Source organism: Alteraurantiacibacter aestuarii, from assembly GCF_009827405.1.
Taxonomy (GTDB): domain Bacteria; phylum Pseudomonadota; class Alphaproteobacteria; order Sphingomonadales; family Sphingomonadaceae; genus Alteraurantiacibacter; species Alteraurantiacibacter aestuarii.
The window spans coordinates 57672-171256 of sequence record NZ_WTYY01000005.1; the positions used below are offsets into that span (position 1 = coordinate 57672).

Consider the following 113585-nt stretch of genomic DNA (forward strand, 5'->3'; position numbering starts at 1 on the left):
CGCTGGAGGTGATGGGAGAGCGCTGGTCTTTCATGATCCTGCGCGCCGCCTTCAACGGGCTGGTGCATTTCGAGGAGTTTTCGGCGGAGCTGGGCATTGCCCGCAACATCCTTTCTGGCCGCCTTGGCAGGCTGGTGGAAAACGGCGTGATGGCCCGCATCCGATCGCAGGAGGATCGCCGCAAGGTGGAATACCGCCTCACCGAAAAGGGGCTGGACCTGCTGCCCGCCATGCTCGCCCTGCGCCAGTGGGGGGAGCGTTACGGCACCGGCATTGCCACCAATCCGGTGCTGGTGGATGCAAGGGACGGCCTGCCGATCGCCCGCATCACCATCCGCGCCGCCGATGGCCGCGAACTGACCTGGCAGGACCTCGCCTGGCAAGACAGCGCAAGGCTGGGCCAGAGCGTCAAGAAGGGCTGAGCGGCCAAAGCTGACCCCGCGCCTTACAGCAGGCGGTACATCACCAGCGCATCGACCAGGCCTTCGCCCGGATGGCGGAACGCCCCGGTCAACCGCCCGACTTCCTCCATACCCACAGAGCGCCACAGCTTGAGCGCGGCAGTATTGGTGGCGATCACCAGATTGAACTGCATGGCGTGGAAGCCCGCAGCCCTGGCCCTTGTGAAGGAATCCAGCGCCATCGCCCGCGCCACTCCGCGCCCACGCGCATCAGGGTGGACCATGTACCCCGCATTGGCGACATGCGCCGCAGGGCCGGTGGAATTGGGCTTGAGGTAATAGCTGCCGACGACCTCGCCGCCCAGTTCGGCCACGAACACCTGTTTGTCCGGTGCAAACCAATAGGCGAAGGCGTCTTCCCGGCTGGCCGCAGGATCGACAGGGTAGGTGGTGCCTTCGCGAATCACGGGCTCGAGAATGGACCACAGCGCGTCCTCGTCACCGGGCTGAAAGGCACGAATCTCAATATCCGGCCCCATGCTCACGCCCTCGGCGCCTGCCGACGGTAGCTGAGCGCTTCGGCCACATGGATGCGGGTCACGCCTTTGCTGCCCGCCAGATCCGCAATCGTGCGGGCCACGCGCAATATGCGGGTGTAGCTGCGGGCGGACAGGCGCATGGCATCAGCCGCCTGCATCAGCAGCTTTCGGCCAGCCTCGTCGGGCGTGGCGTATTGCTCCAGCTTGTCCCCGTCCAGCTCGGCATTGGAGCGGATGCCGCGTGCGGTCTGATGGGTGCGGGCCTGTGCCACGCGGGCGGCAACCTGCGCGCTGCCTTCGGCGGCAGGCGGAAGCGAAAGATCGGCGGCGCTCACCGCATTGACCTCCACATGCAGATCTATCCGGTCGAGCATCGGGCCGGAAACCTTGGACTGGTAATCGGCGGCGCAGCGCGGCGCGCGTGAGCAGGCGAGTGCGGCATCGCCCAGGTGGCCGCAGCGGCACGGGTTCATCGCCGCCACCAGTTGCACCCGAGCGGGGAAGGAAACATGCGCGTTGGCGCGAGCCACATCGACCTTGCCCGTCTCCAGCGGCTGGCGCAGCGAATCGAGCACGGTGCGCTGGAATTCGGGCAGTTCATCCAGGAACAGCACCCCCAGATGGGCGAGCGAGACCTCACCCGGCTTAACCTTCAGGCCGCCGCCCACCAGCGCCGCCATGCTGGCCGAATGATGCGGCGCGCGGAAGGGACGGTTGCGGCTGATGCGCCCGCCTTCCAGCGTGCCGGCGACGCTGGCGACCATGCTGGTCTCCAGCGCCTCCGCCGATGTCAGCTGCGGCAATATGCCCGGCAGGCAGGATGCGAGCAGGCTCTTGCCCGCCCCGGGCGGCCCGATCATCAAAAGGTTGTGACCACCTGCCGCTGCAATCTCCAGCGCGCGCTTGGCGGTTTCCTGTCCTTTGACGCTTTTGAGGTCCGGGCCATGATCGGGCTCGGCCACTTCTCCCGGCTCGGGATCGGGCAGGCGGCTGGTGCCTTTGAGGTGGTTGAGCAGGCTGACCAGATCGGGCGCGGCGCACAAGGGCACATCGCTGGCCCAGCGTGCCTCGGTGCCCTGCGCGGCGGGGCAGATCAGGCCCATCTCCTCCTCACTGGCGTGGATCGCGGCCAGCAGCACGCCGGGAGATGCGACGATCCGGCCATCCAGCGCCAGCTCCCCCACGGCGATGAAATCGGCCAGCTGCTCGGCATCGGTCACGCCCATGGCCGCCAGCAGCGCCAGCGCGATGGGCAGATCGTAATGGCTGCCTTCCTTGGGCAGGTCTGCGGGGGAAAGGTTGATGGTGATGCGCTTTGGCGGCAGCGCCAGACCCATGGCGGCCAGCGCGCTTTGCACCCGCTCCCGGCTTTCACCCACCGCCTTGTCCGGCAGGCCGACAATCGCGAAGCGCGGCATGCCCGGCGCAACCTGGCACTGCACCTCCACACTGCGCGCTTCCAGCCCGAGATAGGCGACCGTCGATACCAAGGCTACCAAGTGCAACTCTCCCTTTGAATTGAAAGTGATAGCGGGCCGTGTGCCGGTGTCGAGATGCACATGGTAAATTGATCGGAAACCGAACTTCTTCAGCATTGGGTAGGGCGCACGGGGCACTGATGATGCCATGCGCATTCTCGTTACCATTCTTGTCTCGCTGTCAGCCCTGCTTGCGCTGCCTGCGGCGGCGCAGACCTACGTCTATGAAGAGGTGGTGGAGCAGTGGGTGGAGACCGGCGCATCGCGCTTTGTCTCCCCGCAGCTGGCCCATGCTGAACAAAATGCAATCGCCGCCTATGGCCCGTTCCGCGTGCTGGACAATGGCCGCGCGGCGCTGGTGGGGGTGACCGATTCCTACTCTCCGGCGGAATTTGACCGCATGCTGGCCGATTACCCCGGGATCGACACGCTGGAATTCATCGAGTGCCCCGGCACGCATGATGACCGGGCAAATTTGAGGTTGGGCCGGATGATTCGCGCCCGCGGCATCGCTGCGGTGGCACCTGAAGGTGGCTCGGTCCGTTCCGGCGCGGTGGAACTGTTCCTGGCAGGCTCCACCCGCCGGATCGCCGATGGCGCGGAATTTGCCGTCCATGCGTGGCTGGATGAATATGGGCAGGGCGCGTGGGATTATGCCCCCGGCTCACCCGAGCACCTCAAGTATCTTTCCTATTATCGCGAAATGGGCATGGACGCCCAAGAGGCGGCGCGCTTCTATGCCATGACCAATTCGGTGCCTTTCGAATCGGCCATGTGGATGAGCGGCGCGGAGATGCGCGGCTGGATCGAAACAGACCGCACCACAGACCGCGTGTCAGGCCGCGTTGAAGAGCGCAGGGCAGATAGCGCAGCCGAACTTCCGCGACTGGCATATCTTGACTTGGCCGGCGCACTCAACTAACTGCGCGCCCATATGAAGGCCGCCCTTGCGGGTGGCCGTTTCTTTTTGATATTCGAGGACGTCACCCATGAAGCGCACTTTTCAGCCGAGCAATCTCGTGCGTGCTCGCCGCCACGGTTTCTTCGCCCGCAAGGCAACTGTGGGTGGCCGCAAGGTAATCCGCGCCCGCCGCGCCCGCGGCCGCAAGAAGCTGAGCGCCTGATTACTTGAGCCTCAGACGCCGGCGGGGCCATCCGGCCCCTTAGGCTTTCCTCGCGCCTTCGGCGCTGCGGGCGGCCAGTCGGCCTTTGGCTGCCGCGACCAGGAACCGGGCTCTACATTCATGGCTAGGTGACGGTCGGCGACCAGCCGACCGCAAGGGCAAATGCCCGCCCGCAGGTGCCCCGCACCCCGGACTTGATCCGGGGGGAGGGATCAGCACCGAGGACGCGCGCGCGGATGCGCGTGCGAAAGACAAACGATCCCGCCGGCGCTTGAGGCTAAAACAAGCAGGCGCGCGCAAAACAAAAGATTCGGCACTGCCCGAATCAGTTCCTATCTTGCACCAGTGACAATATCCGTTCTCACCAAGCGCGCCGATTTTCTGGCGGCGAACCGGGGCCTGCGTGTGGCGCGGCCCGGTTTTGTGCTGCTCACCCGGCCCAATCAGGGGCGGGGCAAACGGTTTGGCATCACGGTGACCAAGAAGGTTGGCAATGCCGTGGTCCGCAACCGCATCAAGCGCCGTTTTCGGGAGCTTTTGCGCGATGCCTTGCCGCAGCAGGGCCTGCCCGATCACGATCATGTGCTGATTGGCCGGGCAGGCGGGATCGAGCGGGATTTCCACCTGATGCGCGATGAGCTGACGCAGGCTCTGGAACGCGCCGCCGCGGGCAAGGGTGATCGCCCGCGCAGCCCGCGCGCAAGGTCTGGCAAAGCGCAGCGATGAAGCGCGCGCTGATCCTGGTTGCGCGGTTCTGGCAGATCGGCCCGTCGCGCATTCTGCCGCCGACTTGCCGGTACCAGCCCAGCTGCAGCGAATATGCTATTAATGCGCTGGACAAGCATGGTGCAATCAAGGGTGGATGGCTGGCCCTCAAGCGGCTATTGCGCTGCCACCCTTGGGGGGGACACGGATACGACCCGGTGCCTTGACGGGCATCGCATGGAATAGAACCGCGGGAAAAAATCTTGGACAATCAGCGTAATCTCATCCTCGCCGTCGTGCTGAGCGCAGCCCTGCTTTTCGGCTGGGACTTCGTCATGACGCGGTTCTTCCCGCAGCCGGTGGTGGCCGAACAGTCGCAAACCGCCAGTTCCGGGGCAAGTTCCGGGGTGGATACCGGCATCGATGCCAGCGGTGCGCCCGTTGCGCAGGCCGCAGGGCCGGGTGTGGAAGCCGTGCTGGCCCGCGATCTTGATGCAGAGCTGGCCGCACCGGGCCGCCTGCCGATCAACGCACCCGAAATCGTCGGCTCGATCAATCCGGTCGGCGCGCGGATCGATGACATCGAACTCAAGACCCACCGCCAGACGGTGGACAAGGACAGCGGGCCGATCCGCTGGTTCGCCCCTGCCGGCACCGATGTGCAGCAATTCGCGCAATTCGGCTGGGTGGGTGATGGCATTGCCCTGCCCGATGCCCGTACGCAGTGGAGCGGCACCGGCGAGCTGACGCAGGAAACGCCGCTGACGCTGAGCTGGGATAATGGCCAGGGCCAGACCTTCATCCTGACCTTCTCCATCGATGAGCATTACATGCTGACCGTGGAGCAGAGTGTGCGCAATGACAGCGATGGCTCGATTGCGCTGCGTCCCTATGCCTTCGTCAACCGCACCAGCCTGACCGCCAGCCACAGCACGTGGAATGTTCATTCTGGCCCAATCGCGGCGATTGACAACGAAGTCGATTTTGACTGGAATTATGACGAGGTGGCCGAGGAAGGCCCCGTCAACATGCCCGGCCGCACAGAGTGGGTCGGCTTTACCGATATCTACTGGATGTCCGCGCTGATTGCGGATGACGATTTTGCCGCCACCAGCGCGTTTCGATCCACCGGCAATGATACCTATCGTGCCGACCTGCTGTATGAGACCGTCTCCGTGCCTGCTGGCGCAACGATGACGCGCAGCACGCGGCTGTTCGCGGGCGCCAAGGAAAGCGCTGTGCTGGACGCCTATGAGGATCAGGGCGTGGAGAAGTTCGGCCTCGCCATCGACTGGGGCTGGTTCCGCTTCATCGCCTGGCCGATGTGGCAGGTGCTGATCTTCCTGTTCGGCCTGGTGGGCAATTTTGGCGTGGCGATCATCTGCCTGACCATCATCATTCGCGGCCTGATGTTCCCCATCGCGCAAAAGCAGTTTGCCTCCATGGCGCAGATGCGCGCGGTGCAGCCCAAGATGAAGGCGCTGCAGGAACGCTACAAGGATGACAAGCCGCAGCTGCAGCAGGAAATGGCCAAGCTGTACAAGGAAGAAAAGGTCAATCCGCTGGCCGGCTGCCTGCCGATCTTCATCCAGATCCCGATCTTCTTCGCGCTGTACAAGTCGCTGTTGCTGGCCATCGAGATGCGCCATGAGCCGTTCGTGCTGTGGATCAAGGATCTGTCCGCACCCGATCCGGCAACCATCCTCAACCTGTTCGGCCTGCTCGATTTCACCCCGCCCGGCTTCCTGTCGATTGGCGTGCTGGCGGTGCTGCTGGGCCTGACCATGTGGCTGCAGTTCAAGCTGAACCCGGCGGCGATGGACCCGATGCAGCAGCAGATCTTCATGATCATGCCGTGGGTGCTGATGTTCGTCATGGCGCCGTTTGCCGCAGGCCTGCTGCTGTACTGGATCACCTCCAACCTGCTCACGCTGGGGCAGCAGAAATATCTCTATTCGCGCCACCCGCAATTGCGCGCGCAGGCAGAGAAGGACGCCGCCGAAAAGGCGCGCAACGCAGAGCGCAAGGGGTGACGGACGACGAACAGGATCTGGCGGAAGAGGCGCGCAAGCTGTTTTCAGGCCGCGTCGAATTCCTGCTGTCGGCACCGCAGCTGAAGTTCATCCCGGGGGCGGATTTCCCCGAGGTGGCCTTTTGCGGGCGCAGTAATGTGGGCAAGAGCTCGCTGCTCAATGCGCTGACCGGGCGCAAGGCGATTGCCCGCACATCGGTTACGCCGGGCCGCACGCAGGAGCTCAACTTCTTCGAAGTGGGGGAGCCCACGCAGTTCCGGCTGGTGGACATGCCCGGCTATGGCTTTGCCAAGGCACCGGTGAAAGTGGTCGAGAAATGGCGCAGCCTGGTGCGCACCTTCCTGCGCGGGCGGGTGGTGCTCAAACGCACGCTGGTGCTGATCGATGCGCGCCATGGCATCAAGCCGGTCGACGAAGAGATGATGAAGATGCTCGACGAGGCAGCGGTCGGCTATCGGCTGGTGCTGACCAAGGCGGACAAGATCAAGGCATCGGAGCTGGAGGCAACGGCGGACAAGGTCCGGGCCGAAGCGCGCAAGCACCCCGCGGCCCATCCGCACCTGCACATCACCAGTTCCGAAAAAGGAATGGGCATCGCCGAATTGCGCGCTGCCGTTCTCGCCGACCTGAGGACCTGACGCCTGAGGACCTGACGCCTGAGGACCTGACGCCTGAGCGCCGCACCTGTCGGTCGCCCAGCTTGCCAGTATTCCAGCGATCCACTCAGTGACGAGATGACCTCGGGAAGAGGCATGATTCCCTAGGGAAGCTGGCGTCCGCGAAACGCGTAATCGGCTGCGGACAGCAGACGAAAAAAAGGGCACCCGAAAGCACCCTTTTCTATCTGAATTTTTTGAGGATTAGCCCCGGCGACCGCCGAAAAGCCAATCATAAATGCTGCCACCCATGGTTAGTCTCCTTGCTTGGACACCTTCCATATGGGTTAACCATTTATATTTGTAAAGTTTAAACCATTTTTCTTAATTCTTCTGGAATACTAAACCTCTGAAATTTAAGGATTTCATCGAATGAAATGGGTCTCGAAATTGCGAAACCCTGAGCCACAAGACACCCCGAATCGCGCAATAAGGTTAACGTTGATCCGTCTTCCACCCCTTCCGCTACCACTATGATTCGCAATTCTTTTCCGAGTCGCAGCACGTGGCGAACGATGCCCGCGGCCTTGGCATCGGTATTCATGGCCGACGTGAACATGCGGTCGATCTTCAGTTCGGAAAATGGCAGGCGCTGCAGCGCTTCAAGGCTGGCCGCACCGACGCCGAAATCATCCATCGATATCTTCGGACCAAGCGCTGCCAGCTCGCTCAGCACATCGTGTGCCGCTTCGAAATTGGATATGCGATAGGTCTCGGTAATCTCCAGCGTCAGGCGAAGCGGATCGAAGCCGGTCTCATCCAGCACTTCGCGCACCATCCGCACAATATCGCGTTCATGGACCAGCGTGGCCGAGATGTTGACAGCGATCGGCAGCTTGAGGCCGCGGTCCTCGAATGCATTGCCGGCCAGGCAGGCCTCTTCCAGCACGTGGCGGGTGAGGTGGGTCATGCGGCCGGCATTCTCGCACTGGCGGATGAAGTGATCGGGCGGGATCAGGCCCTTCACCGGATCGCGCCAGCGCACCAGAGCCTCCACGCCCACCAGTTCCCCTGACTGGACGAGGATCTTGGGCTGATAGATCAGATATATCTCGCCGTTGGAAAGCGCGGAATCGATGCGGGCCTGCAGGGAAATGTTCCAGATCAGGTCTTCATCGCTGGCCAGTTCGGCGATCTCTATCGGTTCATATGTCTCTGTCGTGCGCTCTGCGGCGGAAACGGCGGCAGCCACGCGGCGCGTGACATTGGGGCTGGGGGTGATGTCCACGCCAAAGGTGATGCCAACGTCCACCTGGTTTTCGCCCACCAGCAATGGAGACGAGAACAGGGCTCTGAGGCCCTCGAGGTGTTCACGAATAAGTGCCGGTTCCTTCTCGGGGAAGGTCCATGCGATCAGGTGACCCTGCCCGAGATAGATGGTGGCTTCTTTCTTTGCCGCCTTCAGCCGTCCGACTATACGCAGCAGATATTCCGCATGCAGGTCTGCCGGCAGCGTCTTGCGCACTTCCTCGAACCGGTGGATCTTCGCAACGATGATGGTCGGAACCGTCTCTGCCGTTGCCTTGTCCGCTTCCAGCGCGGCAAAGGTGGGCAGGTTGGTGTCAGGATCGACCATGCGGAAGCTGCTCTTCCACTTGGTGCGGGCGCGGAACAGTCCGAAGATCAGCAATTGGGCGATGGCCGCTGCAATGCTGATTTTCGCGCCCATCTGCGCCGCAACGAAGGCGCTGGCCAGCAGGCCAATGAACATGGCCGCATAATAGGAATGGCGCAGGCGCGAATTTTGCGTCTGGCTGAGAATACACAGCACCAGAAAGGCAAACAGCAGTACAAGATAACCGCTAATTACCTTGGTAAGGCCAGCCATCAGCGTTTCGGCCGCATAGATGCTGACCAGTGAGTTGGGCACGCCCATGTGACCGGGAATATTGGCGCTGTTGGTCTGGCTCCGGTTCGATACACCCAGCACCACCAGCTTGCCTGCTACGTCCGCGGCAATGCCATCGCGCTGGCCCAGAGGAGCCTTTTCAAGCTGCAGATCCTGGTATCGGTATGACGGGATGGAGGCCAGATCGAAGCTGTAGTTGATCGGGAACTGTTCGTGGCTGTTGCTGGTCAGTCCGGCCAGCGATGCCGGCAGGCTGGTGAACTGTTCATCCCTGTGGGTGACAATGAACGGCATCTGCCAGGTAAAGCCGAGGTAGTTTTCCCACCGGTTGGTGGCAACCTGGGCAACATTGCGGGATACGCTGCTGGCCGATCGTTCCAGCCTGTCTTCACCGTTGAGGCCGGTGGCATAATTCTGCACCAGTACGATATTTTCGCCACCTGCACGCATCGCAGCATTCAGCACTTCATCGGCCTTGACCGTGGACGGGCGATTGAAAACCATGTCGATGTAGACGCGGCTGACGCCTTCTTCCCGCAGCCGGTCGAGCGTTTCTGCCAGTTCAACGCGGCGCTGGGGGTAGCCGGGATCGGTCAGGTCCTCATCCGTGCCGACATAGACGATGTCGCCCGACGCCTCGAACGTGGCGAGGCGCGACTGGGCAACCCAGGTTAGCTGGTCGAAGACGTCGAAGACGGTAAGGAACGACAGGACGAGCGCAATGAGGCCGGCCCAGAAGGCGTGCCGCATGCGTTCACTCGCACTGTTTCGTTCCTTGCTTGTCGGCATATGCACGACCCTCGTTCACCATTTTTCCGGCGCATTCGCCGCTGTGGATGGGTTTCCTTAGCAACACGATGGTAAACAAACCCCTGACAACGGCGAGATGAGTGAGCATGCTGAATCAAGGTGCCTAACACCGGCTTCACATCTGTTCAGGCTCGACAGGCTTTGTCTGAATCCCTAGGGCTGCGCCAAGGCAGACAGGGACCCCACATGAAGCTGATCATCGGTAACAAGAATTACTCCAGCTGGTCCTTGCGCGGATGGCTGGCTGCCAAGCAATCGGGCATCTCCTTCGAGGAACTGACGGTTCATATCGATGGCGATGACTGGCAGGCGATGAAGCGCCAGCAGGATGAATTCCAGCCTTCGGCGGGCAAGGTGCCGGTGCTGTGGGATGGCGACGTGGTGGTGTGGGATTCCATGGCGATCATGGAATATCTGGCAGACAAGGTCGGCCGCGACCGCTTCTGGCCCAAGGATGACGCAGCGCGCGGCATGGCCCGTGCCATGGTGGCCGAAATGCACTCCTCCTACTTGCCGCTGCGGCGTCTGTGTCCGATGAATATCCGCCGCTCGATACCCATTGAGCTGACCGATGACGCCAAGGCGGACATCATTCGCATTCTGGGCCTGTGGGCAGAGGCGCGCGCGCGTTTTGGCAAGGGTGGCCCGTTCCTGTTCGGCACATTTGGCGCAGCGGACATCTTCTACGCCCCTATCGTCAGCCGCTTCATCACCTATGGCATTGGCGTGCCCGGCTTTGCCCAGGCCTATATGCAGGCGATCTGGGAGCATGAATGGATGCAGGCGTGGATTGCCGCCGCCGAAGCGGAAGAATGGACGATCTCCGCCTTCGAAGTGCCAGTGGACGCCTGATTTTCTGACGCCTGATCTCAGTGCGACCGTCCGGGCGGATCAACAGGGCGTGCCGTCTGTGGGCGGGACCGCTTCAAGATCAGGCTTGGGCATTTCTTCCTCCCTGTCTGGAAAGCTGCGCGGCTCTGGTATAGCGCATGCGCCATGATCAACTCCAGCAATCCGGCACAGATCGCGCACGCGCTGATCGCCTGTGACAGTGTGACCCCCGCCACCGGCGCGGTGTTTGACCTCATGCAGCAGATGCTGGAGCCGCTCGGCTTCGAAGTCGTCCGCTTCCTGGCAGGCGAGGGACCGGAAGGCAGTGACGAGGCGCCGGTGGAGAACCTGTTCGCCATCCGCCGCGGGCCCACCGGATCGCGCCACTTCGCCTTTGCCGGCCATGTCGATGTGGTGCCGCCCGGCGCGGGCTGGGCCTCCGATGCCTTTGCTCCTGAAATTCGCGGCGGCCTGCTGTACGGGCGCGGCGCGGTGGACATGAAGGGGTCGATCGCCTGCATGCTGGCGGCGCTGGTCGATATTCCCGCAGATGCCGGCACCATCAGCCTGATCATCACCGGGGACGAGGAAGGCCCGGCGCTCAACGGCACGCGCGCGCTGATCGATCTGATGCGTGAGCGCGGAGATATTCCGGACCTGTGCCTGGTGGGCGAACCCACCAGCGTCAACCGGCTGGGCGATACGATGAAGATCGGCCGGCGCGGATCGGTCAACATCCTGCTGGAAGTGGAAGGCGTGCAGGGCCACGTCGCCTATCCGCACCTGGCCCGCAACCCGCTGCCGCCGATGATCGCCATGCTGGCCGAACTGGATGCGCTGGTGCTGGATGAGGGGACCGACTGGTTCCAGCCGAGCAATCTGGAAATAACCGAGATCGATGCCACCAACCGCGCACACAATGTCATTCCGGCGATGGCCAAGGCACGGATTTCCATTCGTTTCAACGATTTGCATACAGGCGCGGAACTGTCCGAGCGTGTGTGCACCATTGCCGGAAAACATGGCGGACGGGCGTTGCCAATCGTTTCAGGAGAGGCTTTCCTGACCCCGCCGGGTGAATTCTCGCAGCTTATCGCCAAGGCGGTAGAGGCCGAGATCGGCATCGTCCCCGAAGCATCCACCAGTGGCGGCACCTCCGATGCGCGCTTCCTGAAGGACCTGTGCCCGGTGATCGAATTTGGCCTTGTCAACGCAACCATGCATAAGACCGATGAAGCAGTGGCGCTGGATGATCTGGACGCGCTGGTGAGGATCTATCGGCGCGTCGTCACAGATGCGCTGAAGGGGGGATAGCGATGACAGCCGAAGCCGAAGATATCGCCCGCGAAGCTGCGCCCATCGGGCATGGCAAACTGCAATTGCGCATCTTGATCGGCTTCATCGCCGGCCTCACAGCGGGCCTGCTGACCTATACATTCGCGCCCGGCGCAGACTGGGTGAACACCGTGGTGACATATGTCACCGGCCCCATCGGACAGGTTTTCCTGCGGCTGCTGTTCATGCTGGTGATCCCGCTGCTGTTCAGCGCTCTGGTGGTGGGCATTGCCGAAATGGGCGAGATTCGCGCGCTCAAGCAGATCGGCATTCGCACGCTGGTCTATACCATCATCGTCTCCAGCATCGCGGTGGCGATCTCCATCGCGCTGGTGAACCTGATCCGTCCGGGAGACGGCGTGGACCCCGCAGCCGCGGCAGACCTGCTGGCACAGGGTGCGGGCGGCGCTGCCAGCATTGTCGAGGCATCGGCCAACAGCGATGCGGGTGTGAACCAGCTGATCAATATCGTGCCCAGCAACATCATCTCGGCCATGTCGAGCAACGATATTCTGGCGGTTATGTTCTTCGCGCTGTTCTTCGGCATCGGCATGCTGCTGGTGCAGACCACGCGCACAGAAGTGCTGAAGGACGCGATAGAGGGTATTTTCGAAGTGGCGATGAAGCTGATCGGCATCGTCATCCAGCTGGCGCCGATTGCCATCTTCTGCTTCATGTTCAACCTGTCCGCGCAGTTCGGCTGGGACCTGCTGTTCAAGCTGGCGGCTTTCGTGGCGGTGGTGCTGCTGGCGCTGGGCCTGCAGATGTTCGGCGTGTTCCCGCTGCTGCTGAAATTCGTGGCCAGGAAAAGCCCCGTCGCCTTCTTCAAGGAAACGCGTGAGGCGAGCCTGATGGCTTTCTCCACCGCCAGTTCCAACGCCACTCTGCCCACCGCGCTGCGGGTGGCCGATACCGAGCTGAAACTGCCGCGCCGGATCGCCCGCTTCGTGCTCACCATCGGCGCCACCGCCAACCAGAACGGCACCGCCATGTTCGAAGGCGTGACGGTGCTGTTCCTGGCGCAGTTCTTCGGCGTGGAGCTGGGGCTGAGCGATCAGATCTTCGTGATGGTGGTGTGCATTCTGGCGGGCATCGGTACGGCGGGCGTGCCCGGCGGATCGCTGCCGGTGATCGCGCTCATATTGGCCGGCGTTGGCGTGCCGCCCGAAGGTATCGGCCTGATCCTGGGCGTGGACCGCTTCCTCGACATGTGCCGCACCACGCTCAACGTGGTGGGTGATCTCGTCGCGGCGCAGGTAATCGCCGCGACGAGTTCGGAAACCGTGGGGACCTAGTTGCCCGCTGCCAGCTCGACCGGCAGGAATGTACCCAGCCCGCAGGTGGTTACGCGCGCACCATCGGGATTGATCACGTCGATCGTATCCTGGCTGCACAGGCGGCCGGTGGTGGCGGTGTAGGCAATGCGCTTTTCGATGCCCAGCGTATGGCACCGCGCGGGCAGCGTGTTGCGATAGCGGGTGTTGTCCAGCATCACGAAATCGATCGTGTAATCGTCATGCACGACGGTGCGATCGATCTGGCTCAGCGTGACGCAGCTTACAGCTTCGCCAACGGCTGTGGCCTGCGGAGCGCGGACTTGCTGTTCGCGGTCCATCTGGGCGGAGCAGGCGGCCAGCGGCAGCAGCACACCAAGCGCCAGGGCAGGTCGGAGGGGGTTTTTGAGCATTATTGTTCTCCCGGTCACTCATTGAATGAAGCGGATCACTTGCGCGGCTGTTCCAGTACCTTGTTCCTGAAACTGCACAGGTCCGCCACATTGCAGCGCCAGCACTCCGGCGTCCGCGCCTTGCATATATACCTTCCGTGCAGAATCAGCCAGTGGTGCGCGTGCAGGCGAAACGGTTGGGGCACGCGTTTTTCCAGCTTGGCTTCCACCGCTTCGGGAGTCTTGCCCTTGGCCAGGCCCGTGCGGTTGCCCACGCGGAAGATATGGGTGTCGACCGCAAAGGTTTCCTGCCCAAACCAGCAATTGAGGACGACGTTGGCGGTCTTGCGGCCCACACCGGGCAGGCGGACAAGGTCTTCAAGCGTGCCGGGCACTTCGCCGCCATATTCGTCCACCAGCAACCGCGACATGGCGATCACGTTCTTCGCCTTGGAATTGAACAGGCCGATGGTCTTGATGTGCTCCTTCAGCCCCTCCTCCCCCAGGTCGAGCATCTGCTGCGGAGTCTTCACCCTGGCAAACAGCTCCCGCGTGGCCTTGTTGACGCCAACATCGGTGGATTGTGCGCTCAGCGCCACGGCCACCACCAGCTGAAAGGCATTGCCATATTCCAGCTCGGTCTCGGGCGCGGGATTTTCCTCGGCCAGACGGCGGAAGAATTCGAAGATCTGGTCCCTGGTCATCTGCTGAGGGTCAAATGCCGAGCACGTCCTGCATGGTATAGCGGCCCGCATCCCTGCCGATCAGCCAGTCGGCACCCCTGATGGCGCCATTGGCGAAGATGGCGCGGTTTTCGGCGCTGTGGGACAGGGTGATGCGCTCCTGATCGCCTGCCAGGATCACCGAATGCTCGCCCGCCACCGTGCCGCCGCGAAGGGCCGCAAAGCCGATTGCGCCGGGCTTGCGCGCGCCGGTGTGGCCGTCCCGCCCGCTTTCTGTGTGGCTGGCGAGGTCTATCCCGCGCGCTGCCGCTGCGGCTTCGCCCAGCAGGATGGCGGTGCCCGATGGCGCATCCACCTTGTTGCGGTGATGCATCTCGACAATTTCGATATCCCAGTCCGTGCCCAGCCGCGCCGCCGCCTCTGCCACCAGATGCGACAGCAGCGTCACGCCCAGCGAGGTATTGCCGGTTTGCAGCACGGCAATCGCGCGCGCGGCATTGTCTATCGCCAGATGATGTTCGCCAGATATGCCGGTGGTGCCGATCAATATCGGAATGCCCGCACCAATCGCCGCGTGGAGGTTGTCCTTCAGCGCGCCGGGCACGGAGAAATCCACCAGCACATCGCTGGCATCGGCCAGGTTGGCCACATCGTCGCCCCTGTCCACGCCGCCGGCACATTCATGTCCGGCCGCCGCAATGGCTTCCAACAGCACATGGCCCATGCGCCCCTCGCTGCCGATGATTCCAATTCTGGCCACGTCTTTCCCCATTTCGTCATGCTGAACTTGTTTCAGCATCCATTCGACCGCACACTCCATAGTGCATGGGACGAAATGGACCCTGAAACAAGTTCAGGGTGACAGCAGGTGAGGGCAATGAACGAAATCGGCAACATCGTGATCCTGACCGGCGCGGGGATCAGCGCCGAATCCGGCCTGCGCACCTTTCGCGCGGAGGATGGATTGTGGGAGGATCATCCGGTGGAGCAGGTGGCCACGCCGCAAGGCTTCGCCCATGATCCCGGCCTTGTGCAGCGCTTTTACGATGAGCGGCGGGCGAATGTGCGCGGGGCCAGTCCCAACGCCGCGCATCTGGCGCTGGGACGGCTCGATGCGCAATGGAAGGGCGAGTTGCTGATCGTCACCCAGAACATCGATGATCTGCATGAGCGCGGCGGTGCGGCCCGTGTGCTGCACATGCATGGCGAGGCGCTGAGCGTGTGGTGTGTTGCCTGCGATGCGCGCCACCACTGGACAGGCACGCTCAGCGATGGTCCGCCATGCCCGGCCTGCGGGCAGGTGGCGATGCGGCCCGATATCGTGTGGTTTGGTGAAATGCCCTATCGCATGGAGGAGATTTTCGCCGCCATCGCGCGCGCGGACCTGTTCGTTTCCATCGGCACATCGGGCGCGGTCTATCCGGCGGCGGGGTTTGTGCAGCAGGCCAGCGCCAGCGGCGCGCGAACGCTGGAGCTGAACCTGGAAGAAAGTCTGGGCAGCCGCCTGTTCGATGAAACGCGGCTGGGTATGGCGAGCGAACTGGTGCCCGCATGGGTCGATCAGCTGCTGGGCGCGCCCTTGCCGTAATAGGCATCGCTGAAGGGCGTGAGGAACTGCGCATAGGGCTGCGCTGAGCCGATGGCGCTGCGACTGATCGGCTGGCGCACCTGCATCACGCTGCTGGTGGCGACCACGTGGCGGTTTTCATGCGGAGCGAAGGCCTGGCTTTCCGGCGCCAGATCGCAATGCGCCAGCAGGCGCGCGATGGCGGTGGCAGGCTCACTCACCAGCGTTTCGTAATCCATCACCAGCAGCCGGTCGCCCAGCAGGTCCTGCCACTGGCGCAACAAGGCGTCCTCCAGCGCGAAATGATGGGCGATGTCCTCCAGGTCATGGCTCCACGGATAGGACCCGTTGAAGCGCGTGCGGAAGCACGACCATGCGCAGTCCAGCGGGTCACGCCGCAGCCAGACCAGCGGTGCCTGCGGCAACAGCGATGCAGCAATGCCCAGCAGGCGGCTGGTGCCGATGGTCTTGTCGACGATGCGGCCTTGCGCCCCGAACCGCTCTGCCAGCCAGTGGTCCCACAGCCGGGCGAGGGCGGGCGCGCCTTCCCGTGCCACATGGCGCTCCAGCGCTTCGAATGAATTGCCGCCCATGTCGCTTGCCAGCAGGCCCAGCCGGTTGATCTCCCCGCCGTCTGCAACCTCGCTGTGGGCGGTGAGGATCTGTTCCACCAGCGTGGTGCCCGATCGCGGCAGGCCGGTGACGAAGATCGTGCGCCCGGTCGGCTCGCCCTGCTGCGCGGCGATCTGCGCCATGCGCCGGGGGTCATATCCGTCGATGGCATCGCGGGCGATCCGGCTGTCGCGATCCGGGTCATAGCCGCCCGCCGGACGGGTCAGCCGTGCCCCGCGCGAAAATGCCGCGAAGGCGCGTTCATGCTCGCCGCGGTCGGCGTGCATCTTGCCCAGCGCATAGAGGTAAATCCCGAAGTCGGTCTGCGAGGCGAAGGCCATCTGCCGCTCCGCCGCCAGCAGCCGGTCCGCCTCCTGCGGCTCCTGTACATAGTCGATCATGGTCGACAGCGAATGCCAGGTGGGGCCGGAAGCGGGGCGCAGTCGGGTCGCTTCCTCCAACATGCGGCGGGCCTCTGCCGTGTCACCCACGGCCAGCGCGGCGGTGCCGCTGCTGTGCGCCAGCGCCGCCGGTTCGGGCTGACCAGCGGGCAGGGCGCTCAGGATCGCGCGCGCATCGTTCCACAGGCCCAGCTGCGCCAGCACGGCGGCCTGCTGGTACAGCGCCATGGCGCTGCGCCCGGAAAAATCGACGAACAGCTCCAGCGCCGCGCGCGCGCTGGTGATCTCCCCGCGGTCGCCCGCCAGCTTCGCCAGCGCCAGCCACTGCTCACCCATCGGTGCGCGCAGAGCCAGCAATTTTGCGATGATGCCGACCACTTCCGCGCGGTCATGGCGTTCGATTGCCGGACGCAGGCCGTCAACCAGTCCAAGGACCGCAGCCTGTTCGCTATCCGATTTGCGGTGAATATCCATTGGGGGTTGTTGCGAATACTTCTCACTGGGATCCAATGGCGCGTCTGTGCCTGCTGTGTGAGGGCGGCAACGTCATAAATGTCGCAAATTGTCTCAAAACGTCGCAGAATCGTCTTGCGCCCTCTGGAGCCGGGGTCCATGTTCGAAATTGAGGATGGGTCGCGTGCCATGCCGAAATAACGGCAGGCCGCAAACTGGGGGGTGCCGGGGCTATCGCCAATCGGGTCGACAGGGACGATACGCGCATTGCGCGGATTCAGATCAGGTCACAGGCATTGCGGGAAACGCAATTGCTGGCGCGTTTGGGCGATACGCCAGGCTTCGAGCTTATGCCGAACAAAGACAAACAACCCGAAGTGGGGTGCGCGCAAGGCCAAGGTGTGTTCACGCAAGTGGATGTGCAGCGTGCCATTTCAGCCGCGCGCGATGCCGGGCTGAGGGATTACCGGGTGGAAATTGCACCTGATGGCACCATCGCCATCGTGGTCGGTGCCGCAGCAAGGGCCGCCGATGGAACCACCGTTTTTGACAGTTCCGCCGACTAGCTGATCCGCCTGGCCGATCTGCCCTGGCCGGTCGCGCCGTTGCGCTGCTCACTCCTTTTCGCCGCTCACTCCTTTTCGCTGCTCACTGGCCTTCCAGCACAAAGTCCAGCGTCAGCACCTTGAATGGTCGGTCCACCGCCTCTCCATTGGGGGCGGTGCCAGCGGGATGATCCACCAGATCGACGACCAGTTCAGGCCGTGTGCCGAACACCACATCGCTCTCGATCTTCGGTGAGGTGCTGTCGAACACGTGGGTGGTCAGCGGCTTGCAGCCATCGGCGCGGACGATGAAATGGATATGCGCGGGGCGAAATTCGCTGATCGTGGTCCGGGCGATCAGATCGCCCACCGGGCCGTCCACCGGGATCGCATAATCCACCGGCGCAACCGTGCGGAACAGATATGATCCGTCTGCCCGCGTGGCCACCAGCCCGCGGTGGCGCGCATCGCTGCCGATCAGCTGCGCCTCGTAAATGCCTTCCTGATCGTTCTGCCACACATCCAGCACCGCGCCCGCCAGCGGGCGGCCGTCCTGATCGCTCACTCGCCCCTGCACGAACAGCGGCGCGCCATCTTCGTCGGCGATGCCGGGAAGCCGTTCGCCAAAGGGGATCTCGGGCGAGTCCGGAATATAGAACGGGCCGAGCAAGGTCGGCTTGGTGGCGGCATCGCCCACCTGGTTGTTCATCAGCGTGACCAGCATGGACAGGCCCAGCGTATCCGACAGCAGGATGAATTCCTTGCGCTTGTCATTGGACATCTGCCCCACGCGGCTGAGGAATTCGGTCGCCTCGAACCATTCGCCCTCGGTCAGCTCATTCTCGCGCGCGAAAGCGTGCAGGTGGCGGATCAGCGATGCCATCAGCTGGCCCAGCCGCGGGTCCCTGGCGCCCTTCTCCCACCGCTCGGCAGCGATATCGGTAATGGTATCAACGGTTGCAAATGGCATGTGCTGGTTCGCCCTCTTCCCGGTTGCGGCTTTGGCGTGAGTGTCAGCGTGCTTTTTGCCAGAGTCAATCCGCGGCGCATTCACAGCGGCGGCAGGGTGGCGGCAGGGTGGTGGCAGGGCCGTTGTGCATTGGGCGGCGGATGGGCAAAGAGGGAAAGACGCATGGAGATTTGCAGATGAACGGTCCGCGATTGAGAGAAACCAGATGAGCGTGGCCTTTCGCCGGGAAGGCGATGAGGAACATCTTGAACCCAAGTTCGAGATTCCCATCCCCACCGGTCCCAATCTGGTGACTGCGCGCGGGCTGGCGCTGATTGCGCAGCGGGTGGCCGATCTGGAAGCGCAGCTGGTGCCGGGCGGCGATGAGACGACGGTAAAGGCGCTCAAGCGAGACCTGCGGTACTGGCAGACGCGGCAGATCACCGCCGAAGTGGTCCCTGCTGCCAGCGGCGAGACGGTGGAATTCGGCACCACGGTGACGTTCAGGCTCAACGGCAAGGAAAACACCCTGCAACTGGTGGGCGATGACGAGGCCGATCCGGCGCAGGGCCTGATATCCTTTTCCGCCCCGCTGGCGCGCGCGCTGATCGGTGCCGAGGCCGGGGAGTTCCTGCCATTCGGCGGCAGGGAAGATGCTATTGAAGTGGTTTCGGTAAAGGTGTCGCCAACAGAGTAGCGCGCGTCACTCGGGCGCAGCACGCTCCAGCAATTCCATCAGGTTGCGGGCGCTGTTGCGGTCTTCCTCATTATCGAACGCCACGTCCAGATCGGGCGCGGCGCCGAACATGTGCAGCATCGCCCACAGCGCAAAACGCCGCTCACCATCCTGTGCCAGACCGAAATCGACGCGCATGTGCTCGATCCCGGACGCAAGCACATCGGGGGTGACGCTCATCAGGTCATCGGTGGCGAAATAGCGCCGCAGCTGGTCGTCAAAATCCATCGCAAGTTCCTTCGTAAACCAGCCTTGCGGTTTTGCCCGCACGGCCCATCAGCCAGCGCCGCTCCCGCAGGCCTTGCAGCCGGGGTCCTTGGCGATTCTCATCGTGCGCATTTCGGGTTTCAGCCCGTCCATCAGGTGAAGCTTGCCCCACCCTGGCTCGCCCATGCCGCCGGTGCCGGCGATGAGGATGCGGATGGCCTGCATGGCGGCGAAGCTGGCGGTCCAGCCAGCCATCGCGCCCAGCATGCCGTCTTCGGCGCAGGTGTCGCAATCCTCGGCATCGAAGGCATCGCCGACATAGCAGCGATAGCACGGGCTGGAGACCATGTGCCCGGCAAAGGCGCCAACCTGTCCCTGAAACCGTCCCACGGCGGCGGACAGCAGCGGCACGCGCTCGGCCACGCAGGCATCGGACACGGCGAGGCGGGTGGCGAAATTGTCGGTCCCGTCCAGCACCAGGTCCACGCCTTCGAGCAGGTCCGGCGCGGTTTGCGGCGTTACGCGGCGGTCGGAAATGGTGACCGCCAGCTTCTCATCGAAATTGCTCACCCAGCGGCGCGCGGCCACTGCCTTGCCGTGGCCAATGTCGCGCGTGGTGTAGATGGTCTGGCGTTGCAGGTTGCTGATATCGACCACGTCGTCATCCACCAGCGTCAGCGTGCCGATCCCGGCGGCGGCCAGATATTGCAGCGCTGGCGCGCCGATGCCGCCAAGGCCCAGCAGCAGCACATGACTTGCCGCCAGCGCGGCCTGTCCTGAGCCGCCCACTTCGGGCAGCACGATATGGCGCGCGAAGCGGGAAAGCCGTTCGGGAGACATGTGGACAGGCGGTTGATCCATCGCAGCATCCCTAGCCGCAAAAGCCGCGCGGTAAAGCTGTTCACGCCTTTCCTACAGATTGTGGACCGTGCAAGCAGGGCGCCAGCTCTTTGAAACAGGTGGAACTTGCCTATGCGTGCGGCAGATTTTGTGCGCGGTCCCGGCCAGGTGTCACCTTGTTTGATTTCAAATAAGATATTGGAAATACAACGATTAACTTCGCACCATCAAGGTGACAGCGTGTCACCTTTGTCACCTTCGGGGCTTATGCGCGCTTGTGCACATGACTGTGGGCAGAGCTGTGGACAGGCTGCGCACAAGCCTGTGCACCGCGCCGGGACAAGTCCCGGGCGGTGCACATGTTGGCAGGTTTGTGGAAATTCTGTGAACACAGACGGGACCGCGAGGTCCCGCAAGGCCGACCGGCCGCCGCGCCTTATGGCGCGTAAGCCAAAGCCGCGGATGCGGCTGCCGGCGCCTGAGGCTCAAATAAAATCAGCTTTCCAACTGGCGCAGCAGGCTGCGCACGTCACCGTCCATATCGGCATCGCGGGTGCGCAGGTCCTCGATCAGGCGCACGGCGTGAATCACCGTGGAATGATCGCGGCCACCGAACTTGCGGCCGATTTCCGGATAGGAGCGCGGCGTCAGCACCTTGGCCAGATACATCGCCACCTGGCGCGGACGCACCACCGCGCGGGCGCGGCGCTTGGATGACATCTCGCTGCGATCGATGCGGTAGAACTGGCAAACCGTGCGCTGGATCTCGTCAATCGTGATCCGGCGGCGGTTGGCCGAGAGGATATCGGTCAGCTGTTCCTCGGCCAGCTGCAAGGTCACTTCCTGACCGGTCAGCTGGGCATAGGCGATCAGCTTGTTCAGGCCGCCCACCAGTTCGCGCACATTGCGGTTGATCGTGCGGGCGAGGAAATCGATCACGTCGCCGGGCACGTCCAGCGGGGCAAAGCGGGTCAGCTTGCTCTCCAGGATCAGGCGGCGCAGTTCGATGTCGGCGGACTGGATGTCAGCCACCAGCCCCATCGACAGGCGGCTGAGCAGGCGCGGTTCAACGCCGTCCAGTGCCTGCGGCGCGCGGTCGGCGGCAAACACCAGACGCTTGCCCTCGGCCAGCAGCGCGTCGATCGTGTAGAGAAGCTCCTCCTGCGCGGAAGCCTTGCCGATGATGAACTGTATATCGTCCACCAGCAGCAGGTCGAAACCGCGCAGCCGGGCCTTGAACTCGATCATCTCGTTCGACTTCAGCGCCTGCACGAATTCGACCATGAAGCGCTCTGCGCTGCAATAGAAGATCCGCGCCCGCGGGTGCGCCTGCATATAGGAATGGCCGATGGCGTGCATCAGGTGCGTCTTGCCCTGGCCGGTGGCGGCCTTGAGGTAGAGCGGGCTGAACTGCGGCTTCTCGGTCTTGGCCATGCGCTCCGCCGCATTCTTGGCGAGCACGTTGGTGGAACCGGTGACGAAGGCGGCAAAGGTCAGCGACGGATCGAGGCCGACGCTGGAGGTGAAGCCATCATCGCCGATCGATTCCATCGCCAGCGTGGCATCATTGGCAGCACGGTGGCCAAAGCCATCATCGCCGCGCAGGTCCAGATCAGCCAGCTTGCGGCGACCGGGATGGACCTTGATGGCAACGTGGCGCACTTCGCTGCGGGCAATCTTCCACGCCAGCGAAAGCCGGTCATGGAATCGGTCCAGCACCCAGTTTGCGGAAAAATCGGTGGGCAGGAACAGTTCCAGCGTGCCGGTTTCCTTGTTGAAACTGCCAAGCTGGATCGGACGAATCCACTGCGTGAAAAGCTGGTTGCCCAGGTCCTTGCGCAGACCCTGGCTGATGTCAGCCCAGTCCGCGGCGAGATCCAGTGCTTCGCGCTCTTCCATCTTGTCCTCAACTTCATCGCGCTTGCCCGGAACATCACGTCCGGCATGCGGTCCAACTCGAATCATTATCCGCTCTTCCCTATCCGAAGGCCTGCCCAGCTGCTTCCCCCACGAACCAGGATCGGAGACACAACTTCCCCGGTCCGGGAATCCGCATAAACGGACCACCGGAGCTCCAATGCTGGCTCGGCTATAAAAAATCGGGACGCATCGGTCCCAACCGGATTTCAGTTATGAAGACTGCTGCGCGATGGGCAAGAGGCGCACTGTCAAAAAAATTTAATTTATGCGGTTGACTCGGCTCTGACCCGCAGAGAACCATTCAACGCATTGTTTTCGCACGATAGATTTGTGACAGTCTCGCGAATCGCGGGTTTCCCTGCACTTGTTGCGTTGCAAAGGTCGCGCATGCTGCAGATGCGAAAAGGGCCGGTGGAAAAACCACCAGCCCCGTTCCAATTTCGTTCCTGCAATTCGCCGTCAGGCGAAGCGAATCAGATCGCTGCGACTCGCTTGGTCAGGCGACTCAGCTTGCGCGATGCGGTGTTCTTGTGGAGCACGCCGCGAGCAACACCGCGCGCCAGTTCAGGCTGGGCATGCTTGAGAGCGATTTCGGCAGCCTGCTTGTCGCCTTCGGTGCAGGCGGTTTCCACCTTCTTCACGAAGGAGCGGATGCGGCTCATGCGGGCACCGTTGATTTCGGCGCGCTTGTCATTGCGACGGATGCGCTTCTTGGCTTGCAGCGTATTGGCCATGTTCGTCCTTGTCTCGGGCCGCAGCAGCGACCGGATTATTCTTAAATGTTAAAACTGCTGGAACGGCGGAAAGCCGCCGGAAAGCGCGCGCATTAGCCGCGCCCCTGCGAATCGTCAAGTAATCGCTTACGACTGGCATTCCGGGCAGAACCAGGTGCTGCGCCCTCCTTGCACGATCCGGCGGATGATTCCACCCTCGCAGCGCATGCAGGACTGATTCTCCCGCCCATAGACGCTGAAGCGCGTGGCGAAGTAGCCCAGCTGCCCGTCGGGCCGGGCATAATCGCGCAAGGTGGAGCCGCCATCGGCAATCGAGCGGGTCAGCACATCGCGAATGGCGACCACCAGCCGCTCCAGCGCGGGAAGGTAGATTCGCCCGCCTGCCTTGCGCGGATCGATCCCGGCCATGAACAGCGCCTCGCACACATATATATTGCCAAGGCCCGCCACCACTTTCTGATCGAGCAGCAGCAGCTTGATCGCCTGCTTGCGGCCCTTGATGGCGGATCGCAGGTGCTGCGCCGTCAGGTCGGCGCCCAGTGGCTCGGGCCCCATGGAGGCAAAGGCCGGCCACCTGTCCAGCTGCGGCGTCTGCACCAGATCGACAAATCCGAACCGGCGCGGATCGCACAGGGCAAAGCTGTGGCCTGCGGTCTCGATCACCATATGGTCATGCTTGTCGGGGGTTTCAGGATCGATCCGCCAGCGCCCGCTCATGCCCAGGTGGAAGATCAGCGTGCTGTCACGGTCCGTATGGATCAGCCCGTATTTGGCGCGCCGACCCAGCGAAGAGACGCGCGCCCCGGTCAGCGATTGCACCAGACCTTGCGGAAAGGGGAAGCGCATGTCCGGACGGTTCAGGGCCACGCGCGTGATCCGTTCCCCATCAAGGAAGCGCGCCAGCCCGCGCACGGTTGTTTCGACTTCAGGCAGTTCTGGCATGGCCCCAGCCTTTATCACCCTTTGATTGCGCGGCAATTCCCCTTAAGGCGCCACACGCAATGAAAGAGTTTGGTGCCCATGAGTGAAGAAGTCTCCTTCGGCTATGAGAATGTCGATCCGGTAGAGAAGACCCGGCGCGTGGGCGCGGTGTTTTCCAATGTCGCGGCCAAATATGACATCATGAACGATGCCATGTCCGGCGGCATGCACCGTTTGTGGAAGGACCGCTTCGTCAGCCGCGTCAAGCCGCAGCCGGGCGAGGCGATTCTGGATATGGCCGGCGGCACTGGCGACATCGCCTTTCGCATGGCTGACCGGGGCGCCGAAGTGGTGGTGGCCGATATCAATCAGGACATGCTGGATGTGGGCGTGGAACGCGCCATGCAGCGCGGGATCGATGGCCTCGTCTGGTCATGCCAGAACGCCGAGCAGCTGACCTATATCGACAAGCAGTTCGATGCCTACACAATCGCCTTCGGTATTCGCAACGTGACCCATATCGACCGCGCGCTGGCCGAAGCATATCGCGTGCTGAAATATGGCGGGCGCTTCTACTGCCTGGAATTCTCCACCATGACCTGGCCAGGCATGAAAGAGGCGTATGATTTCTATTCGCACAGACTGGTGCCGCAGATCGGCAAGATCGTGGCGGGTGACGAGGAAAGCTATCGCTATCTGATCGAATCGATCCGCCGCTTCCCGCCAATGCCCGAGTTCGAACGGATGATCCGCGATGCAGGCTTCGTGAGAACCAGAGTGGAGCCGATCATGGGCGGGCTGGTGGCGATCCATTCGGGGTGGAAAGCGTAAGCCGCGTGACCAGACCTTCAACGCATATCTGGCGGCTGCTGAAATGGGGCCGCACACTGGCAAGGCATGGCGCGCTGCGCGGGATCGAGGCTGATCCCAACACGCCGCCGCAGGTCCGCCGACTGGTGCGCATTGCCCGCTTCGGCACGCGCCAGCCGCGGGTTCCCGATTATGCCGCGGCCTTCCAGGCCATCGGTCCCGCCGCGATCAAGCTGGGCCAGACGCTGGCCACCCGGCCCGATCTGGTTGGTGAGGATGCCGCGCGCAATCTGCTCAGCCTTCAGGATTCACTCCCTCCCGTTCCCTATGCCGCCATCGAAAAGCAGATTGAATCGAGCTTCGAAGCGCCGGTGTCCTCGCTGTTCTCCTCCATTGATCCAGATCCGGTGGGCGCGGCCTCGATCGCGCAGGTGCACAAGGCGGTGACGAAAGAAGGCCGCACCGTGGCCATCAAGGTGCTGCGCCCCGGCATTCGCGAGCGTTTTGAGCGCGATATCGCCACCTATGAATGGGCTGCTGCCCATCTGGAGGCGCTGGGCGGAGAGGCCACGCGCCTGCGTCCGCGGCTGACCATTGCCAACTTCAAGCGTTGGACCAATCGCGAGCTGGACCTGCGGCGCGAGGCCGCATCGGCATCCGAGCTGGACGATGCCATGCGCGGTATCCCCGATTATCGCACTCCCGCTATCGACTGGGACCGTACCAATGGCCGCGTGCTGACGATCGAATGGATCGACGGGGTCAAGATCAGCAATGTCGATGAATTGCGCGCTGCCGGTCATGACCTGCCCGATATCGCGCGGCGGCTGGTGCTGGCCTTCCTGACGCAGGCGATCAGCGCCGGATTCTTCCACGCAGACATGCACCAGGGCAATCTGTTCGTGCGCGCGGACGGGGCCATCGTGGCCATCGATTTTGGGATCATGGGCCGGATCGACCGGCGCGCCCGGCAATGGCTGGCGGAGATTCTGTACGGCCTGACCACCGGCAATTACAAACGCGTGGCAGAGATCCATTTCGAGGCGCAATATGTGCCCAGCTATCACTCTGTCGATGAGTTCGCGACCGCCCTGCGCGCCGTGGGCGAACCGATGCGCGGCAAGCCGGTGAGCGAGCTTTCCGTGGGCCAGATGCTGGACGGCTTGTTCGCCATCACCCGCGATTTCGACATGCAGACCCAGCCGCACCTGCTGCTGCTGCAAAAGACCATGGTGATGGTGGAGGGGATCGCCACCCAGCTCGATCCGCAGATCAACATGTGGGACGTTTCCGGCCCGTTCGTGAAGAACTGGATCCGCGATGAGCTGGGGCCGGAGGCCGCGCTGGCAGACCGGATCAGGCAGGACGGCGAAACCCTGCTGCGCATCCCCGCGCTGATACGGCGGCTGGAGGAGCAATATCCGCCCAAGGGCGGCGCACCCGAACCGCCGCCTCTGCCCGATATCGAACTGGTGTGGGAACGCCGGGCCAGCGCCAGCCGCGTCTGGCCGGGTTACCTGCTGGCCGCTGCCGTGGGCGGCGCGCTGGTCTGGGCGGGGAGCATGGCAGGATGGCTGGGCTAGGCAGGCAGCGTGGCAGGAGAGTGGGGCTAGGCGGAAGGGCGCTGGCCTGGGACCGCTTTGCCCATTGGGCGCCGGGCGCGGCCATGCTGGTGCTGATCGGTTTTGCCCTGCTGCTGGTTGTGGCGGCACTGACCGACAGGTCTGATGCGGGCAGCGAGACAGCGCCTGTATCATCTGCCCCGGTCTCAACGTCACAGACCGTTTCGACCGCGCCAGCCGCCTCCACCACGCAGGGCGACAACGATCTGCAACTCTATCACCGGATTGCCGAGCGCGTTGCCGCGGGTGAGAATTACTACCAGGTGGCGGTTGAGGAACAGCGCGCGCGCGATTTTCCCGTGCGGCCCGGCTTTACCGTGCGCCTGCCCACGCTGGCCTTCATCACCGCTTTGGTCGGCACCGGTGGGCTGATCGTGCTGGCGGTGCTGCTGGGCATTCTGACGCTGGTGGTCTGGTGGCGGCGGCTGGGCGATGAACCGGGCGGAGAGGAGCATCGCACGATATCGCTGCTGCTGCTGGTGATCGGCACAGGTGTCGGCTTCAAGGCGCAATATCTGGTGCTGCACGAGGTGTGGGCGGGCGTTCTGCTGGCGCTGTCCTTTGGCCTTTACCGGCGCAGGCACTGGCACTGGGCATGGCTTGCCGCTGCCCTGGCGCTGGCGATCCGCGAACATGCGCTGCCTTTCGTACTGCTTATGGGCGCGCTGGCCGGCTGGCGGCGTGACTGGCGGGAGGCCGCCGCATGGGGCGGACTGGTGCTTCTGTTCCTGATCGGCCATGGCGTGCATCTGGCGCAGGTGAACCCGCTGATTTCCGATTCCGATCCTGCATCTCCTGCATGGCTGGTGTTTCGCGGGCTGGGTGGCTGGACGTCCAGCATCATCCTGTCGAGCCCGCTCTACCTGCTGCCCGGTGTGATTGCCGCGCCGCTGGCGCTTCTGCCGCTGCTGGGCTGGGCCGGGTGGAAAAGCGACATGGGGCTGTTCGGCCTGCTGCTGTTTACCGGCTATGGCCTGCTGTTCATGATCGCTGGGCGTGACAACAACTTCTACTGGGCGCTGATGGTCACCCCGGCGTGGTTTGTTGGCCTTTCCTTCCTGCCGCGCAGCGTCACATCGCTGTGGAATTCGGCGCGGGGCAATTGAGCCGCAGCGCGGGGTGGGGCACACGATGATGATGACGACGATCTGGCGCGATCCTGTTGGCTGGTGGTGTTCGCTGGGGCGGCCGCTGCAACATCTATCCCCCAGAGCTGCAATGGGCGTGTTGCTGGCGCTGGTGCTGGCGCTGGGCTGGGCAAGCTGGGCAACGGGCGATCTGGGACGCGCCGATGATGCCCGCATTGCCGCCAAGACCGGTGAGCGCATTGGCGATCTGGAGCTCTATGCGCGCATTCATGAGCGGTTTCATGATGGTGAGAACTACTATGCCGCCGCGATGGCGGAACAGCGCGAGCACAATTATCCCACCAGGCCGTTCGTCACCGTGCGCCTGCCCACGCTGGCGTGGATCGATGGCCAGCTGAATGCCAAGAGCTGGCGGGTGATCGCCACCGTCCTGCTGATAGGCATGGTGCTGATCTGGCTGTCCGCATTCACCCCGCTTGCAACCATGGCGGAACGGGCGGGCGCGGTGGTGGTGCTGTTCCTCAGCGGAGCAGGGGCCTATGACGCGCGCGCCATGGTGTTCCACGAACTTGTGGCCGGGCTGCTGCTGACGCTGTCACTGGGGCTGTACCGCCCGCAGCGCTGGTGGCCCAGCCTGATCCTGGCGGCGTTGGCGCTGGCCGTGCGCGAACTGGCGTTGCCGTTCGTCATGCTGTGGGGCGCATTCACGCTGTGGCAAAGGAAGTGGGCGGAGGCGCTGGCCATTGCCGGTGTGATCCTCGCCTTTGTCATCGCCCTGTTTTTCCACGCGCAGGGCGTTGCCGCCCACGCCATGCCCGGCGATCTGGCGTCGCCCGGCTGGGCTGCGTTCAATGGGCCGCAAATGGGCCTGCTGGCCATGGCCAAGCTCACGCCCTTGCTGTTCCTGCCGGTTCCGCTGGCGGCGCCGATCGCGCTGATTGCGCTGCTGGGCTGGATAGCGCTGGGCGGCAGGCTGGGGCTGTTTGCCTCGCTGTGGTTCATCGGTTTTGGCATTGCCCTGTCACTGTTCGCGCGGACCAACAATTTCTACTGGGTGCTGCTGCTGCTGCCCGCCTATGCGGCGGGGCTGGCATTCGTGCCGCGCGCATTGGTGGAGCTGGTGCAGCGTGCAACAGGCGCGCGTGCAACAGGGAAGCAAACAAGCTAATCTTAACCATCGTGCGGCAAAGCTGGTCTTGGCAGGATACCAAAGCTAGGCTTGCTGCCGAAACAGAACCACCGGGAGGACCGGGAAGAATTCATGGCTAACCCACGGGTGCTCTTGGTCGTGGGCGGAGGAATTGCCGCCTACAAATCGTGCGAACTGGTGCGTCTCATCCGCAAGGGTGGGGCCGATGTCACCTGCGTGCTGACCAATGGCGGCTCGCAATTCGTCACGCCGATGAGCCTCGCCGCCCTGTCCGGCAACCAGGTCCACACCTCGCTGTGGGACCTGAAGAATGAGGCTGAGATCGGCCATATCCAGCTCAGCCGGGAGGCCGACCTGGTGGTGGTGTGCCCGGCCACGGCGGACCTGATGGCCAAGATGGCGGCGGGCATTGCCGATGATCTGGGCACCACGCTGATCCTTGCGACAGACAAGCCCGTGCTGGCTGTTCCGGCCATGAACGTGCGCATGTGGGAACATGAAGCGACGCAGCGCAACATCGCCTGGCTGATCGATGCCGGTGTGCGGGTGATGCAGCCTGACGAGGGCGAAATGGCCTGCGGCGAATTTGGCCCCGGCCGCCTCCCCGACCCGGAAATGGTGTGGCTGGAAATCGCCGACATGCTGGGGCTGGACCCCGGCGATGCGGGCCATGAACAGATCGCCGATTACCTGCGCAAGATGGCCGAGGCCGAGGTCGAGGACGAGGATGACGAGGAGGACAATCTCGGCTATGCTCCTACTCCCGCCAAGACCGGCGGTCTGGGCGGATTGATCGGATCGCTCATCCAGCGCTCCACCCCGCGCCGGATCGAGGATGACGAAACCACTTACGAGGATATGGCGGACCTGCCCGAAGCGGCCGAGCTGGACGATGGCGAGCCTTATATCGGCCCCGACCTGCCCGAGCCTGACCTGAGCGCGGGCGGCCCGGTGCTGGCCAGAAAGGGCGCCGCCGCCGCCGCTCCGCCGACAGACCGCGAAGCCATCAATCACGAGGTCAACGCCCGCCAGGCCGCGCCGCAGCCTTTCGATGGGGAAGACGCTGCTGCCCCGGTCGGCGCGCTGGCCAAAAGCATGGCAGACCCGCTTGATGGCCAGCCTGCGTTCGACGAAGATCCGGCCCACCGCCCGCTCTATGGCAAGCATGTGCTGATTACCGCCGGCCCGACGCATGAGCCGATCGATCCGGTGCGCTATCTCGCCAATCGCTCTTCAGGACGGCAGGGCTTCGCTATTGCCGAAGCGGCTGCGGCTGCCGGTGCGCGCGTCACGCTGGTGGCAGGCCCGGTCCATCTCGACACCCCGCCCGGCGTCGACCGCATCGATGTGGAAAGCGCCGAAGACATGGCTGCGGCGGTCAAGAAGGCGCTGCCCGCCGACTGCGCGATCATGGTCGCTGCCGTGGCGGACTGGCGGACCAGGGATTATCAGGGTGAGAAGATCAAGAAGCGTGGATCGGCTCCGCCTTCGCTGATGCTCACCGAAAACCCCGATATTCTGGCGATGGTTTCCGCCAGTTCCAAGCGGCCCGACCTGCTGATCGGCTTTGCCGCCGAGACGGAGAACGTGGTCGAGAATGCGCGCAAGAAGCGCAAGAGCAAGGGCGTGGACTGGATTGTTGCCAACGATGTGTCTGGCGATGTGATGGGCGGGACCGAAAACAAGGTCCACATTATCCGTGAACGCAAGGTCGAGGATTGGGATCAGATGAGCAAGATGGATGTGGCATGGAAACTGGTCGAGAGAATCGCCGACCACCTGAACGCCCATGACTGAGCGCGTCCCCGTGCGCATCAAGCGCCTGCCGCACAGCCACGGGCTGGATATGCCGGCCTACGCCACGCAAGGCGCGGCGGGCATGGATGTGCTGGCCGCAGAGGGCGTGATCCTGCGCCCCGGCACGCGCCACGCCGTCGCCACCGGTTTCGCCGTCGCCATTCCATCGGGTTACGAGATTCAGGTGCGCCCAAGATCGGGCCTTGCGCTAAAGCATGGCATTACCGTCCCCAATACGCCGGGCACGGTGGACTCCGATTATCGCGGTGAAGTGAAGGTGATCCTGATCAACCATTCGGATGACAATTTCACCATCCAGCGCGGTGACCGCATCGCCCAGCTGGTCGTTTCCCCCGTCACGCTGGCGCGCTGGGAGGAAGTTGACGAACTGGACGATACCGCACGCGGCGCCGGTGGCTTTGGGTCCACCGGCGGCCACGCGTCGCTTTAGGCAAGGCTCAGGAAAGCCCCCGCATCCACGCCAGGAACGGGCCGGAAAGGCTCTCGTCAACCGAACCGATGCTTGCGCCTTCGGTCATGTGGTTGTGGTCCTTCAGCATCAGCACCATCGGGCAATTGGTGTCGCTGTCCACCGCGCACAGCCGCTGCTGCGCGGCTTCAGCGAATGTGTGGAACATGTCCGGGTCATATTCGGCATAGCCCAGCATCAGCGGAATGGTGCTGGCACCCAGTCGATCGATCACCGGCCCCATCGTCTGCAATGATGCATCGGTGCCATAATAGGCATGCGGTTCTGCGGCCATTTCCGCCGCATAGGCGGGAGACAGCAGCAGCGCTCCCTTGACGGATGCAGCCTCCGCGCCCTGTAAATCCGTATGCTGGACATAGTCGGCCACATGGTCGGCCCCTGCCGAATGGCCCCACAGCACGATATTGTCCGGATCGCCGCCATATTGGGCGATATTGTCGCGCACCCACTGAATCGCGGCGGCCAGATCATTGCGCGCGGCGGGGAAGGCGGCGGCGGGGGCGAGGCGATAATCGATGTTCACGCCCACCATGCCATTGCGCGCGGCCCATGCGGTGGCGCTTTGCGGGTAGTAAGCACCCACCTTGCTGCCGCCGACAAAGCCGCCGCCGTGGACATACAGCAGCACGGGACGCCGCTCACCCTCTGCCGCAGCGTTGAGCGTATAGACGTCGAGGATCTGCGCGGGATCGCTGCCATAGGCGACATTCTCGGCAATCGAGACATCGTCATAAGGCGGTGCGGGCACCAGCGGGGCAAAGATATCGAAGCTGGCCGGATCGATCACCTGGCCTGCCGCGCGAATTTGCGCAGCCTGTTCCTCGGGCACGCCGGGATAGCTGACCTGCTCATCGGCTGCGGGCTGCTCTGCCGCCTCCCCGCAGGACATCAGTGCCATTGCCGCTGCAGCGACCAGAATCATACGCATCGCATTCTCTCCCCATTTCCCATTGGCGCGCAGATTGACGCAAATGGCCCGGAAAGAAAAGGCGGCCACAAAAAAGGCGGGCCTGCCGCCCCGAAAAGGAGAGGAAGGCCCGCCCGACGTCCCCGGAGCCATGCTCCGAAGTCTGGTGTCTGGTTTGTCTAGTCGCGGCTGTCGCGGCGCACCGGCTGGTCTTCCGGCGCGATGGAGATGCGCACCGTCTCACCCGAATTGCCGGGGAAATCGGTAAACATCGCCTCGATCAGATTGGGCACCAGATATTGCAGCCGGTCGGTGGTCGAAACCGCCTCTGCACTGCCTTCGAACAGGCGTTCACCCGTCTGGCCATCGTCGATCTTCAGCTCAATGCCGCTGGTGAAGATGGTGTAGCTTTCCACGTCGGAGCGACCGAATAGATCGTCCTGAAAGCCGTAACCCCAGTGGCGATTGGGCACATAGGCCACGCGCGCCTGACCGGTCCGGTCACGGTAGATGATCGGTGAATAGCTGTACCACGGGCTGTAGAAGGGATCGCGATAGCGCAGGCCTGACGAGCGAACGCGCTCGCGCCCGTTATCCACCCCGTAATCGAAACGCACCAGCAGCGTGGCCTGTTCGGGAGATGCGGCCTGGGTGTATCCCAGCGCGGCCATCTGGGCCTCGACCTGATCGGCATAGAGTGCGAACTCCAGCCCGCCGGCCAGCGCCGGATCATCCGCCACAACCGCGAAGGTCTGGCCCTGCGGGGCGGGAAGTTGTGATTGAAAGCGCGATACGTCGGCGCGGAAAGGGGTGGCGCATGCGGCCAGCGCACCCAGCATCAGCGGCACCGCTGCCAGCTTCAAACCGCGCGTAAGCTTGCTGAATATGGACATGGTATTTCTCTCTGTAGATCCGGGCTGCACACCCGGATGCGACCTTGTTCTGAAGACGTGAGTCTTCATCATGGGACGCGCAATAGCAAGCGCGGCCTGAACCGCGATTGAATGGGTTTTCAATGAAAACCTAGCAATAACAGCGCCTTCAGCGCTCCGGCGAGCTACCCGCGGATCAGGCCCAGCGCATCATAGGCGGCCTTGAGCGTGGGAGAGGCAATCTCACGCGCCTGTGCAGCGCCTCTGGCCAGAATCGCATCGAGCGATTCCCGGTCCGATTTCAGCTCCACAAAGCGGCTGCGGATCGGGCCCAGCGTGGACACCATCAGCTCCGCCAGCGCAGGCTTGAACGCGCCGAAGCCCTGCCCGCCATATTGCGCCAGCACCTGCTCCGCCTCGATATCCGCCAGAGCGGCAAAGATGGTGACGAGGTTGAGCGCCTCGGGCCGATCGGCGAGGCCCGCCAGTTCGCCGGGCAGGGGCTCGGGATCGGTCTTGGCCTTTTTCACCTTCTTCGCCATCAGATCCTCATCATCGGTCAGATTGATGCGGCTCATGTCGGAAGGATCGGACTTGCTCATCTTGGCGCTGCCATCGCGCAGCGACATGATGCGCGCGGCAGAGGGCGGAATATAGGGATCGGGCAGGGTGAAAACGCCCGCCACGTCCTGGTTCTGATCGGCATAGCCGGGCACGAAATCGACGTTGAACTTCTGCGCGATGTCGCGCGCCAGTTCCAGATGCTGCTTCTGGTCTTCGCCCACGGGAACATGGGTGGCCTGATACAGCAGCACGTCCGCTGCCTGCAGCACGGGATAGGTGAACAGCGCCACGCTGGCGCCTTCGCGGTTCTTGCCCGATTTGTCCTTGAACTGCGTCATCCGGCTCAACCAGCCCATCCGCGCAGTTCCCGTCAGCAGCCATTGTAGCTCCGCATGGGCAGGCACCTGCGCCTGGTTGAACAGGATCGAGCGCTGCGGATCGACGCCGCAGGCCACCAGCGCCGCAGTCATTTCCAGCGTGGCCGACTTCAGCTCCGCCGGGTCATGCGGCATGGATATGGCGTGCAGATCCGCCAGGAAGAACAGGCACTGGCCATTGCCAGACGCGGTGATTTCTTCCTGCATGCGCACCCAGTTACGGATCGCGCCCAGGTAATTTCCCAGATGAAGCGAACCAGTGGGCTGAATGCCGGATACAACGCGCATGATATGTCCTGAATTATTCCTGTGGCTTGGGATCGGCGGCGGCTGCCGCCTTGGGCTTGCGCCGTAGCTGAGCGATCAGGTCCTTGTCGAGCGCGCCGAGCAGATAGGCGAAGACGAAGAAGGTGATCGCGCCCGATGTAACCAGCCCGCCCAGCGCCAGCACACGGGCCACCACGCTGCCTGACCAGTAGGGTTGCAGCAGAGGCACTAGAAACCACAGCAGCGCCGCCATTACCGCGCAGGCCAGAGCCTGCCGCATGATCCGCCCGAGCAATTTCCTGCTGACATCGAACCAGCCGCGGATGTGCAGGATGGTCATCAGGGTCGCCACGTTGAGCGAGGAGGTGATGGCGGTGGCTGCCGCCAGCCCGACAATGCCGAACCGCGGCACGACATAGAAGTTGAGCGCAATGTTGAATGTCAGCGCTCCGGCGGCGACGAACACCGGCGTGCGCGTATCCTCGCGGCTGAAGAAGGCGGGCTGGAACACCTTGACCAGCACATAGGCAGGCAGGCCCGCCACCAGCGCCATGACGATATTGCCCATGATCGCGGTATCGGCTGCGGTCATCTTGCCGCCCTGGAAAATGCCGGTGGTGAAGGCCGGGGCGCAGATCGCCAGCGCAACGGCGGACGGCAGGCACAGCAGCATGGCGATCTCCACCGCATTGCTTTGCAGGCGCTGCGCTTCGGACTTGTTGTCCGCCTGGATATGGCGCGCCAGCATCGGCAGGATTGCCGTGCCCAGCGCAATGCCGAAAATGCCCAGCGGCATCTGGTTGAGCCGGTCTGCCAGCTTGAGCAGGGTGAGCGAGCCCTGCGGCAGGCTGGTGGCAAAGAAGGTGTCGACCAGCTGGCTGATCTGGTAAATCCCCGCGCCAAAGGTGGCGGGCAGGATCAGCATGCCCATGCGTTTCACATCGGGCGTGATCTTCGGCAGATGCACCTTGAAACGTACGCCTGCCTTGCGTGTGGCCCAGAACATGTAGAGCAGCTGCACCACACCGGCCAGCGCCAGCGCGATTGCCTGCGCATAGGCCACCGCCACATCGCCGCCGCCGATATTCTCCCGCCAGTACCAGCCGGCCAGAATGCCGGTGATCAGCGTGATGTTGAGCAGCACGGGAACAATGGCGCCGGGCGCGAACTTTGACCGCGCATTGAGCACGCCCGACAGCATCGCCACAAGGCTCACCAGCCCCAGATATGGGAAGGTGATGGTCGAAAGGTTGGTCGCCAGTTCAAACTTGCCGGGCACGTTCTGATATTCGCGGGCCAGCGCCCACACGATGCCGGGCATGACGATCATGCAGATCGCGGAAAAGCCCAGCAGCACCCAGACGAAGATCGCCAGCACGTCACTGGCGAATTTCTGCGCCGCCGCGCCATCGTCGTCCTCGCCCAGTCGGCGGGTGTACATCGGCACGAAGGCGACCGAGAAGGCGCCTTCTGCAAACAGGCGGCGGAAGGTGTTGGGCAGGGTGAAGGCCAGCTGCCAGGCATCGGCCGCCATCCCTGCGCCAAGCACGCGCGCCACCAGCATGTCTCGGGCAAAGCCGAACACGCGGCTGACTGCTGTCAGTCCGCCGATCGTGCCGACATTCCTGACCAGGCTCATTGCAGCTGGCCCGCCATCAGGTCCGGATCAGTTCTCGTCGCCGGTGGGGGCAGCAGCCTCGCCGCCAGCCTGCGCAGCATCCTGCGCCTGCTTGTTGCGCAGCTGGTTGATGTACAGGCCGTTGAAATCGATCGGATCGAGCAGCAGCGGCGCAAAACCGGCATCGCGCACCGCATCGGCAATCACCCGGCGGGCGAAGGGGAACAGGATGCGCGGCGCTTCGGCATAGGTGAAGGCGTGCATCTGGTCTTCAGGCATGTTGCGCATGCCCACCAGCCCGCAGAAGGCCAGTTCCACGATATAGGCAATGCCCTCGGCAGTCTTGGCGGTGGCGGAAATCTTCAGTTCCACCTCGGACACTTCCTCGTTCACCTTGCGCGCGGCAATGTTGAACTGCACGTCCATTTCCGGCTGGCTGTTCCACTGGAAGCTTTCGGGAGCCTTGGGATTCTCTACCGAAAGGTCCTTCACATATTGCGAGATAACGCCGGCCACAGGCTGGGTATCCGCGCCATTGGCAGCAGGATTGGTGTTGAGATTGGTGAGAACGTCGCCTTCTTCGGCCATGATTATCGTCTTTCGTAACGCTTGTGCCGCGCGTGGTGGCGGCGCTGGATGAATGGTTATCGCACTGGCTGGCGCGCCTAGCACCCGCGCGCCGCGCCCGCAATGTCGGGAGTTGGGTCGGGAGTTGGGTCAGGAGTTGGGCTATTCAGCCTGTATTATGCCCGATTGTTGCAGCTTTGATCCGCCTCGCGGTTTTGTTACCGGATTGGTCGTTGTCCATTTGTAATTGAACCCTATCTGGGTCACAATTGCATTGTTTGCGGCAGATAGCAGAAAATCGCCGCTCGCGAATCGGGAAATGCCTGTGATTGTTGAAATTGTCATCCTCGCCATGATCGCTGCCTTTTTGGGCATGCGACTCTATTCCGTGCTTGGCCGCCGTGCAGAGCATGAGGAAGAAATCGTGCCCAAGGGATATGAGCTGGGAGAGGAGCGCCAACCGCAAAGCGCGCCCGCGCCAGTGGCAGAGCTGGTGCGCAATGAACGCCAGATCGCCGGTTTCCCGCCCGCCATCGAACAGGGCCTGCGCGAAATTTCCGCCGTGGATCGCCGGTTCGACCTGCTGACCTTCCTCGAAGGTGCCAAGGGCGCCTATGGCATGGTGCTGGAAGCTTTCTGGCGCGGTGACAAGGAAGAGCTGAAACAGCTGTGCGACGATGATGTCTATGCCAGCTTCGTGGCCGCCATCGATGCCCGCGAAAAAGCCGGTGAAACGCTGGAGAACCGGCTGGTGCGGATTGAGGATACTACGGTCCATTCAGCCGTGCTGGAAGGCCGGATGGCGCGTATCGCCGTTCGCTTCGTAGCCGATATTGCCGCCCTCACCCGCGACAAGGATGGCAATATGATCGGCGGATCGCTGGATGATGCCGTGGAGAGCCGCGATATCTGGACCTTCAGCCGCGACGTTCGCAGTGCTGATCCCGATTGGCTGCTCGACGAAACCGACGCCGCTTGAGACGAGGAGCGCGGGTGATGCCACACGCGCGCCTTTCCCTGCCAAAGAAGTCCCTTGCCACGGCAATGTCGCTGGCCCTGCTGGCCGCTTGCGCCAGCCTGGTGCCCGGCGGCAGGCCCGCTACCGGTCCCGCTGCTCCTGCTGGCGCATCGGCTGCGCTGCTGGGTGTTGCGCGCGGTCCGGCGATTGTCAGCTTTGGCCTGCTGCCGCGTGACAGTGCCGATGCGCTGGATGCCTTCACCCAAAGCTGCGGCGTCGTCACCAGCCGCCAGGATGCCTCTGGCCTCACCCGCCCCACCGATTGGCAGCCTTCCTGTCGCAGCGCCGCCGCATGGCCGCGCACGGAGGCTGCGCGCTTCTTCGAAACCTATTTTGAGGCTGCGCGCGTGGGCGATGGCGCGGCCTTTGCCACCGGTTATTTTGAGCCCGAGATCAGCGGTTCGCGCACGCGCCGTGTGGGATTTGACGTGCCTGTCTACCGCGTCCCCGATGATCTGGTCCGTGCATGGCCGGACGGCGTGCCGGAAGGTGAGCGGACAGGGCGTGCGCCTCTGGGCCGCTACGATGCCAGCGGCAATTTCGTGGAATATTACACCCGCGCCCAGATCGAGGATGGCGCATTGGCCGGGCGCGGGCTGGAAATCGCCTGGGCGGCAGACCCGGTGGAATTCTTCTTCCTGCAGGTGCAGGGGTCCGGCCGCCTGATCACGCCGGAAGGCGACGTGATCCGCATCGGCTATGCCGGGCAGAACGGCCACGGCTACACCGGCATTGGCGGGGTGATGCGCGAACGCGGGCTGCTGGGCGAAGGCCCCGGCAAATATGCCGGATCGATGCAGGGCATCATGCAATATATCCGCGAAAACCCCGAAGATGGCGCCGCGCTGATGCGCCTCAATGAAAGCTGGGTGTTCTTTACCGAACTGACCGGCGATGGTCCGCTGGGCTCCATCGGCGTGCCCGTGCGCGGGGAAAGCTCGGTCGCGGTGGACCCGAAATTCGTGCCCTATGGTGCGCCCGTGTTCCTGTCCACTGACCGCGTGGAAGCGCGCGGATTATGGGTGGCGCAGGATACCGGCGGAGCCATTCGCGGTGCCAACAGGTTTGACACATTCTGGGGTGCAGGCGATCAGGCGCGAGAGATTGCCGGCGGCATGAGCGCGCGTGGTGAAGCCACTATCTTCCTGCCGCGCGGGACGCTGGACCGACTGGGCGTACGATGAAATCACCCCGCGGACTGAGCGCGGAAGAGGCTGCGCTATGGGCCAGGCTGGCGCAAAGTGTGACCCCGCTGGAAAAGCGCGCCACGCCAAAGCCCGTGCCGCTGGTCCATCCGCCAGCCGCCACGCCCATGCCCCATCCACGGTCATCCCCGCCGCGCAAGGTGAAGGGCCGCGTCCCCCCGCCGCTGGTGAAGGCCGCGCCCGCATCGGTTCCGGCACCGGTGCATGCGCCGGGTACGGGGCTTGATTCGCACTGGGAGCGGCGCCTGGCGCGCACGTCGACAGAGCCGGAATTCACCCTCGACCTGCATGGCCACACGCTCGATCAGGCGCACAGGCGGCTGGATCAGGGACTGATGCAGGCCAAGGCGATGGGGGCGCGGCTGGTGCTGGTCATTACCGGCAAGTCCCGCCCGGTCGATGCCGCGGACCGGGGAGATCGGCGCGGCGCGATCCGCGCCAAGATCCTCGACTGGCTGGCCGCCGGACCGCATGGCAGTGACATCGCCGCCATCCGCAAAGCGCACCGCCGCCACGGGGGCGAGGGCGCGCTCTATCTGGTGCTGCGGCGGCGGGGGTAATTCAAGGACGGTCTACATGCCGGCCGATTGCGTTGCTTCACTGGTTCGGCAGCTTTGCGCCCTCTTCCAAGATATGAAAGGAAGTCTGTCCGCTACCTTGAAGTGGACATTCGTTTATCTGCGGGCCCGATGTCCGCTAACGATTCAAAGGGAACACATTGCGGGTGTTCTCGCTGTGCGAACGTAACTTGGCGTGGTGTCCCTAAATCTTCGCTAACCACCCGGCGAACTCGGTCCGGTCTGCCAGCCAACCAGAAGTCCCTCCGGATCCAGCATCACTGTCATCACTCGTGTTCCATTGGCGAAGGCAACTTCGAAGGCGTCTCCGGTCGGCAAGCCCGGTCCGATGAAGCTGACTGACCTGATCTCGCCCAAGGGGCGAAGCTGGGCCTGCAGCGCTGGCAGTTGAGGGCGCAACATATCGGCCTGCCGGGGGTTCATTGCGGTCAAGTCTGGTGGCTCATTCGTGACGCCTGCCACTATAGAGCGCAGCGCCGCTTCAGAGCCGGGAAGGGGAGCGGTGCGCGGCGTGAATACGTTTCGCTGCGAGGCCGCGGCGATATCGGACACGGCATCCTGGCCAAGCATTTGCAGCACGACTCCAAGTGCGTCGGCAGCGGGCGCCGCCACGTTGGGCTCGACACCGTGACCTTCCCAGTTGCCCTTTGTGAACGCGTTCTCCGCTCGCGCCAGCGGGATCATCGCGATCAAATCATTACCGAGCGGCGCTGGCCCTGTCAGATTGCCACCACCGGCCGTAAGTTCACCTACGAGCACGCCGAGGCCGAGTGATTTGACGTCGTAGGCGAACTCCTCGCCTCCCGAGAAGGTTTGGCTGCTGGTCAGTACGTAGACGGGGCGATCGGCGAAGCTCACCGGTGTTGGCTGACTCGTAAAGGATTCGCGGTCGAAGTCGTTGGTCCCCGCGATGCGAGTGATGACGTCGTTGATGTGCACTGTCTCGTCCCCCGGCAGCAGGAAGCTGACCAGATATGCGACCCCCTCGGGCAAACCGCCGATGTTACGACGCAGGTCGATGATCAGAGCGCTGCAATCTGCAAGGCTCGACATGGCCCTGTCGATCGGCGGCTTGAAACCTGCTCGTCGCGGAAATGCGACCACCTCTAGGTAGCCGATACCCCCAGCAAGCATGTCGGCCCGCACGATACCGCTTTCCGAGCGCGGCAATGCCGTCCCGGCTGACGCAGGCGCGGATGGAAGGGCGCTCATCGAACTGATCACGAGGTGTTTGTCGTGCGCAATGGCTCTCACGTCGGAGCTCAGCCGCGCTGCGAACGCCGCGGGATCGCCTAAGCTGTCGTATTCGCCGGCCGCGAGCGCGGCGTCGATCTGTTCGGCAGCCTGCTCGCCGACGTCAGGGAATACATAGCGGTCGCGCAACGCCATTGCGAGTTGCGTCACCACTGCCTGCCGCGCTGCCCCGTCGAGCAAGTCGGAAAAGGGCGCAGTCGCAGAGGCAAGGTCCGGCGCGTCGGCAATTCGGGTGCCGACGACTTCGCTACCATTATACACGCTCCTGATCCGGGTGGTGTTGGGGCCTTCGTCTTCGAAGAAAACACGCACTCCTGCCGCGTCATTCGCGAACTCGCTCGCACTTACCGTCCGCATCGGCGGTCCGGCGGGCTGGCCAGCCAGTTGGATGTTCATCCGACCGTCTTCGGTCACCGTTACCGTTACGATCGTGTCGTTGAGCTGGTAGCGGCCGGCGTAGCGTTCGAGCACCTCTCTCGCCACCGACACAGTGGGATCGGCCGGGGCTGCTGTCGATTGGGCAACGGCCGGCAGCGTGTTCAAAGGCTCCGTGACTATCATGGTCACGATCGCGAAAGACATTCGTTTGAGCATGCCAAACCCTCCTCATTGCAGTGTCGGTCAAAAGTCGATGAGCGGCTCGCTCAAGCAGCGCTCGATCGCGGCTGCCAGAGCGCGTATTTCCCGGCGATCGCCTTGTCGCGACAAGGTGGAATACCGCCGGGTGTAGAAATTCAGTTTGTCGGCCATCAGCTTTTCGGCGTCATCAGGCGTCAGTTCGAGCCACTCCTCAGCCTGAAATACCGACTGTCTTGCCGCTTGGACCCCTCGGGAGACTCGCAGCGGATCGAATTCTCTTTCGAGCTCTCCGAGGCTCTGCAAAGCGCCAACTCTTCCAAAGCAGTCTGCCGAGTGCTCCAGACCGCGCTCGAAACCGCGCTGGAAATACCAGGTACTCCACAGCGCGGCTGGCACGGCAAGCGCGCAGGCGACGATGAACAGCAGCGGTTCGCCGCGCAGGAGCTTGTCCCGGAACGTCGGCTCGGCAGTTCCAAACCCCGGCCGGGCAACAAAAAAGTACTGGAGGAACTTGAGCACCAGGTAGGTGCAGAGCGACCATAGCAAGGCCTTGGCCATCGATAACTCCTCCTCCCCCGATGCGACCCGGCAATCGGCCCTCATCAAACATGTGAGAGTTATAGCAACATATGTAGAGTTAAGAGTCAAGCATGACGGGTGCGGCCGTTACGGTCCTCTGCCTGTCAGGGTGATGCTGAAGAGATTACCGCGCGGGAATTTCCGCGTCCGCATTCGGAAATATCCGCGCATGCTGCCGTGCGACGACGATGAGAACCGAAAGTTCAATCGCCAGCGCCGCCGCCTGCAGGATCACGAAGGTTTCGTCGAGAAACAGTGCTCCCGTGATAATGAATAAGGCTACAAGGGTCGCGCCGACGAAGGCGCTGACCTTGACCACGCGTGCCCAGTTGCGCTCGACGAGCGCCCACGCAAGGTGCAAGTGACCGGTGCCGAGCATGAGCCAAAGAGCCAGCAGGCACGGTGCAGCTTTGATCTGGGACGAGGCAAGCAGGGGGTGGTGCGTGGCACCGGCCAGGAGGACGCTGCTGAATGCTTCCCCTCCGAAGAATACCGATGAAGAACCGAACGCCAGCGCGAACTGGAGAACCGCCATGGGAATTAGCAAGCCCAGCGCGACCGCGTAGTTCGTCAGGACAAGGCGCCCTTCCCCATGGTTCGGCATCTCGCTCCACGCTGCGACCAGGCAACCGGCCGCGAATGCGAAAGGCCGCCCCTCCAGTACCGCCACGTGAAACTCGGCCCTCATGGCGAGTGCCCACTCACGGCGACACTCGCCGAGACAGCAGCTGGCGAGCCAAACCACGGCCCGTGAAACAGGCGCCGTCATGCGAGGGCGCTCTTGGCAGGAATGTCGGCGCCGGAGCATTCGACCGTCTGCGCGAGGGCGATCCCTGCAGGGGTCAACCGGTAAGCGTGGCGCGCAGGCCGACCAGGCCGTTCCGGATCACGCCATTCGGCTTCGACAAGTCCCTTGTCGGCCATGCGCATCAGCAGAGGGTAGAGAGTACCTGACGAAAGGCCGGTTTCCTTCATCAGGTCATAGCCATGACGCCATTGCTGTGTCCTTTTGGAGAACGCGTCCAACAGGATGAACATCTGCTTGGAAGGCGGTCTGTTGCGAGACATGAAAGCATATCAACTTATGTAGAGTTCGAAGTCAAGGAGCTTGGCCACAGGCCTGCAACAAGCTGTCATCCTATCAAAAACTGGATGGTGCGCGAAAGGGCGCCTCGTTTTACTATCACGGCAACTTGCCTGTAAGCCGACTGCCCGCTCCCGGTCCCAACCCCGTGGCCTCGGTGACCGCCTGCAATGTCCGCTTTCCTCCCAAATCCAGACGCCCACGAAAAAGCCCCCGACATCGCTGCCGGGGGCTTTTGCTGATTGGTGCGGGACTTACTTCAGATCGAAGCGGTCGGCGTTCATCACCTTGGTCCAGGCCTTGATGAAGTCGGTCACGAACTTCTCGCGGCTGGTGTCTTCGGCATAGACTTCGGCCTGGGCGCGAAGCTGCGAATTTGCCCCGAAGACGAGGTCGGCGCGCGTGGCACGCCACTTTTCCGCACCGGTCTTGCGATCAGTGCCGACGAACTCCTCGTCACCGCTGTTGTCGACAACCTTCCACACCGTGCCCATGTCGAGCAGGTTGACGAAGAAGTCATTGGTCAGCTGGCCCGGACGATCGGTGAGGACGCCGATCCGCGAACCGTGATCGGCATGATCGCTGACCGCGCCAAGCGCGCGCATGCCGCCGACCAGCACGGTCATCTCGGGAATCGAGAGGCCGAGCAGCTGGGCGCGATCGACCAGCATGTCCTCCGTCTTCACGCTTGCCTTGGTCTTCAGATAGTTGCGGAAGCCATCGGCAAAGGGCTCGAGAGGCTCGAAGCTTTCAGCATCGGTCTGCTCCTGGCTGGCATCGCCGCGACCGCCCGTAAACGGAACGCTGACATCAAAGCCCGCATCCTTGGCGGCCTTTTCAACCGCCGCACTGCCGGCTGCCACGATCGCGTCTGCCATCGACAGATTGCCGCGCAGCTCGTCGATCCTGGCCAGAACCTTCGCCAGTTCCTGCGGATCGTTGACCTTCCAGTCCTTCTGCGGAGCAAGCCGCACGCGGGCACCATTGGCGCCGCCACGATTGTCCGAATTGCGGAAGCTGGATGCCGAAGCCCATGCTGCCTTGACCAGCTCTCTGACGGAAAGACCGCTAGCCAGAATGGCTGACTGGAAGGCAGATACATCTGCATCCGAAGGCATGGTACCGGCGGGAACGGGGTCCTGCCAGATCAGGTCTTCAGCCGGAACTTCCGGGCCGAGGTAACGCACCTTTGGCCCCATGTCGCGGTGGCACAGCTTGAACCATGCACGGGCGAAAGCATCGTCCAGCGCAGCCTGATCGTCGCGGAAGCGTTCGGAAATCTTGCGATAATCCGGGTCCATCTTCAGCGCCATGTCGGCTGTGGTCATCATGGTCGGAACCTTCTTGGACGGATCGCGCGCATCGGGCGCCATGTCCTCTTCCGACTGATTTATCGGCTGCCACTGCTGGGCACCTGCCGGACTTCTCACCAGCTCATAGTCATATTTGAACAGCAGGCGGAAATAGTCGCCGCCCCACTGGGTGGGATGGTTCGACCATGCGCCTTCAATGCCCGAAGTGGTGATGTGACCCTTGGCGATCTGATCGGGATCGGTTGCCCAGCCAAAGCCCTGCATTTCCAGCGCGCCGCTTTCCGGGCTGCCGCTCAGCTGGTCTGGCGGGACCATTCCGTGCGCCTTGCCGAATGCGTGGCCACCGGCGGTAAGCGCCACCGTCTCCTCGTCATTCATGGCCATGCGGGCGAAGGTTTCCTTCATATCGCGCGCTGACAGCAGCGGATCGGGATTGCCGCCCGGACCTTCCGGATTGACGTAGATCAGGCCCATCTGGATCGCCGCGAGCGGGTTATCCAGCGCCTTGCCTTCATCGGGGATGATGCGCGTTTCGGCGCCCTGATCGACCCACAGTTCTTCCGTGCCCCAATAGACGGTCTCAGGCTCAAACACGTCCTTGCGACCGCCGCCGAAGCCGAAGGTGGGACCGCCCATGCTCTCAATGGCGACATTGCCGGTGAGGATAAACAGGTCGGCCCAGCTGATGTGTTTGCCGTACTTCTGCTTGATCGGCCACAGCAGGCGGCGTGCCTTGTCCAGGTTGCCGTTGTCCGGCCAGGAATTGAGCGGAGCAAAGCGCTGCTGCCCGCTGCCTGCACCGCCGCGCCCGTCACCGGTGCGATAGGTGCCGGCGGCGTGCCAGGCCATGCGGATGAAGAACGGGCCATAATGGCCATAGTCAGCCGGCCACCAATCCTGGCTGTCGGTCATCAGCGCGGTCAGGTCGGCCTTGAGCGCATTATAGTCGAGCGCGTTGAAGGCTTCGGCATAATCGAAATCTTCGCCCATCGGATCGGTCGATCCGCCGTTCGGGTGGAGAATTTCCAGCTGCAGGGCATCGGGCCACCAATCACGATTGGTGCGGCCCAGAAGCGACCGTACGCCGCCACTGCCGCCAAACGGGCACCCGCTCATTTCACCTGTCTTTGCATCCATTTCCATCTCTCCTCACACAGGGACTCGTGTCCCAATCAATCCTACCTGTGCAAGATGACCCTTCCGCGATGATGCGTCCAATCGATTAGTTGGCATTCATTGATCGATTTTGCCATTTTGCGGCAAAACGAATTTTGGCTGCGACCAGACGCAAAAATCCCGCCCTCGCTGCATGGGCGAGGGCGGGATGATGTATTGCCTTGAAGGGTGTGGGGTCAGACCGCTTCGGCCAGATCCTCGACCTTTTCGTTGCGGATCAGATAGTCGAAGGCGGACAGGGCAGCCTTCGATCCATCGCCCATGGCGATGATGATCTGCTTGTAGGGAACGGTGGTGCAATCGCCTGCGGCAAACACGCCATTCAGATTGGTGGCGGCATGATTGTCCACCTCGATCTCGCCATGTTTGCTCAGCGCGATACCGCTGTCCTTGAGCCATTCGGTGTTGGGCACCAGGCCGATCTGGACGAACACACCTTCCAGGTCGACGCGCTTTTCGGCGCCGGTGTCGCGGTCCTTGTAGAGCAGGCCGTCCACCTTGGTGCCATCGCCGCTGATCTGCGTGGTCTGCGCCGATACGATGATGTCGACATTGGCCATCGATCGCAGCTTGCGTTGCAGCACTTCGTCCGCGCGCAATTTGCTGTCGAATTCCACCAGCGTGACATGGCCGACGATCCCGGCAAGATCGATTGCAGCCTCGACGCCGCTGTTGCCGCCGCCGATCACCGCTACGCGCTTGCCCTTGTACAAGGGGCCGTCGCAATGCGGGCAATAGGCCACGCCCTTGTTGCGATATTCCTGCTCGCCCGGAACGCCCAGGTTGCGCCAGCGCGCGCCGGTGGAAAGGATCACCGTGCGCGCCTTCAGCGATGCGCCATTGTCCATCACCACTTCGTGATAGCCGCCCTTTTGGGCAGCGGGGATCAGCCTGGTGGCGGTCTGCAAGTTCATCACGTCGATATCATATTCGCCGACATGCGCTTCCAACTGGGCGGCCAGCTTGGGGCCTTCGGTATAGGGGACGGAGATGAAGTTCTCGATGCCCATGGTGTCCAGCACCTGTCCGCCGAACCGCTCTGCCGCGATGCCGGTGCTGAAGCCCTTGCGCGCGGTATAGACGCTGGCAGCGGCGCCAGCGGGACCGCCGCCGACAATGAGCACTTCAAACGGCTTCTTTTCGGCGATCCTGGCTGCGGCGCGGGCGGAGGCATTGCCGTCCAGCTTGGCCAGAAGCTCCTCCACGCTCATCTTGCCGCTGGCGAACATCTCACCGTTCAGGAAGGTTGCGGGCACGGCCATCACGCCGCGTTCCTCCACCTCGTCCTGAAAGGTTCCGCCTTCGATCAGCGTGGCGGTGATGCGCGGGTTGAACAGTGCCAGCAGCGTCAGCGCCTGCACCACGTCCGGGCAATTGTGGCAGGACAGGGAGAAGAACATCTCGAAGGCATAATCGCCTTCCAGCGCGGCAATCTGCTCCAGAATTTCAGGTTCGACCTTGGGCGGATGACCGCCGGCCCACAGCAGGGCCAGCACCAGCGAGGTGAATTCGTGCCCCATCGGCAGGCCGCCGAAGCGAACCCATTTGCTGGCATCGGATGCGCGGCGGATGATGAAGCTGGGCTTGCGCTCATGGTCGCCGTCGAAAGAGGCGGTGACCTTGTCAGAAAGCGCGGAAATCTGTTCCAGCAGCGCGCGCGTATCGGCCGACTTGGGATCATTGCCAAGGCTGGCGACAAGCTCGATCGGCTCGCGCAGGTTGCCGAGATATTGCTGCAGCTGCTGGGTCAGGTTTGCATCAAGCATATCGGTTTCCTCTGCCGGGGTTGGTCAGTGCAAAAAAACGGTCCGGGGCTTCCGGGAGGGGGGGGAGGGGAATACCCCGGACCGTTCATGCGACCCGTCGGGGGGCGACGGGCGGTTCAAGTCAGCGAGATCAGATCTTGCCGACAAGGTCGAGCGAGGGAGCAAGCGTATCGGCGCCTTCTTCCCACGCAGCCGGGCAAACCTGGCCCGGGTTGTTACGGACGTACTGCGCCGCCTTGATCTTGCGGGTCAGTTCGTTGGCGTTGCGGCCAACGCCTTCGCAGGTGATTTCCATGATCTGGATCACGCCATCGGGATCGATCACGAAGGTCGCGCGGTCGGCCAGGCCCATTTCTTCGCGCAGAACGCCGAAGTTGTTGGACAGCGTGTGCAGCTGGTCACCCAGGAAGGCATAGTTGATCTTGCCGATCTTCTCGGACGTGTCGTGCCAAGCCTTGTGGCTGAAATGCGTGTCGGTCGACACGGCGAACACTTCCACGCCCATGCTCTGCAGCATGTCGTACTTCTCGTTCAGGTCTTCCAGCTCGGTCGGGCACACGAAGGTGAAATCGGCCGGGTAGAAGAAGAAGATCGCCCACTTGCCGGAGATGTCGGCTTCGGTGACGTCGAAAAAGTCCTTGCCGGCCTGGAAGGCGGTGGCCTTGAACGGCTTTATGGTGCTGCCGATGATACCCATGTGAAAACTCCTGTCGCGGGTTTGAAACTCGCGGCCCAGATAGGAGGCAGGACTGATCTGAAAAGGGCTTTGTTACGATTGGATAGATCGACGCAATCGATCATATCCGTAAGCGTTCAGTTTATTGCAACACCTGTTGCGATAATTGCAACGACAGCGTTGTTTACGCCTTGGCCACCGGGCTCAACCACACACCTCAACCACACACCTCAGCCACATTGCGCACGGTGGAGCATTTTGTGGTCCGCCAGCACCAGCGCCATCATCGCTTCGACCACGGGTGTGCCCCTGATTCCCACGCAAGGGTCATGGCGGCCCTTGGTGCGCACGGTCGTCTCTTCGCCAGCTGAATTGATCGACGCGCGCGGGATCAGGATGGAACTGGTCGGCTTGAACGCCACCCGGCACACCACCGGCTGACCGGTGGAAATGCCGCCCGCAATGCCGCCGGCATGATTGGCGAGGAATTCCGGACCTTCGCCTGCTGCGCCCGGACGCATCTCGTCGGCATTGTCCTCACCGCGCAGGCGGGCGGCGTTGAAACCTTCGCCGATCTCGACCGCCTTCACCGCATTGATGCCCATCATGGCAGCGGCAAGGTCTGCATCCAGCTTGGCATAGACCGGTGCGCCCCAGCCCGCGGGAACGCCCGTGGCCACGCATTCGACAACCGCGCCCAAAGACGATCCGTCCTTGCGGCAATCATCCACCAGCTTTTCCCAGCGCTTCACCGCTTCCACGTCGGGACAGAAGAACGGGTTCTGGCCGATCTGGCCGGCATCGAAATTGCCCATGTCGATCGCATCGCCGCCAATTTCGGAGACATAGGTGGTGATGGTCACTTCGGGCACCACCAGCCGCGCCACGGCACCTGCGGCCACCCGCGCCGCCGTTTCGCGCGCGGAAGACCTGCCGCCGCCGCGATAATCGCGAATGCCGTATTTGGCATCATAGGCATAATCGGCATGGCCGGGGCGGTATGCATGGGCGATCTCCGAATAATCCTTTGATCGCTGATCGGTATTCTCGATCATCAGGCTGATCGGCGTGCCGGTGGTGCGCTGCGTTCCGTCAGGGCCTGCAAACACGCCTGAAAGAATGCGGACCTGGTCCGCCTCCTGCCGCTGCGTGGTGTATTTGCTGGTGCCCGGACGGCGCGCGTCGAGGAAGGGCTGGATCGCCGCTTCGTCCAGCGCCAATCCCGGCGGACACCCGTCCACAACCGCGCCCAGCGCCGGCCCGTGGCTCTCGCCCCAGGTGGTAAACCGCAAAACCCTGCCAAATGTGTTTACGCTCATGGCGATGCTGTTGGCGCAAGACTTCGCCGGTGTCCACAATCAGATGTCCATATTCTCTGGACCCCGCACCGCCTGTGAGGCAAGAACATAACATGATCGCAAAGCTCAAAGGCCTGCTCGATGAAACCGGTGAAGACTGGGCGGTGATCGATGTGCAGGGCGTGGGCTATCTGGTCCATTGCTCCAACCGCACGCTCAGCGCACTGGGAGAGCGGGGGCAGGCCTGCGTGGTCTACACCGATCTGCAGGTGAGCGAGAACGACATGCGCCTGCTCGGCTTTGCCGACGCGGGAGAGCGCGACTGGTTCCGTCTGCTCAATTCGGTGCAGGGCGTGGGCAGCAAGGTCGGCCTCGCCATCCTTTCGGCCCTCTCCACCGCCGAACTGCGCGATGCCTGCGCCGCGCAGGATGCCGCCACCGTGGCCCGCGCGCAGGGCGTGGGGCCGAAACTGGCAGGGCGGATCGTCAATGAACTGAAGGACAAGGCTGGCGCGCTTCCAGGTGGCGGGGCTGTCGGCGGAGGCTTTGTTGCGCCTGCTGGCGGAGTAAGCGCCGATGCCGTGTCAGCCTTGCAGAGTTTGGGTTTCAAGCCGGCCGTGGCGGCGAGTGCCGTGGCTGGAGCGCAGAGCGATCTGGGCGAAGGCGCGGATTTGAACGCACTGATCAAGGCGGCGCTGAAGAGGGCGGCGGGGTGATGGAATCCGATCCTTCCCGTCATCCTGAACTCGTTTCAGGATCCATCTCCCGGCGCGCGCTGCTCAAGCGGATCAAAGCCCAAGCCAACGGCCAAGTCTTCCCAATGCGGATTGCCAGTTTCGATCAAATTGATCTTCCACTGCCGGTGCCAGTTCTTGAGCTGCTTCTCGCGCGCGATGGCAGCCTCCATGGTGTCGAACATGTCGAAATGGACGAGGCGGTGGATTTTATAGCGCCCGGTGAAGCCGCCTGTGGTTCCGCTCCGGTGCTGGTGCAGCCGTCCCATCAGGTCCGACGTGACGCCAATGTAGAGCGTTCCGTAATGCCCGCTGGCGAGGATATAGGCGCACGGGTTGCGTTCGAATTGCATGCACGGGATTGTGCCGCTGGATGGATGCTGAAACAAGTTCACCATGACGATTGGTTTATCGAAACCCCACTGAAGGAGGCAAACCGACCATGCGTATAATCAGGAATGTCGCACTTGGCCTTGCTGGCTTGGCTTTCGCCACAGGCGCTTATGCGCAGCAGCCGGCGGGCTTCACGATGGGGCCGGTATTCACCGAATATGGCCGGGTCGCCGATGTCGATTACGACATGGAGTTGCCACAGGACTTGGCGCTGCGGGTGGCTTTCGATGTGGCGGATCAGGCGGATGTGGGCGCGCTCAATCGCTCGCTCGACAGTGCGGCGCGCTTCATCAACATGCATGTGCGAAATGGCGTGCCGGAGGAGCGCGTGCAGGTAGCGATCGTGGTGCATGGGCGCGCGGGCAATGACCTGCTGAATGCGCAGGCTTATGCGGCGCGCTTCGATGGGGCGGAAAACATCAACCTCCCGCTGATCGCGGCGCTGACGCAGCACGGCGTGCAGATCTATCTGTGCGGCCAGAGCGCGGCGGGGATGGGCATCGCCAAGTCCGAAATCGCACCCGGTGTGCAGCTGGCGCTGTCGGCCATGACTGCGCATGCCCTGCTCCAGCAACGCGGCTATACGCTCAACCCGTCCTGATGAGCGCCAACCCCGATCTTGCCCCCGATCGCCAGCCGGAAGACCCGGATGCGGCCCTGCGTCCCAAGACCCTGCGCGAATTCGTGGGGCAGGAGGCGGCGCGCGAAAACCTGCGCGTGTTTATCGAGGCGGCCAGGTCCCGCGCAGAGGCGATGGACCATGTGCTGTTCTTCGGCCCGCCCGGCCTTGGCAAGACCACGCTGGCGCAGATCGTGGCCAAGGAGCTGGGCGTGGGCTTTCGCGCCACCAGCGGGCCGGTGATCGCCAAGGCGGGCGACCTTGCCGCCCTGCTGACCAATCTTGAACCGCATGACGTGCTGTTCATTGACGAGATTCACCGCCTCAACCCGGTGGTCGAGGAAATCCTCTATCCGGCGATGGAGGACCGCGCGCTCGATATCATCATCGGCGAGGGGCCATCGGCACGCAGTGTGCGGATCGATCTGCCGCCGTTCACGCTGGTGGGGGCGACCACGCGGCAAGGCCTGCTGACCACGCCCCTGCGCGACCGGTTCGGCATTCCCGTGCGGCTTAATTTCTACACCGTGGACGAGCTGGAGCTGGTGGTGAGGCGCGGTGCCGGCCTGCTCGGGCTGGACATGGACCCCGCGGGCGCGCGCGAGATTGCCCGCCGCAGCCGCGGCACACCGCGCGTGGCCGGGCGGCTGATGCGCCGCGTGCGCGATTTTGCCCATGTCGATGGGGACGGGCTGGTTACCGCTCCGGTCGCCGATGCGGCGCTGACGAAGCTGGAGATTGACGGGCTGGGCCTTGATGCGATGGACCGGCGCTATCTCACCATGATCGCCGATATCTACAAGGGTGGTCCGGTGGGGGTGGAGACGCTGGCAGCGGGGCTTTCCGAACCGCGCGACACGGTGGAAGAAGTGATCGAGCCGTACCTGATCCAGCTGGGCCTGGTGGCCCGCACCGCGCGCGGGCGCTGCCTCAACGATGCCGGCTGGACGCACCTTGGTATCGCTCCGCCTGCCGATTCGCCGAACGGGGCGCAGGGCGGGCTGTTCGACCCCTCAAAATGAGCGCCGGGCGTTAACCACTGTTGGGGAATGGCGCCTATTCGGTTCCATTGTGGGACAAAGCCGCGCAATTGCCCGAATTCAGCCAAAAAATTCGTCTTCGAGCGCCAAAATCAAGGTTAAAATGATTGCCGTGACAGGCGCCATACGTCTCTGGTGAAGCTGCAAAAGTATCTGAATGGCGATTTAGCCAGACCGGTGCTTGGGGAAAAGCTGAAGAGAGACAGTCCATGTCGGTAAGAATGGCCTTGGCGAAATTGTCAGCCGCTGCTGCGGGAAGCGCATTGCTTGCGGGCGGTGCGGTACATGTCGCCGAACCGCAGACCGCGCAGGTTGGCTACAAGTCAGACAAGCACGAGGCTGCGCCTGAACTGACCTATGTGAAGGACCGGCCCGCCCGCCGTGAGATCCCGCCGCGGGTGACGCGCCGGGTGCACACGGTGGTAGAGGCAGAGCCTCTGCCCCTGCCGCTTCCTCCGCTTCCCCTGCCTGAACTGCCGCGCGCATCGCGCGTTGTTGCAGGCGGCGGCGGTCAGCCGATCATCATCGGCGGCAGTGGCGGCTTTGGCGGTGGTTTTGGCGGCGGCTTCTTCGGCGGCTTCTTTGGCGGCAGCGGTGGCGGCTCAGCCAATATCGATATGTCGACCACCACCACGACATCGGGTTCCAGTTCGACTTCTGGTTCCAGCTCCGGCTCCGGCACATCATCGGGCGATATCATCATCGATATCGATATCGACAATTCCAGCACCGGTTCGTCCACCTCCACGTCATCGGGCGCGACGTCCACTTCGACGTCCACCGGCGGCTCCTCCACGTCGACCTCGTCAACGACTGGCGGCGTGAGCACCAGCACCGGCAGCGTTTCGACTTCGACCGGAAGCGTCAGCACCAGCACGGGCAGCGTGTCGACCTCGACCGGCAGCGTTTCGACCTCCACCGGCAGTGTCTCCACTTCAACCGGCGCTGTGTCGACGTCCAGCTCTACGTCGAGCTCGACCAGCTCTTCGACATCCACGTCCAGTTCAACCTCGACTTCGACCAGTTCGAGCACATCGACGTCCACTTCGTCGAGCGGCGGATGCAACAAGTGCGGCAATCACGGCTCCAGCAGTCATGGCTCCAGCAGCCACGGCTCGTCATCGGGCACGCAGGTGCCGGAACCCGGCATGCTGCTGCTGTTCGGTGCCGGCGCGGGCGCAGTGTTCATGCGTCGTCGCCGCAAGAAGACCGGCGATCAGGACCGCGCCCAGGCCGCCTGATCCAGCCAACCATCTCCAAGCAGGGGGGAGGGCGGTTTGTCCTTGGGGGCAAATCGTCCTTTCATGCGCCCGCAATTACAGGCTCGCCAGATCACAAGGCGCGCGAGCCAACTGACCCGCCAACACAGTCGCCGAAACAAAAAGGCCCCGCACGATGGCGGGGCCTTTGTTGTTTGGATGAGAGCTGGATTCAGGCAGCCAGCTTCCTGAGCACGTACTGCAGGATGCCGCCGTTGCGGTAATATTCCATTTCGTTCGCGGTATCGATGCGCGATGCGGCGGTGAAGCTGAAGGTGCTGCCATCCGCGCGGGTGACTTCAACTTCCACGTCCTGCTGCGGAACCATGTTCGCCAGGCCCTTGATGGTGAAGCTGTCATCGCCCGTCAGGCCCAGCGTCTCACGCGTGTCGCCGCCCTTGAACTGCAGGGGCAGCACGCCCATGCCGATCAGGTTGGAGCGGTGGATGCGCTCGAAGCTCTCCACGATCACGGCGCGCACGCCCAGCAGGATGGTGCCCTTGGCTGCCCAGTCGCGGCTGGAGCCGGTGCCATATTCCTTGCCGCCCACAACCACCAGCGGCGTGCCGTCGGCCTTGTGCTTCATGGCGGCATCGTAAATCGCCATCTGCTCACCGTTGTAAGTGGTGTAGCCACCCTCGACTCCGGGGACCATTTCGTTCTTGATGCGGATGTTGGCGAAAGTGCCGCGCATCATCACTTCATGGTTGCCGCGGCGGCTGCCGTAGGAATTGAAGTCTGCCTTGGCCACCTGGTTTTCCAGCAGGTAGCGGCCGCCGGGGCTGTCTTCCTTGATGGAGCCGGCGGGACTGATGTGATCGGTGGTGACGCTGTCACCCAGGATCGCCAGCGGCTTTGCCTCGACAATGTCGTTCACCACATCGGGCGTCATGCCCATGCCATCGAAATAGGGCGGGTTGGCGATATAGGTGCTGCCCGGCTTCCACGCATAGGTGTCAGACGCTTCGACCGTAATCGCCTGCCAGTGCTCATCGCCCTTGTAGACATCGGCATAGCGCGCTTCGAACATGGTGCGATCGATGCTGGAGGCGCGCAGTTCGGCGATTTCCAGATTGCTGGGCCAGATATCGGCCAGCATCACGTCCTTGCCGTCCTGATCCTGACCGATCGGCGTGGTGGTGATATCCTGCGTGACGGTGCCCTTCAGCGCATAGGCCACCACCAGCGGCGGCGATGCGAGGAAATTGGCGCGCACATCGGGAGACACGCGGCCCTCGAAGTTGCGGTTGCCCGACAGGACAGAAGCGGCGACCAGATCATTGTTGTTGATCGCAGCGCTGATGGGCGGGGCCAGCGGGCCGGAATTGCCGATGCAGGTGGTGCAGCCATAGCCGACCAGATCGAAGCCGATGGCGTCCAGATCGTCCTGCAATCCGGCCTTCACCAGATAGTCTGTGACCACCTGCGATCCGGGGGCGAGGCTGGTCTTGACCCACGGCTTGGGCGTCAGGCCCCGCGCGCGCGCCTTGCGGGCAACCAGGCCGGCGGCGATCAGCACATCGGGATTGGAGGTGTTGGTGCAGCTGGTGATGGCCGCGATCACAACGTCGCCATCGCCAACGTCATGGTCCTTGCCCTCAACCGCCACGCGGGCGGGGGCGGACTTGCCGTAAACGGTCTTGAGATCGGAATTGAACAGCTCGTCCACTTCGGGCAGCGCCACCTTGTCCTGCGGGCGCTTGGGACCTGCCAGCGAAGGCACGACCGATGCCATGTCCAGACCCAGCGTGCTGGTGAAGATCGGCTCATTCTCCGGCGTGAACCACATACCCTGCTTCCTAGCATAGGCTTCGACCAGCGCGATGTCTGCTTCGGCGCGGCCCGTCAGGCGCAGATATTCCAGCGTCTTGTCGTCAATGCCGAAGAAGCCGCAGGTGGCGCCATATTCAGGGGCCATGTTGGCGATGGTAGCACGGTCCGCCAGGCTGAGGTTGGACACGCCGGGGCCGTAGAACTCCACGAAGCGGCCCACCACGCCGTGCGCGCGCAGCATCTGCACGCAGGTCAGCACCAGATCGGTGGCGGTCACGCCTTCGGCCATCGCGCCGGTCAGCTTGAAGCCGACGACTTCGGGCACCAGCATGGAAATCGGCTGGCCAAGCATGGCTGCCTCCGCCTCGATCCCGCCGACGCCCCAGCCCAGTACGCCCAGGCCGTTGATCATGGTGGTGTGGCTGTCCGTACCCACGCAGGTATCGGGATAGGCCACCAGCTCACCGTTCTGATCGACAGAGGACCACACGCCCTTGGCGATGTTTTCCAGGTTCACCTGATGGCAGATGCCGGTGCCGGGGGGCACGGCGTAGAAATTCTCAAGGCTCTTCGCTCCCCATTTCAGGAAGTCATAGCGCTCCGCATTGCGCTGATATTCCAGCTCCATATTGTGCTGGAAGGCCTTGGGATGGCCGAATTCGTCGACCATCACCGAGTGATCGATGACGAGGTTGACCGGAACCTGCGGATTGATCTTGGCGGTATCGCCGCCCAGCCTGGCAATCGCATCGCGCATGGCGGCCAGATCGACAACGCACGGAACGCCGGTGAAGTCCTGCAGCAGCACGCGCGCGGGACGGTATTGAATCTCGTTACCGGTGGCGGGGTTCTTCTGCCAGTCGGCCAGGCCCTGAATATCGGCCTTGCTGACGGTGAATCCCTGATCCTCGAAACGCAGCAGGTTTTCCAGCAGCACCTTCATGCTGAAAGGCAGGCGGCTGACATCGCCAATCGTCTCTGCCGCCTTTGCCAATGAGTAATAAGCGTAGGACTTGCCGCCTACTTCCATCGTGCTGCGGGTGGCGAGCGAGTTGGAGCCGACCTGGGTCATAGATGCCTTGTCCTTTGCCGTTATGGGCTGATGCCAGTTGCTGTTTTGGCCTGTGCCGTGGAGAGGAAGGCCGGTTGGGCGCGAGTTGCGCGTTTGCGCGCGATTGGTCAAGGGTGCAGGGCCTTTAGGCGTATCAAGGGGAGGTTTTGAGCATGATTCTGGGGGTTCCTGGCAGGCCAAGGGAGAAACTGGGGGTGATTCCCATGGCCGTGGCGCTTGTGCTGGCCGCCTTTCTTGGCGCGGCGCTGGGCCTGATCTGGCAGGGATCGAGCTTCCTGCTGGGCGGTGAAGAGGAACAGCTGACCACGCAGGGCGTGGAAGATGAGGGCAGCGACGATGAGGACGCGGCGTCCAGTGATGCGACCAGCGATACGACCAGCGATACCGGCACGTCGGCCAAAATTCCTGTCAGCGGATAAAACGCCAATCAGGACACTCAGTGCAATCAGGCCTGGGGCTGGCCCGCGCCCGTCACCGCCTGTTCGGTGTGTTTTCTGGGGGCGGCGATCCAGCAGCCCAGGATGATCAGCGCCGCGCCGGCCAGCGTGGCGGGCTTCACATCTTCGGCAAAGAACAGCCAGCCAAACAGCGCGGCCCAGGCAAAGCCGGTATATTCCACCGGAACCAGCACCTGCGCTTCTGCCCGCGCATAGGCCCAGGACAGCGCCAGCGATCCGCACACGCCCAGCAGCGCGGCAACCGCGATGTCCAGCCACGCCGCGCCGTGGGGCATGGAAAAGAAGAACGGCGCACCCAGCAGCAGGGTCAGGCCCACAATCGCTCCGCCAAAGGCGGTGATCTCTATCGGCTTGGCCACCAGCGCCTGCTGGCGTTGCAGGATCAGGTTCCACGCATAGAGCACCGCCGATATCAGCACCAGGGCGATGCCCAGCGCGGCATCGTCGCTCAGGCTCTCGCGCCCGATGCGACCGCCCACGATGATGCCCACGCCGGCAATGCCCATGATCGCGGCAATGATGGCCTTTTTCTCGATCGTTTCCTTCAGGATCAGCGCGGCCAGCGCCAGCGCGATCAGCGGACTGATGAAGCTGAGCGCAATCGCCTCTGCCAGCGGCAGCAGCACGATGGCGGAAAAGAACGTCAGCGCCATGAAGGTGGCCACCAGCGAGCGGGTGATGTGGATCTTGAGCACGTGGGGCGCAGGCCATTTGCCGCCGGTTGCCAGCCACACCGGCGTGACCAGCGAAACCTGCATGACCGATCGCACCATCAGCGCGCTATAAGCCCCCACCGCGATGGCCGCGCCCTTCATGAACACGTCCATCAGGCACAGCACGGCAATGGCCAGCAGGGTCACCAGAAAGGGATACAGGTTGGTGCTCTTGTCCATCACCGGCTCTTAGGCAGCAGCCGGTGCTGCGTCACGCGCCATATGATGCCGGTTCCCTGATGAAGCTGGTTCCTTGCCAGAATCGACCGGCAGCGCCACAATCATCGTCATGCTCAATGCCTCCCTTGTCCGGACCGCCCTGATGTCTGTGGTTGCACTATGCGCCAGCAGTGCGGCGGCGCAGCGCATCGAAACGGCCAATGTGCTGGATGACGATGCGGTGCAGGTGATGGCGGCGCAGTGGACACAGGGCAGCGCGCGGCGCACCATCCCCCCGCGCATGGCGGAGGAATTCCGCTGGCCGGTGGCGCGCGCACTGGCGCTGCTGGGGGTGGTGGAATCGATTGACGCAGAGGGCCTCGATCCGGCGGATTACCATCCGCAGGACCTGCGCGAGGCGATGGCGGGCGGACCCGGCGTGCGGCTGGACAATGTTGCCGGTGCCATCTTCACCTGGCTGGCGCAGGACCTGCGCGACGGGCGCACGCCAGACGATGCGCGGCGCAGCTACCTGATGGATGATCCCGATGCCGAGCGGCTGCCCATCGGCCCGCTGATGGAACGCGCGCTGGTAACGGGGGACATGGCCGGAGTACTCGCCTCGCTCAATCCGGTGCTGCCCGATTATGCGGCCTTGCGTGATGCGCTGGCGGCCACTCCTGCGGATGACACGGAGCGGCGCGATGCGATCCGCGCCAACATGGATCGCTGGCGCTGGCTGCCGCGCGATCTGGGCGGCATTCACCTGATGGTCAATGTGCCGGAATACCGCCTGCGGCTGACGGTAAACGGGCAGGTGCTGCGCAATTACCGCACCATCGTGGGCCAGCCCGGGCGCAATGCCACCCCGCAATTGTCCGAAATGGTCGAAGGGGTGATCTTCAATCCGACATGGACCGTGCCGCAAAGCATTGTGGTGGGCGAAGGGCTGGGCCGCCGGGTGCTCAACAATCCCAACTGGGCGCGGGCGCGCGGGTATGTCGCCACGCGCGGGGCCAATGGCCGTGTCAACGTGGTGCAGTCACCTGGGCCGGGCAATGCGCTTGGCGCGATGAAGCTGGACATGCCCAATCCGCACGCGATCTTCCTGCATGACACGCCGTCCAAGCAGCTGTTCGACAATGATATGCGCGCGCTCAGCCACGGCTGCATCAGGGTGCAGGATGCGATGGAGCTGGCGGTGGTGCTCAACCTGCTGGGTCAGGGCGTTTCGGCAGAGGAGGCGCTGAGCATTTCGGCAAGCGGACAATATACGCGGGTGCCGCTCAGCATGCCGGTGCCGGTCTATATCGCCTATTTCACCATGGGACTGGATGAGAATGGCAGCCTGGTGGAATTCGACGATATCTATGACCGCGATGCGCCGGTGGTGGCGAGCCTTGGCAGACCGAGCCAGCGCCAGTTGCTGCTGGCCTCTCGCTGACAGAAGACTGTCGGCAGGCGATCACGCCTCACCGCAAGTCCGGGTCTGCCTCAATCGGCTCGGCGCTCAATTCGCCCTCCGCTTCCAGCTCCGCCCCCGCCTCCGCCGCTTCGGCCTGCCGCTGGGCAATGGCGGCATCGAAATCGACCGGTTGCTGCTGCGGGGCGATCACCTGTTCGCCATTTTCGCCTATGCCCAGCGCGTCTGCAAACAGCAGCCGCCCGCCGGCCAGCATGTATAATGCGCGCGAAAACTCGTCCGGCCCGATGGCGAAGCACCCGTTGGATCGGCCCACCTTGCCCCAGCGATGGACGTGGGCCGGGGTGGCATAGCTGGCGGCATGCATCACGATGGCGCGGTTGAACGCCTCGGAATTGCTGTCATCCAGACCCTCCAGCCGCATCGAAGTGCCATATCGCCCTTCATACCATTCCCAGCTGACATAGGCCCCGCGGCTGGTGGCCCAGCTGTCATGGAGATTGGAAAAGGCGTTCAGCCAGCCATCATGCTCGGGATCGGAGCCGCTGCCGTGGCTGACCAGCAGGCTGGTGACGGTGCCGCTTTCCAGATTGGCGAGGTGAAAGCGCGGCACGGCGGAGTGCACGCCAAAATCGACGATCGCGGCCAGATCGCGGCGCCACAGAACGCTGCCCGCACGCTCCACCTCGCGCCGGGCGACGGAGAGGATGGCACGGGTCCTGGGATCAGGAGCGGCCTGCGCGGCCAGCCGCAGGGGCATGGCGCAGGCGGCGGCGCCCAAAGTGCTGGCAGCGATGAACTGGCGGCGGTCCATACTCCTATTGTGCGCCGTTGAGCGCCTTTGTGTCCATGCTCTATCGCCTGTCGATGGCCGCAATCGCGGCACGGCTCGCCGCCAGATAGGCACCATTTTCGTGTCGCTGCGCGCCGGTAAAATGGACGAAGCAACAATCCTGCGGCCACGGCGTGCCGGTATAATTGATATAGCGCGGCCACGGCAGGCACGCTGGCGCGCCCTCATTGGCGATGATGAAGCTGGAGGCGATATGCTGCATGGTCCAGTGCGCGGCATCATCTTCGCCGATCAGCGCCTGCATCTGGCCAAGAAAGGCGGTGGCCAGGTCCCGCCCGGCATTGCCCGCGGCAAATCCGGCAAAACCCGCGTTGCCGCGCAGGTATTTCCAGCCCTTGTCCGGTGCCAGCCCGGCCATGCGGCGCTCGATACCAGTCCGGTCATCATCGTGCGCGGTGCCGGTGGCAGACTGACGAGCATATGCGCCCAGTTCCATCGGGTGATCGGCGGCATCGGCGCTGTCCATCAGGGTAAAACTGCGATTGCTGGACATGGCGGCTTCCACTTCAGGAAGCGCGCCCAGCGTCACGGTGTCGCTGTCCAGCTGCAGCCAGTATTCGCCCGCACGGTGATCGAGAATGGTCAGCAGCCGCGCCCAGCCGCCGCCGCCGGGGAAGGGTCCGCGCACAACATCGCCCTGCCGCATGATCTGCGGATCGCCGCAATGCTGCGCCAGTATGGTGCGGTCCTGCGCGGTCAGCGTGCCATCGTCCAATATCGCCACGCGGCCGCGCTGCAAATGCGACCACAACGATTTGACCGCCACCAGAAACGGCAGCACCTGCGTGCTGCCGATCATCGAAAACAGCACCAGCCCATCGGCCTTTGGGCTGATCGGCGCGGTCATCAGCACATCGATAATCGCGGCATTGTGGCGCCCAGCCTCGCGCTTCAGTCGCCAGCGACCGGGCAGCAGGCTGGCCATGTTCATGGGGCCATCATCGCCGACGGCAGGTCAATTGCCCAGCACCATACGGTCGCCCGATATCTCCACCGAACGCACCGTGCTGAGGAATGACTGGCCCAGAAGCGAGGTGCTCGCCCCTTCGGGAATGATGATGGCGCGCACGCCGGTTGCCTCATGCCCGCCCAGGCTCATGCGATCGATGATGACGTTGACGCCTTCGATCGGGCCGCTGGCCCCTTGCGCTACCGGGGCCACATCGTCTTCATACCACTGCAGGCCCATGTCTGCCGCATCGGTCCCGGTCAGGGCCACCACGGTGGCGCCAGTATCCACCAGCATGCGGTAGGACCGGTCATCGACGCGCACATCGGCATAGAAATGGCCGTCGGCCTGCCTTTCGAGCACGGTATTTTCTGCCCAGCCGGTGGCGGTCTGCTGCGCCATGCCGAGCTGGGGTTCAGGCGTGAATTCGCCGCCGGTAACGAGATTTGCCAGATCCTTGCCGGCCTCCTGCGGATTGCCGTTCGATATCAGCGGCATCGCCAGACCCAGCACACCGCCGGCCATCAGCATGGCTGCAAGAGGAAGCTTGATATCCATTGTGGGCGCGATCTTACGCCCGGTTGGGTTACTGGCGAGTAAAGCCTTCCAGCCAGGCGAAGATCTCATCCTCGCTGCGGCTGGAAGCATTGCGCCAGCTGCGCGCATCGTCGGGCGTGTTGAGCAATTTGCCATCGCTGCCGAGCACCAGGACTGTGGGCGTGCCGGTAACATCGGCCACGCCATATTCGGCGGCCAGTTCCAGATTGCGGCCTTCTCCCGTCTGCGGAACACCGGCATCGATATAGACCACGCGGTAGCTGCCGTTGATCAGCGACTGGAAACGCTCTGTTTGCAGCCAGCCCGCAAGCGCGCGGCTGTCATGGCACCAGTTTGCTCCGAAAATGGCCAGGACGCGCGTTTCCGGCCTGCCCATCGCATCGTCCACCACGGCATCCGCCGCAGCCAGAGCCAGCGCAGTATCCAGCGCCAGCGCAGCATCGGCGCTGGCGTCATACAGGGCAGCTTCGGGATAATCGCCCGCGTGGGCATGGCGGTGGCTGCCGCCGACTGTGGTGCAGGCGGCGAGTGCAGGCAGGCAAAGCGCCAGAACGGCTGTGAAAAGCCAGCGCATGTTATTCCGCCTCTTCCGAGCCTATTGTGGCAGCGTCTATTTCGAGCGAACCGACCCGCAGGCGATCAATACGCGCCTCACGCAGATGCAATTTGCCGATTGAAAGTCGTCCGATGGCCATCGCACCGATTGCAACCGCACCCATCGCGATAGCGCCAAGGGCAAAGGCACCCAGGGCCAGTGCCCCGCCAGAGACAGCACCTACTCTTGCGCCGCGAATAGTGACCAGCTGGCGATTTGCCGCAACCGGCTCCGGCATTGCCGCTTCATCCGTCCTTGGGGAGATGGATTTGCGGCTCATGCCCTGCTCACTCCGCAGCCTGCGCTGCGGCGCCATCGGCATGGCCTGCATCGATCATCGAATCCTCGATCTCGGCGGCTTTCTTTTCCACCAGATTGACGATGTGATCGAGCATGTCGGCGCTTTCCACATGGTGGTCCGTCACGCCGGACAGATAGACCATGTGCTTGCCCGCGCCGCCGCCGGTGATGCCGATATCGGTCTCTCGCGCTTCGCCGGGGCCATTGACCACGCAGCCCAATACGGACAGCGAAAGCGGGGTCTTGATATGGCTGAGGCGTTCTTCCAGCGCGGTTACCGTGCGGATCACGTCAAACCCCTGCCGTGCACAGCTGGGGCAGGACACAACGCGCACGCCGCGGGTGCGCAGGCCCAGTGACTTGAGGATTTCGAATCCTACGCGCACTTCCTGTTCCGGCTCTGCCGAAAGCGATACCCGGATAGTGTCGCCAATGCCGTACCACAGCAGATTGCCCATCCCGATGGCGCTTTTTACCGTGCCGCCGATCAGGCCGCCCGCTTCGGTAATGCCAAGGTGGAGCGGGCAATCGACCGTTTCGGCCAGCTGCATGTAGGCGGCCACGGCAAGGAACACGTCCGATGCCTTCACCGCCACCTTGAATTCGTGGAAATCGTGGTCCTGCAACAGCTTGATATGATCGAGCGCGCTTTCCACCAGAGCTTCGGGGCAGGGCTCGCCGTATTTCTCCAGCAGGTCGCGTTCGAGCGATCCCGCGTTCACGCCGATGCGGATGGCGCAGCCGTTGGCCTTGGCCGCACGGACCACTTCTGCAACCCGCTCTGACGAGCCGATATTGCCGGGGTTGATGCGCAGGCAGGCCGCGCCCTTGTCGGCCGCTTCCAGCGCGCGTTTGTAATGGAAATGGATGTCCGCCACGATCGGGACATTGGCCCCGCGGGTGATCTGATCGAAATTGGCGGTCGATTCCTCTGTCGGGCAGGACACGCGGATGATGTCTGCGCCCGCATCCTCGCAGCGCCTGATCTGGTCCAGCGTCGCGCCCACATCTTCGGTGGGGGTATTGGTCATGGTCTGCACGGTAATCGGCGCATCGCCGCCGACAGGAACTTTCCCGACCATGATCTGGCGGCTCTTGCGGCGATCTATATCGCGCCAGGGGCGTATTGAAGACATGTCCTGCATATAGGCGCGCGCGCATGAAGGGGCAATGACATGCGTGGCGAGTTGCGGCATGATGCCGTTCATGGATCACATGAGCGAGCAGCAGACTGACGAAATCCGGCTGGATGGGCCGCTCCTGTTTGGCCGCGTGCTGGATGGCAAGGGCGGTGCCCGGCGGATCAACTGGGCAGAGGCGCAGGTGTGGCAACCGCAGGCTCCCGGTGAAGTCATGTGGTTGCACCTCAGCCGGAACGAGCCTGAGGTCGAAGTCTGGCTGGAGCATGGTCTGAAAGTGGCCGAACCCACGGTGGAACTGCTGGTCAGCGATTCCACCAGGCCGCGTGCCTTTCGCGAAGGGGATGCGCTGGTGGGGGTGATGCGCGGGATCAATTTCAATCCCGGGGCCAAACCGGCGGACATGATCGCCATGCAATTGTGGAGCGATGGCACGCGGCTGGTGACGCTGCGCCGCCATCGCATGCAAAGCCCGCGCGACGTGCTGGCGGCACTGGATGAAGGCCACGGCCCGCGCGATGCCGGGCGGGTGATCACCGAACTGGTGGAAGCGCTGATCGTGCGCATGAGCAGCTCCATCGTCGACATGAATGCCGAGATCGACCGGATGGAAGCCACCAGCGAAGATGCCGACGCGGAGGAAATGTTGGCGAGGATTTCCCAGATCCGTCGCAATTCGCTGGGCCTGCAACGCCACATGGCCCCGCAGCATGAGGCGCTGGAGATCATTTCCCGCGATGCGCCCGAATGGTTCGACGAGGGCGACCGGCGCGAGATTGCCGAGAGTATCGACCGGTTGCGGCGCTATCTCGACGATATCGATATTTCCAAGGAAAGCGCGCTGGTGCTGCAGGATGATATCCGCGCTCGTGCCGTGGCCCGGTCTGAACGCACCAACTACCTGCTCACCATCGTGGCCGCCATTTTCCTGCCGCTGGGCTTCATCACCGGCCTGCTGGGCATCAATGTGGGCGGTATGCCGGGAGTGGAATCGGGTATCGCCTTCTGGGTGGTGGTGGGCATGTGCGGTGCCATTTTCATCATGCAGCTGGTGCTGTTCTGGAAATGGAAATGGCTGTGATTGAAAGCGCGCGCTGATGGCGGAGCACGGCGCGGGCGCATTCCTGCATGACGGGGTGATCCTGCTGGGCTTTGCCCTGCTGTTCGTGCTGCTGTTCCGCCGCCTGGGGCTGGGTGCGACGCTCGGCTATCTTGTGGCCGGTGCGGTGGTCGGCCCGCAGGTGCTGGGGCTGGTCGGCGATGCGGAGAGCATGATCTCCATTGCCGAGCTGGGCATCGTGCTGCTGCTGTTCGTGGTCGGGCTGGAGCTGAACCCGGCGCGGCTGTGGCGCATGCGGCACGTGATCTTCGGCTTTGGCCTGGCGCAGGTGGTGGCCTGCGGGCTGGCGATATTCGCCACTATCCTTGCCATCACCGGCTATCCGCTGGCCGCCGCGCTGGCGATTGGCCTGCCGCTGGGCCTGTCCTCCACCGCGCAGGTGCTGCCCATGCTGCAATCGGCGGGGCGGCTGCGCACGCCCTTTGGTGAGCGCGCCTTTGGCATCCTGCTGTTCCAGGACCTGTCGATCATCCCGCTGATCACCATCGTGGCCGCGCTGGGTAGCCAGTCCGCGCCAGATGACGCCATGCCCGGCTGGCAGCTGGCGATTGTGACGATTGTGGTGGTGATCGGACTGGTGGCGGCGGGCCGCTTTGCGCTTCGTCCGCTGTTCCGCCTGATCGGCGGGCTGGGAGAGCGCGAGATGTTCGTGGTCGCCGGTCTGTTCACCGTGGCGGGATCGGCCTTGCTGATGGAACTGATCGGCCTGTCCACCGCTCTGGGTGCATTTATCGCCGGGGTGATGCTGGCCGACACGCCCTATCGGCACGAGCTGGAGGCCGATATCGAGCCGTTCCGCTCCATCCTGCTGGGCATGTTCTTCCTGGCCGTGGGGATGATGCTGGACCTGGGGGCGATTGCCGATCAGCCATTGTTCGTGATCGGCATGGCGCTGGTGCTGATATCGCTCAAGACCGCCATCATCGCTGCTCTTGGGATGCTGTTCAGGATGGACTGGCGCAACGCATTGGCGCTGGGCCTGCTGCTGAGCCAGGGCGGCGAGTTCGGCTTTGTGCTGTTCACCCAGGCGCGCGGCGCGGGCATCATCGATGCGGAAACCGCCAGCCTGTTCGGTGCGATCGTCACCCTGTCGATGGCCACCACGCCCTTCCTGATGATTATCGCCCGACGTTTCCGCAACAAGGGGGCCGCCACGTCAGAGGGCCGCGAAGGTCCGCTGGACCAGCATGCCCGCGCGCTGGTGGTTGGCTATGGCCGGTTTGGCCAGGGCGTGGCGCAGATGCTGATGGCGGGCGGGATATCGGTGACGCTGATCGACCGCGACGTGGACCGGATCGACATGTCGGGCGAATTTGGCTTCAAGGTCTATTACGGTGATGGCATGCGGCTGGACCTGCTGCGGCAGGCTGGTGGGGGCGAGGCGCAGCTGATCATGTTCTGCACGGACAAGGACCAGGTGGAGCCTGAATTCATGTCCGCCGTGCATGAGGCATTTCCGCAGGCGGCCATCTATGTGCGCGGCTTCGATCGTCGCAGCGTGATGAAGCTGGGGCGCGGCCCGCAGGAATTCGTCATGCGCGAGGTGTACGAATCCGCGATCCGCATGGCGCTGCTGGGGCTGGACCGGATGGGCCTTTCGGCAGAGCAGCTGGATCATGCGGAAACAGTCTACCGGGACATGGATCGCCGGCGGATGCGGATGCAGATCGATACCGGCGATATCCGCGCCGCCAGCGAAAGCATGGTGCGCAGCCCGGACCGCAATCCGCTGACCGATCAGGCGGGCTGATCAGGCCGGGTCAAACGGACGGCTCAGCCATTTGCCGTGCGCGGAACCAGGCCCATGACCGGCTGGTCATTCTTGCTGGGCGTGCCGCGCGTTTCTTCCGGCGAGAGATCGGGTTCGGCATCATCGTCCACCCGGCCAAGCAGGTGCTGCTGGGCAGCCACCACGGGCAGCGGGCGGGCATAGAAATAGCCCTGCCCATAATCCACGCCCAGCGCGGCCATCGCATCGCGTTCCTCGATGGTCTCGATCCCCTCGGCCACCAGCTTGCAGCCGATATCGCGGGACAGTTGCACCAGCGCGCCGGTCAGCGCGCGACGGGCCGGATCGCGGTGGATATCGCGGGTCAGCGCCATGTCCATTTTCAGGATGTCGGGTTGCAGGTCCACGATGTGGCGCAGGCCGGAATAGCCGGTGCCGACATCATCGATGGCGATGCGTACCTTGCCCTTCAGCCGGGCCAGTTTCTTGGACAGGGCGGCGAAATCGTCAACCTGCTGATGCTCTGTCACCTCGATCACCAGCTTGGCGCTATCGGCCCCTTCCAGCGCCTCTTCCAGCGCGCCTGAAAGGATGGTGGCGGGCGAGACATTGACCGCGGCATATTTGCCCGCCGGGATATGGGAGAGAGTTTCCAGCGCGCCGCGAACAGCCGCCATTTCCAGCTCCACGCCCAGGCCGACTTTCTCCGCATCCTCAAACCACGCTTCGGGTCCGCGCTTGTTGTTGTTGGGGAAGCGCGCCAGGCACTCCACCCCGATTGCCTCATTGGTGTCCAGCGCATGGATCGGCTGGTGGAAAATGGTGATGGCATGGCCATCCAGCATGTCCTCGATCCGATTTCTTGTCCGCGCCAGTTCCATATCCTGCTGCATGCTCGATTCGATGCGTTCGGCGGCGAGACCGGCGAAGGCGCGGATCACGCCCATGTCGCGCTGGCCCAGGCTGCGGTCAGGCTCCCGGCCCAGTGCGCAGAAACTGCCCCAAACGCTGCCATCGGTCAGGCGTAGCGGAACATTCAGATGGCAACCCACGGGCAGGAAATCGGTGATCGCCAGCGTCTTGGCAAAAGGATGGTCGTCCGCATCCTGAATCAGTTCGGGCAGGCGCCCTTCAAGGATGTGCCAGCAATAGCTGTTCTCCACCGGCTCCTGAAAGCCGGCGCCCATCGGCAGGTCGAGATCGGTGTGGACATGGGTCAGTTCGCGCAGGCCACCCTCGACATAACGGCTGACAAAGGCGATCTCCAGACCCAGGTGGCCGCGTACGGCCGCGAGAATCCGGTCAATTGCCCCATCATGCAGCAATTGATCGGCCAGCGGGCCGGTGGGAATTCCCGGTGCGGGCAACTGGATTTCTGCAACAGCCATACGGCAAGATCCTCTACCTGAGAGCAGGCAGGATGCCGAAAATTCCCTAAGGCCGCATTAAGCCTGCGCCTTCAACCTGAACATTCGGGCCGCGCTAAAGCCGCAATTCCAGGAGGAATTCCTCATCGCGCTGCTGCCCGACCCAGAAATCAATGTCGGCGATCTTGGTAAAGCCGTGCCGTGCATAGAAGCGCTGGGCGCCGAAATTCTCGCTCCACACGGAAAGCTGCACGGCATCGCACTGGCGGGCTTTTGCCTGTTCCAGAGCCCATTCCATCAGCGCCGCGCCAATGCCCTTACCGGTCACATCGGGATCGGTGTAAAGCTGCGCCAGCACGATGGGGTTCTGCGCATCGGAATGCCCTTCATAGCTGGCGGGATATTTCATCTTGCAAAAGCCGGTTAGCGCCCCGCCGGGTGCATCGGAGGTGAGGCAGTATAGTGTCGCGGGATCGGCAATCTGCGAAGCCACTTCCTCTACGGAATAGGCCTTTTCCAGAAAGGCCGAGAGGTCTTCCGGGCGATAGAGATGTTCAAACGCTGCGCAAAAGCTGTGGCGGCCCAGATGGGCCAGTGCTGCGGCATCTTGCGGTGTTGCGGGGCGAAGGATCATGACAAGCGCCCTGTAACCAATGCCGCCATGCCTGTGAAGACAGGTGAACGCCTGCCCGGCCATGTGCCAACCTGTGAAGGCTCAGGCTCCGGTGTGCTTGTCGGCCTTGCGCCTGCCCAGCCGCATGCCCCGTTCCAGATGGGCGCGCAGGGCGGCGTAGAATGCTTCCAGGAATTCGCGCTCGTCTCCCTGTCCCGGGGTCCAGCCGATCTTGCCGCAGATGGTGTCCATCACCTCGCGCATGGTTTCGGCATTGTCCTGCCGCAGCACGCCTTCGAGCACCTGCAATTCACGCTCGCCATAGATGGCCAGTTCCGCCTCGCCGAAGCGATAGTCCCTGCTGCGATCGGGGCTGACAGACATGGCTTCGGGCAATCTGGCCGTCTGCGCCTCCACCACCCATGTGCCCGCCACCAGGTCTCCGGCGCGCAGGGCATCCTTGTTGAAGAACGGAAACAGCACGAAGATCGCCAGCCACAGTGCCGCCGCACCGCCAGCCACGCCCATGCTGCTGGCCCCGCCAAGCAGCAGGAATGTGGGCAGGAACACTTCCACATCGCGGATCAGGTTGCGGGCAATCACCGCCTCCGCGCTCAGCCGCCCGCCATCGCGCGCGGCCACGCGAATGCCCAGCATGCGCTTGCCCGGAGTGGCCCCGCGCGGCCCCAGTTCAAACCACAGGAAATAGCCATAGCGGGCAAGGAACAGCAGCAGGATCAGCAGCACGCCGACAAATTCCATCGCCCCGCCGGCACTGGCATTGGCGTCAATCCCTGCCAGCTCGATACCGACGGCGCCAAGCACCACGATGAAGGCGATCAGGCTGAGAAAGATTATCCCCAGGTCGATCAGCAATGCGCCCGCGCGGGCACTGCGGCTGGCAATGGTCAGCGGCAGGGCCAGCCCTTCCGGCGTCACCAGCTGGCGCAGGCGGCGGTTTCCATCCCTGTTCAGGCCAAAGCGGGTGGCGACGGCGTTCATGGCTGCGCCTCATCGCTGTCGCCGCGATCCTGTGCATGATCACGCGGCCTTGGCATCAGGCAGAAATAGGCGATCCAAAAGGCCAGCATCACCGCGCCGATCGATGCGCGCCCGGTGGCGGTGGGCACCAGCTGGCGGGCATAGCCTTCCAGCAGCCCGGCGATCACCAGCATGATGGTGCAACCCGCCATCACCTGCGCCGCGCGCTTGCCGCTGGCGCTGGCGGCGGCAAGGATGGAGGCATCGCCGGGGAAGGCCATGGACCGGCCCACATGCAGGCCCGCCGCGCCCGAAAGCAGGATCGCGAACAATTCCGTGGTGCCGTGGACAGACAGCCAGGCGGCGAATTCCCATTCCAGCCCGGCCCCTGCAAACAGCCACATCATCGCGCCCAGCACCGCCATGTTGTGAACCAGCAGCAACAGCGTGGGGATGCCGAAGCAGAAGCCCAGCGCGAAGGCCATGATGCACACGCCGGTGTTGTTGGAGAACAGATAGGTGGCAAAGACCGTCAGCCCCTCCGCGCTCTGGGTCGGCTCGAGTGTCTCCATCAGCGCGGCGCGGTCCGCACCTGGCTGGCGTCCGCCGCCCATCTCGCCCGGCACCAGCGCATAATACCATTCACTGTCGCGCGCGACGAGCAGCCAGCCCACCAGCGTGCCCGCCACCATCACCGCCAGCGCGATGCAGATGTCGAGCCAGATATCGCGCACCGAGGCGCTCCAGCTGCCGCCCAGGAACCGCCTGAGCCAGCCGAGCATGCCCATGCGCGGGCCATAGACCTGGAACCATGCGCGGCGGACCAGCGATTCCAGATATGCCAGCGTGGCCGCATCCAGCGATGTCTCGCGCGCCACGGCGAGGCTGGAGGCGGCCTTGCGGTAAAGCACCGGCAGTTCCAGCAGGTCTTCGTCATTGATCCGGCGCGGGCGGTTCTTTTCCAGCAGCGAGACGATCCGCTCCAGCCGCTGCCAGTCCACCTCCCGCTCCAGCCGGAAGCGGTCCGAACGCAGGCTCGCCGCCTCGATATCGGCGGGCGGGGTGATCTCCGGGGTCTTGAACAGGGCCAGGGCCATCAGCCGATCGCCTCCGCGCGCTTGGTGCTCAGATACATGTCGATCAGCTGGTAGCCGATGGCATCGTGAGGCGCTTCTATCACGTTCACGCCAAGGCGGCGCAGGCGTTGCAGCACGATGGCGCGCTGGTGTGACAGATGATGGGCGGAAACGGCGGTGGCGATATCGCTCATCCTGTCAGGCGCAGCGCCCTCCAGGCTGGCCAGCTCCTCATCGCGCATGGTGACGAAGATCACCAGGTGATGGCGCACCAGCCGCTGCACGCTCTCCACCATCAGTTCGGCGGAAGTGGGATCGGTGAAATCGGAGAACAGCACGATCAGCGAGCGTCGCTGCAACCGCGCGGTCAGCGTGGCCAGCGCCAGGGTGAAGTTGGGTTCCTTCGCCACATAATCGATATCGGCCGCGGCGGTCTGCAGGCGGTTGAAGGCGCGCGTGCCGGTGACGAAAGGCGTCATCAAACCGGGCGTATCGGCAAAACCGAACAGCGCCACCCGGTCTCCGCCTTTCAGCGCCACATAGGCTGCTGTCAGCGCTGCTGAAACCGCGCGGTCGATGCGCGGCAGGCCGTCCACCGGCTCACACATGGACTGGCCGCAATCGAAGGCGAAGACGATCTGGTTGTCGCGCTCCGCCTCATTCTCACGCGCATAGAGCGTGGTGTGGCGGGCCGAGGCCTTCCAGTCGATCCGGCGGCGATCCATGCCAGCTTCATACTCGCTCAGCGCCTCGAACTGCGTGCCTTCACCGCGAATGCGGCGGGCGATCAGGCCGAACTGGGCATCGCGCAGAAACGCCTGCAATGTGGGGGACCGGACCGGGGCGAGATCGGGCCAGACGCGCACCGCGTGGTTCAGCGGACGGCGAATCTGGCGCACCGCCAGCCCCAGCGGGCCGCTCCAGCGCATCCACAATTCGTCCAGCGTGCCGGTGCCACGGCGCACGGGCACGATGGCGGCTGCTCCGGCAAACACGAAGGGCGCTCCGGCAGGCTGGAGGTTGAAATGGGCATGGCCATGTTCGCCAAGGCGCGGATCGAAGCCGATGGCGACTTCGGGCGGCGCAGCGGCGGAACTGCGCCGGATGTGCGCCGTCACGCGCACGGTGGTGGGCTGGCCCACTTCGGCATCGGGCGTAAAATGCAGCTCCAGATCGCTCATCGGTCCGGCCAGAAAGCCATCGACCAGCATCACCAGCAGCAGCGCAAGTGCCGCTGCGGGGGCGACGATCCACGCGGCAGGCGCGGTGGCGGCCACAACCACGGCAATGGGGGCCAGCGCCGCCAGCAGCGCCAGAACCCTTGCAGAGGGGACAATCGGGATGGCCGGTCTCACCAGTTTTCAGCCCTAGCGCGGGGCCTGCGTCTGTTCGATCAGCCCGGCGACCAGATCCTCGATCTGCTTGCCCTCTATCTCGGCTGCGGGCGACAGCAGCAGGCGGTGGCGCAGCGCCGATGTGGCGAGCGCCTTCACATCATCGGGGATCACGTAATCGCGGCCATGCAGCGCCGCCCGGGCACGCGCGCAATTGGCCAGCAGCACTGCGGCGCGCGGGCTGGCACCGCTGGCGATGTCGGCGCTTTCGCGTGTCGCGCGCACCAGATTGACGGTGTATTCCACCACGTCGCGGGCGATAGTGACGGTGCTGACCGCGGCCTGCGCGGCGGCGATGCTGGCCGCATTGGCAACCTGCACGATGGCAAAATCCTCCGCCCGGGGCGGGCCGCTGCGTTCGCCGAACCGCTCGACAATGCGCGCCTCCTCCTCGGCGCTGGGATAGGGCACCAGCAGCTTGAAGGCGAAGCGGTCCAGCTGCGCTTCGGGCAGCGGATAGACGCCCTGGTTCTCGATCGGGTTCTGCGTGGCGACGACCATGAAATTGTCGCTCAGCGCGTGGGTTTCCCCGTCCAGCGTCACCCGGCGTTCCTGCATTGCTTCCAGCAGGGCGGCCTGCGTCTTGGGCGGCGTGCGGTTGATCTCATCGGCCAGCAGCAGCTCGCGAAAGATCGGGCCGCGCGTCAGGGTGAACTGGCTGGTCTGGAAGTTGAACAGATTGGAGCCCAGAATGTCGCCCGGCAGCAGATCGGGAGTGAACTGGATACGGCCAAATTCCAGCCCCGATGCAGCGGCGAAGCATTGCGCCAGGAAGGTCTTGGCGGTTCCCGGCGGGCCTTCCAGCAGCACGTGGCCGCGCGCGATCAGCGCGATCAGCAGATGCTCGATCGTCTGTTCCTGCCCGACAATGGCCTTGCCCACCTCCGCGCGGATCGCAGCGGCAAGGCTGCGCGTGTCATCCAGTGTCATGCTCATCGGGCCAGTTTCCCTTTCATCGGATCATTCTGTTTTCGATTGCCGTGAGCGCGGCGGCGGCGCGCAGGATTTCTGCCTGCCCGTGGGCATTGCGCAAGGCTTCGGCGGTTTCGGAAAAGTGCGGTGCACCCTCGTCACGCGCTGCCAGCGCCCGGTCTATGGCGGCGGCGCGCAAGGCGGGGTCGCGCTCGCGAATCTGGAATGCGGCGGCGATGCGCGCGGCGATCATATCGGCATAGGGCGCGCCCAGCAGGTGCCAGCGGCGGGTCCGTTCGATCAGCGCGGCGCTGTTGCGCGCCAGCTGCCGTTTGCCGCGCGCAATGGCGGGTGCGGGCGCGTTGGGCGGTCCGAACCGGCGAAAACCGCGCCAGCCGATCACCAGCGCTGCCAGCAACAGGCACAAGGTGGCCGCCAGGAATGGCGGGCGGAAGGCCAGCGTGAGCAGGTTCATGCTGCTGCCAAGCCCGGGAATGGTCATGTCGAAAATGATCGGCAGATCGACACCGTCCATGCTCGCTTCCACCAGCAACACCGCCTGCTGCGCGCGGGCCATGTCGGCAAGGCCATAATTGTTGAGCAGGTCCGGTTCGATCACCACCACCAGCGGCCAGATGGCATCGTCCTGCTGCTTTTCATCCTCGCGAGAGAATTCCACCCCCGAATCAGCGGCCAGATCAGGGAAATAGCCGTTCTGGTTCCAGTATCCCGCCAGCAGATCGCCCTCAGCGTCCGTAACGATGGGGAACAGGATGGGGCTGGGCTGGCGGGTGATCGCCTGCACGTGATCACCCTCTGGCAATGCGCCTTCCAGCCCCAGGCCGGACCAGCCCTGCGTTGTGCCGATCTCCAGCTCCACCCCCTCAAACGCGGGCATCTGGGCCAGCCATTCGGGCGTCATGGCACCGCCCAGGATTACCCAGCCATCTTCGGCCTCGATCCCGGCATTGCCGGGCACCGGGAAGACGGACCACTTGGGCAGGATCAGCAGCGTCGGCCCCTGATCCTTGCGATCATTGATCAGGTCCTGCAATTGCCCGGCATCGGAATACATGCCGGGAGTGACCACCAGCAGCGCCCTTTCCTGCAGCCGTGAAGGCGTGCGCGACAGGCTGACATCGTGGCCGCGCCGCTCCAGCAGGTTCACCAGACCGGCATAGCCATTGAGCGAATTGGACGCGGCATGGGTACCGCCGTCGCGGTTCTCCTGTCCGGTCCAGCCCGCTCCCAGCGCATACAACAGCAGCAGGAAAGCCGCGCCGCCCAGCAACAACATGCCCGCCACCGTCGCCGGACGGAAAGGACCGCTGCGCGCGCTCATGACCCGGCTGCGCTTCCGGTCGCATTTTCAACGCTGCCATAGCCGAGCGCAAAATCGGCATAGGCAGTGCGCGCCACCTGCCAGTCTTCGGCGGAAAGGCTGCGCAGTGCGAACAGCGATCGCTCCACCCGCTCGGCAATGGTGGCAAATGCAGCGCGCGCTGCTTCGGGCAGGGCGGGCAGGGCGGCGATCTCCCGCGCGGTGCTGGATGGATCGACAAGGTCGGGCCTGACCTGCGCAATCTGGCCCACCGATCGCTGCAGCAGCAGGTGGGTGGCCTCATCAAACTGCCCGCTGGCGGCTAGTGCGTCGGCCTGTTCCAGCAGCGCCAGCGCCAGGTGCTGATCGGGTGCCCAGACGGTCTGTTCGTCCGCACTGCGGCTGCGCAGGCGAAGCCCTGCAGGATCGACAAGGCGATAGATGGCGAAGATCACCAGCGCGGCAATTGCGGCGATGATCACCCAGAACAGCACCGGCCAGGACCATGCCAGCACATTGGCAACGGGTGAAAACAGCCACGCCAGAAATTCAAACAGCGATGTCAGCCAGTCCGGCGGGGGCGCGGCTTCGGGCATATCCACCGGGGCGAACTGAATATCGCCATCGGCCCGCATCGCGCTCCAATCACGCGAAAAGTCGCTATCTCCCGCTGGTTTAGTCACGATTGCAGGGGTGGCATGGACTGGCGCCGGAAGCAACGCTTTGGCACTCGCCTTCACACGGCCATCCGCCACACAGACTTGCGACCAGATTGCGCCATCGTCCGCAAAGCGCCACAATATCGGCCATGACGCAATTTTCTCCCGATGAATATCTGCCACAGGACCCGGTCGCGCAGCGCGTGCGCAAGGTGCTGGTGGTGGGCGGTGGCTCGTCCGGCTGGATGGCCGCAACCATGCTGGCTACGGCCCTTTCCAAGGATATCGAGGTCGAGCTGGTCGAAAGCGATGCCATCGGCATTGTCGGCGTGGGTGAGGCGACGATCCCGCCGATGCAATTGTTCAACCGCTTCGTGAAGCTGGATGAACGCGCCTTCCTGTCCGAGACGCAAGGCACGTTCAAACTGGGGATCGAGTTTCACAACTGGGGGCGCAAGGGCGACCAGTATCTGCACCAGTTCGGCGCTGTCGGGCGGGAGATGGATGCGCTGGTCAAGCTGCATCACTGGTGGTTGCTGGGCCGCAGCGCCCAAAGCGTGCGGGACGGCACCAATTATCCCGAATGGCAGGACCTGTTCGTGGCGCGAGCGGCGGCCCGCGCGGATCGTTTTGCGCCTTCAAAACCGCAGAAGGACAAACTCGCCAATCGCTATTCGCATGCCTATCACTTCGATGCGCATCTTTATGCCCGGCACTTGCGCAAAGTGGCCGAAAGCCGCGGCGTGCACCGCGTGGAAGGACGAATCACCGGGGCGGAGCGCGACGGTGAGAGCGGCTTTGTCAGCGCGGTGGTGCTGGAAGATGGTCGCCGGCTGGAGGCCGATTTCTTCATCGACTGTTCGGGCTTTCGCTCGCTGTTGCTGGGCAGCGAACTGGAAGAGCCGTGGGACGACTGGAGCCGATATATCCCCAGCGACCGCGCGCTGGCCGTGCCTACACGGCGGGCCGAAGGCGGGCTGAAACCCTATACGCAGGGCATTGCCCACAATGTGGGCTGGCAGTGGCGAATCCCGTTGCAGCACCGCACCGGCAATGGTCACGTGTTCGCCAGCGCGTTTTCAAGTGAGAGCGAGGCGGAGGAGCGCCTGCTGGCCACGCTGGATGCGCAGGCGCTGGATACGCCGCGGCTGATCAGCTTCAGCACCGGGCGGCGCAAGCGGGCGTGGGTGAAGAATGTCGTCGGCCTGGGGCTGTCGGCAGGATTCCTCGAACCGCTCGAATCGACCAGCATCCACTTCGTGCAGAGCGCGCTGGAACGGCTGGTGGATTATTTTCCCACCCGCGCCATGGACCCGGCGTTGCAGGATGCCTTCAACAGAAGGACGGAAGGTGAATGGCTGGGCGTGCGCGATTTCATCATCGCCCATTATCACCTGAGCGAGCGCGAGGATTCCGAGTTCTGGCGCTACACCCGCAACATGGAGATTCCCGACAGCCTGAAGAACACGCTGGCGGTGTGGCGCGCGCGCGGGATTCTGGATGTCGATGGCGGTCACCTGTTCCAGCTGGGCAGCTGGAGCTCAATGCTGATCGGGCAGCGCTGCATGCCCGGCGGCGTGCATGCGCTGGCCGACCGGGCCGATCCCGAATTCGCGGCGGCAGAGATGCGCAAGATCGCCGCTGAATGCCGCGCGGCTGCATCGCTGCTGCCCACGCATGCCGATTTCATCGCCAATTACTGTCCGGCAAGCCCACCTGAAGTCGTCAGGGCCTGAAATGATCCGAACCTGATCAGAACCTGATCAGCCGCGCACGCGGGCCTGCCGGTAAGTGCCCAGCATGCGCAACTCCTTGGTGTGGAACGCCAGTTCCTCCAGCGCGCGATCGATCGCCGGATCACCCGGTGCGCCCACGATATCGGTGAAGAACATGGTGGCGGCAAAGCTGGCGCCGTTCTGGTAGCTTTCCAGCTTGGTCATGTTCACGCCATTGGTGGCGAAGCAGCCCAGCGCCTTGTACAGCGCCGCAGGCACGTTGTTCACCTCGAAGATGAAGGTGGTTATCGCCGGCTCGCCCGCCAGCGTGGCAGGGTCCAGCGGCTGTGATGCCAGCACCACAAAGCGCGTGGTGTTGTCCTCTGTGTCCTCAACCCGTTCATCGACGATATCCAGACCATATAGGTCTGCGGCGATGGCAGGGGCGATCGCAGCCATGCGCGGGTCGCCCAGTTCCTTCACATGGGCCGCCGCACCTGCCGTATCGATATAACTGAGCGGCACCATGCCCCGGTCCGCCAGATACTTGCGCGACTGGTTCAGGGCGTGGGGATGGCTGAAGGCGGCTTCGAACGGCCCCTTGCCCACCGCCATCAGCGCATGGTGGATGGGCATGAAATATTCGCCGACTATCGAAAGTCCGCTTTCCGGCAACAAGAAGTGAATATCGGCCACGCGGCCCGCTTGCGAATTTTCGATGGGAATCATCGCGCAGCCTGCGCGGCCTTCCTTCACCGCGTCCAGCGCATCGGCAAAGCTGAAACAGGGCAGCGGCAGGCAATCGGGCGCGTATTCCATTGCCGCACGGTGAGAATTTGCTCCCGGCGCGCCTTGGAAAGCGATTGCGCGCTGCGGATCAGCTGCCGCGGCAGCATGCATTTTTTCGACCAGGGCGAGGGCTGGGGCGGGGAAAGAGTCCATGGCGCAGAGCGGTTAAAGACACATATCGGGGCGAACAAGCCACTATCGACACTTGCGCCTGCGGCGCTGCACCACTAGAGCGCAGCCCAAATGAGCTAAACGTGGCAGATGAAACCCGATGACTGACCGTCTCAATACCATTTTCGGCTGGCTTCTCTTTGCTGGCGTCGTTGCCCTTATCCTTCGCTTCGTGACTGGCCTTGCCATGCCCGAGGAAGAACGGCCGGAGCAACTGGGCTATGTGATCGAAGGCGTGGAAGCCGCCGGCGGCGCCGATGCCGGTCCCTCGCTGGCGACTTTGCTGGCCAGTGCCGATGTTGCGGCGGGTGAAAGCACCTTTGCCAAATGCAGCGCCTGCCACACGATTGCGCAGGGCGGTGCCGATGGCATCGGCCCGAACCTGTGGGGCGTCCTGGGCAAGCCGGTCGGCCAGCATGCAGCCGGTTTCGATTATTCCAGCGCCCTGGCCGATCATGGCGGTGACTGGTCATACGAGAATATGGATCACTGGCTCGCCAGCCCGCGCGCCTTTGCCAATGGCACCAAGATGAGCTTTGCCGGACTTTCCAAGCCGGAAGAACGCGCCAATGTCATCGCATACCTGCTCGCCAATGGCGGCGGTCCGGCCCTGCCGGTGCCCGAAGTGGCCGAACCCGCAGCCGATGAAGCTGCGGTTGAAGGCGAAGCGGTAGATGGCGCGGCTGTTGAAGGTGAAGCTGCTGCCGGTGAAGAAGCTGCGGCAGCGGCAGACGCCGCAGCCTGATCGCTGACCGAATCGGAGGGGGTCGCTGATCAGCGCGCCCCCATTTCGGTCCGGCCTCTATTCAGTCCGGCTCCTGTCCGGCGCGACCCTTGAATCCCTGAGCGACCACATACCATTCGGATGAGCCCTTGCGGCTGGCAGGCGGCTTGGTGTGCTTGACCGTGCGGAAGTGCTTTTTCAGCAGGTCGAGCAGGTCCTTGTCGGTCCCGCCCGCCAGCACCTTGGCAACGAACGCGCCGTCCTTCTCCAGCGTTTCCGTGGCGAAATGGACAGCCGCCTCCACCAGACCCATCGTGCGCAAGTGGTCGGTCTGCTTGTGGCCAACCGTATTGGCGGCCATGTCTGACAGCACCAGATCGGGCGCACCGTCCAGCCCCGCTTCCAGCGCGGCAGGCGCCTTGTCGTCCATGAAATCCATTTGCAGGATGGTCACGCCTTCGATCTCGTCCGTTTCCAGCAGATCGATCCCGACAATGCTCGCCCCCGGCGCCTTGCGGCGCACGACCTGGGCCCAGCCGCCCGGGGCAATGCCCAGATCGACCACGCGCCTGACGCCTTTGAGCAGGTCGAATTTCTCATCCATGCCCAGCAGCTTGTAAGCCGCGCGGCTGCGATAGCCGTCGGCCTTGGCTTGCTTGACGTATGGATCGTTCAGCTGCCGCTCCAGCCAGCGCTGTGAGCTTGCGGTGCGTTTCTTGGCGGTCTTGAGCCGCCGGTCGCCATCTTTGCCGGACCGGGCCATTATTACATCCCTTCCTGCTTGATACGGCGCAGCGCAGCCTGAGCCTCGGCCCCTTCGGCATCGGCGGTCATCATCGAACGCAATATCCCTTCGCGAATGCCCCTGTCGGCCACGCCAAGGCGCGGCGCGGGCCAGATATCCAGTATTGCCTCCAGGATCGCGCAGCCTGCCACAACCAGATCGGCGCGTTCATTGCCGATGCAGTTGAGCTGGCGGCGATCATCGGGCGACATGGCTGACAGCTCGCTGGAGATGGAGCGCATGGCATTGGCGGGCACGATCAGCCCGTCCACCGCCTTGCGATCATATTGCGGCAGATCCAGATGCAGACTGGCCAGAGTGGTCACGGTGCCGCTGGTTCCCAGCAGCCGCAGATCAGGCGAACGATGGGCATCGATGCGCCGGGAAAACCGGGCAAAGCTCTCGCTCACCAGCCGCTTCATTTCCGCATAGCGGGCCAGGCGCGCTGCTTCGTCGCCCTCTTCCGGGCCGACGGTTTCGGACAGTGAGACCACGCCCCACGGCACGCTCTCCCAGTCGATGATATGCGGGATTGGCGCGCCCGATTCGATCAGCACCAGCTCGGTCGATCCGCCGCCGATATCGAAAATCACGGCCGGGCCGATGCCGTCTTCCAGCAGGATGTGGCAGCCCAGAACGGCCAGCCGCGCTTCTTCCTGCGCGCTGATGATATCGAGGTGAATGCCGGTCTCGCGGCGCACGCGTTCGATGAAATCCTCGCCATTCTCGGCCCGCCGACACGCTTCCGTGGCGACCGATCTGGCCAGATGGACATTGCGCTTCTTGAGCTTGTCCGAACAGATCTTGAGCGCGCCCACGGCCCGGTCCATCGCCTCTTGCGAAAGCAGGCCGGTCTGCGCCAATCCTTCACCCAGCCGCACCACGCGACTGAAGGCATCGATCACCACGAAGTTCTCATCTGAAGGCTTGGCAATCAGCAGGCGGCAATTGTTGGTGCCAAGATCAATTGCGGCATAGGCCTGGCGGTAATTGTGATGCGGCGGGCGGCGCCATGCGTTGCCATCGCGCGAAACGGTGGATTGCGTGTCACGGGCAATGGTCTGATCATTGGCGGGGCGAGCGGGCGCGGTGCGGCCTGTGTTGCCAGAGCTCTTATTGGCGCCATTTTTGGCCCCGTTGCTGCCATTACTCTTGCCGGTCTTCGAGCGCGCTTTCGCCGGTTTCACTTGGGAGCGATCAGATCGCCTGCCCCTTCGATCACCAGCCACCTTGTTGCGGCCGTCCGGCGGAGACATGTCCGCCATATTCGATAAACTCACTATTCAATCACCCGCCACATGAGCGGAACCTGAGGTGAAGTTAGCCTATGGGGGGCATGCGGGCAAGCTAAGGCGAGTTAGGGCGGTCTCAGCCTTCGCCGCGGTGGCCCGCAACACGCGCCGGGGCGAGCAGGGCGGGCAGCAGGTTCGTATCGCGATCGGCCAGCGGATCATCCACCCCGATCACGATATCGGCCTGCGCCACATCATCGCGAAACGTGCCGTGCAGATGGTCCCACACGGATATGCCGCTGCTCCAGTTGCTGTCCATTTCGGACAGGTCCTGGCTGTGATGAATGCCGTGCATGCGCGGCGTGGTGACGACGCGGGACAACGCCTTGTCCCAGCCTTTTGGCAGGCGAGTGTTCGAATGGTGGAACAACACCGAGAGCAGGAAGAAGCCCTGCCAGCGCTTCAGCTGCACGGGATCGACCCCGCTCACCCTCACCTGAACCAGCCGCCATGGCAGCGACACCAGCATGTCCGCGAAATGAAAGCGCACGGCGGTGGAGGCGTCCATGTCCGGATCGATGTGGTGCACGCGGTGAAAGCGCCACAGGAACGGTACTTTGTGCGTCGCCACGTGCCACAGGTAGAAGCCGTAATCCATGACCAGAAAGGCCGCTGCCTTGCCGATAAAACCGCCGCCCAGCGCGGCTTGCACACCGCGCCCGCGCTCTGCATTCCTGCGCGCGATGGCCTGCGTGGCCGGGGCCTCGCTCACCATGATCACCGCCTGGCAGGCTGCGCCCATGGCGATGTTGCGGGCAATGCGCGGCATTGCCTTGCGTGTCTGGCGGCGCAGCGGCCGGGCGCGCTCTGCCAGTGCGATCGTGCCCACCACCGCAACGGTGGCGGCCAGACCTGCAAGTTGGAGGAATCGCGATGACATGGTGCGTGCGATCATGGAGGTTCGCCAAAGCCGCGTCTACTCGCTAGGAGGCGCAGATGGCCGTGATGCAGCCCCCGACAATCGCGCTTTTCGCCAAATATCCCGCCGCCGGGGCCGCCAAGACGCGGCTGATCCCGGCGCTGGGCCCTGAAGGCGCGGCGCAGGTCCATCGCCTGCTGGTGGAGCGCACCATCGCCACCATCAGGCACAGCGGCCTGCCATTCGCCGTCTATTTCTCCGGTGCTCCCAGAGAGGACTTTGCCGCATGGCTGGGTGATGACGTGGCGCTGGTGGAACAGGGCGAGGGCGATCTGGGCGATCGGCTGACGCGCGTTGCGGCGCCCGCCATATTGCTGGGCGCCGATATTCCGGGCCTGACACCGCGCCATTTGCAGCAGGCGGCCAGCGCGCTCGATCGCAGCGATGCGGTTGTCGGTCCGGCGCAGGATGGCGGATATTACCTGCTCGGCTTTCGCCAGCGCCTGCCATTCCTGTTCACGGACATGGAGTGGGGGACAGCCAGCGTGCTCGACCACACGCTGGCGCGGCTCAAAGCGCAGAATATCGCCTTCACGCTGCTGGATATGCTGGCCGATTGCGATCGCCCGGCGGACCTTGCACATTATCCCAATCTGTTGCCGTGATGCGGACCAGCATAGTCATCCCCATGCTCAATGAGGAGAAGGCGCTTCCCCGGCTGGCGCAGGTGCTGGCCGCGCTCGACCCGGCGCCGCACGAGGTGCTGTGCGTCGATGGCGGCAGTGAGGACGCCAGCGTGCAACTGGTGCAGAGTTTCGGCTGGCGCGTGGTGCATTCACCGCGCGGACGTGGTGTGCAGATCAACAACGGGGTGGCGGCAGCAAGTGGTGAGGCGGTGGTGATCCTCCACGCCGATACCTGGCCGCCAACCGATGCCATCGCGGTAATCGCGCGCACGCTGGCCGATCCCAGGGTGGCGCTGGCCAGTTTCACCCCAATCATTCGCGGGCCGGACAAGACCCGCTGGGGCACCACCGCGCATAACTGGCTCAAGACCTGGTATGCGCCTCTGCTGTTTCGCCCGCGCCTGTTCCTGAAAGGCGCGCGGCTGTTGTTCGGCGATCACGCGATGTTTTTCCGCCGTGCCGATTTCCTCACCGTGGGCGGCTGCGATCCGGCGGCCAAGGTGATGGAGGAAGCCGATCTGTGCATCGCCATGACGCAGCTGGGCAAGGTCAGGCTGGTGCCGCGCGCCATCGAGACATCGGACCGGCGGATCGCCGAATGGGGCGCGCTGAAGGCCAACTGGATCTACCTCAAGATCGGCTTTCTGTGGGCTATCGGTGCGCGTGAGCGGCTGGAGCGGCACTATCCGGATGTGCGTTAGCCCGATGTGCGCTGGCCTGATTTATGCTGGCCACGACCGGGGGCGCTGACGGAAGATATCCCGCCGCAATCGCATGCTGGATCAGCCGGTCCATCCATGCGCGGTCGGTCGGCGCGCATGCCAGCCCGGTCAGTTCGCGGAACCTGCTGTCATCGAACACCGGGCCGCGCCGGAAATAGCTGCCGAAAGTCTCCAGCATCCGGCCCAGTACGCGCCGCTGCGCCGGGGGCAGGCGGGTGATATCGAAACTGGCCGGATCGACAATCTGCGGATCGGGGAAATGGGCGATCCGCGCCACGCCATGCGCCAGTTCGGCAGAGGGCGTTGGCCGGTCCCCCACCAGATGAAAAGTGCCACCGCGCGCCTGCTCCATCCGCTCTGCAATGCGCAATATACCCTCGGCCACATGGTCAATCGGCACCAGGTTGAGCGTGGATGAGGCGCTGGCGGGAAAGCTTGCGATCTTGCCGCGCGCCATCAGCCGGAAGACATTGCACAGCGATGGAAAGTCCCGGATCGCGCCGGATGCGCTGTCACCCAGCGTGATCGAGGGGCGGGCGATGGCGAAGGGCACGCCGCTATCGCGCACGACCTGTTCGCCGCGCGCCTTGCTGGCCTCATATCCATTGGCGAACGCTGTTCCCGGCGGCACCGGGCCTTCCTCTATAACCCCGTCGCGCAGGCCGCAGACATAGGCGGTGCTGACATGCAGCAGGGCCGCATCGCAGGCGTGCGCGAAGTCTGCCGCCTGGCGCGTGCCTTCCACGTTGGTGCGCTGCAATTCCTCCTCCGGCGCATCGAATTCCAGCGATGCGGCGCAGTGGATCACCAGATCGATGTCATGCCGCGCGGGATCGAGGCCCAGCATCGGCGCGGTGATATCGCCTGCCACGACGTGTACGCCCGGCACCAGTGCGCCGTCATTGCCGCGCACATGCCTGTTGCGGCGGACCAGCGCCGTCACCGCGTGGCCGCGCGTACGGGCCCGCGCGCAGACCTCTCCGCCGATCAGTCCGGCGGCCCCGGTGACGAGTATCTTCAGCAACAGGGGGCCGACTGGTTTTTCGGGTCGCTCTTCTGCGGATTGGCGTCACTCTGGCCAAATGGCACCGCCGTGCCGCAGCCGGGAAACACGCCGTAATGCGTGCTGAAATCGCCGATGAAGTCAAAATGCGGGGCGAAGCGCGTTTCCGCCAGCATCAGCCAGCTGTTGCCGCACACGGGAAAGACGCGCCCCTTCTCGATCGCGTGATGGGCATCGAGGTGGAACATCTTCTCCTGCCCCCGGACCGTACCCCTGTAGCGCACGGCCTGGCCGTAGTCCTCGCATTGCGGCTCCAGCCCGGCCAGCTTGAACAGGCGGTATGTGGCGGACACGAAGCTTATCCCTTCCAGCTTGGCGGAAACTTCCGCGTCATTGATGCCCAGCGGACGATCGGTGACGAGGCGCGGATCGGCAAAGCCGGCCTGCTTGGCCAGCATGTCGAAATCGCCCCAGTACAGCGCGCCAGACAGGCACTCGCCGTGCAGCACCGGATCATCCAGCAGGTGCGCGGGCACGCGCCTGTCAGCATAAACGTCTGAGAAGTACAGCTCCCCGCCGGGTTTCAGCAGGCGGTGCGCGGCGCGGAAAACCGCCAGCTTGTCCGCCACAAGGTTGATCACGCAATTGGAGACGATGACGTCGAAGCTGGCAGGCTCCAGCCCCAGTTCGTCCAGCTTTTCGATATCGCCTTCCACGAAGCGCACATTGTCAAAGCCGAACCGCTCAGCATGCCATGCGCGGTGCGCTTCGGCGACGTCGAGCTGTTCGCGCGTGGCGTCGACCCCGGTGACCGAGCCATTCGTGCCCACCATCTGTGCCAGCAGATAGGCGTCCTGCCCCGACCCCGATCCCAGATCGAGCACATGGGCACCCTCAATCGCTTGCGGCACCACCAGCCCGCAGCCATAATAGCGCGCCTTCACCTCCGGGTGGACATTGGCCAGCGCGGCCAGAATATCGGGGGCGGGCGCTTCCGCCGTGCAGCAGGCATCGGTGCGCAGATCGGCACTGCTTTCCAGCACCTTGCCATAATAGTCGCGTGAATTTTCCAGATTCATGAAACCTGATTTCCTTTTGCGGCGAATGTTCGGGCAATAGACAGAATTCCTATCGCTTGGCAGCCGTATTTGGTTACTCTGGCGGTTCGTCCGGGGATCATATGAAATATACGCATGATGCAATCGTTATCGGCGCAGGTGCCGCCGGCCTGACCGCTGCCGGGGGCTGCGCGCTGTTCGGCCTCAAGGTCGCACTGATCGAAAAAGGTGCGATGGGCGGCGAATGCCTGAACAATGGCTGCGTGCCGTCAAAGGCGATCATCGCCTCTGCCCGCCGAGCGGCCGAGGCGCGCGAGGAAAAGCGGCTGGGCGTGCAGCTGGCTGCGCCACAGGTGGAATGGGCGGGCGTCCACAAGCACATCCACGATGCCATCGCCACCATCGCCCCGCATGATTCGCAGGAACGTTTCGAGGAAATGGGCTGCGAGGTCATTCGCGCCCACGCAAAGGTGACGGGCGGACATTCGGTGGAAGTGGCAGGCCGCACGCTGACAGCACCGCGCATCGTCATCGCCACCGGCTCCCAGCCGTTCGTGCCGCCGATAGAGGGGATCGACAGCGTCCCCTTCCTCACCAATGAAAACCTGTTCGAACTGACGCAGCAGCCTGCCCATCTGGTGATCATGGGCGGCGGGGTGATCGGCATGGAAATGGGGCAGAGCTTCCGCCGCCTTGGCAGCGAAGTGACGATCATCAATCCGGGCCGGGTGATGGGCCGCGACGATGCCGACAGCGTGGCCGTGGTGGTGGACCGGATGACCCGCGAAGGCGTGCGCTTTGTCGATGGCAAGGCGGCCAGGGTCGCAGGCGAAGCGGGCGCGATCACCGTGCACACCGACAAGGGCGAAGCTGTTACGGGCAGCCATCTGCTGATTGCGGTGGGGCGCAAGGCGCGTGTTTCCGGCTTCGGGCTGGAGGATCTGGGCGTGGAACTGGGCCGCAACGGCATCAAGGTGGACGCCCGCCGCCGCACATCGGTGAAATCCATCTATGCCATTGGCGATTGCCGCGAAGGGCCGCGCCTGACGCATGTGTCCGGCTATGAAGGCTCCAACGTGGCGCTGGAAATCGCCTCCGGCCTGCCGACCAAGGTCGATTGGCGGGCGCTGCCATGGTGCACCTACACCGATCCCGAAGTGGCGCAGATCGGCATGACCGAGGAGCAGGCGCGCGAGCAGCACGGGGACGCCGTGAGCGTGGTGCGCGAGAACTTCGATCACAACGACCGCGCTGTTTCCGAAGGCGAGGTGGCGGGCCACCTGAAGCTGGTGCTCAAGGGCAAGAAAGTGCTCGGTGCCAGCATCGTGGGCCATAATGCGGGGGAATTGCTGCTGCCGCTGACGCAGGTGATTACCGGCAAGGCCAGCACGTTTGCGCTGGGCGGTGCGGTCATTTCCTATCCCACCCGCAGCGAGATCACCAAGGCCGCAGTGTTCAAGGCGTGGGAGCCGACCGTGTTCGGTGCATGGCCGAAGAAATATGCCCGCTTCGTGTCTGCATTGCGTAAAATGCGCTGATGGCGACACGGATCAAAAGCCGCAATGCGCCCGCCGGGCCGTCCCCCTTCGCTCTGGCGGAGAAGCGCCCGCTCGCGCCTGGAAAATTCACCGATCCGCTGGTCACCGCAGACGGCAGCGCGCGCGCGCATGTGGCGCTGGAAAAGCTCAATACGCTGTGGCTCAACACCGGGACCCTGTGCAATCTGGCCTGCGCCAGCTGCTATATCGAAAGCTCCCCCACCAATGATGCGCTGGTGTATCTGGGCGCGCAGGAGGCGGCGCGATTCTACGATGAGATTGCCGCCACCGGCCTGCCCACGCGCGAAATCGCCTTTACCGGCGGCGAGCCGTTCATGAACCCGCAGTTCCTGACGATGCTGGAGGACGCGCTGGAGCGCGGTTTCGAGGCGCTGGTGCTGACCAACGCGATGAAGCCGATGCAGCGCCACAAGGCGGCCCTGCTGGCGCTGCGGGAGCGGTTCGGCGGCGCGCTGACGCTGCGCGTGTCCATCGATCACCACAGCAAGGCCGTGCATGAGGGGGAGCGCGGTGCAGGCAGCTGGCAACCGATGATCGAAGGGCTGCAATGGCTTTCGGCCAACGGCTTTTCCATCGCCGCTGCCGGGCGCATGCTGGCTGGCGAAGGCATGGATGCGGCGCGCGCTGCCTATGCCGCCCTTTTCGCGCGGGAGGCCGTTGCCATCGATGCCGGCGATCCGGCGCGTCTGGTGATGTTCCCCGAAATGGACGCCGCTGCCGACGTGCCCGAAATTACCGAGGCGTGCTGGGGCATTCTGGGCAAGTCGCCATCGCAGATCATGTGTTCAAACAGCCGCATGGTCGTGCACCGCAAGGGGGAGGATCACGCCCGCGTGGTGGCCTGCACCCTGCTCCCCTATGATTCGCGCTTCGATCTGGGCGAGACACTGGCGCAGGCGGCGCGCGATGTGCCGCTCAACCATCCGCATTGCGCGCGTTTTTGCGTGCTGGGCGGGGCAAGCTGTTCGGCCTGATCTGGACCTGAAAGGCCATTTCGTGCGTTAAGTGCGTCATGAAACGCCAACTTGCCGTATTTTCCGCTCTTGCCCTGGCTGCCACTGCGCCGGGCGCTTCTGCCGTGACTTCGATCGACGGGACCTATCGCGATTCGGACGGGTTTGTGGAGATCACCGTTGCGCCCTGCGGCAATGCCCGCTGCGGCACGATCACGCGGATTATTCGCCGCAAGCCGGGTGAGCCGATGAATGACGCGCATAATGACAATCCCGCATTGCGCAGCCGCCCGATACTGGGCGTCACCTTGCTGCAGCGGCTGAGCTGGCGCGACGGTGCCTGGCGCGGGCAGGTTTACAACCCTGAGGATGGTGGCACCTACCGCGCCGTGGTCAGGCCGGCGGCGGGCGGAGCGCTGGAAGTGCAGGGCTGCCTTTCGATCATCTGCCGCACCCGCATCTGGCCCAAAGCCGCCTAAGAATTATTGAGGGCTTGATTCCCCGAAGCGCGCGGGATAGAGGCGCCCGCCTGTTGCCCTGTCGTCTAATGGTAAGACTACGGACTCTGACTCCGTCAATTGAGGTTCGAATCCTCACGGGGCATCCAGCTTTTCACCACCATCCTGCCCGCTCGCGAAATTATTCGCCGGGTTGGGCCGCGCCGGCCTGGATGCGGTGCGCCAGCATCACCAGCAGTTTGATCATTGGCGGCACGAAGATGATCGACAGCACCACCTTGGCGATCGACTGGCCCAGCATCAGCTCTGCAATCGGGCGCACGCCGTAGAAGGCCACGGTGATGAAGATCAGCGTATCCACGATCTGGCTGAGCATGGAGGCGACCGCGCCGCGCAGGGCGACGAACGGCCCTTCCTTGCTGCCCAGCTTCGAGAATATCCACACGTTGAGCGACATGGACACGCCGTAAGCCAGTATTCCGGCCACCATCAGGCGCCAGCTCTGCCCCAGGATGATCGGGAAGGCTTCCTTGGCCGGTTCGTACATGCCCGGATCGGTCGGCAGTTGCAGGACGATCCACGTCAGGATGATGGCGGTGACAAGCGGCAGAAAGCCGAACCGGACCAGCAGGTTGGCAGTGGCGCGGCCATAAAGCTGGGCCACCGTGCTGGACAGGGCGACCAGCAGCAGGAAGGGGAATATCCCCGCCTCCACCGCCAGCGGTCCGATCCCCACCTGCTTTGCCCCAAGCACGCCTGCAATACAGGTCATCCCGCCATACAGCAGCGCATAGAGGAACAGCGGGAGGGGGATCTGCACACTCGCAGGGGCGGATGGTGATGGCGGTGTCGTCATCGACCCACTCCTATTTCCAAGATCGGACAAAGGGAAGTGCCCGGGGGCAGGCGGTGTGGAAACTATTGACCGTGCCCGGTGCAGACGCGATGAACCGTGTTTCGGCTCGCCACATTGGAGCAATCTTGCCACCTCATCTGATCAGCATCGCTGGAATCGCGGTGATCCTCGCTGCCGCCGTACTTCTGTCGACCGCGCGCAGGCGGATACGGCTGCGTATCGTCCTGGCGGCGTTTGCCCTGCAGGCCGGTTTTGCGCTGCTGGTCCTGCGCACGGCATGGGGCCGGGCGGTGATCCAGTTCCTGGCTGACGGGGTGGGCGCGCTGCTGTCCTATGCCGACGAGGGGACGCAGTTCCTGCTGGGCGCATCGGCGGACAATCCGCTGTCGGATACATTCGCGCTGGGCGCGTTGCCGGTGATCATCTTCTTCGCCTCGCTGATATCGATCCTGTATTATCTGGGCATCATGCAGCGGATCGTGCGCTGGGTTGGCGGGGCGATTGGTTGGGTCACGGGGATCAGCCGGGTGGAATCGCTGGGTGCTGCGGCCAATATCTTCGTTGGCCAGTCCGAAAGCCCGCTGGTGGTGCGGCCCTATCTTGCGGCGCTGTCCCCTTCCGCGCTGTTCACGCTGATGAGCGTGGGCATGGCGGGCGTGGCCGGAACCATCCTTGCGGCCTATGCCGGGCTGCTGGGCAATGAATACCTGCCATCGCTGCTGGCTGCGGCCTTCATGTCTGCACCCGGCGGCATATTGATGGCCAAGATCATCATGCCCGATGACGATGACGGCTCTCCCGCTGTGCAGGGCAAGATCACCCTGCCGCATACGCGCATCAGTTCAGAAGGCCCCGCCGCCATTACGGAGGCGGGCAGCAAGCCGCATGAAGTGGAAGTGGCCGAAGGTTTCGACGATGAAAACAGCCCCGCCAATATCATCGAGGCTGCGGCACAGGGCGCGCAGACCGGCCTGAAGCTGGCGGTATCTGTGGGCGCGATGGTGCTGGCCTTTGTGGCGCTGGTGGCACTGGCCAATGGCGTGCTGGGCGGCCTTGGCGGGCTGATCGGCATGCCGGACCTGACCTTCCAGGGGCTGCTGGGTCACCTGCTGGCCCCGGTCATGCTGCTGCTGGGAATCCCTTGGGAAGAAGCGCAGATCGCCGGCGGACTGTTCGGCACCAAGATCGTGCTCAACGAATTCGTGGCCTTCATCGACCTGCAGGCTCTCGACCTTTCCGCGCTGAGCGAACGCAGCCGCGCGATCACCATTTTCAGCCTGTGCGGCTTTGCCAATCTCAGCTCCATCGCCATACAGATGGCGGTGACCGGCGGGCTGGCCCCCAACCAGCGCCCGGTAATCGCCCGGCTGGGCCTGCGCGCACTGGCGGCAGGCTCGCTCGCCAATCTGATGAGCGCGGCGCTTGCCGGCCTGTTCCTGCCCTATTGAGAGACATAAGATGACGGACATTGCCTCGGTATCGCTGGAAGAGCCACTGGCCGATCTGGCCCAGCGCCTTGGTGCATCTTTCGAGGAATTCGGCTTCGCCATCGTGCGCGATCACGGAATTTCCGACGATCATATCGCCCGCGCATGGGAAGTGACCCGCAAGTTCTTCGCCCTGCCAGAGGAAGTGAAGCGCGCCTATCACCTGCAGGGCAAGGCGGGTGCGCGCGGCTACACGCCGTTTGGCGTTGAACAGGCCAAGGATGCCCACGTTCGCGATCTCAAGGAATTCTGGCACGTCGGGCGCACGCTGGAGCCGGGCGATCCGCTGGAGGCTTTCATGCCGCCCAATGTGTGGCCCGATGAAGTGGCCGGCTTTCGGCAGGCTCTGGAAGTCCTCTATGCCGATTTTGAAGCCAGCGGCGCGCGCATATTGCAGGCCATTGCCGTGTATCTGGGCGAGGACAGGGATTTCTTCGCGCCCACCGTGGACAAGGGCAATTCGGTGATGCGCCTGCTGCATTACCCGCCCGTGCCTGCGGATGCGCAGGGCGCGATCCGGGCCGCCGCGCATGAGGATATCAACACCATCACCCTGCTGCTGGGGGCAGAGGAATCCGGGCTGGAGCTGAAGACCAGATCGGGTGAGTGGCTGGCAATCGCCCCGCCCGAAGGGGCGATGGTGGTCAACATCGGCGACATGTTGCAGCGGCTGACCAACGGACATCTGCGCTCCACCACCCACCGCGTGGTCAATCCGTCGGGCGGGGCAGGGCAGCGCCCGCGCTATTCCATGCCGTTCTTCCTGCATTTCCGACCCGATTACCTGATCGAGCCGATGGCGCAGTTCATCGATGACGCACACCCGAATCCGCCTGCGCCGATAACCGCCGAAGATTATCTGCAAGAGCGGTTGAGAGAGATTAAGCTGGCCTGACTTATCAACAGAAAGGCAAAAGTTGGGTCGTGTTGCATTGCGGCAACAGACTGTAGTCATTGAAAAGATTGCATATGTCGTTTCCATTGCAACTTTTCGTTCGCAATCGGACCGGGTCATGACATCGGTGTCATATCTGCGACTTGTAAGAGTCACGAGACCTGCTTAGCGGCGTGAACCGTCATTGGATTAAACCAATCAACGACGGAGCGCTTTCAAATGAAAATTAGGTATTATCTGGCCGCCAGCATGGCGAGCCTGGCCACATCCATGGTGATGGCCCCGCAGGTCGCTGCCCAGCAAATCACTTCGGGCATGGAAGGCGAAATTGAATCCGCCGACGGTTCACCCATCGCCGGTGCCACGGTCACCATCGTTGATGAACGTACCGGCCAGCAGCGCACCGTCACCACCGGCAACGCAGGACGCTTCTCCGTCGGCAGCCTGACTCCCGGCGGACCTTACACGATCACCGCAACGGCCAATGGCTTCGAAGGCCAGAGCCTGCAGAACCAGATGATCAACCTGCAGGGTTCGACGTCCTACACTTTCGCGCTGACGCCGGTATCTTCGGCAACTGACGTAATCGTCGTTGACGCGCAGCGTGTCCGCGTGACGCAGCTTGCTGTCGGGCCGAGCCTTTCGTTCGGATCTGACATCCTCGAAGGCTTTCCCTCGATCAGCCGCGATATCCGCGACATCATCCGCATCGATCCGCGCGTCAGCCTCGACCGCGAAAACGATGTCGAGCGCATTTCCTGCCTCGGCGGCAATGACCGCACCAACACCTTCACCGTGGACGGCGTTGTCCAGGCAGACAGCTTCGGCCTCAACGGCACGCCTTTCGCGGCGCGCAACGCTCTGCCGCTCCCCTATGACGTGATCCGTGAAACGTCGGTCGAATTCGCTCCGTTCGACGTGGAATATTCCGATTTCACCGGCTGTCTGATCAATGTGGTGACCAAGTCCGGCCAGAATGATTTCCACGGCAGCGCCTTCATCACCTATCGCGATTCCGGCATGCGCGGCAGCACGGTGGACGGCCAGTCCTTCGTTCCCGCCGAATTCCAGGAAAAGCGCTGGGGTGCCACGCTCTCCGGCCCGATTGTCCAGGATCGCCTGTTCTTCCTGTTCGGCTATGAAGAAACCGACCTGGGTGACAGCAACGACATCGGCCCCGCCGGTGGCGGTTTCCCCAATGATGCTGACTACGTCACCATCGATCAGTTCAACCGCTTCGCCCAGATCGCCAATGACGTTTATGGCCAGGATGTCGGCGGCTATCCGCGCTCTCTGCCTGAATCGTCTGTCCGCTATTTCGGCCGCCTCGATGCGATCATCAACGATGATCACCGTCTGGAGCTGACCTATCAGCGGCTGGAGGAAACCAATGTCGAAAGCGACACGGGCACCAACGAGCTGACCGGCCTCAACTCCTTCGAGGACGAAGGCACGATTTCCGACTATTACGCCGCCCGCCTGTTCTCCGACTGGAGCGACACGGTTTCCACCGAACTGCACATCTCGCGCTCTGAAGTGGGTGACGTACAGGGCCCTGTCGGCTTTGGTGAAGCCCAGTCGGACAATCCCACGGTTCGCCTGTCGGTTGGCGTGGTCGGTCCCGATGAAAACGGCATCCTGTCCACCGGCCCCGGCATCTTCCGTTCGGCCAACCAGCTGGATACCAAGGTCGATCAGGCCAAGTTTATCATCAACATCGATGACGGCGATCACCAGTTCAAGTTCGGCGCAGAGGTTTCCGATCTGGAAGTTTACAACCTGTTCGCCATCAATGCGACCGGCACGCTGTACTTCAGAAATCTCGATGATTTCGAACAGGGCCTGGTGGCCGCATCCACCGGCGGTTCCAACGTGTTCGGCGATGCTGATGACCTGGCCGACGGTTCCAATGGCGGCGGTACGATCGCGGCCACGGACAGCGGTGACATCAACGATGCCGCAGCCCGTTTCAGCCGCCAGATCTATGCCCTGTATGCGCAGGACCAGTGGCAGGCCACTGATCAGCTGAGCATCACCGGCGGTGTGCGTTTCCAGTGGTATGCGGGCGATGCACCGCGCGCCAACCCCACCTTCCAGAATCGCTACGGCTTCAGCAATTCGGTATCCTTCGGCGATATCAAGCCGATCATCATGCCGCGCCTGGCCGCGACATATGAATTCGACAATGACGGCTTCTTCTCGAACAGCTCGCTCAAGGCAGGCATCGGCGCCTATTCCGGCGGCGATCCGGTGGTGTACTTCTCCAACGCCTTTTCCAACAACGGCTTCTCCACCGGCACCGGCGATACATTCTCCAGCCAGTGCGCAGGCCTGCTGGATAGCAATGGCCAGTTCGACGTGGTTCAGAACGGCCAGTTCACCGGCTTCCCGCAGTGTGCTGTAACAGCAGCCTCGGCGCAGTCGGCAGCTGGCCTGGCGGACACGCAGTCCACCGATCCGAACTTCGATATTCCGGTGGTTTGGCGTGCCAACCTCGGCTTTTCGACCATGCTGGGTGAAGGCGTTGGCTTCTTCGACAACTGGAGCTTCAACGTCGATTACATCTACAGCCACTTCACCAATACGATCAACTTCGTCGACCTTTCGCAGACCATCGATATCCGCAAGGGCCTGAACGGTTACACCGTTGATGGCCGCCCGATCTATGCGGCTATCGACCCCACGGCGGCAGGCTGCGATGCCCTGTTGCAGGGTTCGGGCGGCACTCCGCCGGTATGGGCCAATGTCACCGCAGCGTGTTTCAATACCCGCCGCGATGACGAAATCCAGCTGACCAATGGCCGCAACTATGACAGCCACGTGGTTTCCGCAGTGCTGGCAAAGACCTTCGATGGCGGTGTGTTTACCGACGCCGGCAGCACGCAGGTCAGCTTCGGCTATGCCTTCACGGACTCGAACAACTTCCGCAACGCCAACAGCTCGACCGCCACATCGTCCTATGACGAATCGGCGGCCTTCGACCGGCAGAATCCGCGCAACGGCACCTCCAACTACGAAACGCGTCACCGCTTCACCGTGGCGATGAATTTCACCGAGGAGTTCTTCAGCGAATATGACACCCAGCTGGCGCTGTTCTTCAGTGCCCAGTCTGGCCGTCCGTACTCGCTCACCTTCGATGGTGGCGGCGTATTCGGAGACTCCTCTTCGGGTAATGACAACGCCCTGCTGTACATCCCCAGCGGGCTGAACGATGCCAATCTGTCGCCGTCTTCGGATCCGGCAGCTGTGCAGTCGCTGCTCGATTATGTTGCCGGCCTCAGCTGTGCCAGCGGCTTCTCGGGTGAAACGATCGTTCGCAACACCTGCACCGAGGATTGGGTGTATGATCTGGACATGCGCATCAGCCAGGAAATCCCGGGACCGGGCAGCCTGTTCGGAATGGAAGACCGCATCCAGATCTTCGCCGATTTCGACAATGTGCTGAACATGATCGACAGCAGCTGGAACACCCAGCGTGCACGCGGCATCTTCGGTGACGGCCAGCTGGTCGATATCGTCGATGGCGGTGTCGACAGCGCGGGCCGCTATATCATCTCGGGCTTCAACCCGGACGATACGCAGCAGATCAACGTGTCTGCTTCGGCCTGGCGTATCCAGATCGGCGCTCGCTACGAGTTCTGATCGGCGAACGGGCGATGAAATCGGGCGGCGGCGCTGTAACAGGCGCCGCCGCCTTTTTTCTGCCCTTGAGATTGTGGAGAAGACGCGAATGAATGTGCGGATCCTGGCAACCCTGCCGTTTTCACTCGCGCTGGCGGCCTGTGTCAGCGTGCCCGATGCCGCTGCCCCGCTGGCCGCGCCGCCTGTCGAGATCCAGATTCTGGCGCTCAATGATTTTCACGGATACCTGGAGGCGCCCGCCGGACCTACCTCATACCGCGACGGGGAAGAGACCCGGCGTGAGGAGCTGGGCGGGGCTGCCAACATGGGCGCGGCACTGGCGCGCCTGCGCAGCGGACAGGCGCATACCATCACCGTTGCGGCGGGGGACCTGATCGGCGCCAGCCCGTTCCTCTCCGCCAATTTCCTCGACGAACCTTCGATCATGGCGCTGAGCGCGATGGGGCTGGAACTGGCCTCTGTCGGCAACCATGAATTTGATCGCGGCGTGGAGGAACTGCGCCGCATGCAGGATGGCGGCTGCGCGCAATTCACCTCGCGCCAGCCTTGCGCGCTGGATGATTTTCCCGGAGCCGGTTTCACCTATCTGGCCGGCAATGCGGTGGACGGGCAGGACCGCGCGGTGTTTACCGGAACGGCCCTGCGCAGCTTCGGCCCGCTGGAACTGGGCTTTGTCGGCCTGACGCTGAAGGACACCGGATCGCTGGTCTCACCCGCTGCCACAGCGGGCTATCGTTTTCTGGACGAAGCACAGACCGCCAACGCTCTGGCACAAGATCTGATCGCGCAAGGCGCGGACAGCGTGGTGCTGCTGATCCATGAGGGCGGACGGACGGAGCCGTTCAACAATGTCAGCGGCTGCCCGGACCTTTCCGGCGCCATCGTGCCGATCATGGAGCAGCTCGATCCGGCGATTGCGCTGGTCGTCTCCGGCCACACGCATAATGCTTATGCCTGCGCGGTTTCGTCTGCTGATGGCGGAAGGCGCATGCTCACCAGTGCCGGTCGCTATGGCACGTTCGTGACCGATATCCGCCTCACCATCGATCCGGCTAGCGGCCATGTGGCGGGGCTCACGGCAGTCAATGTCCCGATCAGGCCGGAACCATCTGTTCAGGCCGACATAGACACCCTTGTGCAGCGTTATGCCGCTGCTGCGCGTCCGATAGCGGACCGGGTGGTGGGCGAGATTACTCTGCCTGACGAGACCGGAGACGCCTGCATCGAACAGCCCGCGCAGGCGCTGGTGGCAGATGCCCAGCTGGCCGCGGCACGGCGGCTGGTGGATGCAGATGTGGCTCTGGCCTTCATCAATTCGGGCGGCGTACGTTCCGATCTTGCCGCAGCCGCCGACGGGGTGATGACCTATGGTGAGATTTTCGCCATGCAGCCCTTCGGCAACAGGCTGGTGGTGCTGGAACTGACCGGCGCCCAGATCGGCGAGGTGCTGGAACAGCAATTATGCGGCGATGGCTATTGCTATTCCTACCTCATCCCCTCGGCCAATTTCACCTATGGCTTCGACCGCTCCCGTCCTGAAGGCGCGCGCATTGTCGGCATGATGCTGGACGGGGAGCCGATCGATCCGCAGGCGCATTATCTGGTCAGCGCCAATAATTTCATTGCCAGCGGCGGGGATGGCTTCACCGGCCTTGCCCAGGGCACAGTGGTTGGCGATGGCGGGCTGGATGTCGATGCGCTGGAAAATTATCTTGCCGGCGGCGTGCAGGTCCCGGCGTGCGGCCGGATCAGGCAGCTGGTCGCAAGCTGATCTGTTCAAGTTTCCTCCCGGCCCTTTGCATCGCCCGCGCCAAGGCCTTAGGGCGGCAGTCAAATTCGGGAGAACAGACTTGGACAAGAGCAAGGACAGCGCGGAAGATCCGCAGCATCTGGTAGGTCGCAAATTCTATCCTGCAGAGGTTGAGGCCAACTTTGCGGACAGTGATCCGACGGATACACCGCAGACCCGCCACCCGGCCTACCGGCTGGCTTTTCGCGATACCGATTTCCTGCTGCGCGAGGAACTGCGCCCGGTCCGGTTCCAGCTTGAATTGCTCAAGCCGGAAATGGTGCTGGAAGAAGCGCGGGTCGGTTCCACCCTGGTGATGTATGGCTCGGCCCGTATCCCTTCGCCAGAAGCGGCGGAGAAGATGCAGTCTGGCGTCGGCTATCTGTCCGACAACCAGCGCACGGTGACCGAAAACCTGATCGCCAAGGCCAAATATTACGACGAGGCTTACAAGCTGGCCAAGATGGTCAGTGAAAAGGCGATTGTGGAGGAGGGCCTGCGCCAGTTCGTGGTGTGTTCGGGTGGCGGGCCATCGATCATGGAAGCGGCCAACAAGGGCGCCAGCGATGCCGGGGCGGAAAGCATCGGCCTGAATATCGTGCTGCCGCATGAGCAGGCTCCCAATGCCTATGTCACGCCTTACCTATCGCTCAATTTCCATTATTTCGCGCTCAGGAAAATGCACTTCCTGATCCGTGCCCGCGCAGTGGCGGTGTTCCCCGGCGGGTTTGGCACATGCGATGAATTGTTCGAGCTTCTCACGCTGATCCAGACCGGCAAGATGAAGCCGATCCCGATCCTGCTGTTCGGTCGGAAATTCTGGAACCGCATTGTCGATTTCGAAGGACTGGCGGAAGAAGGCACGATCAGCAAATCGGACCTCGATCTGATCAGCTGGTGCGAAACGGCGGACGAAGCGTGGAAATCGATCTGCAACTTCTACAAGCTGAGCGATCCGATCAGCGGCTGCGATTAAGTGCGCGGCCTGCCCACGCCCTGATGTCCCATCGGGCCGTGGCCGGCGCCAAAGCCGGGCGCGGCCTCGATTGCCTGGCGAACATATTGCCGGGCCAGGCGCACGGCATGGTCCAGCCCTTGCCCGTGCCCGGCCAGCGTGGCGATGGCGCTGGACAATGTGCAGCCGGTGCCATGCGTGTGGCGGGTGTCGATCCGCGCATCTTCAAAGCTGACAAAGGAGCCATCGGGATGGATCAGCCGGTCAACGATCCGCTCTCCCGCGCCGTGGCCACCCTTGGCCAGGACAGAGCGGCCATGCCGCCTGACCAGTTCCTGCGCAGCTGCGGCGATGGCGTTCTCGCCTGACAGATCCATGCCGGTCAGGGCTGCCAGTTCGGGGATGTTGGGCGTGGTCAGCGTGGCCAGGTCCATCAGCCATTCGAACACGCCAATCGTCGCCTCATCCGCCAGCACTGATCCGCTGGTGGCGACCATCACCGGATCGAAGATGATGGGGACGGGCAGGTCCTCCAGTCGGTCTGCCACCACTTCGGCGATATCGGCGCTGCCCAGCATGCCGATCTTCACCGCATCCACGCCGATATCGCTCATGCAGGCATCCATCTGCGCGGCGACGAAATCGGGGCTGAGCACTTCTACCGCGGTCACGCCCTTGCTGTTCTGCGCGGTCACGGCGGTGATGGCGGTCATGGCATAGCCGCCCAGCATGGTGATGGTCTTGATATCGGCCTGAATCCCCGCCCCGCCGGAGCTGTCCGATCCGGCGATGACCAGAATGCGCGGCGGGGATGAGCTGGGGCGCTTGCTCAAGCAGCCTTCTCCACCGCGTCGCAGATGGCATCCACCACGCGTTCCACCTCGTCCGCATCGTCGCCTTCGGCCATGACGCGGATCAGCGGTTCGGTGCCCGACTTGCGAATGACGAGGCGGCCCGTTCCGGCCAGATGCGCCTCTGCCTCACGTATCACTGCCTGCACGTCTGGCGCTGCCAGCGGATCGCCGTTTTCATAGCGGACGTTCTTGAGCAGCTGCGGCACCGGATCGAACAGGTGCAGCAGTTCTGATGCCGGCTTGCCGCTGCGCACCAGCGCGGCCAGCACCTGCAGCGCGGCAATCGTGCCATCGCCGGTGGTGGCGTGGTCCAGCAGGATCATGTGCCCCGATTGCTCGCCGCCGACGTTATAGCCGCCGGCCTTCATTTTCTCGAGCACGTAGCGGTCGCCCACCTTGGCACGCACCAGATCGATCCCACGGGCTGCCAGAAAGCGCTCGAGGCCGAGGTTGGACATGACTGTGGCCACCACGCCGCAGCCCTTCAGCAGGCCCTGTTCTGCCATGGTGGAGCCGATCAGGGCCATGATCTGGTCCCCGTCCACTTCCTGACCCTTTTCGTCGATCACGATCAGCCGGTCGGCATCGCCATCCAGCGCAATGCCGATATTGGCTTTTTCGGAGACCACCCGCGCCTTTATCGCGCCAAGATCGGTGGAGCCGACGCCGTCATTGATGTTGAGGCCGTTGGGGTGGACGCCCATCGCCACCACATTCGCGCCCAGTTCCCAGATCGCGGTGGGGGTGACGTTGTAAGCCGCCCCATGCGCGCAATCGATCACGATCTTCAGCCCGTCCAGCCGCACATCCACCGGCAGCGATTGCTTGACCGCGTGGATATAGCGCCCGCGCGCATCATCGATCCGCCGGGCACGGCCGATCTTTTCTGCCTGCGCCAGTTCCTGCTCGCGGCCCATTTCGGCCTCGATCGCTTCTTCGTCCTCGTCCGACAGTTTGAACCCGTCGGGGCCGAACAGCTTGATGCCGTTATCGGCAAAGCGGTTGTGGCTGGCGGAAATCATCACCCCGATGTCCGCGCGCATTTCCCGCGTCAGCAGGGCCACGGCGGGGGTCGGCAGCGGCCCGGTCATGATCACATCCATGCCCACGCTGGTGAAACCGGCCACCAGCGCGGTTTCCATCATATAACCGGAAAGGCGGGTGTCCTTGCCGATCACCACGCGGTGTTTGTGATCGCCGCGCAGGAAGTGCTTGCCAGCCGCCTGGCCCACTTTCATTGCCGTGGCTGCCGTAAGCGTGCCGGCGTTGGCGCGGCCGCGAATACCGTCAGTACCAAAATAGGTGCGTGCCATTTATGTCCTCTGGGGCTTGCAACTCATATCTGTGCTTGCAATGGCGCGGCTGGCCGCCAATGTCACGCCCAAGGCTGGGCTTTGCCCCAAGCGTAACAGGCAGATCATTTGCAACCGATGCGCGTTTTGTGCGTTGGCCTATTGAACAGCAGACCGACAGGAAGGGATCCACATGGCTTTCGAACTTATTTCCTTGCCCTATGACAGCGAAGCGCTGGCTCCGGCAATCAGTGCAGAAACGCTCAGCTATCACCATGGCAAGCACCACAAGGCCTATATCGACAAGACCAACGCCGCCATCGAAGGCACCGATCTTGCAGGCAAGTCTCTGGAAGACGTGATCGCGGCGGCGCGCGGCTCCAACCAGGGCCTGTTCAACAATTCCGCGCAGAGCTGGAACCACGGTTTCTACTGGCACTCGCTCGCGTCCAGCAGCACCGGCCCTTCGGGCGATCTGGCTGCCAAGATTGACGAGGCTTTTGGCTCGCTTGACGATCTCAAGGCCAAGCTGAAGGATCGCGGCGCAGGCCATTTCGCCAGCGGCTGGGTGTGGCTGGCTGAAAAGGGCGGCAAGCTCTCGATCGAGGAAACGCATGACGGCGATACGCTGGTGGATCAGGGCTTCAACCCGCTGCTGACCATCGACGTGTGGGAACACGCCTATTACCTCGATCACCAGAATGCCCGCCCGTCTTACCTGAGCGCAGTGGTCGACGGCCACCTCAACTGGGATTTTGCGGCGGACAACCTGGCCCGTGGCAGCGCCTGGACCTATCCGGCCTGATCCACATTTGTTCGGACAATGAAAAGCCCGCCCCGTCGCATGGACGGGGCGGGCTTTTTCATGTCAGGGTTGCGGCTCAAGGCCGCAGCTCAGAGTTGCGGCGGCACAATGTCAGCCGAGCGGATTTTGATCCCCGCAGCTATCGTAAACCCGGCCAATCGCATCGCGCGCGCCGGCCACATCAAATTCGATCGATCGCCGCGCGCCGTCCACCGGATCAAGTCGCACTTCAATATGGCTGGCATCGGCCAGGCTTTCCAGGAACGGGATCAGCGCCCGGTCGCGCCGCGTGTTCACCGCCTCCACCGTATTTTGATAATAGCGCCATTTGGCATCGCGCGGCGTACTGCCGTCAAACAGCAGGGTCACATCCCTGATCGATGCCCGCGTGCTGGGCGCTCCCAGTGCCTCAGGCGTGTAGATCAGCGCGAATACGCTGCGATCGCCCGGCTCATTGCATTTCAGGATCAGCTGGTCGCCGCCGCTCGATTGCACGCCGGCCTGCATCACGCCGTTTTCGTCTTCGAAAAAGCCCCAGTCAGTGTCCTGAGCGTATGCAGCTGTTGCCAATAGGGTGGCGCTTGCCACTCCGGTAAGAAATAAACGCATGGTCTTCCCCTCCAAGCATCCTCTTCCCTGTCCGGAATTTCAACGCAGGAGGGCCACCATGATTATTGCATGTGCAGCGCCCGGCAAATATTCATCCATCCCGGCACACAGGGTTGCCCCCAGCCTATCGTTTTACTTGAGAAAGGCAAGGTCGGGCCAGGCTGGCCTTCAATCCTCGTCTGCCAGCTCCAGGATGTTGGTCGCAAACAGCGGTTCGCCAAACAGGAAACCGATCAGGTTGGGCTTGCCCAGATGATCGACCAGTGCGGTCAGCGTCAGCAGGATGGGAACGGACAGAAGCGCGCCCGTCACGCCCCAGATCCAGCTGAAATAGGACAGGGCGAGCAGGATCAGCACCGGGTTCATGGTGAAGCGGGCGCCCAGGACCGAAGGCGTGATGACATTGGCCTCCACCGTATGCAGCCCCAGATAGGCGGCGGCCGGAATCAGCCCGATCAACGGCACATCGGCGGTGCCCAGACCAAACAGGGTGAGCAGCGCGATCATGATCATCGGGCCGATGTAAGGCAGGAAATTGAGCAGCGCCGCCAGTCCGCCCCACATCACCGGCGCATCCATGCCCAGCGCCCAGGCGCCCAGCGCCACGATCACGCCAACGCCCAGATTGATCAGGCCAACGGTCAGGATATAGGCGGCCACCCGGTCCTGCACCTCGCGCATGACCCGCGCTGCCTTGAGGCTGGAATCGACCTGCTGGCGTTGCAGCAGCAGGCGGCGGCGCAGGCGCACGCGGGCTTCTATCATGAAGAACGCCAGCATGATGGTGAGCAGAATTTCCAGCACCACGGTGGGGGTGGCAAAGGCCAGCTGTTCCAGCATGGACGGTCCGGCCAGGACCACCTGCTGCCCACTCTCCGCGCCGACGATGCCGGCAACCTGTTCGTTCAGCCGCACGATCCACTGCATGGACCCTTTGAGGTGGCTGAAATGCTCGCCAATGCGGGCAATCATCGCGGGTACTTCGTCAAACAAGGTCACCGCCGGGCGCAGAACCACGGTCAGCGCCAGCGACACGATTGCCAGAAACAGCAGCAGCGCCATCAGCGATGCGATGAAGTTGGGCACGCCCCAGCTGGCCAGCCGGTCTGCCAGCGGGGACAGCAGGATGGTGAGAATAATCGCGGTGACCAGCGGCAGGAAGACGATGGCGCCGATCGAAAGAACGAACGGCAGGGCCAGAAACAGGCCAACTGCCAGCAACAGGACCAGCGCCGAGATCAGGCGCAGTTCCTGTGCCGCAAAAGTCATGGCCTGTTTGCGCACCGGCGATTGCGGCTTTTCCTGACCTTTGACTTGCGTTGGTGTCTTCATGACCGCGCCACTATTCCCCCCGAATCGAATTCATGCATGGCGCTGCCCGCACCGTCGATCAAGTGTGCGTCATCTGGTTGGTTCGGTTTCACCGCGCCCGGCGGCCACTTCATCCAGTTCTTCCAGAATGGCGCGGTGGGCAGACGGGTCGCCGATTGCCCGATCCGGGATGTCGCCATCCTCGATCATGCTGGTCAATGCCGCACGCGCGCGGCCCACGCGGCTCTTGATCGTGCCAACGGCGCAGCCGCAGATGCTGGCCGCCTCCTCATAGGAAAAGCCGCCTGCACCCACGAGCAGCAAGGCTTCGCGCCGTTCCGCCGGAAGGGTCAGCAGGGCGCGGTGCAGATCGGACAGGTGGATCGGTTCTTCCTGGCCGGCCGGCGCTGTCAGAATGCGCTCGGCCACGCCTTCATCATACTCCCCGCGAAAGCGGTTGCGGCGCATATCGGTGAGATAGGCGTTGCGCAGGATCACGAAGGTCCAGGCGCGCATGGAAGTGCCAGGTTCAAACCGCTCCTGCGCAGCCCACGCCTTGAGCAGGGCTTCCTGCACAAGGTCATCGGCCATATCGGGGCGTCCGCACAAGCCGCGGGCAAAGGCGCGCAGGTGCGGAACTACATCGGTCAGTGCCTTCTTGAAGTCACGCTTGTCCTCCGCACTTCGCTTTGGAAGCGGGCGTTTCTCATCGCCGCTCATTCGCTGGCGCCATCGTCTAGTTTCGAAAGCAGGGCTGCGAGATCGTCAGGCAGGGGTTCATCCACGACGGAATCATAGAATTGCTTCAGGCCATCGGCCCAATCAGGTTTGCTGACTGGCACTGCGCCGCCGGCTTTCATCTTTCCGGACTTGTCATGTCCATCTCCGCCATTCTTGCCACGATCACTCATTGTCTGTTTCAAACCCGTCCAGTCTGGCAGTCACAGCCACGCTGTGCACTGCAAAAGTGTTGCGCCAGTGCACCGCCATAATAATGCACTGGTCTGCTATTGCGTAAAATTGGAACGAAATGGGCGCGCTACGGTTCCCCGATGGACTGATCTAATCGCAACGGGGTGTTGATGGGACCTTTTCGGTGAACACGGTAAAGCAGAGACGCAGCAAAGTGCAGCGATGGCTCGTCCGCTTTCCGCGTGCATTGCCGGTCAGCATCTTCGTGCTGATTTCCGCGATCACGGTGCTGTCCATTTTCTCGATTGAGCGCAGCGAGGAGCGGCAGGCTTCCGCCGAACTGAGCAGCCGCACCATCGCCATCGCCTCGGCGCTGGAGCGGCGGGCCAATGCCAGCAGCGCCTATCTGCGGGCAGGAGCCGCCCTGCTGGCTTCGCTCGATTCTGTCCCGCCCGCCAGTTTCCGGCGCTTTGTCAGCGAACTCCGGCTCGATGCCGATTATCGCGGTGCGGAAGGCATTGGCTGGGCAATGGTGGTGCGTCCCGATGAAATCGACGCGTTCGAGGTGATTCTCCAGGCCGATTCGACTGTCGCGGCCCGGCTCTATCCGCGCCCGTCAGGTGATCAGCCCTTTTCTGTCCCGGTGACCTATTTGCAGCCCGATACGGAGCGCAATCGACGAGCGCTGGGCTTTGACATGTACTCAGATCCGGTGCGCCGCGCGGCCATGCAGGAGGCAGAGCGGACAGCGCGGCCCACGGCCAGTGGCAAGGTGGTGCTGCAACAGGAAGGCGATGGCGAGCAGCCCGGCTTCCTGATCTATATGCCGGTGTTTGAAGCAGCGCCCGGCGGGCGGCGCTTGCGCGGTTTCATTTACAGCCCCTTCAACGCGCAGGACTTCCTCTCCAGCGCGCTCGAACTGGAAGATGCCGGCAATTACGGCGTCAGCCTGTTCTATGGCTCGGCGACCGAGCAGAACCTGCTGGCCAGCACAATTATCTCCAGTGGCGAGGAGCGCGAGCAGCACCGCGAACTGGTGACCATCGCCAACGCGCCCTTCGTGCTGCAAGTCAGCCGCGCGGACAGTGGCTTTCTTTCCGGTCTTTCGATGGCGACCCTGATCTTCGGCATGCTGGTGGCCAGCCTGCTGATGCTCCTCGTGCGCATGCTGACGCAGCAGGCGGTGGAGGACGAAGCCTCGCTCATCTGGTTTGAGGAACAGGCATCGATCCGCAATTCGCTGACCCGCGAACTGAACCACCGGGTCAAGAATACGCTGGCCAATGTCCTGTCTATCATCGCCCTCACCCGCAGGCGGGCAGAGGATGTCAGCGAATTCGCCAACGGGCTGGACGGGCGCATTCGGGCGCTGTCCGCCACGCATGACCTGCTGACCAAGTCCGACTGGGGCACCACGCCGATCGGCGACGTGGTGCAGGCCGAACTGCGCCCTTATGCGCAGGACAAGGACCACGTGGTAGAGGCGACCGGGCCGGAAATCGAACTCGCCCCCAATGATGCATTGTCGCTGGGTCTGGCCATGCATGAGCTGGCCACCAATGCCGCCAAATATGGCGCGCTCAGCCGGGCCGGCGGCAAGGTCACCATCACGTGGGAAATGGCCGGAGAAGCGCTGGTCAGGGTGGAATGGGTGGAAAGCGGCGGACCGGCAGTGCCGCAGCAGCGTGGCCGCGGTTTCGGCACCGATCTGATCGAACGTATCGTGGCGCATGAATTGCGCAATCCGGTGGAGCTGATTTTCGATCCCGCCGGCGTGCGCTGCACGATGATGATCCCGGTCCGCCAGCCGACCGAATTCGCCATCCGGGCCAGCAAGCCGGAAACACGCCGGATGCGCCGCGCGATGAACGACCTCGCGCGATCCGATCACCAAGGCTGATCCGGCCCGGATTGCGCCTGCCCGGGCTGGACCCGCTATATTCCCTTGTATACAGCACCGCCGGTGACTTCCGCTTTGCGAATCCTCCTTGCCATCTGGCTGGCTCTGCCGCTGCTCGCGTCCTGTGCGCCGGCGCAGCAGCGCGGTCCGGTGGTGCTTGCCGCCGCCAGCCTGACAGATGCGATGGAGGAAGTTGCCGATAGCTGGGAAGCGCAGGGCCATGCCCGCCCGGTGCTGTCCTTTGCCGGAACATCCTCTCTGGCACGGCAGGTGGAGGCAGGCGCCCCTGCGGATATATTCGTTTCCGCCGACAGCGAATGGATGGACTGGCTGGAGGATCGCGATCTGGTCAGGGCCGGATCGCGCCATGATCTGCTGACCAATGATCTGGTGATCGTGGGCGATGAGAACCACACGCCTGAAGGCGAATACCGGGAATCGCCCGCCCTGCTGATCGGCAAGGCCCGCTTTGCGATGGGCGATGCGGACAGCGTGCCCGCAGGCCGCTATGCCAGGGCCGCGCTGGAGCGGATTGGCCAGTGGGAAGCTCTGCGCGATCAGGCCGTGCCGACTGACAGCGTGCGTGCCGCGGTGGCGCTGGTTGAGCGCGGGGAGGTTCCCTACGCCATCGTCTATGCGACCGATGCAAAGGCCATGACCAAGGGCGGGCTGGCGGGCCTGTTTCCTGCCGGCAGCCTTGATCCGATTGTCTATCCGGCGGCGCAGCTGGCCTCCAGCAGTCACGCCGATGCGGCGGAATTCCTGACCTTCCTGCGCTCGGATCAGGCAGGCGCAATATTTGCCGCCTATGGTTTTGGGCTGGCGCGATGAGCCTGGCCCTCTCGCCGATGGAATGGGCGGTGGTTGCCCTGTCGCTCAAGGTCAGCCTGGTGGCGGTGCTGGGGACGATGCCGGTCGCCTATGGCCTTGCCTGGCTGCTGGCGCGGCGGCGCTTTCCCGGCCGCATGCTGCTCGATGCGCTGGTGCATCTGCCGCTGGTGGTTCCGCCGGTGGTGACCGGCTGGCTGCTGCTGGTGCTGTTTGGCCGCAACGGCCCCATCGGTGCATGGCTGGAACAGGTGCTGGGCGTGACGCTGGTGTTTCGCTGGACCGGCGCGGCGCTGGCAGCAGCGGTCATGGCCCTGCCGCTGATGGTGCGCGCCATGCGCCTGTCGATCGAGGCGGTGGACCGGCGGCTGGTGGGCGCGGCACGCAGCCTGGGGGCGAGCAAATGGCGCGCCTTTGCCACCATCACCCTGCCGCTCAGCCTGCCGGGTATCCTTGCCGGTGCGGTGCTGGGCTTTGCCCGCTCGCTGGGGGAATTTGGTGCCACCATCACCTTTGCCTCCAATATCGCCGGTGAAACGCGCACGCTGCCGCTGGCGATTTACAGCGGCCTGCAAATGCCCGGTGGGGAGGATCAGGTGACCCGGCTGGCGATCATTTCCATCCTGCTCTCGCTTGGCGCCCTGCTGGTATCGGAGATGCTGGTGCGCAGGTCTGCCGGGAGCCGCGCCCATGTACTTTGAGATCAGCCTGCGCCACCGCATTGGTGAGCGCGATATCGTGCTCGACCTGCAAAGCAACGCCCCGCTCACCGCGCTGGTGGGCATATCGGGCGCGGGCAAGACCACCGTGCTCAACTGCATCGCCGGGCTGATGAGGCCAGACAGCGGGCGCATCGCCATCGCCGGTGAAGTGCTGCTGGATACCCGCAACGCCATCGACCTGCCGCCAGAACAGCGCCGCGCGGGATATGTGTTCCAGGATGCGCGGCTGTTCCCGCACATGAAAGTCGCCGCCAATCTTGCTTATGGCGAGAAGATGGCGCGCACCGAAGATCGCTGGATCACGCGTGACAAGGTGGTCGACCTGCTGGGAATTCCCCACCTGCTCCAACGCTGGCCCGCCACCCTCTCTGGCGGAGAAGTGCGGCGGGTGGCGATCGGGCGGGCGCTGCTGTCAGCGCCGCGCTTCCTGTTGCTGGACGAGCCTATGGCCTCGCTCGACGCGGCCCGGATCGACGATATCAGGCGCCTGATCGAGGACATCCGCGACGAATTGCAGGTTCCGACCCTGCTGGTCAGTCACGACAGGACGGAAGTGAAAAGGCTGGCGGGCCGGATATTCAGTCTGGACTGATCCGGCCCGCTGAAGAGGATTTACGCAAACAGGCTCGTATCGATCGGCAGGCTGCGCACGCGCTTGCCGGTCAGGGCGAACAGCGCGTTGGTCAGCGCCGGGATGACCGGCGGCAGGGCCGGTTCACCAAGGCCGGTCGGCGGATTGTCGGACAGCACGAATTCCACGTGAATCTGCGGCACCATCGGCATGCGCGGCAGCTGGTAGTTGTGGAAGTTGGACTGCTTGGTCGCGCCGCCCTCGATCTCCACAGCCAGTGACAGCGCCTGTCCCAGCCCGTCGATAATCGCGCCTTCGGCCTGGTTCATCGCGCCATAGGGGTTGATGATCTGGCTGCCGACATCGCCCGCGGTCCAGACATTGTGTACCTCAACCTGGTTGCGATCGGACAGGCTGACTTCCACCACTTCGGCGAAATAGCCCTGATGGCTGTAGTAATAGCCAAAGCCCAGCGCATGGCCATCTGCCACCGGCTGGCCCCATTTGGCCATTTCCAGGACCTTGTGCGTCACGGCGCGCAGACGGCCCGGGTCGAAGCCGACCTGCGGCCCGGCAAAACCCATGGTGGTGGGTTCGGCCTGCTCACCTTCGACGATCTGCAGCAGCAGCGTGGGCAGGTCCTTGCCCGCCGCATGCGCCACTTCGTCAAGGAAGCTCTGCATCACGAAAGCCATGGCGTTGGATGTCGGCGCGCGCAGCGCCCCCATCGGCACGGCGGTGCGCATCTTGGTTTGCGCATAACGCAGGTTGGACACGTATTTGGCCGGAAATTCTTCGGCAGACATCACCGCCGGGTTGAATGCCCCGCCGCCGATGTCGAAGGTGATGAAATGGTCATCCCAGCTGACCAGCTCGCCAGCTTCATCCAGGCCCGCACGCAGCTTGTGCCAGCCTGCCGGGCGATAGAAATCGGTGCGCACATCGTCTTCACGGCTCCAGATCAGCTGCACCGGCGTTCCGGGCACCTGCTTGGCGATAGCCGCCACCTGGACCATGTAATCATTGGTCAGCCGGCGACCGAACCCGCCACCCATACGGGTGATGTGGACGATGACCTTGTCAGGCGCCACGCCCAGATATCCGGCAACCGCCTGCAAACCGCCCTGCGGGGTCTGCGAAGGGGCCCACATTTCCATGATGCCGTCTTCACGCAGCAGCGCGGTGCAGTTCATCGGCTCCATCGGCACGTGGGCCAGGAAGGGATAATGATATTCGGCTTCCAGAACCTGCGCCGCAGATGCCAGCGCACCGTCGACATCGCCCTTGGTGGCGAAGACTTCCTGCGGTTCACCCGCTGCCATCAATTCGCGCGCAGTCTCGGCATATCTGGCGGTCGAATGGTCTGCCCATTCACCGTTGTCCCAGTTGATTTCCAGCTTCTCACGCGCCTTGTTGGCCAGCCACCAGTTGCTGGCCAGAATGGCCACGCCATCGACCAGTTCCTCGGCATTGCCATTGCCTTCGACCACGAAGGCATCGATCACGCCCGGTGCCGCCTTGGCTGCATCCAGATTTGCCGAGACCAGCTTTGCGCCGAACACGCGCGAACGCTCGTAAGCGGCATAGATCATGCCCGGAAGCTGCGTGTCGACACCGAAAATCGGCTCCCCGCGAACGATCTTGGGGCTGTCGATCCCGCCGATGGGGCGGCCGATGATGCGGAAGTCCGCCGCATCCTTCAGCGTCAGCGTTGCCGGATCGGGAACGGCCACGGTGGCCGCTTCGGATGCCAGCTCACCATACGTGGCGGAGCGGCCCGAAGCCGGGTCCACCACCAGGTTCGGCTCTGTCCGCAGCGATGCGGGATCAACGCCCCAGCGCAGGGCAGCAGCCTGGATCAGCATGGCGCGCGCGGCAGCGCCCGTCTGGCGCATCGGCATCCAGTTCATTGGCGTGGCGAAACTGCCGCCGGCCAGCTGCAGGCCGTATTTGGCCGCATCGGTATCACCCTGCAGGATCGAGATGGAATCCCAGTCCGCGTCCAGCTCCTCGGCAATCAGCATGGGCAGCATGGTCTTGATGCCCTGGCCGATCTCGGGGTTCTTGCCGATGATGGTGATGGTGTTGTCAGGATGGATGGTGATGAAGGCGTTGAGTTCAGCCGGACCGCCTTGCGCCATCGCGCGTGAGGCGATGGGAATGCTCATGGACAGTGCCAGACCGCCGCCGGCAACGGCAGAAGCCTTCAGGAAAGAGCGGCGGCCGAGCTGTGGTCCGCCTGCGAGGGTTTCAGAGTTACGCATTGGACGGGCCCTCCGCTGCAACCTTGGCAATCGCCGAATTGATCCGCTTGTAGCAGGCGCAGCGGCAGATATTGCCGCGCATCGAGTTCTCGATCTCTTCCTGGCTCGGATTGGGGTTGGACGTGAGCAGGGCGGTGGCATTCATCAGCTGCCCAGCCTGGCAATATCCGCATTGCATCACGTCTTCGTCCAGCCACACCTGCTGCAGGGCAGCGCCGACGGGGCTTTGCGAGAGATGTTCGATGGTGGAGATCTGCCGCTCGCCGATCGATCCCACAGGCAGCGCGCAGCTGCGCGTGGCCACACCGTCCACATGCACGGTGCAGGCACCGCACATGCCGATGCCGCAGCCGAATTTGGTGCCGGTCATGCCCAGTTCGTTACGCAGCACCCACAGGAGAGGCATGTCCTCCGGTGCATCGATATCCCGCGTTTCGCCGTTGATGGTGACCCGGTAGGCCATGAGCTTCTCCAAGATTTGAACTGGTACATCGCGCCAGACAGCATCGGGCGCAGAACTTATGCTTATTGATAAAGTCTAGCTGCTAGCGGCCCGCCTGCCAAGTGGCCCTAGGTCGGTGCTCTTGCATCAATTTGTCGCAAGCCGCGTGATGCGGCATAGGACCGGGCGATGAGCGCGCAAAAATGGCATTTCTGGATCGATCGTGGCGGCACTTTTACCGATGTCGTGGCGCGCCGCCCTGACGGACAGATCCACACTGCCAAGCTGCTGTCAGAAGACCCGGCGCACTATGACGATGCCGCCGTTGCCGCGATCCGCCAGCTGACCGGCATTGCCCAGGGACCGCTGCCCGCAGCCGATATCCGCATTGGCACCACCGTGGCCACCAACGCCCTGCTGGAGCGCAAGGGCGAGCCGCTGCTGCTGGCCATAACGCGCGGCTTTGGCGATGCTCTGGCCATCGGCACGCAGGAGCGGCCGGACATTTTTGCCCGCGCCATCGTCAAGCCGCAGCCCTTGCCTGCGCGCGTGCTGGAAATCGATGAGCGGGTCGGGGCGGATGGCACCAGTCACCGCGCACTGGATACCGAAGCTGCGCGCGCCGGGATGCAGGCGGCGTATGATGCGGGGCTGCGCGCAATCGCCATCGCCCTGATGCACGGCTGGCGCTTCACCGCGCATGAGCAGCAACTGGCGCAGATCGCTGCCGACGTGGGCTTTACCGAGATCGTCGTCAGCCACCGCGCCAGCCCGCTGGCAAGGCTGATCGGGCGGGCGGATACCACCTGCGTCGATGCCTATCTCTCCCCGGTTCTCGCCCGCTATGTGGCGGGTCTGACAGCGGCGCTGGGTGAGGGGCAGAAGCCGTTGTTCATGCAGAGCAATGGCGGGCTGGTGGCGGCAGAGTTCCTGCGCGGCAAGGATGCGATATTGTCTGGCCCGGCAGGCGGTATCGTGGGCATGGCGCAGACCAGCCTGCGCGCGGGATATGACCGCGCCATCGGCTTCGACATGGGCGGCACCTCCACCGATGTCTCGCTGTTCGCCGGGGAATATGAGCGCGATAGTGACAACCGCGTGGCGGGCGTGCGCGTTCGTTCCCCGATGATGCGGATTCATACGGTGGCGGCTGGCGGCGGGTCGATCTGCCGCTTCGATGGTGCACGTTTTCTGGTGGGTCCGCAGAGTGCGGGCGCGCAGCCGGGTCCGGCCTGTTACCGCGCAGGCGGACCGCTGACGGTGACCGATTGCAATCTCATTCTGGGCAAATTGCAGGCGGATCATTTCCCTCGCCTGTTTGGACCTGAGGGTGACCAGCCGATTGACCGCACAGCGTCACTGAAGCGCATGGAAGAGGTGTTGAGCCAGGTAGAGCAGGCCACAGGCAAGCGGATGAGCGCGCAGGCGGCGGCGGAAGGCTTCATCGCCATCGCGGTGGCCAATATGGCCAATGCCATCCGCGCCATTTCTGTCGCTAGGGGGCATGACATGGCGCGCTTCGCGCTCAACTGCTTTGGCGGCGCGGGTGGCCAGCATGCCTGCCTGGTGGCCGATGCGCTGGGGATAGAGACTGTGCTGCTGCACCCGCTTTCCGGCGTGCTGTCTGCCTATGGCATGGGGCTGGCGGACCGGCGCACCACGGTGGAGCAGAGCTGCGGTCTGCCACTGGATGCCGGCGCAGAACTTGCGCTGATATCCGGGCGGCTGGCGGATGAGGCGCGCGCGGCGATGGCGGCGCAGGCCATCGATCCTGCGGCGGTGGAAGTAAGCGCGCAGGCGCATATCCGCCACGCCAATGGCGACAGCACGATATCCGTGCCGCTGGCGGGCGAGCAGGCCATGCGCGAAGCCTTCGCCGCCGCCTTTCACACGCGCTTTGGCTATCACAGCGATGCTGCGCTGGTGGTGGAGAGTCTGCGCGTCGATGCCATCGCACCCACGCAGCATGGCGGCGCGCTGCAATTTGCCGCAGTCACCCGGCAGGCGAGCGGGGCAGGGCAGGCGCAATGCCATATGGCGGGGGCGGACTATCTGTGCCCGGTGCTGGCGCGCTCCGACCTCAAGACCGGCGAGGCGCTGCCCGGTCCGGCCATGATCGTCGACCCCGTGGCGACGATGATCGTCGAGCCGGGCTGGCAGGCCGAGGCGGGCGCAGAAGGCATGGTGGTGCTCACCCGCCATGCGCGGCAGGGCGAGGCGAGAATTACCACCGCTCTCGATCCTGTACGGCTGGAGATTTTCGGCGGGCTGTTCATGGCCATTGCCGAGGAGATGGGGGCTGCGCTCCAGCACTCGGCGCGCTCGGTCAATATCCGCGAGCGGCTCGATTTTTCCTGCGCCATCTTTGATGCCGACGGCAATCTGATCGCCAATGCACCGCATATGCCGGTGCATCTGGGCAGCATGGGTGACAGCGTGCGCGCGGTGATTGCCCGGCACGGCCATGCCATGCGCGAGGGGATGGGCTATGCGCTCAACGCCCCCTATCAGGGCGGTACGCATCTGCCCGATATCACCGTGATCCGGCCGGTGTTCACCGGCGGACAGGCCTCGCCGGCCTTCTATACCGCCGCGCGCGGGCACCATGCCGATATTGGCGGGATTGCCCCCGGCTCCATGCCGTCTGACAGCACGTCGATCGAGCAGGAGGGCGTGGTGCTGGATTGCGTGGAAATCCTGCGCGACGGGCATTTCCTGGCCGATGACCTGCGCAAGATCCTCTCATCCGGCCCCTATCCGGCACGCAATGTGGAACAGAACATCGCCGATCTCGCCGCCCAGCTCGCCGCCTGCCAGCGCGGCAGCACGCGGCTGCTGGAAATGGCGGAGAGTTACGGCGCGGACGTGGTGGCGGCCTATATGGGCCATCTGCTCGACTATGCCGAAGGCGCGGCGCGCGGGGTGCTGAAGCAGCTTGCCGATGGCGCGCACGAAGCGGTGTTCGATGATGGCGCGGTGATTGCGGTTCGCGTTAGCGTGGACCGCGAGACGGGGTCCGCCGAAATCGACTTTGCGGGCACATCGCCCCAGCAGCCGGGCAATTTCAACGCGCCTTCCAGCGTGGTGCGCGCCGCCTGCCTCTATGCCGTGCGCTGCCTCACCGATCTGCCGGTGCCGCTCAATGATGGGTTCCTGCGCCCGGTATCAATCCGCATTCCGGCGGGATCGATGCTCGCCCCGGAATATCCCGCCGCCGTGGTGGCAGGAAATGTCGAGACCAGCCAGATGGTGACCGACGCGCTGATGGCCGCAATGGGCGCGATGGCGGCCAGTCAGGGGACGATGAACAACTTCACTTTCGGCGACGAGGCGCACCAGTATTACGAGACCATCGCTGGCGGTGCGGGCGCCGGTCCCGGCTTTGACGGGGCCGATGCGGTGCAGACGCACATGACCAATTCACGCCTGACCGATCCCGAAATCCTTGAGCAGCGCTTCCCCGTGCTGGTGGAAGAATTTTCGGTGCGCAAGGGCTCTGGCGGGAACGGCAAATGGCATGGCGGCGATGGCACCGTGCGCCGCATCCGCTTCCTGCAAGCCATGCAGGCGAACATCCTTTCAGGACGGCGGCTGGTGGCCCCGTTCGGGCTGGCCGGCGGCCAAGACGCGGCGCCGGGCCGCAACCGCATCATCCGCGCCAGCGGGCAGATCGACAGCCTGCCCGCCACCGCCTCTGCCCCGCTCGGCGAAGGTGATATTTTCGAGATCGAGACCCCCGGCGGCGGCGGGTTCGGCAGCTGACCGTGTCAGATGTGAGCGAAAATATATACTATAAAACAACGCCATAGCGCAATTTATGACATTTTACGGTGGTTTACTTAGTTCTTGATTTTGATCAATGGGACACACCCCGCTGATCGTCAGAATGGCGATCAGTTGTTCAATCCGATGATAGAGATGAGGGTGTTTACGATGATAAGTGGATCAAGGAAATTGGCTCTGGCTACCGGTGTTTCGGTGCTCAGCATGTGCATTTCCAGCATCGTGGCGGCACAGGCTGGCAACGTCGTTCAAACAACCGTTCCGGGCGAAGATCTGGGACCGGATGTCACGTTCGAGGCGGGTGAAGTGCTGGAAACCGGCGTCACCACAACCGGCAGCCCGGTGGCCAATTCGCAGGTTGTCAGCGTTCCTACCGGCACCTTCGTCCAACGCCTGGCGGTGGGAGAGCCGGATGGCGGCAATGACACCATGAAGGCACCTGCCGACGTGGTCGATCCCATCACGCTCTATCTCGGCAATGAAGGATCGGTGACGATCCTGGCGAGTTCCACCGCGACACCCAACCCGTCCAACATGGCAACTGCAACCGCCCATGTTGAGGATGCCGTCAGCCAGATCCTGACCGCGCCCAACGCCGATCTGGCGATCACCATGTCCAATGTGGGTGACCTGACCATTGGCGCGCTTGCCGATGCCAGCGGCACTGCCGAAGAGGATGATGTCACCACCACGGCCGACGCCAGCGTGATCGGCGGATTGCACCAGGAAGCCACCGTTGAAGGCGGCGGCGGCGGGACGGCTGTGGTCACCGGCGTGAATGATGGCTTCTATCAGGCCTTCGCCAACGCCTCTGCCGTGTCCGACGGCCCGGCAACCGCCGATGCCACCTTGCAGGAAGCCTTGTTCATGCGGGCGCAGGGCAATGGCTCTGGCGATGCGAGCGTGCAGACGATCTATACCAACAACGGCTCGCTTGATTTCTCGACCAGCGCCATCGCCACGAGCAGCGGCGACACTATCGATTCCGATGCCACGGCGACCGCCTCCACCGGCGGCGGCGAACATGGCCTGATGC

Annotated in this window: 107 protein-coding genes and 1 tRNA gene (1 of these 108 only partly in view); 49 read left to right on the forward strand and 59 right to left on the reverse strand. The window is 63.5% G+C overall.

The genetic code is table 11. The annotated features are described in order from the left end of the window. Positions 1–422, forward strand: the 3' portion of a protein-coding gene (locus GRI32_RS10120; protein WP_160591884.1) for a winged helix-turn-helix transcriptional regulator. It extends 55 nt beyond the left edge of the window; 422 of the gene's 477 nt are visible here — the last part of the coding sequence; its start codon lies beyond the left edge, outside the window; it ends in the stop codon at positions 420–422. A 23-nt stretch (positions 423–445) separates the two neighbouring features. Here the strand turns inward: GRI32_RS10120 and GRI32_RS10125 are convergent, their stop codons facing one another. Together GRI32_RS10125 and GRI32_RS10130 are read right to left on the reverse strand one after the other, a co-directional pair. Next, positions 446–940: a GNAT family N-acetyltransferase gene (locus GRI32_RS10125; protein WP_160592067.1), complete on the reverse strand. Its 495-nt coding sequence runs from the start codon at positions 938–940 to the stop codon at positions 446–448. Between the two features lie 2 nt (positions 941–942). After that, complete coding sequence (locus GRI32_RS10130; RefSeq protein WP_160591886.1) at positions 943–2439, reverse strand: YifB family Mg chelatase-like AAA ATPase; 1497 nt, start codon at positions 2437–2439, stop codon at positions 943–945. Positions 2440–2566: 127 nt separating this feature from the next. Between GRI32_RS10130 and GRI32_RS10135 the strand changes: the two genes are divergently transcribed. The 6 genes from GRI32_RS10135 to yihA all read left to right on the forward strand — a co-directional run bounded on the left by GRI32_RS10135 (position 2567) and on the right by yihA (position 6918). Beyond that, entirely contained in the window at positions 2567–3340 is a 774-nt protein-coding gene (locus GRI32_RS10135; RefSeq protein WP_160591888.1) for an alpha/beta hydrolase, read from the forward strand. 67 nt (positions 3341–3407) lie between these two features. After that, positions 3408–3542: a 50S ribosomal protein L34 gene (gene rpmH / locus GRI32_RS10140; RefSeq protein WP_160591890.1), complete on the forward strand. Its 135-nt coding sequence runs from the start codon at positions 3408–3410 to the stop codon at positions 3540–3542. A gap of 345 nt (positions 3543–3887) precedes the next feature. Continuing rightward, positions 3888–4268: a ribonuclease P protein component gene (gene rnpA, locus GRI32_RS10145; protein ID WP_337190198.1), complete on the forward strand. Its 381-nt coding sequence runs from the start codon at positions 3888–3890 to the stop codon at positions 4266–4268. Further along, positions 4265–4474, forward strand: coding sequence for a membrane protein insertion efficiency factor YidD (gene yidD / locus GRI32_RS10150; protein WP_160591892.1), 210 nt, complete (start codon positions 4265–4267; stop codon positions 4472–4474). The genes rnpA and yidD overlap by 4 nt, the downstream gene beginning before the upstream one ends. Positions 4475–4510: 36 nt before the next feature. Beyond that, a complete protein-coding gene (yidC, locus tag GRI32_RS10155) occupies positions 4511–6280 on the forward strand; it encodes a membrane protein insertase YidC (RefSeq protein WP_160591894.1) in 1770 nt (589 codons plus the stop codon). Further along, complete coding sequence (gene yihA, locus GRI32_RS10160) at positions 6277–6918, forward strand: ribosome biogenesis GTP-binding protein YihA/YsxC (protein WP_160591896.1); 642 nt, start codon at positions 6277–6279, stop codon at positions 6916–6918. The genes yidC and yihA overlap by 4 nt, the downstream gene beginning before the upstream one ends. 328 nt (positions 6919–7246) lie before the next feature. Here the strand turns inward: yihA and GRI32_RS10165 are convergent, their stop codons facing one another. Next, positions 7247–9535, reverse strand: coding sequence for an EAL domain-containing protein (locus GRI32_RS10165; RefSeq protein WP_237437510.1), 2289 nt, complete (start codon positions 9533–9535; stop codon positions 7247–7249). Between the two features lie 246 nt (positions 9536–9781). Between GRI32_RS10165 and GRI32_RS10170 the strand changes: the two genes are divergently transcribed. The 3 genes from GRI32_RS10170 to GRI32_RS10180 all read left to right on the forward strand — a co-directional run bounded on the left by GRI32_RS10170 (position 9782) and on the right by GRI32_RS10180 (position 13056). Continuing rightward, positions 9782–10447 (forward strand): glutathione S-transferase family protein, encoded by a 666-nt coding sequence (locus tag GRI32_RS10170; protein ID WP_160591900.1) that lies wholly within the window; start codon positions 9782–9784, stop codon positions 10445–10447. Positions 10448–10591: 144 nt separating this feature from the next. Then, the gene (gene dapE, locus GRI32_RS10175; protein ID WP_160591902.1) at positions 10592–11740 is read left to right on the forward strand and encodes a succinyl-diaminopimelate desuccinylase; all 1149 of its coding nucleotides are present in this window, start codon (positions 10592–10594) and stop codon (positions 11738–11740) included. A 2-nt stretch (positions 11741–11742) separates the two neighbouring features. Next, on the forward strand, positions 11743–13056 hold the full coding sequence (locus GRI32_RS10180; protein WP_160591904.1) for a dicarboxylate/amino acid:cation symporter: 1314 nt from the start codon (positions 11743–11745) through the stop codon (positions 13054–13056). Here the strand turns inward: GRI32_RS10180 and GRI32_RS10185 are convergent. The 3 genes from GRI32_RS10185 to dapB are packed head-to-tail and all read right to left on the reverse strand — an operon-like array spanning position 13053 to position 14870. Then, positions 13053–13448 carry a DUF6491 family protein gene (locus tag GRI32_RS10185; protein ID WP_160591906.1) on the reverse strand — a complete coding sequence of 132 codons (396 nt, stop codon included), beginning with the start codon at positions 13446–13448 and terminating at the stop codon, positions 13053–13055. The two genes, GRI32_RS10180 and GRI32_RS10185, sit on opposite strands and share 4 nt — an antisense overlap. Positions 13449–13483: 35 nt before the next feature. Next, the gene (gene nth, locus GRI32_RS10190; RefSeq protein WP_160591908.1) at positions 13484–14131 is read right to left on the reverse strand and encodes an endonuclease III; all 648 of its coding nucleotides are present in this window, start codon (positions 14129–14131) and stop codon (positions 13484–13486) included. Positions 14132–14141: 10 nt separating this feature from the next. After that, a complete protein-coding gene (gene dapB / locus GRI32_RS10195) occupies positions 14142–14870 on the reverse strand; it encodes a 4-hydroxy-tetrahydrodipicolinate reductase (protein ID WP_160592071.1) in 729 nt (242 codons plus the stop codon). Positions 14871–14987: 117 nt separating this feature from the next. Here dapB and GRI32_RS10200 point away from each other — a divergent pair, with 117 nt between their 5' ends. Continuing rightward, positions 14988–15698, forward strand: coding sequence for an NAD-dependent deacylase (locus tag GRI32_RS10200; protein WP_160591910.1), 711 nt, complete (start codon positions 14988–14990; stop codon positions 15696–15698). Here GRI32_RS10200 and GRI32_RS10205 read toward each other — a convergent pair. Next, the gene (locus GRI32_RS10205; RefSeq protein WP_160591912.1) at positions 15671–17164 is read right to left on the reverse strand and encodes a tetratricopeptide repeat-containing sulfotransferase family protein; all 1494 of its coding nucleotides are present in this window, start codon (positions 17162–17164) and stop codon (positions 15671–15673) included. The genes GRI32_RS10200 and GRI32_RS10205 overlap by 28 nt on opposite strands. Positions 17165–17439: 275 nt before the next feature. Here GRI32_RS10205 and GRI32_RS10210 point away from each other — a divergent pair, with 275 nt between their 5' ends. Next, a complete protein-coding gene (locus GRI32_RS10210) occupies positions 17440–17709 on the forward strand; it encodes a hypothetical protein (protein WP_202386034.1) in 270 nt (89 codons plus the stop codon). A gap of 82 nt (positions 17710–17791) precedes the next feature. Here the strand turns inward: GRI32_RS10210 and GRI32_RS10215 are convergent, their stop codons facing one another. Continuing rightward, complete coding sequence (locus GRI32_RS10215; protein ID WP_160591913.1) at positions 17792–18658, reverse strand: dioxygenase family protein; 867 nt, start codon at positions 18656–18658, stop codon at positions 17792–17794. A gap of 205 nt (positions 18659–18863) precedes the next feature. Between GRI32_RS10215 and GRI32_RS10220 the strand changes: the two genes are divergently transcribed. Further along, positions 18864–19334 carry a GreA/GreB family elongation factor gene (locus GRI32_RS10220; protein ID WP_160591915.1) on the forward strand — a complete coding sequence of 157 codons (471 nt, stop codon included), beginning with the start codon at positions 18864–18866 and terminating at the stop codon, positions 19332–19334. A gap of 6 nt (positions 19335–19340) precedes the next feature. Here GRI32_RS10220 and GRI32_RS10225 read toward each other — a convergent pair whose 3' ends face one another. The 5 genes from GRI32_RS10225 to mutM form a co-directional block, all read right to left on the reverse strand. Beyond that, positions 19341–19601 carry a hypothetical protein gene (locus GRI32_RS10225; protein WP_160591917.1) on the reverse strand — a complete coding sequence of 87 codons (261 nt, stop codon included), beginning with the start codon at positions 19599–19601 and terminating at the stop codon, positions 19341–19343. Between the two features lie 48 nt (positions 19602–19649). Beyond that, a complete protein-coding gene (locus GRI32_RS10230; protein ID WP_160591919.1) occupies positions 19650–20441 on the reverse strand; it encodes a HesA/MoeB/ThiF family protein in 792 nt (263 codons plus the stop codon). Positions 20442–20915: 474 nt separating this feature from the next. Next, positions 20916–22319 carry a chromosomal replication initiator protein DnaA gene (gene dnaA / locus GRI32_RS10235; protein ID WP_237437526.1) on the reverse strand — a complete coding sequence of 468 codons (1404 nt, stop codon included), beginning with the start codon at positions 22317–22319 and terminating at the stop codon, positions 20916–20918. A 494-nt stretch (positions 22320–22813) separates the two neighbouring features. Further along, complete coding sequence (gene rpsT, locus GRI32_RS10240) at positions 22814–23074, reverse strand: 30S ribosomal protein S20 (protein WP_160591922.1); 261 nt, start codon at positions 23072–23074, stop codon at positions 22814–22816. A gap of 126 nt (positions 23075–23200) precedes the next feature. Further along, positions 23201–24016 (reverse strand): bifunctional DNA-formamidopyrimidine glycosylase/DNA-(apurinic or apyrimidinic site) lyase, encoded by an 816-nt coding sequence (mutM, locus tag GRI32_RS10245; protein ID WP_160591924.1) that lies wholly within the window; start codon positions 24014–24016, stop codon positions 23201–23203. Positions 24017–24094: 78 nt separating this feature from the next. On the opposite strand from mutM, the gene GRI32_RS10250 reads away from it, so the two are divergent. The 6 genes from GRI32_RS10250 (at position 24095) to dut (ending at position 30913) form a co-directional block, all read left to right on the forward strand. Continuing rightward, positions 24095–24826, forward strand: coding sequence for a class I SAM-dependent methyltransferase (locus tag GRI32_RS10250; RefSeq protein ID WP_160591926.1), 732 nt, complete (start codon positions 24095–24097; stop codon positions 24824–24826). A gap of 5 nt (positions 24827–24831) precedes the next feature. Further along, entirely contained in the window at positions 24832–26388 is a 1557-nt protein-coding gene (gene ubiB, locus GRI32_RS10255; protein WP_160591928.1) for a 2-polyprenylphenol 6-hydroxylase, read from the forward strand. Between the two features lie 20 nt (positions 26389–26408). Further along, on the forward strand, positions 26409–27533 hold the full coding sequence (locus tag GRI32_RS10260; RefSeq protein WP_237437512.1) for a hypothetical protein: 1125 nt from the start codon (positions 26409–26411) through the stop codon (positions 27531–27533). Between the two features lie 25 nt (positions 27534–27558). After that, positions 27559–28683, forward strand: a complete 1125-nt coding sequence (locus GRI32_RS10265) for a hypothetical protein (RefSeq protein WP_160591932.1) — start codon at positions 27559–27561, stop codon at positions 28681–28683. Positions 28684–28776: 93 nt separating this feature from the next. Beyond that, positions 28777–30462 carry a bifunctional phosphopantothenoylcysteine decarboxylase/phosphopantothenate synthase gene (locus tag GRI32_RS10270; RefSeq protein WP_160591934.1) on the forward strand — a complete coding sequence of 562 codons (1686 nt, stop codon included), beginning with the start codon at positions 28777–28779 and terminating at the stop codon, positions 30460–30462. Next, a complete protein-coding gene (dut, locus tag GRI32_RS10275; RefSeq protein ID WP_160591936.1) occupies positions 30455–30913 on the forward strand; it encodes a dUTP diphosphatase in 459 nt (152 codons plus the stop codon). Before GRI32_RS10270 ends, dut begins: the two co-directional genes overlap by 8 nt. A gap of 7 nt (positions 30914–30920) precedes the next feature. On the opposite strand, the gene GRI32_RS10280 is transcribed toward dut, so the two are convergent. The 5 genes from GRI32_RS10280 to secB all read right to left on the reverse strand — a co-directional run bounded on the left by GRI32_RS10280 (position 30921) and on the right by secB (position 36145). After that, the gene (locus tag GRI32_RS10280; protein ID WP_160591938.1) at positions 30921–31880 is read right to left on the reverse strand and encodes an alpha/beta hydrolase; all 960 of its coding nucleotides are present in this window, start codon (positions 31878–31880) and stop codon (positions 30921–30923) included. A gap of 158 nt (positions 31881–32038) precedes the next feature. Then, positions 32039–32752 (reverse strand): DUF4136 domain-containing protein, encoded by a 714-nt coding sequence (locus GRI32_RS10285; RefSeq protein WP_160591940.1) that lies wholly within the window; start codon positions 32750–32752, stop codon positions 32039–32041. A gap of 164 nt (positions 32753–32916) precedes the next feature. Next, on the reverse strand, positions 32917–33960 hold the full coding sequence (trpS, locus tag GRI32_RS10290) for a tryptophan--tRNA ligase (protein WP_160591942.1): 1044 nt from the start codon (positions 33958–33960) through the stop codon (positions 32917–32919). Positions 33961–33973: 13 nt separating this feature from the next. Continuing rightward, positions 33974–35578 (reverse strand): murein biosynthesis integral membrane protein MurJ, encoded by a 1605-nt coding sequence (gene murJ, locus GRI32_RS10295; RefSeq protein ID WP_160591944.1) that lies wholly within the window; start codon positions 35576–35578, stop codon positions 33974–33976. 27 nt (positions 35579–35605) lie between these two features. Beyond that, positions 35606–36145: a protein-export chaperone SecB gene (gene secB / locus GRI32_RS10300; RefSeq protein WP_160591946.1), complete on the reverse strand. Its 540-nt coding sequence runs from the start codon at positions 36143–36145 to the stop codon at positions 35606–35608. Positions 36146–36449: 304 nt separating this feature from the next. Here secB and GRI32_RS10305 point away from each other — a divergent pair, with 304 nt between their 5' ends. The 3 genes from GRI32_RS10305 (at position 36450) to GRI32_RS10315 (ending at position 38907) form a co-directional block, all read left to right on the forward strand. Continuing rightward, entirely contained in the window at positions 36450–37103 is a 654-nt protein-coding gene (locus GRI32_RS10305) for a Tim44/TimA family putative adaptor protein (protein ID WP_160591948.1), read from the forward strand. Positions 37104–37168: 65 nt separating this feature from the next. Continuing rightward, positions 37169–38326 carry a murein transglycosylase A gene (gene mltA, locus GRI32_RS10310; RefSeq protein ID WP_237437513.1) on the forward strand — a complete coding sequence of 386 codons (1158 nt, stop codon included), beginning with the start codon at positions 37169–37171 and terminating at the stop codon, positions 38324–38326. Continuing rightward, on the forward strand, positions 38323–38907 hold the full coding sequence (locus GRI32_RS10315) for a Smr/MutS family protein (protein WP_160591952.1): 585 nt from the start codon (positions 38323–38325) through the stop codon (positions 38905–38907). The genes mltA and GRI32_RS10315 overlap by 4 nt, the downstream gene beginning before the upstream one ends. A 213-nt stretch (positions 38908–39120) precedes the next feature. Here GRI32_RS10315 and GRI32_RS10320 read toward each other — a convergent pair whose 3' ends face one another. The 8 genes from GRI32_RS10320 to aroC form a co-directional block, all read right to left on the reverse strand. Then, positions 39121–40773: a S41 family peptidase gene (locus tag GRI32_RS10320; RefSeq protein WP_160591954.1), complete on the reverse strand. Its 1653-nt coding sequence runs from the start codon at positions 40771–40773 to the stop codon at positions 39121–39123. 27 nt (positions 40774–40800) lie between these two features. Next, positions 40801–41316, reverse strand: coding sequence for a hypothetical protein (locus GRI32_RS10325; RefSeq protein WP_160591956.1), 516 nt, complete (start codon positions 41314–41316; stop codon positions 40801–40803). Between the two features lie 145 nt (positions 41317–41461). Continuing rightward, entirely contained in the window at positions 41462–42025 is a 564-nt protein-coding gene (locus GRI32_RS10330; RefSeq protein WP_160591958.1) for a hypothetical protein, read from the reverse strand. 77 nt (positions 42026–42102) lie between these two features. After that, entirely contained in the window at positions 42103–42405 is a 303-nt protein-coding gene (locus tag GRI32_RS10335) for a PadR family transcriptional regulator (protein WP_237437514.1), read from the reverse strand. 270 nt (positions 42406–42675) lie between these two features. Then, the gene (gene katG / locus GRI32_RS10340) at positions 42676–44871 is read right to left on the reverse strand and encodes a catalase/peroxidase HPI (protein WP_160591960.1); all 2196 of its coding nucleotides are present in this window, start codon (positions 44869–44871) and stop codon (positions 42676–42678) included. 215 nt (positions 44872–45086) lie between these two features. Beyond that, on the reverse strand, positions 45087–46676 hold the full coding sequence (gene ahpF / locus GRI32_RS10345; protein WP_160591962.1) for an alkyl hydroperoxide reductase subunit F: 1590 nt from the start codon (positions 46674–46676) through the stop codon (positions 45087–45089). A 130-nt stretch (positions 46677–46806) separates the two neighbouring features. After that, a complete protein-coding gene (gene ahpC / locus GRI32_RS10350) occupies positions 46807–47373 on the reverse strand; it encodes an alkyl hydroperoxide reductase subunit C (protein WP_160591964.1) in 567 nt (188 codons plus the stop codon). Between the two features lie 209 nt (positions 47374–47582). Then, positions 47583–48671, reverse strand: coding sequence for a chorismate synthase (aroC, locus tag GRI32_RS10355; RefSeq protein ID WP_160591966.1), 1089 nt, complete (start codon positions 48669–48671; stop codon positions 47583–47585). Positions 48672–48763: 92 nt separating this feature from the next. On the opposite strand from aroC, the gene ruvA reads away from it, so the two are divergent. Further along, a complete protein-coding gene (ruvA, locus tag GRI32_RS10360; RefSeq protein WP_160591968.1) occupies positions 48764–49366 on the forward strand; it encodes a Holliday junction branch migration protein RuvA in 603 nt (200 codons plus the stop codon). Positions 49367–49401: 35 nt separating this feature from the next. On the opposite strand, the gene GRI32_RS10365 is transcribed toward ruvA, so the two are convergent. Further along, complete coding sequence (locus GRI32_RS10365) at positions 49402–49737, reverse strand: GIY-YIG nuclease family protein (RefSeq protein WP_160591970.1); 336 nt, start codon at positions 49735–49737, stop codon at positions 49402–49404. Between the two features lie 89 nt (positions 49738–49826). On the opposite strand from GRI32_RS10365, the gene GRI32_RS10370 reads away from it, so the two are divergent. Next, positions 49827–50378, forward strand: coding sequence for a DsrE family protein (locus GRI32_RS10370; RefSeq protein WP_160591972.1), 552 nt, complete (start codon positions 49827–49829; stop codon positions 50376–50378). Then, positions 50378–51418, forward strand: a complete 1041-nt coding sequence (gene ruvB, locus GRI32_RS10375; RefSeq protein WP_160591974.1) for a Holliday junction branch migration DNA helicase RuvB — start codon at positions 50378–50380, stop codon at positions 51416–51418. Before GRI32_RS10370 ends, ruvB begins: the two co-directional genes overlap by 1 nt. 529 nt (positions 51419–51947) lie before the next feature. Here ruvB and GRI32_RS10795 read toward each other — a convergent pair. Then, entirely contained in the window at positions 51948–52505 is a 558-nt protein-coding gene (locus tag GRI32_RS10795) for a hypothetical protein (RefSeq protein WP_237437515.1), read from the reverse strand. A gap of 64 nt (positions 52506–52569) precedes the next feature. On the opposite strand from GRI32_RS10795, the gene GRI32_RS10800 reads away from it, so the two are divergent. Further along, entirely contained in the window at positions 52570–52677 is a 108-nt protein-coding gene (locus GRI32_RS10800; protein WP_337190199.1) for a PEP-CTERM sorting domain-containing protein, read from the forward strand. A gap of 190 nt (positions 52678–52867) precedes the next feature. Here GRI32_RS10800 and acnA read toward each other — a convergent pair whose 3' ends face one another. Beyond that, positions 52868–55540: an aconitate hydratase AcnA gene (gene acnA / locus GRI32_RS10385; RefSeq protein ID WP_160591978.1), complete on the reverse strand. Its 2673-nt coding sequence runs from the start codon at positions 55538–55540 to the stop codon at positions 52868–52870. Positions 55541–55743: 203 nt separating this feature from the next. Here acnA and GRI32_RS10390 point away from each other — a divergent pair, with 203 nt between their 5' ends. Then, the gene (locus GRI32_RS10390) at positions 55744–55959 is read left to right on the forward strand and encodes a hypothetical protein (RefSeq protein ID WP_160591980.1); all 216 of its coding nucleotides are present in this window, start codon (positions 55744–55746) and stop codon (positions 55957–55959) included. Between the two features lie 26 nt (positions 55960–55985). Here GRI32_RS10390 and GRI32_RS10395 read toward each other — a convergent pair whose 3' ends face one another. Beyond that, the gene (locus GRI32_RS10395) at positions 55986–56891 is read right to left on the reverse strand and encodes a DMT family transporter (RefSeq protein ID WP_160591982.1); all 906 of its coding nucleotides are present in this window, start codon (positions 56889–56891) and stop codon (positions 55986–55988) included. Between the two features lie 142 nt (positions 56892–57033). Here GRI32_RS10395 and GRI32_RS10400 point away from each other — a divergent pair, with 142 nt between their 5' ends. Continuing rightward, positions 57034–58314 carry a L,D-transpeptidase family protein gene (locus GRI32_RS10400; RefSeq protein ID WP_237437516.1) on the forward strand — a complete coding sequence of 427 codons (1281 nt, stop codon included), beginning with the start codon at positions 57034–57036 and terminating at the stop codon, positions 58312–58314. Positions 58315–58342: 28 nt separating this feature from the next. Here the strand turns inward: GRI32_RS10400 and GRI32_RS10405 are convergent, their stop codons facing one another. Genes GRI32_RS10405 through ispG form a run of 6 tightly spaced genes read right to left on the reverse strand, consistent with a single transcriptional unit; the run spans position 58343 to position 62684 of the window. Then, the gene (locus tag GRI32_RS10405; RefSeq protein WP_160591986.1) at positions 58343–59107 is read right to left on the reverse strand and encodes a murein L,D-transpeptidase catalytic domain-containing protein; all 765 of its coding nucleotides are present in this window, start codon (positions 59105–59107) and stop codon (positions 58343–58345) included. Between the two features lie 40 nt (positions 59108–59147). Continuing rightward, on the reverse strand, positions 59148–60077 hold the full coding sequence (locus GRI32_RS10410; RefSeq protein WP_160591988.1) for a hypothetical protein: 930 nt from the start codon (positions 60075–60077) through the stop codon (positions 59148–59150). 24 nt (positions 60078–60101) lie between these two features. Next, entirely contained in the window at positions 60102–60653 is a 552-nt protein-coding gene (locus tag GRI32_RS10415) for a retropepsin-like aspartic protease family protein (RefSeq protein ID WP_160591990.1), read from the reverse strand. Positions 60654–60681: 28 nt separating this feature from the next. Then, positions 60682–61227 (reverse strand): thioredoxin family protein, encoded by a 546-nt coding sequence (locus GRI32_RS10420; RefSeq protein ID WP_160591992.1) that lies wholly within the window; start codon positions 61225–61227, stop codon positions 60682–60684. 1 nt (position 61228) lies between these two features. After that, positions 61229–61528 (reverse strand): hypothetical protein, encoded by a 300-nt coding sequence (locus tag GRI32_RS10425; RefSeq protein WP_237437517.1) that lies wholly within the window; start codon positions 61526–61528, stop codon positions 61229–61231. Between the two features lie 7 nt (positions 61529–61535). Then, positions 61536–62684, reverse strand: coding sequence for a flavodoxin-dependent (E)-4-hydroxy-3-methylbut-2-enyl-diphosphate synthase (ispG, locus tag GRI32_RS10430; protein WP_160592079.1), 1149 nt, complete (start codon positions 62682–62684; stop codon positions 61536–61538). A gap of 58 nt (positions 62685–62742) precedes the next feature. Between ispG and GRI32_RS10435 the strand changes: the two genes are divergently transcribed. Further along, positions 62743–63768, forward strand: a complete 1026-nt coding sequence (locus GRI32_RS10435) for a zinc transporter ZntB (RefSeq protein ID WP_237437518.1) — start codon at positions 62743–62745, stop codon at positions 63766–63768. 16 nt (positions 63769–63784) lie between these two features. After that, a complete protein-coding gene (locus GRI32_RS10440; RefSeq protein WP_160591996.1) occupies positions 63785–65557 on the forward strand; it encodes a cation:proton antiporter domain-containing protein in 1773 nt (590 codons plus the stop codon). A gap of 23 nt (positions 65558–65580) precedes the next feature. Here GRI32_RS10440 and GRI32_RS10445 read toward each other — a convergent pair whose 3' ends face one another. The 8 genes from GRI32_RS10445 to GRI32_RS10480 all read right to left on the reverse strand — a co-directional run bounded on the left by GRI32_RS10445 (position 65581) and on the right by GRI32_RS10480 (position 73835). Continuing rightward, positions 65581–66924, reverse strand: coding sequence for a sensor domain-containing phosphodiesterase (locus tag GRI32_RS10445; RefSeq protein ID WP_160591998.1), 1344 nt, complete (start codon positions 66922–66924; stop codon positions 65581–65583). 94 nt (positions 66925–67018) lie between these two features. Then, positions 67019–67537: a GNAT family N-acetyltransferase gene (locus tag GRI32_RS10450; RefSeq protein ID WP_160592001.1), complete on the reverse strand. Its 519-nt coding sequence runs from the start codon at positions 67535–67537 to the stop codon at positions 67019–67021. A gap of 81 nt (positions 67538–67618) precedes the next feature. Next, positions 67619–68518 (reverse strand): RDD family protein, encoded by a 900-nt coding sequence (locus GRI32_RS10455; RefSeq protein WP_160592003.1) that lies wholly within the window; start codon positions 68516–68518, stop codon positions 67619–67621. Beyond that, on the reverse strand, positions 68515–69594 hold the full coding sequence (locus tag GRI32_RS10460; RefSeq protein WP_160592005.1) for a stage II sporulation protein M: 1080 nt from the start codon (positions 69592–69594) through the stop codon (positions 68515–68517). Before GRI32_RS10460 ends, GRI32_RS10455 begins: the two co-directional genes overlap by 4 nt. Continuing rightward, complete coding sequence (locus tag GRI32_RS10465) at positions 69594–70928, reverse strand: DUF58 domain-containing protein (protein WP_337190200.1); 1335 nt, start codon at positions 70926–70928, stop codon at positions 69594–69596. The genes GRI32_RS10460 and GRI32_RS10465 overlap by 1 nt, the downstream gene beginning before the upstream one ends. Before the next feature lie 12 nt (positions 70929–70940). After that, a complete protein-coding gene (locus GRI32_RS10470) occupies positions 70941–71897 on the reverse strand; it encodes an AAA family ATPase (protein ID WP_160592083.1) in 957 nt (318 codons plus the stop codon). Positions 71898–71919: 22 nt separating this feature from the next. Beyond that, the gene (locus tag GRI32_RS10475; protein WP_160592007.1) at positions 71920–73221 is read right to left on the reverse strand and encodes a DUF4350 domain-containing protein; all 1302 of its coding nucleotides are present in this window, start codon (positions 73219–73221) and stop codon (positions 71920–71922) included. Continuing rightward, positions 73218–73835: a hypothetical protein gene (locus GRI32_RS10480; RefSeq protein ID WP_160592085.1), complete on the reverse strand. Its 618-nt coding sequence runs from the start codon at positions 73833–73835 to the stop codon at positions 73218–73220. The genes GRI32_RS10475 and GRI32_RS10480 overlap by 4 nt, the downstream gene beginning before the upstream one ends. Positions 73836–74008: 173 nt before the next feature. Between GRI32_RS10480 and GRI32_RS10485 the strand changes: the two genes are divergently transcribed. Next, the gene (locus tag GRI32_RS10485; protein ID WP_160592009.1) at positions 74009–75595 is read left to right on the forward strand and encodes a tryptophan halogenase family protein; all 1587 of its coding nucleotides are present in this window, start codon (positions 74009–74011) and stop codon (positions 75593–75595) included. Between the two features lie 27 nt (positions 75596–75622). Here the strand turns inward: GRI32_RS10485 and GRI32_RS10490 are convergent, their stop codons facing one another. Beyond that, complete coding sequence (locus tag GRI32_RS10490; protein WP_160592011.1) at positions 75623–76516, reverse strand: prephenate dehydratase; 894 nt, start codon at positions 76514–76516, stop codon at positions 75623–75625. 118 nt (positions 76517–76634) lie between these two features. On the opposite strand from GRI32_RS10490, the gene GRI32_RS10495 reads away from it, so the two are divergent. Then, positions 76635–77279 carry a c-type cytochrome gene (locus GRI32_RS10495; protein ID WP_160592013.1) on the forward strand — a complete coding sequence of 215 codons (645 nt, stop codon included), beginning with the start codon at positions 76635–76637 and terminating at the stop codon, positions 77277–77279. 61 nt (positions 77280–77340) lie between these two features. Here GRI32_RS10495 and GRI32_RS10500 read toward each other — a convergent pair whose 3' ends face one another. From GRI32_RS10500 to GRI32_RS10510, 3 genes are all read right to left on the reverse strand, one after another. Beyond that, a complete protein-coding gene (locus GRI32_RS10500; RefSeq protein ID WP_160592015.1) occupies positions 77341–78021 on the reverse strand; it encodes an RlmE family RNA methyltransferase in 681 nt (226 codons plus the stop codon). Positions 78022–78023: 2 nt separating this feature from the next. Further along, the gene (locus tag GRI32_RS10505; RefSeq protein WP_160592086.1) at positions 78024–79307 is read right to left on the reverse strand and encodes a Ppx/GppA phosphatase family protein; all 1284 of its coding nucleotides are present in this window, start codon (positions 79305–79307) and stop codon (positions 78024–78026) included. 103 nt (positions 79308–79410) lie between these two features. Continuing rightward, complete coding sequence (locus GRI32_RS10510; RefSeq protein WP_237437519.1) at positions 79411–80229, reverse strand: sterol desaturase family protein; 819 nt, start codon at positions 80227–80229, stop codon at positions 79411–79413. Between the two features lie 41 nt (positions 80230–80270). Between GRI32_RS10510 and GRI32_RS10515 the strand changes: the two genes are divergently transcribed. Together GRI32_RS10515 and GRI32_RS10520 are read left to right on the forward strand one after the other, a co-directional pair. After that, positions 80271–80858, forward strand: a complete 588-nt coding sequence (locus tag GRI32_RS10515) for a TIGR04282 family arsenosugar biosynthesis glycosyltransferase (protein WP_237437520.1) — start codon at positions 80271–80273, stop codon at positions 80856–80858. After that, on the forward strand, positions 80858–81580 hold the full coding sequence (locus tag GRI32_RS10520; RefSeq protein WP_160592017.1) for a glycosyltransferase: 723 nt from the start codon (positions 80858–80860) through the stop codon (positions 81578–81580). The genes GRI32_RS10515 and GRI32_RS10520 overlap by 1 nt, the downstream gene beginning before the upstream one ends. Here the strand turns inward: GRI32_RS10520 and GRI32_RS10525 are convergent. Both GRI32_RS10525 and GRI32_RS10530 read right to left on the reverse strand, forming a co-directional pair. Further along, complete coding sequence (locus GRI32_RS10525) at positions 81531–82625, reverse strand: SDR family oxidoreductase (RefSeq protein WP_160592019.1); 1095 nt, start codon at positions 82623–82625, stop codon at positions 81531–81533. The two genes, GRI32_RS10520 and GRI32_RS10525, sit on opposite strands and share 50 nt — an antisense overlap. After that, the gene (locus tag GRI32_RS10530) at positions 82619–83683 is read right to left on the reverse strand and encodes a methyltransferase domain-containing protein (RefSeq protein ID WP_160592021.1); all 1065 of its coding nucleotides are present in this window, start codon (positions 83681–83683) and stop codon (positions 82619–82621) included. The genes GRI32_RS10525 and GRI32_RS10530 overlap by 7 nt, the downstream gene beginning before the upstream one ends. Positions 83684–83784: 101 nt before the next feature. Between GRI32_RS10530 and GRI32_RS10535 the strand changes: the two genes are divergently transcribed. From GRI32_RS10535 to GRI32_RS10550, 4 genes are all read left to right on the forward strand, one after another. Then, complete coding sequence (locus GRI32_RS10535) at positions 83785–85200, forward strand: dihydrolipoyl dehydrogenase family protein (protein ID WP_160592023.1); 1416 nt, start codon at positions 83785–83787, stop codon at positions 85198–85200. After that, positions 85200–86195, forward strand: coding sequence for a radical SAM protein (locus GRI32_RS10540; protein WP_160592025.1), 996 nt, complete (start codon positions 85200–85202; stop codon positions 86193–86195). Before GRI32_RS10535 ends, GRI32_RS10540 begins: the two co-directional genes overlap by 1 nt. 38 nt (positions 86196–86233) lie before the next feature. Next, on the forward strand, positions 86234–86653 hold the full coding sequence (locus GRI32_RS10545; protein WP_160592027.1) for a DUF2147 domain-containing protein: 420 nt from the start codon (positions 86234–86236) through the stop codon (positions 86651–86653). Between the two features lie 54 nt (positions 86654–86707). Beyond that, positions 86708–86781, forward strand: a tRNA-Gln gene (locus GRI32_RS10550). Positions 86782–86813: 32 nt separating this feature from the next. Here GRI32_RS10550 and GRI32_RS10555 read toward each other — a convergent pair. Continuing rightward, entirely contained in the window at positions 86814–87488 is a 675-nt protein-coding gene (locus GRI32_RS10555) for a queuosine precursor transporter (RefSeq protein ID WP_160592029.1), read from the reverse strand. A gap of 89 nt (positions 87489–87577) precedes the next feature. Here GRI32_RS10555 and GRI32_RS10560 point away from each other — a divergent pair, with 89 nt between their 5' ends. From GRI32_RS10560 to GRI32_RS10580, 5 genes are all read left to right on the forward strand, one after another. Next, entirely contained in the window at positions 87578–88936 is a 1359-nt protein-coding gene (locus GRI32_RS10560; RefSeq protein ID WP_160592092.1) for a NupC/NupG family nucleoside CNT transporter, read from the forward strand. A 10-nt stretch (positions 88937–88946) separates the two neighbouring features. Beyond that, on the forward strand, positions 88947–89870 hold the full coding sequence (locus GRI32_RS10565) for an isopenicillin N synthase family dioxygenase (protein ID WP_160592031.1): 924 nt from the start codon (positions 88947–88949) through the stop codon (positions 89868–89870). A 219-nt stretch (positions 89871–90089) separates the two neighbouring features. Then, positions 90090–93512, forward strand: coding sequence for a TonB-dependent receptor (locus GRI32_RS10570; RefSeq protein WP_160592033.1), 3423 nt, complete (start codon positions 90090–90092; stop codon positions 93510–93512). 88 nt (positions 93513–93600) lie between these two features. Beyond that, positions 93601–95283 (forward strand): bifunctional metallophosphatase/5'-nucleotidase, encoded by a 1683-nt coding sequence (locus GRI32_RS10575; protein WP_160592035.1) that lies wholly within the window; start codon positions 93601–93603, stop codon positions 95281–95283. A gap of 79 nt (positions 95284–95362) precedes the next feature. Next, on the forward strand, positions 95363–96277 hold the full coding sequence (locus GRI32_RS10580) for an LOG family protein (RefSeq protein ID WP_237437521.1): 915 nt from the start codon (positions 95363–95365) through the stop codon (positions 96275–96277). Here the strand turns inward: GRI32_RS10580 and thiD are convergent. Next, complete coding sequence (gene thiD, locus GRI32_RS10585) at positions 96274–97089, reverse strand: bifunctional hydroxymethylpyrimidine kinase/phosphomethylpyrimidine kinase (protein WP_160592039.1); 816 nt, start codon at positions 97087–97089, stop codon at positions 96274–96276. The two genes, GRI32_RS10580 and thiD, sit on opposite strands and share 4 nt — an antisense overlap. Further along, entirely contained in the window at positions 97086–98423 is a 1338-nt protein-coding gene (gene glmM / locus GRI32_RS10590) for a phosphoglucosamine mutase (RefSeq protein ID WP_160592041.1), read from the reverse strand. The genes thiD and glmM overlap by 4 nt, the downstream gene beginning before the upstream one ends. Positions 98424–98595: 172 nt before the next feature. On the opposite strand from glmM, the gene GRI32_RS10595 reads away from it, so the two are divergent. Next, positions 98596–99207 carry a superoxide dismutase gene (locus GRI32_RS10595; protein ID WP_160592043.1) on the forward strand — a complete coding sequence of 204 codons (612 nt, stop codon included), beginning with the start codon at positions 98596–98598 and terminating at the stop codon, positions 99205–99207. A gap of 111 nt (positions 99208–99318) precedes the next feature. Here GRI32_RS10595 and GRI32_RS10600 read toward each other — a convergent pair whose 3' ends face one another. The 4 genes from GRI32_RS10600 to GRI32_RS10615 all read right to left on the reverse strand — a co-directional run bounded on the left by GRI32_RS10600 (position 99319) and on the right by GRI32_RS10615 (position 102038). After that, the gene (locus GRI32_RS10600) at positions 99319–99816 is read right to left on the reverse strand and encodes a hypothetical protein (protein ID WP_160592045.1); all 498 of its coding nucleotides are present in this window, start codon (positions 99814–99816) and stop codon (positions 99319–99321) included. A 168-nt stretch (positions 99817–99984) separates the two neighbouring features. Continuing rightward, complete coding sequence (locus GRI32_RS10605) at positions 99985–101148, reverse strand: AI-2E family transporter (RefSeq protein WP_160592047.1); 1164 nt, start codon at positions 101146–101148, stop codon at positions 99985–99987. 69 nt (positions 101149–101217) lie between these two features. After that, positions 101218–101847, reverse strand: a complete 630-nt coding sequence (locus GRI32_RS10610) for a sigma-70 family RNA polymerase sigma factor (protein WP_160592049.1) — start codon at positions 101845–101847, stop codon at positions 101218–101220. Then, positions 101844–102038: a NepR family anti-sigma factor gene (locus GRI32_RS10615; RefSeq protein WP_237437522.1), complete on the reverse strand. Its 195-nt coding sequence runs from the start codon at positions 102036–102038 to the stop codon at positions 101844–101846. Before GRI32_RS10615 ends, GRI32_RS10610 begins: the two co-directional genes overlap by 4 nt. 185 nt (positions 102039–102223) lie before the next feature. Between GRI32_RS10615 and GRI32_RS10620 the strand changes: the two genes are divergently transcribed. From GRI32_RS10620 to GRI32_RS10635, 4 genes are read left to right on the forward strand one after another with little or no spacing between them, the layout of a single operon-like run. After that, positions 102224–103939, forward strand: coding sequence for a CHASE domain-containing protein (locus GRI32_RS10620; RefSeq protein ID WP_337190201.1), 1716 nt, complete (start codon positions 102224–102226; stop codon positions 103937–103939). A 45-nt stretch (positions 103940–103984) separates the two neighbouring features. Further along, on the forward strand, positions 103985–104770 hold the full coding sequence (modA, locus tag GRI32_RS10625; RefSeq protein WP_202386036.1) for a molybdate ABC transporter substrate-binding protein: 786 nt from the start codon (positions 103985–103987) through the stop codon (positions 104768–104770). Further along, positions 104767–105468 (forward strand): molybdate ABC transporter permease subunit, encoded by a 702-nt coding sequence (gene modB / locus GRI32_RS10630; RefSeq protein WP_202386037.1) that lies wholly within the window; start codon positions 104767–104769, stop codon positions 105466–105468. Before modA ends, modB begins: the two co-directional genes overlap by 4 nt. After that, positions 105458–106081, forward strand: a complete 624-nt coding sequence (locus tag GRI32_RS10635) for an ATP-binding cassette domain-containing protein (protein WP_160592053.1) — start codon at positions 105458–105460, stop codon at positions 106079–106081. Before modB ends, GRI32_RS10635 begins: the two co-directional genes overlap by 11 nt. A gap of 20 nt (positions 106082–106101) precedes the next feature. Here the strand turns inward: GRI32_RS10635 and GRI32_RS10640 are convergent, their stop codons facing one another. Then, positions 106102–108324 (reverse strand): xanthine dehydrogenase family protein molybdopterin-binding subunit, encoded by a 2223-nt coding sequence (locus GRI32_RS10640; protein ID WP_160592055.1) that lies wholly within the window; start codon positions 108322–108324, stop codon positions 106102–106104. Next, positions 108317–108787: a (2Fe-2S)-binding protein gene (locus GRI32_RS10645; RefSeq protein WP_160592057.1), complete on the reverse strand. Its 471-nt coding sequence runs from the start codon at positions 108785–108787 to the stop codon at positions 108317–108319. The genes GRI32_RS10640 and GRI32_RS10645 overlap by 8 nt, the downstream gene beginning before the upstream one ends. Before the next feature lie 168 nt (positions 108788–108955). Between GRI32_RS10645 and GRI32_RS10650 the strand changes: the two genes are divergently transcribed. Next, the gene (locus GRI32_RS10650; RefSeq protein WP_160592059.1) at positions 108956–112528 is read left to right on the forward strand and encodes a hydantoinase B/oxoprolinase family protein; all 3573 of its coding nucleotides are present in this window, start codon (positions 108956–108958) and stop codon (positions 112526–112528) included. Positions 112529–113585: the final 1057 nt, after the last annotated feature.

Excerpts from the sequence above, each read along its gene's own strand:
- GRI32_RS10125 (WP_160592067.1), bottom strand. The coding sequence starts at position 940 with ATGGGGCCGGATATTGAGATTCGTGCCTTTCAGCCCGGTGACGAGGAC.
- GRI32_RS10135 (WP_160591888.1), top strand. The coding sequence starts at position 2,567 with ATGCGCATTCTCGTTACCATTCTTGTCTCGCTGTCAGCCCTGCTTGCG.
- rpmH (WP_160591890.1), top strand. The coding sequence starts at position 3,408 with ATGAAGCGCACTTTTCAGCCGAGCAATCTCGTGCGTGCTCGCCGCCAC.
- yidD (WP_160591892.1), top strand. The coding sequence starts at position 4,265 with ATGAAGCGCGCGCTGATCCTGGTTGCGCGGTTCTGGCAGATCGGCCCG.
- GRI32_RS10165 (WP_237437510.1), bottom strand. The coding sequence starts at position 9,535 with ATGCGGCACGCCTTCTGGGCCGGCCTCATTGCGCTCGTCCTGTCGTTC.
- GRI32_RS10170 (WP_160591900.1), top strand. The coding sequence starts at position 9,782 with ATGAAGCTGATCATCGGTAACAAGAATTACTCCAGCTGGTCCTTGCGC.
- dapE (WP_160591902.1), top strand. The coding sequence starts at position 10,592 with ATGATCAACTCCAGCAATCCGGCACAGATCGCGCACGCGCTGATCGCC.
- GRI32_RS10180 (WP_160591904.1), top strand. The coding sequence starts at position 11,743 with ATGACAGCCGAAGCCGAAGATATCGCCCGCGAAGCTGCGCCCATCGGG.
- GRI32_RS10185 (WP_160591906.1), bottom strand. The coding sequence starts at position 13,448 with ATGCTCAAAAACCCCCTCCGACCTGCCCTGGCGCTTGGTGTGCTGCTG.
- nth (WP_160591908.1), bottom strand. The coding sequence starts at position 14,131 with ATGACCAGGGACCAGATCTTCGAATTCTTCCGCCGTCTGGCCGAGGAA.
- GRI32_RS10200 (WP_160591910.1), top strand. The coding sequence starts at position 14,988 with ATGAACGAAATCGGCAACATCGTGATCCTGACCGGCGCGGGGATCAGC.
- GRI32_RS10205 (WP_160591912.1), bottom strand. The coding sequence starts at position 17,164 with ATGGATATTCACCGCAAATCGGATAGCGAACAGGCTGCGGTCCTTGGA.
- GRI32_RS10215 (WP_160591913.1), bottom strand. The coding sequence starts at position 18,658 with ATGCCATTTGCAACCGTTGATACCATTACCGATATCGCTGCCGAGCGG.
- GRI32_RS10220 (WP_160591915.1), top strand. The coding sequence starts at position 18,864 with ATGAGCGTGGCCTTTCGCCGGGAAGGCGATGAGGAACATCTTGAACCC.
- GRI32_RS10225 (WP_160591917.1), bottom strand. The coding sequence starts at position 19,601 with ATGGATTTTGACGACCAGCTGCGGCGCTATTTCGCCACCGATGACCTG.
- GRI32_RS10230 (WP_160591919.1), bottom strand. The coding sequence starts at position 20,441 with ATGGATCAACCGCCTGTCCACATGTCTCCCGAACGGCTTTCCCGCTTC.
- dnaA (WP_237437526.1), bottom strand. The coding sequence starts at position 22,319 with ATGGAAGAGCGCGAAGCACTGGATCTCGCCGCGGACTGGGCTGACATC.
- rpsT (WP_160591922.1), bottom strand. The coding sequence starts at position 23,074 with ATGGCCAATACGCTGCAAGCCAAGAAGCGCATCCGTCGCAATGACAAG.
- mutM (WP_160591924.1), bottom strand. The coding sequence starts at position 24,016 with ATGCCAGAACTGCCTGAAGTCGAAACAACCGTGCGCGGGCTGGCGCGC.
- GRI32_RS10250 (WP_160591926.1), top strand. The coding sequence starts at position 24,095 with ATGAGTGAAGAAGTCTCCTTCGGCTATGAGAATGTCGATCCGGTAGAG.
- GRI32_RS10265 (WP_160591932.1), top strand. The coding sequence starts at position 27,559 with ATGATGATGACGACGATCTGGCGCGATCCTGTTGGCTGGTGGTGTTCG.
- GRI32_RS10270 (WP_160591934.1), top strand. The coding sequence starts at position 28,777 with ATGGCTAACCCACGGGTGCTCTTGGTCGTGGGCGGAGGAATTGCCGCC.
- dut (WP_160591936.1), top strand. The coding sequence starts at position 30,455 with ATGACTGAGCGCGTCCCCGTGCGCATCAAGCGCCTGCCGCACAGCCAC.
- GRI32_RS10280 (WP_160591938.1), bottom strand. The coding sequence starts at position 31,880 with ATGCGTATGATTCTGGTCGCTGCAGCGGCAATGGCACTGATGTCCTGC.
- GRI32_RS10285 (WP_160591940.1), bottom strand. The coding sequence starts at position 32,752 with ATGTCCATATTCAGCAAGCTTACGCGCGGTTTGAAGCTGGCAGCGGTG.
- trpS (WP_160591942.1), bottom strand. The coding sequence starts at position 33,960 with ATGCGCGTTGTATCCGGCATTCAGCCCACTGGTTCGCTTCATCTGGGA.
- murJ (WP_160591944.1), bottom strand. The coding sequence starts at position 35,578 with ATGAGCCTGGTCAGGAATGTCGGCACGATCGGCGGACTGACAGCAGTC.
- secB (WP_160591946.1), bottom strand. The coding sequence starts at position 36,145 with ATGGCCGAAGAAGGCGACGTTCTCACCAATCTCAACACCAATCCTGCT.
- mltA (WP_237437513.1), top strand. The coding sequence starts at position 37,169 with ATGTCGCTGGCCCTGCTGGCCGCTTGCGCCAGCCTGGTGCCCGGCGGC.
- GRI32_RS10315 (WP_160591952.1), top strand. The coding sequence starts at position 38,323 with ATGAAATCACCCCGCGGACTGAGCGCGGAAGAGGCTGCGCTATGGGCC.
- GRI32_RS10320 (WP_160591954.1), bottom strand. The coding sequence starts at position 40,773 with ATGCTCAAACGAATGTCTTTCGCGATCGTGACCATGATAGTCACGGAG.
- GRI32_RS10325 (WP_160591956.1), bottom strand. The coding sequence starts at position 41,316 with ATGGCCAAGGCCTTGCTATGGTCGCTCTGCACCTACCTGGTGCTCAAG.
- GRI32_RS10330 (WP_160591958.1), bottom strand. The coding sequence starts at position 42,025 with ATGAGGGCCGAGTTTCACGTGGCGGTACTGGAGGGGCGGCCTTTCGCA.
- GRI32_RS10335 (WP_237437514.1), bottom strand. The coding sequence starts at position 42,405 with ATGTCTCGCAACAGACCGCCTTCCAAGCAGATGTTCATCCTGTTGGAC.
- katG (WP_160591960.1), bottom strand. The coding sequence starts at position 44,871 with ATGGATGCAAAGACAGGTGAAATGAGCGGGTGCCCGTTTGGCGGCAGT.
- ahpF (WP_160591962.1), bottom strand. The coding sequence starts at position 46,676 with ATGCTTGATGCAAACCTGACCCAGCAGCTGCAGCAATATCTCGGCAAC.
- ahpC (WP_160591964.1), bottom strand. The coding sequence starts at position 47,373 with ATGGGTATCATCGGCAGCACCATAAAGCCGTTCAAGGCCACCGCCTTC.
- aroC (WP_160591966.1), bottom strand. The coding sequence starts at position 48,671 with ATGAGCGTAAACACATTTGGCAGGGTTTTGCGGTTTACCACCTGGGGC.
- ruvA (WP_160591968.1), top strand. The coding sequence starts at position 48,764 with ATGATCGCAAAGCTCAAAGGCCTGCTCGATGAAACCGGTGAAGACTGG.
- GRI32_RS10365 (WP_160591970.1), bottom strand. The coding sequence starts at position 49,737 with ATGCAATTCGAACGCAACCCGTGCGCCTATATCCTCGCCAGCGGGCAT.
- GRI32_RS10370 (WP_160591972.1), top strand. The coding sequence starts at position 49,827 with ATGCGTATAATCAGGAATGTCGCACTTGGCCTTGCTGGCTTGGCTTTC.
- ruvB (WP_160591974.1), top strand. The coding sequence starts at position 50,378 with ATGAGCGCCAACCCCGATCTTGCCCCCGATCGCCAGCCGGAAGACCCG.
- acnA (WP_160591978.1), bottom strand. The coding sequence starts at position 55,540 with ATGACCCAGGTCGGCTCCAACTCGCTCGCCACCCGCAGCACGATGGAA.
- GRI32_RS10390 (WP_160591980.1), top strand. The coding sequence starts at position 55,744 with ATGGCCGTGGCGCTTGTGCTGGCCGCCTTTCTTGGCGCGGCGCTGGGC.
- GRI32_RS10395 (WP_160591982.1), bottom strand. The coding sequence starts at position 56,891 with ATGGACAAGAGCACCAACCTGTATCCCTTTCTGGTGACCCTGCTGGCC.
- GRI32_RS10400 (WP_237437516.1), top strand. The coding sequence starts at position 57,034 with ATGTCTGTGGTTGCACTATGCGCCAGCAGTGCGGCGGCGCAGCGCATC.
- GRI32_RS10405 (WP_160591986.1), bottom strand. The coding sequence starts at position 59,107 with ATGGACCGCCGCCAGTTCATCGCTGCCAGCACTTTGGGCGCCGCCGCC.
- GRI32_RS10410 (WP_160591988.1), bottom strand. The coding sequence starts at position 60,077 with ATGAACATGGCCAGCCTGCTGCCCGGTCGCTGGCGACTGAAGCGCGAG.
- GRI32_RS10415 (WP_160591990.1), bottom strand. The coding sequence starts at position 60,653 with ATGGATATCAAGCTTCCTCTTGCAGCCATGCTGATGGCCGGCGGTGTG.
- GRI32_RS10420 (WP_160591992.1), bottom strand. The coding sequence starts at position 61,227 with ATGCGCTGGCTTTTCACAGCCGTTCTGGCGCTTTGCCTGCCTGCACTC.
- GRI32_RS10425 (WP_237437517.1), bottom strand. The coding sequence starts at position 61,528 with ATGAGCCGCAAATCCATCTCCCCAAGGACGGATGAAGCGGCAATGCCG.
- ispG (WP_160592079.1), bottom strand. The coding sequence starts at position 62,684 with ATGTCTTCAATACGCCCCTGGCGCGATATAGATCGCCGCAAGAGCCGC.
- GRI32_RS10435 (WP_237437518.1), top strand. The coding sequence starts at position 62,743 with ATGATGCCGTTCATGGATCACATGAGCGAGCAGCAGACTGACGAAATC.
- GRI32_RS10440 (WP_160591996.1), top strand. The coding sequence starts at position 63,785 with ATGGCGGAGCACGGCGCGGGCGCATTCCTGCATGACGGGGTGATCCTG.
- GRI32_RS10445 (WP_160591998.1), bottom strand. The coding sequence starts at position 66,924 with ATGGCTGTTGCAGAAATCCAGTTGCCCGCACCGGGAATTCCCACCGGC.
- GRI32_RS10450 (WP_160592001.1), bottom strand. The coding sequence starts at position 67,537 with ATGATCCTTCGCCCCGCAACACCGCAAGATGCCGCAGCACTGGCCCAT.
- GRI32_RS10455 (WP_160592003.1), bottom strand. The coding sequence starts at position 68,518 with ATGAACGCCGTCGCCACCCGCTTTGGCCTGAACAGGGATGGAAACCGC.
- GRI32_RS10460 (WP_160592005.1), bottom strand. The coding sequence starts at position 69,594 with ATGGCCCTGGCCCTGTTCAAGACCCCGGAGATCACCCCGCCCGCCGAT.
- GRI32_RS10470 (WP_160592083.1), bottom strand. The coding sequence starts at position 71,897 with ATGACACTGGATGACACGCGCAGCCTTGCCGCTGCGATCCGCGCGGAG.
- GRI32_RS10475 (WP_160592007.1), bottom strand. The coding sequence starts at position 73,221 with ATGAGCGCGCGCAGCGGTCCTTTCCGTCCGGCGACGGTGGCGGGCATG.
- GRI32_RS10480 (WP_160592085.1), bottom strand. The coding sequence starts at position 73,835 with ATGCGGGCCGATGGCGATATTCAGTTCGCCCCGGTGGATATGCCCGAA.
- GRI32_RS10485 (WP_160592009.1), top strand. The coding sequence starts at position 74,009 with ATGACGCAATTTTCTCCCGATGAATATCTGCCACAGGACCCGGTCGCG.
- GRI32_RS10490 (WP_160592011.1), bottom strand. The coding sequence starts at position 76,516 with ATGGACTCTTTCCCCGCCCCAGCCCTCGCCCTGGTCGAAAAAATGCAT.
- GRI32_RS10495 (WP_160592013.1), top strand. The coding sequence starts at position 76,635 with ATGACTGACCGTCTCAATACCATTTTCGGCTGGCTTCTCTTTGCTGGC.
- GRI32_RS10500 (WP_160592015.1), bottom strand. The coding sequence starts at position 78,021 with ATGGCCCGGTCCGGCAAAGATGGCGACCGGCGGCTCAAGACCGCCAAG.
- GRI32_RS10505 (WP_160592086.1), bottom strand. The coding sequence starts at position 79,307 with ATGGCGGACATGTCTCCGCCGGACGGCCGCAACAAGGTGGCTGGTGAT.
- GRI32_RS10510 (WP_237437519.1), bottom strand. The coding sequence starts at position 80,229 with ATGATCGCACGCACCATGTCATCGCGATTCCTCCAACTTGCAGGTCTG.
- GRI32_RS10515 (WP_237437520.1), top strand. The coding sequence starts at position 80,271 with ATGGCCGTGATGCAGCCCCCGACAATCGCGCTTTTCGCCAAATATCCC.
- GRI32_RS10520 (WP_160592017.1), top strand. The coding sequence starts at position 80,858 with ATGCGGACCAGCATAGTCATCCCCATGCTCAATGAGGAGAAGGCGCTT.
- GRI32_RS10530 (WP_160592021.1), bottom strand. The coding sequence starts at position 83,683 with ATGAATCTGGAAAATTCACGCGACTATTATGGCAAGGTGCTGGAAAGC.
- GRI32_RS10535 (WP_160592023.1), top strand. The coding sequence starts at position 83,785 with ATGAAATATACGCATGATGCAATCGTTATCGGCGCAGGTGCCGCCGGC.
- GRI32_RS10540 (WP_160592025.1), top strand. The coding sequence starts at position 85,200 with ATGGCGACACGGATCAAAAGCCGCAATGCGCCCGCCGGGCCGTCCCCC.
- GRI32_RS10545 (WP_160592027.1), top strand. The coding sequence starts at position 86,234 with ATGAAACGCCAACTTGCCGTATTTTCCGCTCTTGCCCTGGCTGCCACT.
- GRI32_RS10555 (WP_160592029.1), bottom strand. The coding sequence starts at position 87,488 with ATGACGACACCGCCATCACCATCCGCCCCTGCGAGTGTGCAGATCCCC.
- GRI32_RS10560 (WP_160592092.1), top strand. The coding sequence starts at position 87,578 with ATGAACCGTGTTTCGGCTCGCCACATTGGAGCAATCTTGCCACCTCAT.
- GRI32_RS10565 (WP_160592031.1), top strand. The coding sequence starts at position 88,947 with ATGACGGACATTGCCTCGGTATCGCTGGAAGAGCCACTGGCCGATCTG.
- GRI32_RS10570 (WP_160592033.1), top strand. The coding sequence starts at position 90,090 with ATGAAAATTAGGTATTATCTGGCCGCCAGCATGGCGAGCCTGGCCACA.
- GRI32_RS10575 (WP_160592035.1), top strand. The coding sequence starts at position 93,601 with ATGAATGTGCGGATCCTGGCAACCCTGCCGTTTTCACTCGCGCTGGCG.
- glmM (WP_160592041.1), bottom strand. The coding sequence starts at position 98,423 with ATGGCACGCACCTATTTTGGTACTGACGGTATTCGCGGCCGCGCCAAC.
- GRI32_RS10595 (WP_160592043.1), top strand. The coding sequence starts at position 98,596 with ATGGCTTTCGAACTTATTTCCTTGCCCTATGACAGCGAAGCGCTGGCT.
- GRI32_RS10600 (WP_160592045.1), bottom strand. The coding sequence starts at position 99,816 with ATGCGTTTATTTCTTACCGGAGTGGCAAGCGCCACCCTATTGGCAACA.
- GRI32_RS10605 (WP_160592047.1), bottom strand. The coding sequence starts at position 101,148 with ATGAAGACACCAACGCAAGTCAAAGGTCAGGAAAAGCCGCAATCGCCG.
- GRI32_RS10610 (WP_160592049.1), bottom strand. The coding sequence starts at position 101,847 with ATGAGCGGCGATGAGAAACGCCCGCTTCCAAAGCGAAGTGCGGAGGAC.
- GRI32_RS10615 (WP_237437522.1), bottom strand. The coding sequence starts at position 102,038 with ATGAGTGATCGTGGCAAGAATGGCGGAGATGGACATGACAAGTCCGGA.
- modB (WP_202386037.1), top strand. The coding sequence starts at position 104,767 with ATGAGCCTGGCCCTCTCGCCGATGGAATGGGCGGTGGTTGCCCTGTCG.
- GRI32_RS10635 (WP_160592053.1), top strand. The coding sequence starts at position 105,458 with ATGTACTTTGAGATCAGCCTGCGCCACCGCATTGGTGAGCGCGATATC.
- GRI32_RS10640 (WP_160592055.1), bottom strand. The coding sequence starts at position 108,324 with ATGCGTAACTCTGAAACCCTCGCAGGCGGACCACAGCTCGGCCGCCGC.
- GRI32_RS10645 (WP_160592057.1), bottom strand. The coding sequence starts at position 108,787 with ATGGCCTACCGGGTCACCATCAACGGCGAAACGCGGGATATCGATGCA.
- GRI32_RS10650 (WP_160592059.1), top strand. The coding sequence starts at position 108,956 with ATGAGCGCGCAAAAATGGCATTTCTGGATCGATCGTGGCGGCACTTTT.